108 protein-coding genes, 2 tRNA genes and 1 pseudogene (2 of these 111 cut by a window edge) are annotated in these 113,906 nt (G+C 61.6%); 53 read left to right on the top strand and 58 right to left on the bottom strand.

Annotated features, from left to right (window positions below; genetic code table 11):
- Positions 1–1,219 carry the 5' portion of a carboxylesterase family protein gene (locus tag R3E82_08675; protein ID MEZ5550946.1) on the bottom strand. The gene continues 593 nt to the left of window position 1, outside the view, so the window shows 1,219 of its 1,812 coding nt (coding positions 1–1,219); the start codon lies at positions 1,217–1,219; its stop codon lies off the left edge, out of view.
- A gap of 95 nt (positions 1,220–1,314) precedes the next feature.
- Between R3E82_08675 and R3E82_08670 the strand changes: the two genes are divergently transcribed.
- The 6 genes from R3E82_08670 (at position 1,315) to R3E82_08645 (ending at position 10,410) form a co-directional block, all read left to right on the top strand.
- Entirely contained in the window at positions 1,315–3,012 is a 1,698-nt protein-coding gene (locus tag R3E82_08670) for an amidohydrolase family protein (protein ID MEZ5550945.1), read from the top strand.
- Between the two features lie 45 nt (positions 3,013–3,057).
- Positions 3,058–4,242: a CaiB/BaiF CoA-transferase family protein gene (locus R3E82_08665; GenBank protein ID MEZ5550944.1), complete on the top strand. Its 1,185-nt coding sequence runs from the start codon at positions 3,058–3,060 to the stop codon at positions 4,240–4,242.
- A 20-nt stretch (positions 4,243–4,262) separates the two neighbouring features.
- Positions 4,263–5,591, top strand: a complete 1,329-nt coding sequence (locus R3E82_08660) for an MFS transporter (protein MEZ5550943.1) — start codon at positions 4,263–4,265, stop codon at positions 5,589–5,591.
- Between the two features lie 148 nt (positions 5,592–5,739).
- Positions 5,740–6,285 carry a TetR/AcrR family transcriptional regulator gene (locus R3E82_08655; protein ID MEZ5550942.1) on the top strand — a complete coding sequence of 182 codons (546 nt, stop codon included), beginning with the start codon at positions 5,740–5,742 and terminating at the stop codon, positions 6,283–6,285.
- A complete protein-coding gene (locus R3E82_08650) occupies positions 6,282–7,337 on the top strand; it encodes an efflux RND transporter periplasmic adaptor subunit (GenBank protein MEZ5550941.1) in 1,056 nt (351 codons plus the stop codon). The genes R3E82_08655 and R3E82_08650 overlap by 4 nt, the downstream gene beginning before the upstream one ends.
- Positions 7,338–7,350: 13 nt before the next feature.
- On the top strand, positions 7,351–10,410 hold the full coding sequence (locus R3E82_08645; protein ID MEZ5550940.1) for an efflux RND transporter permease subunit: 3,060 nt from the start codon (positions 7,351–7,353) through the stop codon (positions 10,408–10,410).
- On the opposite strand, the gene R3E82_08640 is transcribed toward R3E82_08645, so the two are convergent.
- The 5 genes from R3E82_08640 to R3E82_08620 all read right to left on the bottom strand — a co-directional run bounded on the left by R3E82_08640 (position 10,397) and on the right by R3E82_08620 (position 15,523).
- A complete protein-coding gene (locus R3E82_08640) occupies positions 10,397–10,669 on the bottom strand; it encodes an XRE family transcriptional regulator (GenBank protein ID MEZ5550939.1) in 273 nt (90 codons plus the stop codon). The two genes, R3E82_08645 and R3E82_08640, sit on opposite strands and share 14 nt — an antisense overlap.
- Before the next feature lie 195 nt (positions 10,670–10,864).
- Positions 10,865–11,569, bottom strand: coding sequence for a hypothetical protein (locus R3E82_08635; GenBank protein ID MEZ5550938.1), 705 nt, complete (start codon positions 11,567–11,569; stop codon positions 10,865–10,867).
- Positions 11,566–12,510, bottom strand: coding sequence for an alpha/beta hydrolase (locus R3E82_08630; GenBank protein MEZ5550937.1), 945 nt, complete (start codon positions 12,508–12,510; stop codon positions 11,566–11,568). Before R3E82_08630 ends, R3E82_08635 begins: the two co-directional genes overlap by 4 nt.
- Before the next feature lie 107 nt (positions 12,511–12,617).
- Complete coding sequence (locus R3E82_08625) at positions 12,618–13,883, bottom strand: hypothetical protein (protein MEZ5550936.1); 1,266 nt, start codon at positions 13,881–13,883, stop codon at positions 12,618–12,620.
- Complete coding sequence (locus R3E82_08620; GenBank protein MEZ5550935.1) at positions 13,880–15,523, bottom strand: CHAD domain-containing protein; 1,644 nt, start codon at positions 15,521–15,523, stop codon at positions 13,880–13,882. The genes R3E82_08625 and R3E82_08620 overlap by 4 nt, the downstream gene beginning before the upstream one ends.
- Between R3E82_08620 and R3E82_08615 the strand changes: the two genes are divergently transcribed.
- Positions 15,522–16,205, top strand: coding sequence for a cupin domain-containing protein (locus R3E82_08615; GenBank protein MEZ5550934.1), 684 nt, complete (start codon positions 15,522–15,524; stop codon positions 16,203–16,205). The genes R3E82_08620 and R3E82_08615 overlap by 2 nt on opposite strands.
- Here R3E82_08615 and R3E82_08610 read toward each other — a convergent pair.
- Positions 16,168–16,596 (bottom strand): potassium channel family protein, encoded by a 429-nt coding sequence (locus R3E82_08610; protein MEZ5550933.1) that lies wholly within the window; start codon positions 16,594–16,596, stop codon positions 16,168–16,170. The two genes, R3E82_08615 and R3E82_08610, sit on opposite strands and share 38 nt — an antisense overlap.
- Before the next feature lie 119 nt (positions 16,597–16,715).
- Here R3E82_08610 and R3E82_08605 point away from each other — a divergent pair.
- Positions 16,716–16,791 (top strand) — tRNA-Val (locus R3E82_08605).
- Positions 16,792–16,811: 20 nt separating this feature from the next.
- Positions 16,812–16,888, top strand: a tRNA-Asp gene (locus R3E82_08600).
- A gap of 45 nt (positions 16,889–16,933) precedes the next feature.
- Here R3E82_08600 and R3E82_08595 read toward each other — a convergent pair.
- From R3E82_08595 to R3E82_08580, 4 genes and pseudogenes are all read right to left on the bottom strand, one after another.
- A pseudogene (locus tag R3E82_08595) lies at positions 16,934–18,123 on the bottom strand (ISL3 family transposase).
- Positions 18,124–18,537: 414 nt separating this feature from the next.
- Positions 18,538–18,972: a PIN domain-containing protein gene (locus tag R3E82_08590; GenBank protein MEZ5550932.1), complete on the bottom strand. Its 435-nt coding sequence runs from the start codon at positions 18,970–18,972 to the stop codon at positions 18,538–18,540.
- Positions 18,969–19,187 carry an AbrB/MazE/SpoVT family DNA-binding domain-containing protein gene (locus R3E82_08585; GenBank protein MEZ5550931.1) on the bottom strand — a complete coding sequence of 73 codons (219 nt, stop codon included), beginning with the start codon at positions 19,185–19,187 and terminating at the stop codon, positions 18,969–18,971. The genes R3E82_08590 and R3E82_08585 overlap by 4 nt, the downstream gene beginning before the upstream one ends.
- A 126-nt stretch (positions 19,188–19,313) precedes the next feature.
- A complete protein-coding gene (locus R3E82_08580) occupies positions 19,314–20,003 on the bottom strand; it encodes a UPF0149 family protein (GenBank protein ID MEZ5550930.1) in 690 nt (229 codons plus the stop codon).
- Positions 20,004–20,502: 499 nt separating this feature from the next.
- On the opposite strand from R3E82_08580, the gene R3E82_08575 reads away from it, so the two are divergent.
- The gene (locus R3E82_08575) at positions 20,503–21,420 is read left to right on the top strand and encodes a L,D-transpeptidase family protein (GenBank protein ID MEZ5550929.1); all 918 of its coding nucleotides are present in this window, start codon (positions 20,503–20,505) and stop codon (positions 21,418–21,420) included.
- A gap of 52 nt (positions 21,421–21,472) precedes the next feature.
- Here R3E82_08575 and R3E82_08570 read toward each other — a convergent pair whose 3' ends face one another.
- From R3E82_08570 to R3E82_08555, 4 genes are all read right to left on the bottom strand, one after another.
- Entirely contained in the window at positions 21,473–22,003 is a 531-nt protein-coding gene (locus tag R3E82_08570) for a hypothetical protein (protein ID MEZ5550928.1), read from the bottom strand.
- Complete coding sequence (locus R3E82_08565; GenBank protein ID MEZ5550927.1) at positions 21,996–22,331, bottom strand: helix-turn-helix transcriptional regulator; 336 nt, start codon at positions 22,329–22,331, stop codon at positions 21,996–21,998. The genes R3E82_08570 and R3E82_08565 overlap by 8 nt, the downstream gene beginning before the upstream one ends.
- Before the next feature lie 130 nt (positions 22,332–22,461).
- Positions 22,462–23,301: an LLM class F420-dependent oxidoreductase gene (locus tag R3E82_08560; protein ID MEZ5550926.1), complete on the bottom strand. Its 840-nt coding sequence runs from the start codon at positions 23,299–23,301 to the stop codon at positions 22,462–22,464.
- A 145-nt stretch (positions 23,302–23,446) separates the two neighbouring features.
- A complete protein-coding gene (locus R3E82_08555) occupies positions 23,447–23,998 on the bottom strand; it encodes a DUF3365 domain-containing protein (protein MEZ5550925.1) in 552 nt (183 codons plus the stop codon).
- A 330-nt stretch (positions 23,999–24,328) separates the two neighbouring features.
- Between R3E82_08555 and R3E82_08550 the strand changes: the two genes are divergently transcribed.
- The 3 genes from R3E82_08550 to R3E82_08540 are packed head-to-tail and all read left to right on the top strand — an operon-like array spanning position 24,329 to position 25,461.
- A complete protein-coding gene (locus tag R3E82_08550; GenBank protein MEZ5550924.1) occupies positions 24,329–24,829 on the top strand; it encodes a hypothetical protein in 501 nt (166 codons plus the stop codon).
- 18 nt (positions 24,830–24,847) lie between these two features.
- Complete coding sequence (locus tag R3E82_08545) at positions 24,848–25,216, top strand: hypothetical protein (GenBank protein ID MEZ5550923.1); 369 nt, start codon at positions 24,848–24,850, stop codon at positions 25,214–25,216.
- Between the two features lie 5 nt (positions 25,217–25,221).
- A complete protein-coding gene (locus R3E82_08540) occupies positions 25,222–25,461 on the top strand; it encodes a glutaredoxin family protein (GenBank protein ID MEZ5550922.1) in 240 nt (79 codons plus the stop codon).
- 17 nt (positions 25,462–25,478) lie between these two features.
- Here the strand turns inward: R3E82_08540 and R3E82_08535 are convergent, their stop codons facing one another.
- The 5 genes from R3E82_08535 to R3E82_08515 all read right to left on the bottom strand — a co-directional run bounded on the left by R3E82_08535 (position 25,479) and on the right by R3E82_08515 (position 30,121).
- On the bottom strand, positions 25,479–26,801 hold the full coding sequence (locus R3E82_08535; GenBank protein ID MEZ5550921.1) for a penicillin acylase family protein: 1,323 nt from the start codon (positions 26,799–26,801) through the stop codon (positions 25,479–25,481).
- Positions 26,711–27,814, bottom strand: a complete 1,104-nt coding sequence (locus tag R3E82_08530) for a penicillin acylase family protein (protein MEZ5550920.1) — start codon at positions 27,812–27,814, stop codon at positions 26,711–26,713. Before R3E82_08530 ends, R3E82_08535 begins: the two co-directional genes overlap by 91 nt.
- A gap of 84 nt (positions 27,815–27,898) precedes the next feature.
- On the bottom strand, positions 27,899–28,660 hold the full coding sequence (locus R3E82_08525; protein ID MEZ5550919.1) for a lysophospholipid acyltransferase family protein: 762 nt from the start codon (positions 28,658–28,660) through the stop codon (positions 27,899–27,901).
- Positions 28,661–28,786: 126 nt separating this feature from the next.
- On the bottom strand, positions 28,787–29,356 hold the full coding sequence (locus R3E82_08520) for an NnrU family protein (GenBank protein MEZ5550918.1): 570 nt from the start codon (positions 29,354–29,356) through the stop codon (positions 28,787–28,789).
- 129 nt (positions 29,357–29,485) lie between these two features.
- Positions 29,486–30,121, bottom strand: a complete 636-nt coding sequence (locus tag R3E82_08515; GenBank protein ID MEZ5550917.1) for a CIA30 family protein — start codon at positions 30,119–30,121, stop codon at positions 29,486–29,488.
- Positions 30,122–30,206: 85 nt separating this feature from the next.
- On the opposite strand from R3E82_08515, the gene R3E82_08510 reads away from it, so the two are divergent.
- Positions 30,207–30,509: a fasciclin domain-containing protein gene (locus R3E82_08510; protein ID MEZ5550916.1), complete on the top strand. Its 303-nt coding sequence runs from the start codon at positions 30,207–30,209 to the stop codon at positions 30,507–30,509.
- A gap of 175 nt (positions 30,510–30,684) precedes the next feature.
- On the opposite strand, the gene R3E82_08505 is transcribed toward R3E82_08510, so the two are convergent.
- The 5 genes from R3E82_08505 to R3E82_08485 all read right to left on the bottom strand — a co-directional run bounded on the left by R3E82_08505 (position 30,685) and on the right by R3E82_08485 (position 34,925).
- Entirely contained in the window at positions 30,685–31,338 is a 654-nt protein-coding gene (locus R3E82_08505) for a hypothetical protein (GenBank protein ID MEZ5550915.1), read from the bottom strand.
- 85 nt (positions 31,339–31,423) lie between these two features.
- A complete protein-coding gene (locus tag R3E82_08500; protein ID MEZ5550914.1) occupies positions 31,424–31,861 on the bottom strand; it encodes a hypothetical protein in 438 nt (145 codons plus the stop codon).
- A 158-nt stretch (positions 31,862–32,019) separates the two neighbouring features.
- Positions 32,020–33,246, bottom strand: coding sequence for an aminotransferase class V-fold PLP-dependent enzyme (locus R3E82_08495; protein ID MEZ5550913.1), 1,227 nt, complete (start codon positions 33,244–33,246; stop codon positions 32,020–32,022).
- Positions 33,247–33,294: 48 nt separating this feature from the next.
- Entirely contained in the window at positions 33,295–33,711 is a 417-nt protein-coding gene (locus R3E82_08490) for a DUF1330 domain-containing protein (protein ID MEZ5550912.1), read from the bottom strand.
- Between the two features lie 8 nt (positions 33,712–33,719).
- Complete coding sequence (locus R3E82_08485; GenBank protein MEZ5550911.1) at positions 33,720–34,925, bottom strand: TetR/AcrR family transcriptional regulator; 1,206 nt, start codon at positions 34,923–34,925, stop codon at positions 33,720–33,722.
- Between the two features lie 346 nt (positions 34,926–35,271).
- On the opposite strand from R3E82_08485, the gene R3E82_08480 reads away from it, so the two are divergent.
- The 8 genes from R3E82_08480 (at position 35,272) to R3E82_08445 (ending at position 48,066) form a co-directional block, all read left to right on the top strand.
- A complete protein-coding gene (locus R3E82_08480) occupies positions 35,272–37,626 on the top strand; it encodes a TonB-dependent receptor (protein ID MEZ5550910.1) in 2,355 nt (784 codons plus the stop codon).
- Between the two features lie 14 nt (positions 37,627–37,640).
- Complete coding sequence (locus R3E82_08475; GenBank protein MEZ5550909.1) at positions 37,641–40,220, top strand: DUF3604 domain-containing protein; 2,580 nt, start codon at positions 37,641–37,643, stop codon at positions 40,218–40,220.
- A 32-nt stretch (positions 40,221–40,252) separates the two neighbouring features.
- A complete protein-coding gene (locus R3E82_08470; protein ID MEZ5550908.1) occupies positions 40,253–42,187 on the top strand; it encodes a DUF3604 domain-containing protein in 1,935 nt (644 codons plus the stop codon).
- Between the two features lie 28 nt (positions 42,188–42,215).
- On the top strand, positions 42,216–44,258 hold the full coding sequence (locus R3E82_08465) for a DUF3604 domain-containing protein (GenBank protein ID MEZ5550907.1): 2,043 nt from the start codon (positions 42,216–42,218) through the stop codon (positions 44,256–44,258).
- A gap of 459 nt (positions 44,259–44,717) precedes the next feature.
- Entirely contained in the window at positions 44,718–44,993 is a 276-nt protein-coding gene (locus R3E82_08460; protein MEZ5550906.1) for a hypothetical protein, read from the top strand.
- Between the two features lie 126 nt (positions 44,994–45,119).
- A complete protein-coding gene (locus R3E82_08455; protein ID MEZ5550905.1) occupies positions 45,120–45,980 on the top strand; it encodes a hypothetical protein in 861 nt (286 codons plus the stop codon).
- Between the two features lie 35 nt (positions 45,981–46,015).
- On the top strand, positions 46,016–47,422 hold the full coding sequence (locus tag R3E82_08450) for a VCBS repeat-containing protein (protein MEZ5550904.1): 1,407 nt from the start codon (positions 46,016–46,018) through the stop codon (positions 47,420–47,422).
- A gap of 338 nt (positions 47,423–47,760) precedes the next feature.
- The gene (locus tag R3E82_08445) at positions 47,761–48,066 is read left to right on the top strand and encodes a hypothetical protein (GenBank protein MEZ5550903.1); all 306 of its coding nucleotides are present in this window, start codon (positions 47,761–47,763) and stop codon (positions 48,064–48,066) included.
- 47 nt (positions 48,067–48,113) lie between these two features.
- On the opposite strand, the gene R3E82_08440 is transcribed toward R3E82_08445, so the two are convergent.
- Complete coding sequence (locus tag R3E82_08440; protein MEZ5550902.1) at positions 48,114–48,398, bottom strand: hypothetical protein; 285 nt, start codon at positions 48,396–48,398, stop codon at positions 48,114–48,116.
- Positions 48,399–48,644: 246 nt separating this feature from the next.
- Here R3E82_08440 and R3E82_08435 point away from each other — a divergent pair, with 246 nt between their 5' ends.
- A complete protein-coding gene (locus R3E82_08435; GenBank protein ID MEZ5550901.1) occupies positions 48,645–49,307 on the top strand; it encodes a DsbA family protein in 663 nt (220 codons plus the stop codon).
- Between the two features lie 16 nt (positions 49,308–49,323).
- Here the strand turns inward: R3E82_08435 and R3E82_08430 are convergent, their stop codons facing one another.
- Positions 49,324–50,319, bottom strand: coding sequence for a hypothetical protein (locus R3E82_08430; protein ID MEZ5550900.1), 996 nt, complete (start codon positions 50,317–50,319; stop codon positions 49,324–49,326).
- Positions 50,320–50,405: 86 nt separating this feature from the next.
- On the bottom strand, positions 50,406–51,413 hold the full coding sequence (locus R3E82_08425; GenBank protein ID MEZ5550899.1) for a PHB depolymerase family esterase: 1,008 nt from the start codon (positions 51,411–51,413) through the stop codon (positions 50,406–50,408).
- A 71-nt stretch (positions 51,414–51,484) separates the two neighbouring features.
- On the opposite strand from R3E82_08425, the gene R3E82_08420 reads away from it, so the two are divergent.
- Both R3E82_08420 and R3E82_08415 read left to right on the top strand, forming a co-directional pair.
- Positions 51,485–52,531, top strand: a complete 1,047-nt coding sequence (locus R3E82_08420; GenBank protein MEZ5550898.1) for a glutathione S-transferase family protein — start codon at positions 51,485–51,487, stop codon at positions 52,529–52,531.
- 125 nt (positions 52,532–52,656) lie between these two features.
- Complete coding sequence (locus R3E82_08415; GenBank protein ID MEZ5550897.1) at positions 52,657–54,006, top strand: cytochrome P450; 1,350 nt, start codon at positions 52,657–52,659, stop codon at positions 54,004–54,006.
- On the opposite strand, the gene R3E82_08410 is transcribed toward R3E82_08415, so the two are convergent.
- On the bottom strand, positions 53,990–54,721 hold the full coding sequence (locus R3E82_08410) for a hypothetical protein (GenBank protein MEZ5550896.1): 732 nt from the start codon (positions 54,719–54,721) through the stop codon (positions 53,990–53,992). The genes R3E82_08415 and R3E82_08410 overlap by 17 nt on opposite strands.
- 179 nt (positions 54,722–54,900) lie before the next feature.
- On the opposite strand from R3E82_08410, the gene R3E82_08405 reads away from it, so the two are divergent.
- The 3 genes from R3E82_08405 (at position 54,901) to R3E82_08395 (ending at position 57,336) form a co-directional block, all read left to right on the top strand.
- Positions 54,901–55,146, top strand: coding sequence for a hypothetical protein (locus tag R3E82_08405; GenBank protein MEZ5550895.1), 246 nt, complete (start codon positions 54,901–54,903; stop codon positions 55,144–55,146).
- 237 nt (positions 55,147–55,383) lie between these two features.
- The gene (locus tag R3E82_08400) at positions 55,384–56,346 is read left to right on the top strand and encodes a phytanoyl-CoA dioxygenase family protein (protein MEZ5550894.1); all 963 of its coding nucleotides are present in this window, start codon (positions 55,384–55,386) and stop codon (positions 56,344–56,346) included.
- A 24-nt stretch (positions 56,347–56,370) separates the two neighbouring features.
- The gene (locus R3E82_08395) at positions 56,371–57,336 is read left to right on the top strand and encodes an aldo/keto reductase (GenBank protein MEZ5550893.1); all 966 of its coding nucleotides are present in this window, start codon (positions 56,371–56,373) and stop codon (positions 57,334–57,336) included.
- A gap of 65 nt (positions 57,337–57,401) precedes the next feature.
- Here R3E82_08395 and R3E82_08390 read toward each other — a convergent pair whose 3' ends face one another.
- Positions 57,402–57,587 (bottom strand): hypothetical protein, encoded by a 186-nt coding sequence (locus tag R3E82_08390; GenBank protein ID MEZ5550892.1) that lies wholly within the window; start codon positions 57,585–57,587, stop codon positions 57,402–57,404.
- 185 nt (positions 57,588–57,772) lie between these two features.
- Here R3E82_08390 and R3E82_08385 point away from each other — a divergent pair, with 185 nt between their 5' ends.
- Positions 57,773–58,741 (top strand): DUF808 domain-containing protein, encoded by a 969-nt coding sequence (locus R3E82_08385; protein ID MEZ5550891.1) that lies wholly within the window; start codon positions 57,773–57,775, stop codon positions 58,739–58,741.
- Positions 58,742–58,791: 50 nt separating this feature from the next.
- On the opposite strand, the gene R3E82_08380 is transcribed toward R3E82_08385, so the two are convergent.
- A complete protein-coding gene (locus R3E82_08380) occupies positions 58,792–59,190 on the bottom strand; it encodes a DUF427 domain-containing protein (protein ID MEZ5550890.1) in 399 nt (132 codons plus the stop codon).
- Positions 59,191–59,356: 166 nt separating this feature from the next.
- On the opposite strand from R3E82_08380, the gene R3E82_08375 reads away from it, so the two are divergent.
- Both R3E82_08375 and R3E82_08370 read left to right on the top strand, forming a co-directional pair.
- Positions 59,357–59,761 (top strand): VOC family protein, encoded by a 405-nt coding sequence (locus R3E82_08375; GenBank protein MEZ5550889.1) that lies wholly within the window; start codon positions 59,357–59,359, stop codon positions 59,759–59,761.
- Between the two features lie 20 nt (positions 59,762–59,781).
- Positions 59,782–60,357 (top strand): hypothetical protein, encoded by a 576-nt coding sequence (locus R3E82_08370; protein ID MEZ5550888.1) that lies wholly within the window; start codon positions 59,782–59,784, stop codon positions 60,355–60,357.
- On the opposite strand, the gene bla is transcribed toward R3E82_08370, so the two are convergent.
- The 5 genes from bla to xrtT form a co-directional block, all read right to left on the bottom strand.
- The gene (bla, locus tag R3E82_08365; GenBank protein ID MEZ5550887.1) at positions 60,323–61,234 is read right to left on the bottom strand and encodes a subclass B3 metallo-beta-lactamase; all 912 of its coding nucleotides are present in this window, start codon (positions 61,232–61,234) and stop codon (positions 60,323–60,325) included. The two genes, R3E82_08370 and bla, sit on opposite strands and share 35 nt — an antisense overlap.
- A 60-nt stretch (positions 61,235–61,294) precedes the next feature.
- Positions 61,295–62,506 (bottom strand): cytochrome P450, encoded by a 1,212-nt coding sequence (locus R3E82_08360; GenBank protein MEZ5550886.1) that lies wholly within the window; start codon positions 62,504–62,506, stop codon positions 61,295–61,297.
- A gap of 115 nt (positions 62,507–62,621) precedes the next feature.
- Entirely contained in the window at positions 62,622–64,049 is a 1,428-nt protein-coding gene (locus R3E82_08355; GenBank protein MEZ5550885.1) for a DegQ family serine endoprotease, read from the bottom strand.
- A 232-nt stretch (positions 64,050–64,281) separates the two neighbouring features.
- Positions 64,282–66,360 carry a VIT domain-containing protein gene (locus R3E82_08350; protein ID MEZ5550884.1) on the bottom strand — a complete coding sequence of 693 codons (2,079 nt, stop codon included), beginning with the start codon at positions 66,358–66,360 and terminating at the stop codon, positions 64,282–64,284.
- Between the two features lie 12 nt (positions 66,361–66,372).
- On the bottom strand, positions 66,373–67,941 hold the full coding sequence (gene xrtT, locus R3E82_08345) for an exosortase T (GenBank protein ID MEZ5550883.1): 1,569 nt from the start codon (positions 67,939–67,941) through the stop codon (positions 66,373–66,375).
- Positions 67,942–68,108: 167 nt separating this feature from the next.
- Between xrtT and R3E82_08340 the strand changes: the two genes are divergently transcribed.
- Together R3E82_08340 and R3E82_08335 are read left to right on the top strand one after the other, a co-directional pair.
- Complete coding sequence (locus R3E82_08340; protein MEZ5550882.1) at positions 68,109–68,801, top strand: response regulator transcription factor; 693 nt, start codon at positions 68,109–68,111, stop codon at positions 68,799–68,801.
- A gap of 8 nt (positions 68,802–68,809) precedes the next feature.
- Entirely contained in the window at positions 68,810–70,405 is a 1,596-nt protein-coding gene (locus R3E82_08335) for a HAMP domain-containing sensor histidine kinase (GenBank protein ID MEZ5550881.1), read from the top strand.
- A 36-nt stretch (positions 70,406–70,441) separates the two neighbouring features.
- Here R3E82_08335 and R3E82_08330 read toward each other — a convergent pair whose 3' ends face one another.
- The 3 genes from R3E82_08330 to R3E82_08320 are packed head-to-tail and all read right to left on the bottom strand — an operon-like array spanning position 70,442 to position 71,998.
- Positions 70,442–71,146, bottom strand: coding sequence for a DUF899 domain-containing protein (locus R3E82_08330; protein ID MEZ5550880.1), 705 nt, complete (start codon positions 71,144–71,146; stop codon positions 70,442–70,444).
- A gap of 49 nt (positions 71,147–71,195) precedes the next feature.
- Complete coding sequence (locus tag R3E82_08325) at positions 71,196–71,660, bottom strand: SRPBCC domain-containing protein (protein MEZ5550879.1); 465 nt, start codon at positions 71,658–71,660, stop codon at positions 71,196–71,198.
- Positions 71,657–71,998, bottom strand: a complete 342-nt coding sequence (locus tag R3E82_08320; protein ID MEZ5550878.1) for a metalloregulator ArsR/SmtB family transcription factor — start codon at positions 71,996–71,998, stop codon at positions 71,657–71,659. The genes R3E82_08325 and R3E82_08320 overlap by 4 nt, the downstream gene beginning before the upstream one ends.
- Positions 71,999–72,177: 179 nt before the next feature.
- Between R3E82_08320 and R3E82_08315 the strand changes: the two genes are divergently transcribed.
- Complete coding sequence (locus tag R3E82_08315; GenBank protein ID MEZ5550877.1) at positions 72,178–73,584, top strand: Na+/H+ antiporter NhaC family protein; 1,407 nt, start codon at positions 72,178–72,180, stop codon at positions 73,582–73,584.
- On the opposite strand, the gene R3E82_08310 is transcribed toward R3E82_08315, so the two are convergent.
- On the bottom strand, positions 73,574–74,131 hold the full coding sequence (locus R3E82_08310) for a DUF1415 domain-containing protein (GenBank protein ID MEZ5550876.1): 558 nt from the start codon (positions 74,129–74,131) through the stop codon (positions 73,574–73,576). The genes R3E82_08315 and R3E82_08310 overlap by 11 nt on opposite strands.
- Positions 74,128–74,760: a cytochrome b/b6 domain-containing protein gene (locus R3E82_08305; protein MEZ5550875.1), complete on the bottom strand. Its 633-nt coding sequence runs from the start codon at positions 74,758–74,760 to the stop codon at positions 74,128–74,130. Before R3E82_08305 ends, R3E82_08310 begins: the two co-directional genes overlap by 4 nt.
- A 74-nt stretch (positions 74,761–74,834) precedes the next feature.
- On the opposite strand from R3E82_08305, the gene R3E82_08300 reads away from it, so the two are divergent.
- Positions 74,835–75,440: a helix-turn-helix transcriptional regulator gene (locus R3E82_08300; protein MEZ5550874.1), complete on the top strand. Its 606-nt coding sequence runs from the start codon at positions 74,835–74,837 to the stop codon at positions 75,438–75,440.
- Positions 75,441–75,519: 79 nt separating this feature from the next.
- Here the strand turns inward: R3E82_08300 and R3E82_08295 are convergent, their stop codons facing one another.
- Positions 75,520–76,962, bottom strand: coding sequence for an MFS transporter (locus R3E82_08295; protein ID MEZ5550873.1), 1,443 nt, complete (start codon positions 76,960–76,962; stop codon positions 75,520–75,522).
- Between the two features lie 107 nt (positions 76,963–77,069).
- Between R3E82_08295 and R3E82_08290 the strand changes: the two genes are divergently transcribed.
- Positions 77,070–78,245 carry a DUF3500 domain-containing protein gene (locus R3E82_08290; GenBank protein ID MEZ5550872.1) on the top strand — a complete coding sequence of 392 codons (1,176 nt, stop codon included), beginning with the start codon at positions 77,070–77,072 and terminating at the stop codon, positions 78,243–78,245.
- A 60-nt stretch (positions 78,246–78,305) separates the two neighbouring features.
- Here the strand turns inward: R3E82_08290 and R3E82_08285 are convergent, their stop codons facing one another.
- The 3 genes from R3E82_08285 to R3E82_08275 form a co-directional block, all read right to left on the bottom strand.
- On the bottom strand, positions 78,306–78,797 hold the full coding sequence (locus R3E82_08285) for a TIGR00645 family protein (GenBank protein MEZ5550871.1): 492 nt from the start codon (positions 78,795–78,797) through the stop codon (positions 78,306–78,308).
- A 134-nt stretch (positions 78,798–78,931) separates the two neighbouring features.
- Complete coding sequence (locus tag R3E82_08280; GenBank protein ID MEZ5550870.1) at positions 78,932–79,696, bottom strand: SDR family oxidoreductase; 765 nt, start codon at positions 79,694–79,696, stop codon at positions 78,932–78,934.
- 121 nt (positions 79,697–79,817) lie between these two features.
- The gene (locus R3E82_08275; protein MEZ5550869.1) at positions 79,818–81,080 is read right to left on the bottom strand and encodes an MFS transporter; all 1,263 of its coding nucleotides are present in this window, start codon (positions 81,078–81,080) and stop codon (positions 79,818–79,820) included.
- A 161-nt stretch (positions 81,081–81,241) separates the two neighbouring features.
- Between R3E82_08275 and R3E82_08270 the strand changes: the two genes are divergently transcribed.
- From R3E82_08270 to R3E82_08260, 3 genes are all read left to right on the top strand, one after another.
- Positions 81,242–81,706 (top strand): hypothetical protein, encoded by a 465-nt coding sequence (locus R3E82_08270; GenBank protein MEZ5550868.1) that lies wholly within the window; start codon positions 81,242–81,244, stop codon positions 81,704–81,706.
- Positions 81,707–81,743: 37 nt separating this feature from the next.
- A complete protein-coding gene (locus R3E82_08265) occupies positions 81,744–82,883 on the top strand; it encodes an amidohydrolase family protein (GenBank protein ID MEZ5550867.1) in 1,140 nt (379 codons plus the stop codon).
- 67 nt (positions 82,884–82,950) lie between these two features.
- Positions 82,951–83,781 carry a methyltransferase domain-containing protein gene (locus tag R3E82_08260; protein ID MEZ5550866.1) on the top strand — a complete coding sequence of 277 codons (831 nt, stop codon included), beginning with the start codon at positions 82,951–82,953 and terminating at the stop codon, positions 83,779–83,781.
- A gap of 41 nt (positions 83,782–83,822) precedes the next feature.
- Here the strand turns inward: R3E82_08260 and R3E82_08255 are convergent, their stop codons facing one another.
- The 4 genes from R3E82_08255 to R3E82_08240 are packed head-to-tail and all read right to left on the bottom strand — an operon-like array spanning position 83,823 to position 86,014.
- A complete protein-coding gene (locus R3E82_08255) occupies positions 83,823–84,446 on the bottom strand; it encodes a glutathione S-transferase N-terminal domain-containing protein (protein MEZ5550865.1) in 624 nt (207 codons plus the stop codon).
- Between the two features lie 35 nt (positions 84,447–84,481).
- Entirely contained in the window at positions 84,482–84,751 is a 270-nt protein-coding gene (locus tag R3E82_08250) for a DUF4404 family protein (GenBank protein ID MEZ5550864.1), read from the bottom strand.
- Between the two features lie 43 nt (positions 84,752–84,794).
- Positions 84,795–85,553, bottom strand: coding sequence for a class I SAM-dependent methyltransferase (locus R3E82_08245; protein MEZ5550863.1), 759 nt, complete (start codon positions 85,551–85,553; stop codon positions 84,795–84,797).
- Positions 85,550–86,014: a nuclear transport factor 2 family protein gene (locus R3E82_08240; GenBank protein ID MEZ5550862.1), complete on the bottom strand. Its 465-nt coding sequence runs from the start codon at positions 86,012–86,014 to the stop codon at positions 85,550–85,552. Before R3E82_08240 ends, R3E82_08245 begins: the two co-directional genes overlap by 4 nt.
- A 173-nt stretch (positions 86,015–86,187) precedes the next feature.
- Here R3E82_08240 and R3E82_08235 point away from each other — a divergent pair, with 173 nt between their 5' ends.
- From R3E82_08235 to R3E82_08215, 5 genes are all read left to right on the top strand, one after another.
- Positions 86,188–87,390 carry a glycerol dehydrogenase gene (locus tag R3E82_08235; protein ID MEZ5550861.1) on the top strand — a complete coding sequence of 401 codons (1,203 nt, stop codon included), beginning with the start codon at positions 86,188–86,190 and terminating at the stop codon, positions 87,388–87,390.
- A gap of 48 nt (positions 87,391–87,438) precedes the next feature.
- Entirely contained in the window at positions 87,439–88,644 is a 1,206-nt protein-coding gene (locus R3E82_08230) for a CaiB/BaiF CoA-transferase family protein (protein MEZ5550860.1), read from the top strand.
- A 98-nt stretch (positions 88,645–88,742) separates the two neighbouring features.
- A complete protein-coding gene (locus tag R3E82_08225) occupies positions 88,743–89,705 on the top strand; it encodes a DUF4382 domain-containing protein (GenBank protein ID MEZ5550859.1) in 963 nt (320 codons plus the stop codon).
- Positions 89,706–89,829: 124 nt separating this feature from the next.
- Positions 89,830–90,783, top strand: coding sequence for an aldo/keto reductase (locus R3E82_08220; GenBank protein ID MEZ5550858.1), 954 nt, complete (start codon positions 89,830–89,832; stop codon positions 90,781–90,783).
- On the top strand, positions 90,780–91,502 hold the full coding sequence (locus R3E82_08215; GenBank protein MEZ5550857.1) for an enoyl-CoA hydratase/isomerase family protein: 723 nt from the start codon (positions 90,780–90,782) through the stop codon (positions 91,500–91,502). Before R3E82_08220 ends, R3E82_08215 begins: the two co-directional genes overlap by 4 nt.
- An 11-nt stretch (positions 91,503–91,513) precedes the next feature.
- On the opposite strand, the gene R3E82_08210 is transcribed toward R3E82_08215, so the two are convergent.
- The 3 genes from R3E82_08210 to R3E82_08200 form a co-directional block, all read right to left on the bottom strand.
- On the bottom strand, positions 91,514–91,639 hold the full coding sequence (locus R3E82_08210) for a hypothetical protein (GenBank protein ID MEZ5550856.1): 126 nt from the start codon (positions 91,637–91,639) through the stop codon (positions 91,514–91,516).
- A gap of 64 nt (positions 91,640–91,703) precedes the next feature.
- The gene (locus tag R3E82_08205; GenBank protein ID MEZ5550855.1) at positions 91,704–92,180 is read right to left on the bottom strand and encodes a DUF6644 family protein; all 477 of its coding nucleotides are present in this window, start codon (positions 92,178–92,180) and stop codon (positions 91,704–91,706) included.
- Between the two features lie 10 nt (positions 92,181–92,190).
- Positions 92,191–92,766: a DUF6644 family protein gene (locus R3E82_08200; GenBank protein ID MEZ5550854.1), complete on the bottom strand. Its 576-nt coding sequence runs from the start codon at positions 92,764–92,766 to the stop codon at positions 92,191–92,193.
- A 123-nt stretch (positions 92,767–92,889) separates the two neighbouring features.
- On the opposite strand from R3E82_08200, the gene R3E82_08195 reads away from it, so the two are divergent.
- Positions 92,890–93,909 (top strand): alpha/beta hydrolase-fold protein, encoded by a 1,020-nt coding sequence (locus R3E82_08195; GenBank protein ID MEZ5550853.1) that lies wholly within the window; start codon positions 92,890–92,892, stop codon positions 93,907–93,909.
- Here the strand turns inward: R3E82_08195 and R3E82_08190 are convergent.
- Positions 93,888–95,129 (bottom strand): MFS transporter, encoded by a 1,242-nt coding sequence (locus R3E82_08190; GenBank protein ID MEZ5550852.1) that lies wholly within the window; start codon positions 95,127–95,129, stop codon positions 93,888–93,890. The two genes, R3E82_08195 and R3E82_08190, sit on opposite strands and share 22 nt — an antisense overlap.
- A gap of 96 nt (positions 95,130–95,225) precedes the next feature.
- Between R3E82_08190 and R3E82_08185 the strand changes: the two genes are divergently transcribed.
- Both R3E82_08185 and R3E82_08180 read left to right on the top strand, forming a co-directional pair.
- The gene (locus R3E82_08185) at positions 95,226–95,603 is read left to right on the top strand and encodes a DUF3147 family protein (GenBank protein ID MEZ5550851.1); all 378 of its coding nucleotides are present in this window, start codon (positions 95,226–95,228) and stop codon (positions 95,601–95,603) included.
- 30 nt (positions 95,604–95,633) lie between these two features.
- Positions 95,634–97,487 carry an NAD(P)-binding protein gene (locus R3E82_08180; protein ID MEZ5550850.1) on the top strand — a complete coding sequence of 618 codons (1,854 nt, stop codon included), beginning with the start codon at positions 95,634–95,636 and terminating at the stop codon, positions 97,485–97,487.
- 33 nt (positions 97,488–97,520) lie between these two features.
- On the opposite strand, the gene R3E82_08175 is transcribed toward R3E82_08180, so the two are convergent.
- Both R3E82_08175 and R3E82_08170 read right to left on the bottom strand, forming a co-directional pair.
- Positions 97,521–98,810, bottom strand: a complete 1,290-nt coding sequence (locus tag R3E82_08175) for an FAD-dependent oxidoreductase (GenBank protein MEZ5550849.1) — start codon at positions 98,808–98,810, stop codon at positions 97,521–97,523.
- A gap of 208 nt (positions 98,811–99,018) precedes the next feature.
- Positions 99,019–99,777 (bottom strand): phosphoadenylyl-sulfate reductase, encoded by a 759-nt coding sequence (locus R3E82_08170; protein ID MEZ5550848.1) that lies wholly within the window; start codon positions 99,775–99,777, stop codon positions 99,019–99,021.
- Positions 99,778–99,989: 212 nt separating this feature from the next.
- Here R3E82_08170 and R3E82_08165 point away from each other — a divergent pair, with 212 nt between their 5' ends.
- From R3E82_08165 to ptsP, 5 genes are all read left to right on the top strand, one after another.
- Positions 99,990–101,108 carry a DUF2855 family protein gene (locus R3E82_08165; protein ID MEZ5550847.1) on the top strand — a complete coding sequence of 373 codons (1,119 nt, stop codon included), beginning with the start codon at positions 99,990–99,992 and terminating at the stop codon, positions 101,106–101,108.
- 99 nt (positions 101,109–101,207) lie between these two features.
- Positions 101,208–101,936, top strand: coding sequence for a nitroreductase family protein (locus R3E82_08160; GenBank protein MEZ5550846.1), 729 nt, complete (start codon positions 101,208–101,210; stop codon positions 101,934–101,936).
- The gene (locus R3E82_08155; GenBank protein MEZ5550845.1) at positions 101,933–102,913 is read left to right on the top strand and encodes a calcium/sodium antiporter; all 981 of its coding nucleotides are present in this window, start codon (positions 101,933–101,935) and stop codon (positions 102,911–102,913) included. Before R3E82_08160 ends, R3E82_08155 begins: the two co-directional genes overlap by 4 nt.
- Positions 102,914–102,953: 40 nt before the next feature.
- Positions 102,954–104,366: an MFS transporter gene (locus R3E82_08150; protein MEZ5550844.1), complete on the top strand. Its 1,413-nt coding sequence runs from the start codon at positions 102,954–102,956 to the stop codon at positions 104,364–104,366.
- A complete protein-coding gene (gene ptsP / locus R3E82_08145) occupies positions 104,363–106,630 on the top strand; it encodes a phosphoenolpyruvate--protein phosphotransferase (GenBank protein ID MEZ5550843.1) in 2,268 nt (755 codons plus the stop codon). Before R3E82_08150 ends, ptsP begins: the two co-directional genes overlap by 4 nt.
- A gap of 332 nt (positions 106,631–106,962) precedes the next feature.
- Here ptsP and R3E82_08140 read toward each other — a convergent pair whose 3' ends face one another.
- Both R3E82_08140 and R3E82_08135 read right to left on the bottom strand, forming a co-directional pair.
- A complete protein-coding gene (locus R3E82_08140) occupies positions 106,963–108,948 on the bottom strand; it encodes an acetyl/propionyl/methylcrotonyl-CoA carboxylase subunit alpha (GenBank protein ID MEZ5550842.1) in 1,986 nt (661 codons plus the stop codon).
- Positions 108,949–109,015: 67 nt separating this feature from the next.
- The gene (locus R3E82_08135; protein MEZ5550841.1) at positions 109,016–110,551 is read right to left on the bottom strand and encodes an acyl-CoA carboxylase subunit beta; all 1,536 of its coding nucleotides are present in this window, start codon (positions 110,549–110,551) and stop codon (positions 109,016–109,018) included.
- A gap of 163 nt (positions 110,552–110,714) precedes the next feature.
- Here R3E82_08135 and R3E82_08130 point away from each other — a divergent pair, with 163 nt between their 5' ends.
- Positions 110,715–112,856 carry a M13 family metallopeptidase gene (locus R3E82_08130; protein MEZ5550840.1) on the top strand — a complete coding sequence of 714 codons (2,142 nt, stop codon included), beginning with the start codon at positions 110,715–110,717 and terminating at the stop codon, positions 112,854–112,856.
- 39 nt (positions 112,857–112,895) lie between these two features.
- Here R3E82_08130 and R3E82_08125 read toward each other — a convergent pair whose 3' ends face one another.
- A protein-coding gene (locus R3E82_08125) for a methyltransferase (protein MEZ5550839.1) crosses the window boundary here: on the bottom strand, positions 112,896–113,906 show its 3' portion. The gene runs 39 nt beyond the window's last position; only the last 1,011 of its 1,050 coding nucleotides appear in the window; the start codon falls outside the window, past its right edge; the stop codon is at positions 112,896–112,898.

The raw sequence follows: 113,906 nt of genomic DNA, 5'->3' as shown, positions 1-113,906 counted from the left end.
TCACATTGCGCAGGTAGACGTCTTCGTTTTTCAGCCTGGGAAACACCCACAGGAAATTTTCCACGTATTGCGGGCTGCGGGAGATAAACAGCGCCGGTTCGTCCCGATTCGTACCCAGAATCACCGGTACCATATTGTGGTTGTCCCGGTTCGAGAAGATCTCTGCCGTGGTCATGGCCGGCAGCACATGACCGTCGCCGAAGTTGTCCGGCACGTTGATCATGCCGAAACCGCCGCCTTCGAAGAGGTCGAAGATGGCTTCCACCGGCTTGTTGTACAGGTAATCACGGATGGCGGCCGAACCCATGTCGCCCTGATAGGTGCGGGCTGCGGCGAGGTCGGAAACCGTGCCATCGGCGATCAGCAGCTTGTTCACCAGCTCACGGGCGCTGTTCACGTGGCCGCCTTCTGTTGCGTAGTTGCGGGCCTGTTCGATTGGTGTGGGTGAGAAACCGCCGCTCTGGACGATCGCGCGATGGAAAAGCCCTTTCGCCAGGGGCGAGGCCATCATGGCGAGGGTGTCGAATGCGCCGGCGGATTCACCAAACACCGTGACGTTGCCCGGGTTGCCACCGAAAGCCCTGATGTTGTCCCGTGTCCATTCCAGCGCGCGGATTGCATCGAGGGTGCCGTAGTTGCCGGAATCGTCTTCCGGATTGCCGCGCTCCAGATCCGGATGGGAAAACCAGCCCATGGGTCCGAGCCGGTAGTTGATGGTCACCACCACCACATCCTGTCGAGTCGCCAGTGCGGCACCGTTGTACGAACCGCCGTCACCGATGGTGTTGCCACCGCCGTGGATCCAGAACATGACCGGCAGGTTCACCGCGTTGGCCGGCGACCAGACGTTCAGATAGAGACAGTCTTCGCTGCCCGCGATTTTGCTGTCTGGTTCTCCAGCATCACCGCTCAACTGGGATTTCATCTGGGGGCACAGATTGCCCGCCGCGAGGGTCTCCCGGGTGCCTTCCCAGGAAAGTGGTGGTTGCGGTGAGCGCCAGCGCAGGCTGCCCGCGGGTGGCTCCGCGTAGGGGATACCCATCCAGGCCCGGGCACCGAACTGATCGATAAAACCCACCACATCGCCCGCCTGGGTAGAGCGCAGGGTCACCGGATCCGCGCTGGGTGGCGGGGCTGGCGGTTCCTCTCCTGTGGACAGGAGGAAATAGCCGATTACGGCAATGGATATCAGAATCAGCACAACGGCTGCTTTTCTCATGGTGTTCTCTGGTGTCTCTCCGGAGCCACATTGTAGACATGCCGAGGCCCTGTGCGACAATGCCGGGTGCTGAACCGGGGAAAAGGGGACCAATCATGTCACAGCAGGATCTGGTGATCCGTGGCGGCACCGTCATCGACGGCACCGGCGGACCCGCTCAACAGGCGGACCTGGCCATCCGCGACGGCGTCATCACTGAAGTGGGCAGGGTGTCCGGTAAAGGCAGGCGGGAACTGGACGCTGCCGGTGCGCTGGTCACCCCGGGTTTCGTCGACATCCACACCCATTACGACGGACAGGCGACCTGGTCCAATCGGCTCGCGCCTTCGAGTCATCACGGGGTCACCACGGTGGTGATGGGCAATTGTGGTGTGGGCTTTGCCCCCGTGCGCGCTACCGATCACGAGCTTCTCGTAGAACTCATGGAAGGGGTGGAAGATATTCCCGGTGCCGTGCTCCATGAAGGTGTGCCCTGGTCCTGGGAGTCCTTTCCCCAGTACATGGACTTTCTGAGTCAGCGTCGCTTCGACATGGACATTGGCGCCCAGCTGCCACACGGTGCATTGCGCGTCTATGTGATGGGTCAGCGCGGAGCGGATCGTGAACCGGCAACCGCCGACGACATCGCCGGGATGCGCCGCCTGACTGCAGAAGCCATGCGTGCGGGCGCAATCGGCTTTTCCTCCTCCCGGACACTCAATCACCGCAGCAGCAAGGGTGCACCCACACCTTCTCTGACAGCCGAGCTCGATGAACTCACCGGCATTGCCTCAGGATTACGCGACGCCGGTCGCGGGGTGATGGAAATGATCTCGGATTTCGCCGATCTGGATGGGGAGTTTTCCCTGCTGGAGGCGATGGCGAAAGCCAGCGGACGACCCATGTCCATCTCCCTCGCCCAGGGATTGAGTCCGAATGGCTGGCGCAGGATTCTCGACCGTATCACCGCGGCCAACGCCAGCGGACTGGAAATGCGCGGCCAGGTTGCGCCGCGTCCGATCGGCATCATTCTGGGGCTGAGCAGCAGTCTCAACCCCTTCACCAGCCGCGCTTCCTATATGGCGGTAGCACAGCTGCCCCTGGCGGAACGCATCAAGGCACTGAGCGATCCCGCGCGCCGTGCTCAGATCCTGAGCGAAACTCCGAGCCCTGGTTTCGCTAATCTGTTCAGGATGATGAGCGACGGCAACAAACTCTGGGTGCTGGGTGATCCGCCCAACTACGAGCCCGATCCGGCAGACAGTATTGCCGCGCGCGCGGCGCGCGAGCGGCGCGATCCCTGGGATCTCGCCTACGACCTGCTGCTGGAAAATGGCGGCAGGCAGATTCTCTACACGCCCTTCGCGAACTATGCAGACAACAATCTGGACTGCTGCCGCGACATGCTGCTCGACGCACACACGGTGCCTGGTCTTGGAGATGGCGGGGCGCACGTGGGCATCATCTGCGATGCCAGTTTCGTGACTACCCTGCTCACCCACTGGGGCCGGGATCGGACCCGGGGCGAGGGCATCGATCTGACCACTCTGGTGAAGCGTCAGTCCCATGACACTGCCCGGGCGGTAGGTCTGACCGATCGCGGCCTGCTGGTGCCGGGTAAGAAGGCGGATGTGAATCTGATCGACTTCGAAAGACTCAACGCCCACGCACCGCGGATCGTGCACGACCTGCCGACGGGTGGCGCGCGCCTCGAACAGGGCGCCGACGGCTATCTGGCAACCATTGTCAGTGGTGAGATCACTTATCAGAACGCGGAAGCCACCGATGCACTGCCAGGTCGCCTGCTGCGGTGAGCGAGCGGTGATGTCTGGCTGCGGCAAAGCCACCGCGCGCTCGGCATGAACCGCAGCGGTCCGCTGGCTCATATCCGGGTACTGGATCTCACCCATGCCCGGGCGGGTCCCGCCGCGGTGCGTCTGCTGGCGGACTGGGGTGCGGACGTCATCCGCATTGAACGCCCCGCCGACGGCGGCGCTGCCATTACCGGCGCGCGACGCGGGCCCGACGAACAGAACCTGCACCGCAACAAACGCAGCCTGTCCCTGGACCTCAAGCATCCGGACGGACTCGCCGTGTTCCTCGAACTGGCGGCCGGCAGTGATGTGATCGTCGAGAACTTCAAATCCCAGGTGAAGCATCGCCTCGGGGTGGACTACGACGCGGTCCGCAAGGTCAATCCCGCCATCATCTATGCGAGCATTTCCGGCTTCGGTCAGGATGGCCCCTATGGCGATCGCGCCGGTGTCGATCAGATCGTGCAGGGCCTGAGCGGACTCATGTCGGTGACCGGTGAGCCCGGCCGCGGACCCTGGCGGGTGGGCATCGCCATATCCGATACCACTGCCGGGATGTTTCTCGGTCAGGGCATACTGCTCGCGCTGCTGCACCGGGAGCGCACGGGGGAAGGGCAGTGGGTACACACCTCGCTGCTCGAAGCCATGATGAACAAGCTCGATTTTCAGGGCGCCCGCTACACCATGAGTGGCGAAATACCGGACCAGCAGGGCAACGATCACCCCTACCAGGTACCCATGGGCACGTTCGAATCGAAGGACGGACTGGTGAACATCGCCGCCCCCAGTGGCAGATTGTGGCAGCGTTTCTGCGAAGCCCTGGGTGCGCATCACCTGCTCGCACATGCCGACTATCAGTCCGGCCGGGATCGTGCGCAACACAAGGATCAGCTCAAGGCCGACATGAATGCGGTACTGGCTGAGTTCACGACCGCTGAACTGGTCGAGATACTCAATGCCGCCGGTGTGCCCTGCGGGCCCATCAACGACATCGGCCAGGCCTATGAAGATCCCCAGGTGCGCCATCTGGGTATGGCCATGCCCGCCGTGCATCCTGCCCTCGGCGAGATCCACCTGCTGCGCTCCCCAATCAATCTTTCTCAGTTCCCACACCCGGCAGCCTTTGCTCGTGCCGCTCCGGATCCGGGCATGGATTCCGCTGACGTGCTCGCCGATTTCGGCATCGAGCCGGCGCGCATTGCCCGCCTGCGCGAGCAGGGTGTGATCTGACCCATCGTGAGTAGACGTTCATGACCCAGGCGCTTACCCCGGCGCAGCGGATCGGCTATGGCGCAGGCGATCTCGGTATCAATCTGTACTTCATCACCACGATGACGTTCCTGCTGTATTTCTACACGGACGTGTTCGGACTGTCCCCGGCGGTGGCCGGTGGTGTGTTTCTGGTGGCCCGAATCGTGGATGCGGTCACCGATCCGCTGATGGGCATGATTGCCGAACGTACCCGCAGCCGCTGGGGCCGGTTACGGCCCTATCTGCTGTTCGGCGCGGTGCCCATGGGCATCATTGCCATTCTCACCTTCACCGTGCCCGATCTCAGCGACAGCGGCAAAATCTGGTGGGCCTACGTGACCTATGTCGGCTTCGGCATCGCCTATACCGTGGTGGGGATACCTTACTCGGCGCTCACGGCGTCGCTCACCCGCGATCACCACGAACGCACCCTGCTGTCGACCATCCGCATGGCGTTTGCGTTTGCCGGTGCCTATGTGGTGTCGGTGGGCATGATGCCGCTGGTCGGCCGGTTCGAAACACCCGCGCAGGGTTTTCAGATCACCATGGTGCTGTTTGCACTGATTGCCACGCTGCTGCTCTGCACGACCTTTGTCAGCACCGAAGAGCGTGTGCGGCCCCCGGTCGATCAGCGCCTGTCGGTTGCCGACAGTCTGAAAGCCGTATTCCTCAATCCGCCCCTGATGGTGCTGATGGTGCTGTTCACCGGCGGCATGCTGTCCTTCACCATCCGTCAGACGGTGACGGTGTATTTCTTCAAGTACAACCTGGGCCGGGAAGATCTGATACCGCTGTTCTTCGGTGTCACCCTGCCGGTCATGTTTGTCGGTCTGCTGGCAGTGCCTGCCCTTGCGCGCCGTGTCGGTAAAGCGGGCGGTATTGTCGTCGGGGCACTTGTTACCATCGCCGGCTCCATCGGCATGTTTGTGACTCCTTATGATCAGGTGCCGCTGATATTTTTCTGGGCCTGTGTGATGGCCCTCGGTGGCACGCCGATCGCTGTGCTCGGCTGGGCGATGATTCCGGACACGGTGGAATATGCCCAGTGGCGATCGGGACTGCGGGCGGACGGTGCGATTTTTTCCTTCGCGAGCTTTTTTCAGAAGCTCGCCAAAGCGCTGGGCGGGGCGGGGGTGGCGGGCGTGATGGCTCTCGCTGGTTACGTGGCCAATGTCGAGCAGTCCGGGACTTCCCTGTCCGCCATTCACCTGATGATGACCCTGGCACCCGGGGCCATCATGCTGGTGATGATCCTGGCGGCGGGGTTTTATCGGCTCGATGCGAAGACTCACGCGCAGATCGTGGCGGACCTCGAAGCGCGCGCTTAGCTGCCGAGAGATGCCCGGGGTCGCGGGTCCTCGCCCACGCTCTGATCAACCCTGTCCGAACCCCCTTGCCAGTAGCGCCTGGACTTCGCTACTGTACCGACCGGACGGTTTACCTGTAACGTCCCAAGCCAATTGCCGGAGACATCGGATGAACGCCAGAAACAAGCGCGCGGCCATTCTCGCTGCCGCCGCAGGCATCGTCAAAACCGCCGGTGCCGGACATCTGACCATGGATGCCGTGGCGGCCGCAGCCTCCCTGTCCAAGGGTGGGGTGCTCTATCACTTTCCTTCGAAGCAGGCGCTGCTCGAAGGCATGCTGGAACGCCTGCTCGAGGAGATCACAGCCCGGGCCGACGCCTATCAGAAGAATCATCCGGAGGCACTCAATGCCCGACTGATGGGCCGTATCATCGGCGAATACGATCAGCAACCCGTCGAGCGCGCCATGTCCCGCGCGTTTCTGGCCGCAGCAGCGGAGGATCCGGGTCTGCTCGCCCCCGCCAGAGAAGCGGCGAGCGTTGCCTTCGAGGAGGCGGCTGCCGGATGTGCGCCAAAGGAAATGGGCTGGACCCTGCTGCTCGCCACGGAAGGTCTGCGTTTTCTCGAGATGTTCGATCTGCTGCCCCTCTCGCTCGCCGAGCGCGACCAGGTCCACCAGCATCTGCTGAACCTGGCGAAGGACCATGCGGCTTGAGAGCGCTGGCTGCCGTTCTCTGTGTGCTGCTGGCCGGCTGTGAAAGACCCGAACCGCCGGTTGCCGATCAGGCTGTGCGCCCGGCGAAACTGTTCCAGGTGAGTGCGAAGCGGGAGACGGTCGTTCATCAGTTCGTCGGTCGTCTCGACGCCGCCCAGACCCTGGATGTGTCCTTCGAAATCGACGGGGCGCTGTTGCTTCTGCCCATTCGCGAAGGTGAAGCCATCGCCAGAGGCGCCCTGGTGGCGGCACTGGATCCCCGGGATTTCGAACTCGCGGTGCAGGAGGCCCAGGTGCAGCTGCGACTGGCTACCCAGGACATGCAGCGCAAGCAGACGCTGCTGCGCGAGCGCGGCATCGCCCAGTCCGTGGTCGACGATGCCGAGGCCCAGTTTGAACTGGCTCAGGTGCGGCTATCCCAGGCCAGGGAACGGCTGGCGAAGAGTCGGATCACAGCACCTTTTGACGCCTATGTGGCCCGCCGCTATGTGGACAATCGAACCCGGATCCGGGTGGGCGACAAAATCGCAAGGCTCTCTGATCTCAATGAACTGAAGGTGATCGCCAGTGTGAGCGAACAGCTCATCGCCACTGTGACTCCGGAGGCGGTGGTCTCCCTGACCGCGCGCTTCGACTTCCTGCCCGAGCGGCTCTTTCCCCTGACTTTCCTGGAGCGCAGCGGCGAAGCCAACCCGGTGGCGCAGACTTACGAGGTTACCTTCTCCATGCCGCGCCCGGGCGATGTCAACCTGCTGCCGGGCATGACGGCCCAGGTACGGGTCGAACTGCAGGGAGAGCGTCCGGGAGCGGGGATCGTGATCCCCACCACGGCGCTGCAGAGTGCGCCGGATGGCAGTTTCTTCGTCTGGGTTTTTGATCCGGTAAGCAGTCAGGTCAGCCGGCGTACCGTCACCGTTGGTCATCCCGGTGCAGAGGGTGTTGAAATCTCCACCGGTCTCGCCGACGGCGAGCTGATCGTGGCGGCGGGTGCCAGCCAGCTCCAGGACGGCATGCAGGTTCGCAGAATGGGCGAACCGGTCACCCGGATCTAGCGGGGCAGATTGCATGGTGAATGTCGCCCGCATTTCCATAGAACATCCCCTCTATCCCTGGATGATCATCCTCGCCTGTCTGCTCGGTGGCCTGTGGGGTATCGACAGCGTCGGCCGCCTCGAGGATCCCAAATTTCCCTTGAAGCATGCCTATGTGATCACCCCCTACGCCGGTGCGTCTGCCCTGGAAACCGAGCAGGAGGTCACCGATGTGATCGAGGCGGCGCTGCAGGAACTGCCCTATATCAAACGCCTCACCTCGAAGTCACTTGCCGGACGCTCGGAAGTTCAGGTCGAAGTACAGGAACAGTACGGCGAGGATGAAGTGCAGCAGATCTGGGACGAGCTGCGCCGCCGTGTATCAGAAGCCGCGCTGCGGCTGCCTCCCGGTGCCGGTACCCCACTGGTCGAAGACGATTTCGGCGACGTGTACGGAATTGTTTACGCCGTTGCCACACCCGGTTACCGGGAGAGTGAGATCCGGGATATGGCGCGCTTTCTGGAAACCGGTCTTAACACGGTGCCCCACGTGGCCAAGGTCAGCACGGCGGGTGTGCCGGAAGAAGCGCTCTTCGTGGAACTGGACCATGAACGCCGGGTGCGACTCGGGCTGCCTCTGGATGCGCTGTTTCAGGGAATCGGTGCAGAAAACCAGGTGTTGCCCGCAGGATCGGTGGAGTTTGGCGGGCGACGTCTGCGGATAGCGCCGGAGCTCGCTTTCGACAGCGTCGCCGCGGTGGGCGACATGCGGGTTGGTCGGCCCGGCAGCGTGGAGTTTGTGCGCCTGGCCGAGATTGCCACCATCACCCGGGAAGCGGTGGAACAGCCGTCACAGATCATCCGGCATCAGGGCGAGCGGGTGTTCACTGTGGGAGTATCCGTGGTGGACGACGAAAACGTGGTGGAAGTCGGGCAGGCGGTGGATGCCCGCATGCGCGCCCTTGTCGATCAGCTCCCCATCGGTGTGAACTATGCATCCATCTACTCTCAGCACCAGGTGGTGCAGCACTCGCTGAGCGAATTCCTGATCAATCTCGGCCTGTCTGTGCTCACCGTGGTGGCAGCGCTCTGTGTCTTCATGGGCTGGCGTGCCGGGACCGTGGTGGGCAGCGTGCTGCTGCTCACCGTGCTGGGCACGCTGTGCATCATGGCTTTCGCCGGTATCGAACTGCAGCGGATCTCCCTCGGTGCACTCATGATCGCCATGGGCATGCTGGTGGACAACGCCATCGTGGTGGCGGAAGGCATGGTGACCGGCGTGCAGCGCGGCTATTCACCGAAGGAGGCGGCCGCACAGTCGGTGCACCGGACCCAGTTTCCCCTGCTGGGCGCCACCATTATCGGCATCGCCGCCTTCGGGCCCATCGGACTTGCAGACGACAATCCGGGGCATTTCCTGCGCTCCCTGTTTCAGGTGGTCGCCATTTCGCTGCTGCTCAGCTGGGTGCTGGCGGTTACCGTCGGACCCCTGCTCGGCAGTTATCTGCTCAAGGTGGAAAAAGGCAGCAGTGAGCGGGTGCTCTACAGCGGCTGGGGCTATGCGCCTTATCGTCGTCTGATCGGTTTTTCGCTGCGCCACGCCTGGCTGGCGACCCTGGTGCTGGTGACCATTACGTTCAGCTGTCTGTGGGGTTTTGGTTATGTGAAGCAGGGATTCTTTCCCACCACCAACTCGCCGCTGATTTTTGTCGACCTGCGTCTGCCGCAGGGCACGGACATTCTCGCCACGGTGGCCGAGATAGAGCGGCTCGAACCGATGCTCGCAGCGGATCCCGAAGTGATCTCGATCTCGAGTTTCATCGGCGCAGGCGCCACCCGCTTCGCCTCCATGGTGCGTCCCGAACAGCCGAACCCCGCCTATGCACAGTTGGTGATCCGGATCGCGGACTTCAATACGATCGATGCGGACATGGCGCGGGTGCTGGCCCTGCTGCAGGCGGAAAGTATCGATGCGGAGATCACCGTGCGACGCTCCGAGTTCACCCCCAGCGGGACCTCGAAAATCGAGGCGCGTTTTTCCGGTCCGGATGTCGATCAGTTGCGCACGCTGGCCGATCGCGCGCTGGGTGTGTATCTCGCCCACGATCTCATCGATCGGAAAACGGACTGGCGCCAGCGGGAGATTGCCCTGGTGCCGCGCTTTGATGAAGCTCGCGCCAGGCAGGTGGGGGTGAGTCGGGGGGATCTCGCCCAGGGCCTCGCTTACGCCACCACGGGGGTGCGCATCGGCCTGTTCCGGGAAGGTGAGAATCTGCTGCCCATCGTTGCCCGTGCCCCCTTCAAAGAGCGCGTCACCCTGCAGGGAGTCAGCAACCGGCAGGTGTGGAGCCAGTTCCAGCAGACCTATGTGCCGCTCGCCCAGGTGATTTCAGGAATCGAGCTCGAGGCTGAAGACAGCATGATATTCCGGCGCGAGCGCACCCGCACCATTGCAGCGCAAGCCAACCCGCCGGCAGGTCACAATGCGAATCGGGTGTTCAATCAGGTCCGTGCAGAGGTCGAGGCAATACCGCTGCCCCCCGGTTACGCGCTGGAGTGGGGCGGGGAGTTCGAAGCCAATCGCGATGCAATGGTCACGCTGAACAGTCGGATTCCGACCGCTCTCGCCATCATGCTGCTGGTGACCGTGCTTATGTTCGGCCGAATCAAACAGCCGCTGGTGATCTGGCTGACGGTGCCCATGATCGTCTGTGGGGTGGTGGTGAGTCTGCTCGCCACGGATCTGGCGTTCACGTTTCCATCGTTTCTGGGATTCCTCAGTCTCTCGGGCATGCTGATCAAGAACTGCATCGTGCTGGTGGATGAGATCGACAAACGCCTCGACGAAGGGGAGTGGACGCTGGCGACGGTGGTGGAGGCGAGTGTGAGTCGACTGCGCCCGGTGATGCTCGCGGCGGGTACCACCATCGCCGGAATGTCACCCCTGCTGCGGGACGCCTTCTTCAAGGAGATGGCCGTATGCATCATGGGCGGGCTGGCTTTCGCCACCCTGCTGACCCTGGTGGCGGTGCCGGTGTTTTATCGGATCGCGATGGGGAAACGCTTGCGGACGGGCGAACTCACGCAGCCCTGATGCTGACCCGGTGACCACAGCGGACCGCAAAGGCCACCAGAGAATCCAGCCGGAAAGATTCGAAATCGCCTCTCACCAGAAGGCTGACCCGCGGCTGACTGATATTGAGAAGCTCAGCCACCTCGCGCTGTTTGAGTTCACGCTTTCTGATCGTCTTTGTGATGACGTCGATCAGCTCCGAACGAAGTTTGTAGATTTCCCGCTTTACCGGATCATCCTCAATGGCGTCCCAGACGCTTTGAAATTTCTGTCCGCTCATGTCAACTCCCGGAATGCGCGAAGAAACGTCTGAAGGGTATGACCCGTGAACACAATCGACCGCATGGAATATACGTTTAGATATATATCTAGGCAAGCGCGAAGTTCACAGATTGTCAGGCAGGAAGGTGTTGAAGCAGCCGAAAGGCACCCTGCAGTGCCTCACAGATTGACGACTTAAGAGTGCGGAAATCGGCTAGTGGATCTCCGCCGCATCCCCCCAGGCTTTGCGCAGGCGTTCGATATTGAACCCCGGTTCCCGGGCGGCAGTGATGATGACCCGCTCCCGTCGTGCGATGGCGGCCGCGGCATCGGGGACCGCTTCGGCCACCTCCCAGGGAATCACCACCGCACCATGCTGATCGGCGTGGATGAGGTCGCCGTCGGCGACGCGCATGCCGGACACGGTCACGGTGCGGCCGAAATCCACCGGATGCACGAAGGCGTGAGACGGACCGACCCGGTCGGCCAGCATCTGAAAGCCTTCGGCGATGTCGGGCAGGTCGCGCACGCTGCCGTCGGTGATCACACCCAGACAGCCGAGACCTTTGTGCACGTTCGAGTTCACCTCGCCCCACCAGGAACCGTAACCGCGCTGGGGGCCGTCCAGATCCTGGATCACCATGATGGCGGGGGTGGCGCCCGCACCGACGTAAGCGTAGTAGGCGTCCTGCATGGCGCGGGATTCGGCACCGCCGAGATCGCTCGGGTGGGCGGCGCGGATGCTGGCGGTGCGGGCAACACCGACCATGGGTGGCAGAGCGGGTCGTGTGCAGACCAGTGGCTGCACGGTATATCCATAACCGCGACGTTTCGGGGCCACCACTTCGAGGGCGTTGCACACGGTGGGGGTATCGAGTTTCAGCAGTGCGGCACGCAGGGCGTCTGTCAGCTTGTTCATTTCTTCAGCAGCTCCTGTAGACCGCGGGTAATCTCTTCGGCATTGTCCTGACGGATCCATTCCAGACACAGGGCCTTAATGGCCATCGCAACCGCCACCGGTTCATCGAAGGTGAGGTGATGGTAGGTGCCGGGAATCTTGAAGATGGGCAGCTTGCCGCCGGTGATCTTTGCCATGTAGTCGGCGTGAAAGGCACCGTCGTCGGCGCTGTCTTCGCCAAGGACGACCGCGGAACGGCACTGGAATCCTGCAAACTTGTCGCGCTGGTCGATGCCCATTTCGAGATGGTCGAAAAGGCCCGGATCGAACTTCCAGGTCCAGCCGCCTTCGACCTGACGCAGGCTGCGTTCGGCGATGTAGTCGCGCACCGCCGGATGCTTCACCGGTTGCTCGGGCACGTAGCGGAAGCGGCCCAGGGCGACGTTCTTGTCTTCGTACACGCGGGTTTTGCGCGCGGGTTCCACACCTTCGCGCTCCGCACGTCGACCCCATTCCACATACTGCTCGGGGGGTGCCACGGTGAAATCGAGGAAGATTACCCCGCCCAGGTCTTTACCATAGCGATGACCGGTCTCCAGCACCGTGAAGCCGCCGAAACTGTGGCCCGCAACAAAGGGCCGCACACCCAGTTCGGCCCTGGCGCAGACTGCATGTACTTCTTTCGCAAGCACCTCCCCGCTGTATTTTTCGCGCCAGCCGCTGTCGCCGTTGCCTGAAGAATCCAGCGCCACCACCCGGAACTGATCCGCGAGAAAGGGCGCCACGAAGCGCCACCACTCAAGGTGGGCGTTGCTGCCGTGTACCAGGGCGATGCCCGGCTTGCCGATCTCACCCCAGGTTTCGTAGTGGACGTTCACTCCGTCGACCTGCACGTCGCCGGGTTCGGAAGGGGTCTTGAGAGCGCGTTCGAACCAGAAGGGCGGAAAGCTGGTCTCGGTCATGTCGGGAAAGGTCCAGTCAGCAGGAAGCGGGCGAGGATAGCACAGCGTTCGATCGTTTCAGGATCAGCCCGGGACTTGCAAGATCCGGGATCCGGGTAGTGCGCGGATCATTTCGGCTTGAGACGATTCCGGTAGCGCAGAAACGCATCCGACTTCGCAAATTCTGGAAAATCGCTGGCGATCTCCCGCAACAGTTCGAGCCCGGTGGCGCTGTCACCCAGTCGCTCAATGCAGACCCGGGCACGGCGAAAGCGGGCTTCCGCAATCAGATCGTCGTCCGGGTAGGCCTGCGCAAAATCCTCGAGCAGCTGATTCACCAGCCCGGCATCTTCACGGCCCGCCGCGCGGGTGAGGTCCAGGAGGGTGGCGCCATCGAGCGGCCGGAACCGCGGCTCGCGTTCCACACACCACTTCAGCAGCGCCCAGGCCTTGCGCCGCTCACCCCGGGCGGCGGCGCGGTGCAGGTACTGCAGGGCGTGTTCGAGGGTCAGCCGCTGATCCTGAAAGCTGGTCAACCGCTCGTGGATGATTGGATCCAGGGTCTCGGCGTTGTCACCGATATAGGCCTCCAGTCGCGACACCGCATCGGCGAGGTGGCCGCCCTGACAGAAGCGATGCAGTTCGTGGAAGAAGGTATCCAGCGCTTTCGCTTCGGCCATCAGGTCCCGGGCGCGGGTCTGCTCGGGACTTTTCTTCGTTTCCAGATAAAGGAAGTTGCGCCGGGCATACAGCAGGTGGCCGGTGAGCAGATTGCCGAGCAGAAACAGGTAGCCGGCGCCAGACAGCAGAAACACATTGCTGGACCAGATGGTCGCATAGGCGAACGCACCCATGCTCGAACTGATGCACAGTACGGCGGCGGGGAAGTAGAGGCCCAGCCCGAGCAGCAGGCGGGCGAGCACCGCGGGGCGGAAAGCGGCGAAAAAGGATTCTTCCAGACACACCCCGAGCCAGGCGAGGGGAAAGGCAGCGACCAGGATCAGCAGCAGGGGTGAATCGAGTTCGGGACCGTTGATTCGCAGAGCGATAAACACCACCACATAGAGGGTGCAGAGTTTGAAGGCGAGACTGTTGCGGAAGGGGTTCAGATCGGTGGCGTTGTCGATGCGCTCGTCCGCCAGCCCCTGGGCGGTGTGCAGCAGCAGCTTCTGGGCATACAGGGAGAGGGCGGCGGCGGTCGCATACCACAGGGGCAGACCCAGGCTGACCACCAGCGCCATCTGCAGAGGTTCGTCGATGAACATCGAGTGCACGAAACCAACCAGCAGTGCATAGGCGCCGATCAGCACCAGGCCGGTGGTCTGCAGCGGCAGCGCCAGCGTGCGAACAAGACTCAAGAGAATGCCGGTGTCAGGCGGACCGGCTCTGCTCACCGATCTTCCGGGTTGATCACGGGTGCCAGCAGCCAGTCCGCGTCCCGTGCAAAGCGTTGCCAGACTTTCAGAAATTTCCGGTGCTGTTTTGCGACAGTCGCCTGCTCGGATCGAATCAGTTTTCTGAAGGCACACTTTTCGACGGGACCCGGATTCCGGCTGCGACGATAGGCACGCAATGCAGCCGCAGCAACCCCGGCATCCTGATGTGCACCCAGCAGAGCCTGCAGTTTGCCGAGTCGCTCGCTGACGGGTGCCAGCTGCTCCGTCATGGCACAGTTGATGAGTTCCAGCCGATAGCGGAGCTTCTTCAGATCGATTCTCAACCGGTGCAGCTTATCTGGTGGCGAGTTGCGATCGATGCGATTGCCGCGCCTGAGCAGGCGCTCGAGGGGTGGCTCGATCAGCGCCGCGGACACGGCGCGAATCGATGTGGTGTCGAGGTTTGACTCGGCAGTAAAAGACTCCGCAAGGCGATCGAGGCTGCTGGCAAGCTGGCCGAAACGATCGCTGCCCAGTGCCGCGCGCACACGAGCGTGTGCCAGGCGTCGCCTGCGGTGCAGGTGGGCGGCATAGGTGTTGAGTGCAGGCCCTGCCGATTTCGCAAGTCGCCCGCGGACACCGTCCAGCCACTCGAGATGCACATCCAGATCCCGCAGTGGACCCAGTTGCCGGGTGAGCCAGCGCAGCTCTGCGATGAGCGGCTGCACCTGCCGCGGTGGTACTACAGCTTCCATCGCGGCCAGGGTCGAGCGCAGCCTGCGGCAGGCCACCCGCAGCTGATGCACGCCCTCCGGATGCAGGGACTCCCAGGCATGGGCTTCCCACAGCCACAGTGCTTCCCGGTTGTGGTCGAGGTGGGCGCGACACAGGCTGAGCCAGGTATCGTCCGGTGAGAATGCCGGCAGCGGACGCGGCGCGCCGATACAGCCGATGGCCAGACGTCCCCGTTGAAACTTACTGACCCGGGCGGGATAGAGCCTGGATTGATCTGCCAGCACCAGGCCGAGGTCCTTGAGCATGCGTTCCGGACCCTGGCGCAGCTCGAACTCGAATTCGGTAAAGCTCAGCGGCCGATCTGCCGCGACCCGCACCTGATCCATGCTGAGTTCCACCAGGGCACGCGGGTACTCGGCCTGGTTGGTCAGGGCAATGCGGGTGCGCTGATTGTGCAGGGCGAAGGTGGGCTGCAGTCTGCCGAGGTCGATGCCCAGGGTGTCGAGCAGCTCGCGGACCTGACCGCGCTCGAGGGCCAGGGAGAGCGCGACAGAGAACGCATCCGGCGCTGCATCGGTCGGATTGCCCGGCAGCGCAGCCTGGCCACTGACGGTCTGCTCGAGTTCGGTGCGCTCGAAAAAGCCGCTGGACCCGCCGCCCAGGCGCTTGGCAGTCACTGTGCGCGGTCTGCCGGGACGCTCGCGCCAGCGCAGCGACCAGCCGGCCTTCAGGGCAGCACCCTCCGGGGTATCGAAGTAGACATCCCGGACAGCTTCGTTACCCTGGGGTCGAACCAGGTAACCGGCCCGGAACAGAGCCTCGGACAGACGCCGCAATGACGACCGCGGTTTTCTCCCGTCTTCGAGCAGGTACTTGGCTTCGATCTCTTCCATAGCCCGAGGGAGTATATCGGTAGCAGCCATGAACATTCGCGCAGACCTCAGTCAGCCCGCCCGGCTCACCCCGGATGAATGGATCTGGGTGGATTCGCCCCAGCCCGGGGTAGCCCGGGTTATGCTCGACCGGGTGGGAGATGAGGTTGCGGTGGCCACCAGCTTCGTGCGCTACGCGCCCGGATCGCGGTTTGAAGGCCACGAACACGCTCTGGGGGAAGAATTCATCGTGTTGCAGGGGGAGTTCGGCGACGAACACGGCCGCTATCCGGCCGGCAGCTACCTGCGCAATCCACCCGGATCCCGCCATGTGCCCTACAGTGAGCCCGGCTGCCTGATCTGGGTGAAACTGCGGCAGTTCGATCCCGCCGATCAGCGCCAGTGCATGCTGAGCCTGGATACTCCGATCCCCGATGAGGGTGACCGGCACACCACGCTGCACGCCCATGGCCATGAAGTGGTGGAAGAAATCGTCGCCGCCCCCGGCGCGCGCATCGAGTTCGCCCCGGTCGAGTGCCCGCGTGAGGTGCTGGTCTTCGAAGGGGTGGTGGGTGAGGGCGAGGTCAGTTACCCCGCCTGGTCCTGGTTGCGCAACCCCGCCGGCCAGCCGCTGGTGCTCGAGGTGGAATCCCCCGTGCGCCTGTTCACCAAAACCCGCGCCCTCTATGAGCCGGTCAATCGTGCCAGATACGCTGCATCTGGAGGAAGGTAAAGGAAGCAGACCAGGTGATCAGCGCCAGACCCGCGAGCGCCTCGGTGCTGGTGATCATGCGGATCGGGCCTACCGGCACCAGATCGCCGAAGCCCACCGTGGTGTAGACCATGGCCGAGTAGTAGAGGAAGTCGAAATCCCCGGTGATGCCCACAATGCCGCCAAGTTCGAGCACATTGACCGCCACCCAGTAACCGGCCCCGAAGATCCAGATTTCCACGATATGCGCGGCCAGCGACGAGTACACGGTGACCAGGATCAGCCAGCGGTGCCGGCCCGGGGAGTGGGTGCGTCTGCTGAGCACTCGGAGGGTCTCATAGTGGACGGTCACGCAGAGCGCGATCAGGAAGACCGAGAGGAGGGTGGCGACGGCGTAATCCATGGCCGCCATGGTAGCGATTCAGGCGCACCCCCGATATGATGCGCGGCCGGGCGCAAGGCACCCGACCAGGCGCTGCGCAATTGACACCTCGGGGACGGCGGGTAAGATACGCCCCCTCAACCTGCCCGGGGTGTTTAGCTCAGTTGGGAGAGCGACGGCCTTACAAGCCGTAGGTCGCAGGTTCGACCCCTGCAACACCCACCAGCCTTGCAGGTCGAGACTACGGAGCGGTAGTTCAGTTGGTTAGAATATCGGCCTGTCACGCCGAGGGTCGCGGGTTCGAATCCCGTCCGCTCCGCCATCTATTCAGGCTCTACCCGATTAATGGGGGATGGGCCGTTGTTCACTAAACCCGGTTGATGATGCCATCCCAGCCGCAGTGGGTTAAGACCCGCAGCCGGTAGTTCTCAAAGTTTCTGAACCCGTAGGCTCTTCTCGACATCATTTCCATCTTGGTGTGGAAGCCCTCGGTGATGCCGTTGCTGCGCGTGAATCGCCACATGGCGACGATGGGTGCAAGCCATGAGGTGAGTGTTTTTGCGAGCCGGTGGAGCGGACTGACGTGGAGCTGCTCAATCAGCGTAAGGAACTCGGGCAACGTGCTTCTGGCTTTCCTGGCGTTCAGTGCTTTCAGCAGCAGGAGGCGGTTCAGCCGCTGCTTGGCATCGTACAGCGCCTTGAGCACGGGCCATTCTCCGAGATAGCTTCTGAGGTTGTCGCGCTGCTCATCGGACAGATACCACTCGTGCCGACGCATCAGACTCAGTAATCCGCGGTTGCTTCGACCCTCGGGATCCTGTTGTTGCCAGACCTTGAGAAAGTGCTGGTTTACCAGCCGGATTACATGGAAGCGATCGGCGACGATCGTGGCCTGGGGAAGTACCGGCGGGCAATGCTGCGGTAGGTCTCGGACAGATCCATGACGATGACCTTTACCTGATCCCGGCCCGGTAAACGCCTCAGATAGCGTCTTAAGCTCGGTTCAGAGCGTCCGAGTGCCACGTCGAAGACTTTGTGGTTCTTCAGATCCACAAAGCTTGTTGCATACCCTCGTCGGCGGGTGAAGAAGTGTTCATCGATACCCAATACCCGTGGACAGGGGCGGTTCGACATCTCAGAGCACCGTTGCCGACAATGGCTCTGATACCAGCGCTCGACGGTTGCCGCACTGATGCCGTGGGTGCGCGTGATCTTGCGCTGAGTGACGCCGCCATCATGCGCTTCGAACACCTCGAGCCGAAACGCTTCCGACGCTCTGAAGCGCGGCCGAACGCCCTTGAACCGGTGGCAGAAATAGCGCCCGCACTGTGGGCAGTGGTACTTGGGCGACTTCAGGTGCAAGGTCATCACCTGGTTACCCTGACGCGTGTGCTTGAGGGTTCGTTGACGGGTCGCCTTGATCCTCACCCCCTCGTGCTCGCAATGAATGCACGAGGGGCGTCTGGTAGGCCGGGCATAGACCTTGATGCCCTGGTCCCGATCAACCTTCTCGATCTCAAGGTCAGATATGCCTAATATGACTCCTGCGTGGGACATCGGTGGTATCTCCATTAAACGATCTTCGCAAAATCAGTTTAATGAACACCGGTGTCCCCCATTAACGATGAAGAGCCTCTATTCATTCTCTTTTATGTGGGTCCCGGTAGGTTCTTTAGAACCTGCCGTTCTTTCAAAGGGTTAGCGCGGTCGTTGCGCCGATAGCGGGGTCTCACTCCTCCGAACGTCGGCCAACTTGGTACCAGTGCCGTGCAGTTCTCAGTTGGAGCAGCGCGAGGTCCCGATTGATCGAAAATCAGCATCGGCGGAGCATCACGCCCGGGGTCTTGGTTTGATCTGACTGCATGGTCGCAAGGTAATCGTCAGCGGAGTCGTCTCCGAATGTCTCCCTGTTGAGCAAGAGCGGTCGGAAGCGTTTCGAACTGGGAAGCGCTATGGGGAACGGTCATCCGGCTACGGTGCCTTCGTTCCGTCGATGGCTCTCGCGGCCGCATCAAACGTATACACACCGTCCAGATGTTCCGACGTGATCTGCGCCACGAATCTCGCCTTGTTGACGATCAATGCATCGGCGAAATCCGCGTTCTTGCGCTTGCCGCCGACCTTCACACGCTCAGCAATGCGGTAGTCGTGCAACGCCCGCCAAACGGTTGGTGCATCCTCGAATCGAATGTTTGGCTCGCGGAACAGGCCTTCAACGACCGTGATCAGGTCGTCCTTGCTCGCCCGGTACTTCGGCCCCTTCAGGGTCCACAGCGCCTCGACGAGCACCACATCCGTCACCAGCACCAGCGCCGAACCCTGAATTATGCGGCGCGCCTTCGCCTCCCGGGCGGGCTCATCCTGCAGCACGTAGCGCAGGAGCACGTTGGTATCGACAGCGATCACTCCGCCAGGGCGCGCTGCCGGGATTGCTCGTCGGTGATCCTGCTGTCGCCACGCAAATGTCTTATCACACCTTTGGCCGCTCCGGTCTCCTTCTTCACCACCGTGATCTGTCCCCGGTAGACGTACATCTCCACCATGTCTCCAGGCGCAATATCGACTTCCTCGCACAGATCGATCGGAAGCGTGATCTGGCGTTTGCTGCTGACCTTTGGCATATCTTTACCCATGTATATACGGTAAAGATCATACTGAGCTCGTCGCGAGTGTCAACCAGCCAATGTCGGCGCCACCCATCCGACCGCGACGACACTGATCTCAACTCACGCTATAAGCCGCGCCGGCTACTGAAGACAGCAGCGTTTGTACTTTTTCCCGCTTCCACAGGGGCACGGGTCGTTCCTCCCCACGCGCGGCCGGTCTCGGCGCGCCGGCACCTGAGGGACAGAGCGTTCCGCTAGCCACTTCGCATGAATGGCGCGTACGTTCGGTGCAATCGAGTCGCGAATTCTCTCGACCTCCGCTTTGTCGCTCAGCGCATGCCCGTGCCAATTCGTCTCTTCTGTGAACGCGCGAATGGGCGCGAGCAGGTCCGCGATTTCCTGCCCGCCAGCACGCCATTCTTTCTCGGCTAGGCGAACGCCACGCACATAGCCTTCGCACCACTCGTCGACGATGGTGACGGCTCGGTCTTCTAACTTCCGTTCGTAAAACATGGGTTCGAAGGCTTCCGGGGTCTCCACCAGCATCCCGGCAATGCTGTTCGAGTGCTGCATCAGTAGCGACATGAACCGCTGAAACTCGTCGGCACTATTCCAGACGGGCTCGAAGTCACCCCACATCGCTGGAAGCCAACGTGAGGGGACCAAGACGACTGGGCCGCTCACGACGGCGGTGAGAAAACCGTCCAGTTCGGGGATGTCCAGGATGCCCTCATCGAGACCCTCTGTGTCCGCATCGTCGTCGATGCGATTCAGGAGGACTTCTCCGAGCCAGTCCAACTGATAGCTGGCTAAGGGTTCATGCGGAATCACGGTCGCTCCGCGTTGGCGCTAGCTTCGCTCTTGTTGACTGCAACATTGCTGAGATTATGGCTGAGTTGACCTGATGGCCATCGTAGCAGCGGTAGCAACGATGGGGGTTGCTAGTTCGAGTACGTTGCGCTCCGCCATTCAGTCATTCTCTTTCGTGTGGGGCCGCAGGACACGCTGAAAGTCCACTCCCAGGGCTCGAATCTATCGGGGCTCACCGACACGGTCGCCGGGACCATGGAGGCGGTCTGCAGATTGGCTGTAGATTTCCTGAAGGTCCCAAATGTCGGTGCGGAAGGAGGTAGCGGGCATCGTGCCGAGGCGGTTTCGGCGCCTACGCGCCGAACCCAATCCTGCTTGTATCATCGTTCTGTGTGGCCAGGCTCGGTAGTACGCTCTCGATTCTGTATGCTTCGCAACGGATGCGCGTCATGGATATGGAATGTTGAAAATGCAAAGGTGCCGCATGATGCGGCAGGCCTGCGGGTACATTGGAGCCGTCGTGATCTGGCTGGCAATCCTTCCGGTCGCTCCTGCCGCCCGGGCGGCGGCCTATGGGATTGTCGACACCGATGTCGTGGGTGGGGTCACGCTCCTGAAGACGCGACATGAGGATACGTTCGCGTCGGTGGCCGTGGCGCGGGGCCTCGGCTGGCGGGAGCTGATCGATGCCAATCCCGGGGTAGACCCGTGGCTACCCGGTGAAGGAACCGCCATCGATCTGCCTACCGGCTACGTGCTGCCCTCCGGTGTCCGGGAGGGTGTGGTGATCAACGTGGCCGAGTTCCGCCTCTACTACTTTCCGCCGGGTGGCCGCACGGTGATCACCTTTCCGGTGGGCCTGGGGCGGCTGGACTTTCCGACCCCAATTGTCGAGACACGGGTGACGAGCGTGATTCCCAACCCTGCCTGGATGCCGGGCCCCACAGCGCGTCGCGAGCATGCCGAGCGCGGTGATCCGCTGCCGGCCGTTGTGCCGCCCGGGCCCGACAACCCCATGGGCAGCATGGCGATCGCCCTGGGAATTCCCAGCTATTTCATTCACGGCACCAATCAGCCGTTTGCCGTAGGTCAGACCGCCAGTCTCGGCTGCATCCGCATGTACAACCAGCACGTGGAGGCGCTTGCGGAAATGATGCGCCCTGACGTGCCCGTACGGATCGTCAACGAACCCTACAAGGTTGGCTGGCGTTACGGGGAACTCTATGCCGAGGTTCACCCTGACGTTTACGGCACGGCTCCACCCGGCGAGTTGCAGCGCCGGATCGAAGCCGCCGCCGGCGACCAGCTGGCGACTGTCAATTGGGCGCTGGTGCAGTATCTGCTGGATCAGCCCACCGGGATTCCCGTCCCGGTTCAGCATCCCGGAGATGAGCGGGTGGTCGAGCGCACGACCGCCCAGGTCGTGCCGGGATCTTAGACGTCGTGCCAATGTTCGGCGCTGAGATGTCCCGGCTGATACCGACCCTGGATTACAGCGCCGTCAGCTTGCCGATTCGCTCATCGTCTGCGCCGAGATAGCCGATCAGTGTCGCCTGTACAAGCTCCTTCTGCAGCGTGCCGGCACGCGCCATTTCTTCCAGATCGGCCCAGTCCCTGGTGCGATTGAAGAAGGCTTTGAACACCGCCAGGTCGAAGCAGGAAAGGAATGGCAGTGACTTTCCTGCAATCGTTTCCCAGCGGACGCGGGACTCAATGCCAGCATGAAACCCGGTCGAGTTCAGAAAGAGGTCGAGCGGCGTTTTGTCCCACCAGACGCGCGCCTGACCGTCGCGTTTCAGGATCTCTCGGTCTTTCCGGGTCACCTTCACGTCTGCCGGTAGGGCATCCACTGCCTTCTGCCAGTCGCCTGCCGGGATGAGCAGGTTTACATCGATGTCGATGGTGCCCCGGGCGCGTTCCGTACACCAGGCCAGGGCCAGAGCACCGCCGAATGCGTGGGGAATGTCCTGCTGGTGCAGGCGTTCATGCAGATGGATGATCTTTTCAACAAGATTATCCACGGGGGAAAACCGGTAGATCGAGATATCTTGATGCCTTTGCTGGAAACTGGGCGGCGAGTTGCAGCACAGATTCCAGTTCGTCTCCTCTTGGAATGCCGTCCTTTTCTCTGATTCGAGGCTGGAGCTGAACGTCTACGGCGTTGCCGCAGGCCTCCAGGATTCTGATATAGGTGACGACAGATGGGACTTTCCGGCCACGCTCATAGGCAGAAAGCGTTGCGTGGGAGGTACTCGCTCGCCGGGCGAGATCCCGGAGAGATAGCCCGGCCTCTGCTCTTGCCTGTGCGAGCAGGGCGGCGGTCGAATGCACGTGACTTGATGCAGCCATACCGCATGGTATCCGATTGGATAACGGGTTTCAAAGGCGATAGGGGCGTGTCAGATCGCGGGCGAACCCGGGTACACAGGACTCATTGCAGATCTCTGATACCAGGTCCAGATTTGCCCGCTGCAGGCCCCTAGAAATACTCGGCTGAAGTTCTGTCGATCGCGGCGAGCAGTTCAGCTTCAGTACGACCCGTCTGCAACAGGATCAGCCGATCAACACCGAGGTCCTCGTATTCCCGAATGAGTGACGCAGTGACCGGTGCTCGCGGAGTAATACTGATCTCGAGCTTCCCCAGTGTTTCGGGTCGTTCAGATTTCTGAGCTGCTTCTTTTAATCCCGCTACTGAACTGGCAGCCGTCTGCACATCCATCGCGAACCCATACCAGCCCTGGCTGAGTTCAACTGCGCGTCTGAAAGCAGCGGCACTGGCTCCGCCCATGACTATAGGCGGCCCACCCACCTGTACGGGCCGGGGCCGGCTTTGAATTCCCTTGAAATTTACAAAGCGACCTGCGAATGCCGGGTTGTCTGCAGTCCACAGTTCCCGCATTGCCCGGATGTATTCTTCCGTACGTGCTCCCCTTTCGGTGAATTCGACACCGAGTGCATCAAACTCTGCCTTCAGATATCCCGCCCCCACACCCAGGATCAAACGACCATTAGACAGACAGTCGACGCTTGCCATCTCTTTGGCCAGTACCACCGCATTGCGTTGCGCCAAAAGTGTTATACCGGTTGCGAGTCTGATCGTTGATGTGACTCCTGCGATATAGGCCAGCGATGTCGACGGGTGAATCATCGGCGTCAACGGAGGTGCAGGCGATGGGGGTACCTGCGGGTCCGGCAGCACAACGTGTTCAGCCGTCCACAGGGACTCGAAACCGGCCTGTTCGGCCCTGACAGATACATTCTTCATGACCGACGGATCCGCACAGATACCGTTGTTGATGCCGAACAGAGCAAATTTCATACGCGCCTCCAATCCTGATTAATTGCCATAGGGTGGCTGAGACATAGTAGTGAGGTGCTCGATCTTTCGCTCACTGAATGCTTCTGTTCCATTGCACTGAGCATGACCGATACCCACCCGCATCGACATGCAGGTTCCCGCCCGGTCAGCCGCCAGCCGGCCAGTCGATGAGAAACGCACCGCGTAACTCACCCACCGCGAAACCCGTGGCCTGGTCATCGGGGTAGTGCTGCTGCACGGCCGCATGGACCTCCGGGGCCAGTGTCTGCCCATGGCACAGGGCGCACATAGGCTGCAGCACGATGGCCTTCATGAAGCGCGCGCTGCCGTCATCGTTTACCTGAAAATACTCTACGGGCATTGCGGAACCGGCACTGATCTGCTGGCGGAAATCCTCGAGCACGGCCCGAGCTTCTTCGTCAGGGGCATTATCGGGATTGCGCACCCGCAGCGCCGTACGGCTAACCTGGGCGCCGCTTGCAGCACTCTGCCTGGCGGCAATGACCGGCGCGACCTCACTGCACACGCCGATGGCGTTGAGCGGCCCGCCCGCAGCCAGCGCTGCCTGCAACTTTCCGCCGAGCTGCTGCTGGAACGCTTCAGCAATCTCCCGGGACTCCGTGAGCCGCTGATCGTCAGCGATGGCCGGGGTGGCTGCAGTACCCAGTACAGCGGCGAGCAGAATTGCTTTTTTCACCTTTCAGACTCCTCTATGTGCGCTCGCCGGTCGCGGTGGGGAAATGCGGAATTCGACATTCCGTACTGCAGGCGATCATACCTTTTCCCGTGCACGATCGTTCTGTCCTGGTCACGGCTTTGGGGGGATGACCAGCCAATCATGGTCGAAACGGAAAAAAAGCGCATCAATGTGCCGTCTCTGTGCTTTTGAAAATCACACCAGTGGCTGTTCGTAGGGCGCTGCAGGGTGAGACCGCCTTTCACACCACGCTTTGACAGGGCTTTATCCCGGGTAGTGAAGGCAGGGGAACAAAGTTTTAAACTCGGCGAAAAGATCAAAGGGGCTGCTATGAGTGAGCATGTGAAATACATCGACAGGACCCGGGATTACTACCTATCTCAGGGATACCAGAAGCCATATCAGTGGGCGCACTTCGACGAGATTCCCTTCGCGCCGCTGGCGAAGCCGCTGGCGGAGTGCCGTGCCGTACTCGTGTCCACCAGCGATGTCGGGGTGCGGGCGGCGGATGGGAAAGGCCGGGAGAAGGGCAAGGATCACCAGATCGGCAGCGTCTACAGTCTTGCCACGGACACGCCTCCGGAAAGGCTGTTCAGTCGTCAGGAGCATTACGATAAATACGCTACTCATCTCGATGACGTGAATTCCTACTTTCCGGTCTCGCGACTCATGGAGAAGGTAGCGGAAGGACGACTCGGCAGCTTCGCGCCGCGCTGCCATGGTGTGTACACCGCTTACAGTCAGCGACAGACCAGCGAGCAGGATGCGCCTGAAGTGCTGCGGAGGTGTCGTGAGGATGGTGTCGACGTCGCCATCCTCACACCTGTCTGACCTGTCTGCCACCAGACCGTGAGTCTGGTCGCTCGACATCTCGAAGCTAACGGTATTCCAACCGTGGTGATTGCGACCGCGCGGGACATTGTGGAGAACTGCGGTGTGCCCCGACTTGTCTTTGTCGATTTTCCGCTGGGCAATCCCTGCGGTGTTCCCTTCGATACGGGGATGCAGTCCCGGATCGTCGAGCTGGCGCTCAATCTCCTGGAGACTGCCGATAAACCGGGTTCGACAATCGTAGCGCCGTTTGAATGGCCCCAGGGTGACCACTGGAAGGCGACCATATTCACCGCGGAGCAGCCGTTTCTGGAAGGCGAGGCCTATGACAACTGGATGGCGGCCAAGGCGCGCTACCGGCGCCTGAAAGAAGAAGGTAAGGCCTGATCACCATGGCACGCGAAATCATTGTTTACACCACACCGCTGTGTGCGCCTTGCGAGAGTTTGAAGCGAATTCTGAGCACGGAAGGCATACCGTTTATTGTGAAGGATCTCATGGTCGATGAAGCTGCCGCATCGCTCGTTGAGCGCCACGGTATCCGTACCGTACCAGCGCTTGGGATTGATGGCAGGATCTATGCGGGCGATGACCTGCGCCCCGATCGGCTGGTGGCGCTGCTCGATTTCTGAACAGCCGGCACCCGAGGTTATCGGGTGTCCCGCGAACTGAGGTTGAGTGTCTCCAGATTCGGATCGGCCGCGATTTCAGCTTCTTCAAAGGGCAGCCGGATCCATTTGCCTTCGGCGTACAGTCGGGTCATGTCCGCGTAGTGTGGCGAGTCCGGTTCCGGGCTCTGGGAATAGGTTACGATCGCCCGGGGGTCCAGTTTGCCGTCTTCATCCCAGGAAATGACCTGCATATAGCTGTTGCCGTGGCGTATGGGCGAGTAACCGACCTCCGGCGCAAGCTCCGCAATGATCATGCTCCACATGCCCGCCCAGCCTTCGCCGCCGGGTACCGGGATACGATCGCCGTTGCGCTCGGCAAACTGGATGTCTCCCAGACGCGCGTCCAGGGCGATACCGGCTTCCTGCAGCGTCACCTGGGCAGATGCGAGTGATTCAAGCAGCGCGCCTCTGACCACCGCATTCTCGACCGCAATACCCCGCGGCGTACCGACTGGATCGCTCGAGTCGAACGGCACCCTGAAAACGTTTTCGATGTTCTGTGCCGTGCGCCAGAACTCACGCCACACATGGCCGCCACGGCTGTCCACCGTCATACGCCGATCCCAGGCGGCGAGGGCGTTGCAGGCCGGCTTCACGTCCACGATGCGCTCATCCAGCTGCACCGGTTCGAGATCCGCAGCGCAGATCTGCAGCACATCATCCAGCAGCAGTTCGGCACCGAAGTTGCGCTGGCTTCCGAGCATGGCCTGCATCTCCTCCGGCCCGATCTTCCCCGCTGAGACTGCTTCGGCGATGAAGGTGAGACCGGCTCGAGTGCGCAGGCTTCTGGCTGTGCGTTCGCTGCCGATGATCGGTGAGTAGCCTTCGAGCGGCGCCTTCGGGTTCGATAACCAGTAGCTGTCGTTGGAGTTTGCGACATAGTCGGTCCGAACCAGCCGCGGCATCTCTTCGGCAGGCAGCGCACCCGGTACGGCGGAGCGATCATCGTCGCGCCATGCGCAATCCGGTCTTGCGCCATCGAGTACCACCTCCCGGGCGGGCAGAGCGGCCAGCGCTACGCGACATCTTTCCAGCAGTGCGGTGTCCACGCCTGGCGTGACACTGATATCGCCATAAAACGCTTTGCCGTGCCGGTCCGCGGCGATGGTGTTGGTCCAGGACACGCCCTGGTTGCTGATTGCCGCTTCCACTTCCGCCACTGAGGTCGCTTTGTTGAGCGCATCGTACGTAACGCCGGATTGCCGGTTGTTCAGGTTCGCATCGCGAACCGCGTAGGCTTTCTGGTGGTTCCACGGCAGTGTTGCCGATTCCACGATCGGGCCGTAGTGACTGAAGTACACGTGTGCTCCGCAGTGATCGGCTTACCTGCTTCGTTTCGGGTGGTCACGGGTACCGCGACTGCCTCGATCCGTCGATAGCCATCACCGAAGCGATACTGCATCGGATCTTCCGGATGCAGGCTCAGCTCATAAAAGGTGGAGCGCAGGGCGGTCGATACCGTATGGCTCCAGGCGATGTCCCGGTTGAAGCCGATGGAAACCCGGGAGGTGGTCAGCAGGCTCACACCCATCACATCGAGTTCACCGGGGATGGTGGTGTGAATCAGATGAAATCGGGAAGAACCATGCCACGGGTAGTGGGGATTGCCGAACAGCAGGCCGCGGCCGGATTTCGTCAGGTCGCCGCCAAGGGCGACTGCGTTGGAGCCATAGCCTGCCGGCAGGGAAAAATCCGTGGTAAATGCGCTTGCTGCGTTCATGCCGTCGTCGAACGGCGGCGCAGCTGCCGCGATCTCTTTCTGCAGCCGGCCCAGCCCATAGCGGATGCCCACACCGGTTGTCAGCCTGGCGATATCGAGATCTGTCATCGGCCGCACCCAGGGCTCGCCCTGACAGCTTGCAGGCAGAGCGTCCTGATGATCTTCAAGGTAGCGGTTGTAACCGGCTACGTAGCCGCTGGTGAAATCTGCTGCCTGGGGCGACTGATCGGCCATGAAGCCCGACAGTTCCTTGTCTGTGAGAACGGCGTTGTAAAAGACATCGCTTTCGAGATTGCCGTCCTCCGCGCCGAAGTGGTTCGAAAGGCCTCCGTTTACCATCACCAGATCGCGGGCGATCACGCAGATGGCATCCCGGGCTGTGGCGTAGGCAAATCCGTAGCCGAGTCCCTTCCAGTCTTCCGCCTGCACGTGAGGCACGCCGTAGCTGGTCCAGCGGATGGTCGCTTTATAGCCGGGGTCGGCTGCTGCCTGATCGGTATTTACAGCACCTGCAGGCTGACTGGACTCCTGTGAGCAGGCGCTGACTGCCAGCGTGACCAGAAGGCTCAGGCAGATAGCGGTTGCAAGGTTCATCGGCTTCCCTCCAGATTGTTCCGCCCCGCAATACTACCGCTTTTCAGTCGGGCGCCAGGGAAACTGCGCGGCGTTGATACCTGATCAGAGTTTCCCTGGTGGACCTGATTGTGCAGTGCATTGCGCTGCGTGCTTCGGGCTGCGCCCGATCGCAGCAACCTGATCCTCGATCCAGGTTCTGGCTTCCTCCATGACCTCCCGGCTGGTGCGCCCCTGCGTGGCGATCGGTTCGCCGATGATCACAGTGATGGTGCCGGGATACTTCAGCAGACTTCTGCCTGGCCAGCAGGTGCCGGCATTGTGCGCAACCGGCACCACCGGCACACCGGCAGAGCAGGCGATATCCGCGCCGCTTCTGGCGTAGCGACCGCTCTGGCCCGGCGCCATGCGGGTGCCCTCGGGGAACACGAGGAGGTTATTGCCGTCCTTGAGTCGCGCTTTGCCGAGGCTCTTGACCCGCTTCAGGGCCTGGACCGGGTTGCTGCGATCAATGGCCACAGGGCGGAGCAGCGCCAGCCCCCAGCCGAAGAACGGAATCCGCAGCAGCTCTTTTTTGAGGATGGTGCTGGCCGGTCCGAAGTAGTACTGCAGGAAAACGGTTTCCCAGGTGCTCTGATGATTCGAAAGGATCACGCAGGGCTCTGCGGTGAATGGCCGCTTCCCCACGACCCGGTAATGGACCCCGCAACAGAAGCCGGCCCACCATACGACGAAACGATTCCAGAGCATGATGATGTTGTAGCCCCAGCGATACGGCAGGGGCCAAAGCAACAGGCTGACGGTACCGGTGATGATGCCGGTAGCGATCCAGACAGGCAGAAAAAGGTATGAACGTAGCAACAGCATGTCAGCGCGCCTGGTCCTATTCTGAGTCGCTGGAGTGGTCTGCGATGTGATTCCGATTAAACAGTCGTCACATAAAAGCACCATCGCGCTGGCAGCGGGGACCCGGGTGTCTGTTGCCCGCCAAGGTCAGAGACCGAGAATCGGCACACCGGACAGATATTCGTGGAAGTAGGCCACCACGGCGGTCAGCGCCACACCGATGGCGACCAGTAGTACGTCCTTCTGCACGGGTACCGGCTCAGGCTTACTCCACTTTCCGTCCCGCGCGCTGATCGTGAAGATCGAGAGCAGCGCCCAGAGTGCCAAGCCTCCAAAGAGGATGGTCGAGCGGTTGTCACCATTGGCGAGCAGGTGCGCCAGCCCCCATACCACCACGCCGGTCAGCATGGGATGGCGCACATAGCGCTTGAGGTTGGTCGGCGCGTTCGCCGCACCCATCATTACAAAGCCGATCGCCACGAGCCCTGCGACTATCATAGGGCTGCCTGCGAGCGGCGCTGCATACCAAATGTCGACAGGAGCCGAGCGCCAGCCGAACACCATGAGCAGAATCGCGATAACCAGATCGAGTGCGAAGAATCCTTTGTAGGGACCTTCTCCCACTTTCTCAACGAGGCCTTTCCGTACCCTGGGCATGAGTGAGGGAATCAGATGGACGAACGCCCACAACAGAACACCGATGATCAGTAGGGTCACTTTGAACGCCTCGTTGCCTGCCAGGGAGCAACTAAACCAGACCGTCCTGCAGAAGGCCAGCCCGGACGAAAATAGCCGGGGCCCGTCATCCCGTGCCTGAATCGCGAGCCGAAGAGGGCTGTGGATAATCTATGAAGCGCGCGACTTGCCGGGAATCAGCTTGATCCACTCGACTTCCAGTACAAACTCTCCGTCCCGTCTGTCTGCGATCAGGAAGCCGATGCTGGTGATGTCGGCTGGTTTCACAGGCGGACGATCGAGCTTGCGCCCGCGCCAGCTGGGCTGAAATGTCGAAAAGGGAAGGTCGATGATCTCCCATTCTCCTTTTCGGGTCGGAAAGTCCGCCATGTACGCGTAATCCGACCCTGCTGTCACAAGCCGAAACCTGTAGGTGCGCCCGTCTCCACGCACTCTCAGCTTCAATCCATCGTGTGATCCTATATGGAGTTGCTGAGGATCTGTGCGAATGGAGGCGAAACCTCCCCCATTGGTATTGATCTCACCACGGAACACAAGACGGCCGTCGGTTATCGAGAACTCACCGCTCGATTGCCCGCCCATCACGTCGTCGTTGACTGCTGTCCAGACGAAATCGGTCTGTGGTGAGTGGAAATCTGCCAGGGTTTTCAGTTCCTTCACATCGGCTTCTGCCATCTGGGACAAACTCAGTAACACCGTAAAAAATAAATGCACCATCAACTGATGCTCGCAAGTACTGCGTGAAGAAGCAATTAATACGGCTGAGATTGCAGCCCTGCGATTCACGGGTGCTTCACGCCCAGGTTCCCATACTCGTGCCTCCTGGGACGAAAGATAACCACTCAACTATCAAGGAATCAGCAGGATGCGTATGAATAAAGTTTTTACTCCGATTATCGCCATCGTTTTCGGTGTCGGTGCGGTAAATGCCATCGCGGACAACTACAAAGGTGGTTCAGCCGAACTGGCGGAAAGCACAATCGTGAGCGTGGCCACCGACACGGGTAACTTCAGCACATTGCTCGCAGCGTTGGACGCAGCCGCTCTAACCGCAACGCTGGAAGGCGAAGGGCCGTTCACGGTGTTCGCCCCCACCGAAGAAGCGTTTGCTGCGCTGCCACCGGGTGCGCTCGAGAATCTGCTCGCTAATCCCAACCAGCTGGCAACGGGGTAATTCATGTGATCGATACGGTGATTCTGCCTCAGGCGTAATCGCCGATCCTGCGGCCGCGCCAGTCTGGTTGCGGCCGCAGACCCTCCACAACTTACCCTGAGTACCGCCCTGAAACTGCAGAAACAACAGCAGGGCGGTAATACCCGCGAACCTGACTCGAAAACGTGACATCAGCTCACTGCGTAAGCCCCGCAATGTCCATCCTGTCGAAGCGGTCAATGATCTGCCGGGCAAGCTGCAGCGTTCCGGCGCTGTCCAGGGCGACCACGATGTTGAAGTTAAGCTGGGTTGCTCCCCGCCGAGCGAAGCCGCTCAATCGGGTCTTTGCTCCCTTCGGGTGGCCGCTGCAGTCTTCTGCATATTCGACATACACCACGTGTCCGGTGCCCAGTGCTTCGCTCTTTACCGGACCCACCGAGACGACGTCAGGTGCGTTTGCGATGAAGCTGGTCGCGAATCCGGCTGTGGCTGCCGGTGCTCGATCGATGTCCTGCTGGTACATGGCGATCGCCATGTCGAGCATGGGCGGTGCTTCGAAAGCGGTATCCCCCTTGATTTCGATCCGCAGCTCCGGTGTGCCGGCAAAGACGCAGGATGGTCGCTGACCCGGGAAAGATGTTGCCTGCAGATTGCCCCCGAATGACTTTCCGAACTCGGTTTCCATGACCTCGAAACTGCCTTTTCCAGGATCAGCCCCTTCTGGCAACAGACCTGCAATCGCACCCGGCACATTGGAATCGGCGATCGCTGCGCATGGGAGTGCAACAGCCGCCGCGAAAACACAGGCGCAGAAACACGCCCGGCCCGAGACAGAACGACGACGCGACATGGAGAGACTCCTGGTGTGCTGGATGCGGACGCATCCAGGTCGCAAACTTTAATCCAGTCGCTTTACGTTGGATAGACCCTGGCTGCTACCAGTCGCAGTCCGAAGGGTCGAGCTCGTAAAGCACTTCATCGCCAGAGTCGTTGTAGTTGCGCTCAAAGCAGTTGCCATGGCGATCCCGGAAGAGGGTCCGGCCTACGGGTGCAACGTTTACCTCGCGGATGACGACACGGGAAGGTACGGTTCGATAGACAGTGCGGGTGACCGGATAAGGTTCGTAATAATCTCTGTAGTACGAACGGTGATATGCACTGGCGAGCACCGTGCCCAGTACCAGCCCCCCCACCAGATAGGCGCCATTGTGATTATTGTGGGATCGGTGGCCGTGGCTGCCGCGGTAGTAGTGCCCACCGTGGCCCCAGCCGCGATGATCGTAACCGTGACCCCGATGCCCGCTACCGGCCTGTGCTGGAACGGCAGCGGCGGTAACGCAAAGCGTGAGTACAGCAAGGGCGAAAGTCTTCATCGATCTCTCCTGGAAGCCTGGAAGGCACATTCCTGCCTGGAAGGCAGGTTAGCGAAGTAAGCCTGAACGGTACCTGAACGACGCGACATGGTAACGGCTCCCGATGAGTGGGGAGGCAGATCCGAGGCCACTGCGCAAGCGGGTGTGATTGCGCAGCTTTAGCCCACCAGCAGTGCCTCGATCCCCGCAAGCGCCCGATCGACGTGGGCCGTCGTATTGTAGATGTGGGGGCACAGCCGCAAGCCGCCGGTGGGCGCAGCGGCGATGCCATGCTCGGTATAGAGCCGGTGCCAGACCTCGTTGCGCTGCCCGGGTGTCACCTCGATGATGCAGACACCGCCGCTCAACGCCGGATCCATCGGGGTGACGAGTCCCAGGCCCATCTCGGCCACGCCGCTTTTGAGCCGCTGGGACAGTTCGCGCACACGCTGTTCTACGCGGGCAGCGCCGACTGCCGCATGCAGCTCACTCGCATCGGCAATGGCCGCCAGACAGGCGTCGTCGCGCTGGCCGAGGGATTCGAATTTGCGCGCACCGACGAGATCGCTCTCTGCGTCCTCGCCCCAGCCCGGCGCGACGATGCTGGGCCAGAGCTGTTCGATACGGTCAGATCGCACATAGAGCAGACCTGCCTCTTTTGGACCCATGAACCATTTGTGTGCGCTGGCGGTATAGGTATCGCACCCCAGTGCCTTCAGGTCGATGTCGAATGCACCCCAGGTCTGGGCGCCATCGACGTGTACGTGTACTCCGCGACGGCGTGCCTGTGCCGCGATCTCGGCGACCGGCAGGCGCATGCCGGTAACGTTTGAGACGTGGGTCAGGGCCAGTACCCGGGTGCTGTCGGTCAGCGCATTCAGAAATGGTGCAATGAGCTGATCCTCGTTGACGGGCCGTTCGGGCACCGACACCCGCCGGACCCGGAAGCCGGACCGGGCCGCGCGCACGTCCCAGGCGACGTTGTTGGTCGGGTGGTTCTGATCCCAGAGAACGACTTCGTCATCAGGCCCGAGGTCGAGGCCGTTGTTAACGACGTTGTTTGCTTCGCTCGTGTTGCGGACCAGGGCGACTTCGTCGGCGCTGACATTGAGTGCTGCGGCCACACTCGCCCGGGATCGCTCGAGCAGATCGGTCAGCCTGCTGCGGTTCTGGAAGGAGCAATCACGATCGATGTCATAGGTGAGCTGGTACACGCGCTCGGCGACAGAGCGGGGTGACGGACACAGGTTCGCCGCGTTCATCGGCACCCGGTCTTCGTCAAAGGCGAACTGGGCGCGGATCAGGTCCCAGTAGTTGCTCTCGGCGGCGGTCGCTCTCGCAGCACTCAGGGTTGCGCCGGCGCCGAGCGCGCCGAGGAACCCCCGGCGGGTGGTGTTGATCTTCATTGGTCTCTTCCCCTCTGGTCGAGCGTCTGTTGTCAGCCCGTCCCGGTATCAGATCCGTGGCAGCAGCTGGGTGGTTTCGACCAGTCGGCTGTCCGCCAGCGCCGCGGCGCGGATAGGCGAAATCGCCTTGTAGGCCGGGTCCTGCATCATTTCGACAAACTGGCGCCGGGTGGGATAGTGCACCAGTATCACCAGGTCCCAGTCTTCATCGCCGATGATGGTTCCGATGGCTTTGCCCATCCAGATCGGTTCGCCGCCGAAGCGCGGATGCAGTTCTTCGAATCGCTGTCCGTAAACCCCGTAGGCCTCACGACCGCTCAAACCATCGACCCCGTATCCCGCCTGCGCCGTATCCCGGTAACGCAGCAGATTGAGCATGACGACCGGCTCGTCCGGGTCGCCCGTCGCCATGGCCTCCAGCGCTCGTGCCTCGAAATCCACACTGCCCATTTCCTGCTCCTTCATGGTCGTCCTCAATTCGGGTACCCCTTCGCCAGACCGAACGCCAGCACCTGCATGACCTGGTCCGCGTGGCCCTGGCTCTCATCCGAGGTCTGGAAGGGGATATAGGCCATCGCCGTAATCATGGGCTGAACTGCCTCTGCACTCAGAGGGCGTATCAGACCTGCCTTGACGGAGTCCCGCAGCAGCTCTATCAGAACCTTTCGATAAGCGCGATAAATGTCCCAGGCGACACGACCGTGTTCGGTAGACAGACAATCGAACAGATAAGGGGACAGCAGTGGACCTGGTGCATGGTCCAGCAGCTGACGCGACAGATAGGTGTCGAGGAGAACCGCCTGGAGAGGATTATCGGACATGGCGATGGACACCTGCCGGATCTGGGCGATGAGGTTGAGCGTGCGGTGGGCGCACTGGTTGAGCAGTTCTTCCTTGCTGGCAGCATAGCGATAGAAAGACGTCTTACTGAGGCCCAGCTCCCTGGCGACGTCCGGTATCGACGTTTTTCGCCAGCCCCGGGTGTTGAAGGCGATCGTAGTGGCGCGGAGTATTTCTTCCAGCGCCGTTTCCTGCAGCGAAAGCAGCGAGCGTGGGGCGCTGTTTAGAAGTACCCCGCCCGGGTCGTTCGTGTCGGCAGCGATACCGCCTTTAAAAAAGGCAACCAGTTCCTCCGTCAGACGGTCCGCGGTCAACCCGGCTTCCGTGAACACTGCCTCTTCCTGATATGCAAAGCGGTCCAGAATTCTTACAACGAGATGAGCGGCGAGTTGTGGATCGATTGGAATGATGCTCTTATCCGCCACACCCTGGTTGATCAACTCGGCGAGTTCCGCACGGTTTCGCTGATATAACCTGATGACACGGCGGCGATACGGCCCCACCAGCGTTGATCGGCCGCGGATGATCAGAGATGTGGACGACTCGTGCATCACCAGACGCACATACTCCATCAACTGCGTGAACGCACTGTCCCCCCGGATTCGCGCCTCGTCGAGAAGGCGCGATCGTCGTTCTGTGTAGATCTCGATGAGGCTGGCTTCGAGATCATCCCGATTATGGAAGTAGTGATAAACGGCCGTGTAGTGCAGGCCAAGCTTCTCCGCGAGTTGCTTGAGTGTGAAATCGGCAGACGGGTCCTTGCGCAGCAGTTGCTCGGTTGCGGAGAGGATCTTCTCCCGAGTGGATGTGGGTTCCAGATTCGCGACTTCTGCGCTCAAGATGGTATCGGCTCAAAAATGTCTGTATGCGCAGACGCGCTCGCTGTTGATCGGAGCATTTCCGTCATATCGGGAATCCTGTCATGCCTGAAAAGGTTTGTCAGCCGGGAAAAGCTGGATTTCATCGCCGGGAGACACACGATGGCCCATCTGCAGTCCTCTAACCAGCGGAATCCGGAATTATGAATTCCAGTTGGTATGGCTGTAAATACACGTATTTTTCCCGATAGGACGTAAAAATGGGGAATCCTCGAATAAGAAATTTATTGACTTGAAGTTGCGCTTGTGAAGAAATTGGGGCAGCGGGGCTATGGGGATGCCCGCATTCGTCTAATGGGAGAGAAACATGCAAGCATTTCGATTTATGCGGGCGGTGCTCATCGGCAGCATCTGCGCGATACCGGTTCTGATCACCTTGCACGCCCCGATGGCTGCAGCGGCCGCTGCACAGTCGAACGCGCTCATCGAAGAGGTCGTTGTCACCGCCAGGAAACGCACCGAACGATTGCAGGACATTCCTGCCTCCGCGGCGGCGTTGAGTTCGGATTTCATCGAAGACATCGGCGGGGTGAACAATCTCAGGGACATCACCGATCTGATCCCCGGCATCAGCATTAATGAAACCCAGGCCGGTTCACTGACCGAGCCCACCATCCGTGGCGCGGGGCAATCCCGGAATCGAGCGTCCGTGTCTGCTACCGGTCTCTATCGCAATGGCGCTTATTTCGCGACCAACAGCTTTGGCGGCAAGAACTTTGCCCGGCTCGACACCTACGATCTCGAGCGGGTCGAAGTCCTGCGGGGTCCTCAGGGTGCCCTGTACGGGCGTAATGCCCTGGGTGGCTCCATGAATCTGATCTCGAAAAAGCCGACGGATCAGTTCGAAATCGATCTTGGAATCGCGGCAGGCGAAGAAGATACACAGCGCTACGATGGCAAAGTTAACGTGCCCATCAATGAGCAGATCGCCATACGGGCCAGCCACGTGTACGAGAAGCGGGGGGACAGCTACTACACAGGCCTTACCGGACAGGGCGTCGACCATGAAAAGTATCAGTCAACGCGAGCGTCGGTGCGCTATCAGCCCAATGAGAGCTGGGATATCAATTATGTTTTCGATACTCAGAAGGACGAACCGATTGATGCCTACATCAGCCGCACCACCCTGGTGCCCGATCTCGATGATGCCTTCGAAACCACGGTCAACTCACGCAAAGGAGCGGAGTACGATGTGGACAACCACAATCTGGTGATCGACTGGAATCTGGGCCAGGGCACACTCACCTCGGTGAGCAACTACCGCGATCGAAAGTACGTGATCCAGGACGACAGTGATTACACGGGTCCGACCTTTGCGGCTGCAACGCGCAATCTTCAGGACATCCAGAGTATCGACAACGACATCTTCTTTCAGGAAATCCGCTATGGAGCAGACACCGTCGGAAATCTGACCTGGCTGGTGGGCGCAGACTACTTCACCCACGACAACACCGAAATAATTAATGGCTGGGTAGCGCAGACAGTTGCGAACTCACAGTATCGCACCGTGAACATGTCCACGGACTCGTGGGCTGCCTTCGGCAGCGTGGAGTACCGGTTCGACGAGGTACCGGTCACACTGACAGCTGAGCTGCGCTATGCGGAAGACAAGATCGATGGCGATGTAGTGACGTACCGACGCAGTGATCAGCCTGGGCTTCCGGACATCAACAACCCGGTCAATCCGGAGACGGACTTTTCCACGAGTAAGAAATTTACCAATCTGCCCTGGGGGCTCACCGCCGCCTACCGATTCGTCGAACAGGACGTCATGGCCTATGCCAAAGTCGCCTCTTCCTACCGTCATGGTGGCATGAACCTCAATCAGGGAAGTCCCGGCCTGGAGTTGTATCCGGCTGTGCTGACCTACGGTGAAGAAACCTCGATCACCTACGAGTTGGGCGTAAAGACAAGCTGGTTTGATCGGGCTCTGACGGTGAACGCGGACGTGTACTACACGGACTACAACGATTTCCTCAACACGACCGACAACGGATGTCCGGAGCAGTGCCAGCTCGTCGACGTGAATGGTAACGGGCTCGGCTTCAATCCGGATGGCAGTCGGGTTGGAGAAGATGCGAATGGATTTGCAATCCCGCCGAACAACGAAATCCCCGTGGCCTTTTTCATCGATAACGTCGGCAAGGCGTATGCGTGGGGTTTCGAAATTGAGGGTACCTACAAGAAACAATTCGATTATGGCGGGACGGTTTTGTTCAACTTGGGCTATGCGCGGGGTAAGGGTGAGGTGAAGAGCCTCAACGACGATGTGTCTGAAGCGACGGAAGCTGTCGCGGACGGTGCCAAGTTGCCTTTCCTGCGGCCGAATCAGGTAAAAAGCTCGGTCGTGTATCGGCAGGCGCTGGGTAGTCTGAGCAGCATTCGCGGGTTCGATGGTGCTGCGCTGGTTGCCTCTGCCACCTATACCTATGAAGAAGGCGGTCCCAGGAGTCTGACCAACGTGAGTGGCATTTCCAATGAGCAGGACACCGTGAAGCGACTCAATGCCCACCTGGGGCTTGAGACGACTAACTGGTCGCTGTTCGTACGCGGAGAGAACCTGACGGACTACGACTACAAGACCTGGGAAAACAGCACCTTCTACATACGGAATCTGCCGAGGTATGTGTATGGCGAGTTGACGGTGCGACTGCGGCCCTAGGAGCCCATCAGATCATGGATAGACAGCGAATCGGGTTCCCGTCTCTGGTGGCAGCGCTGGTCAGTGTGGTGATGTGGTGCTGCGGACCGCTGCACGCAGCCGCCGCCACCGACTATCTGAATCCCGAACTCAGGAGCAAGGTCGACCAGCTCAAAGCCGATGTCATCGGATCGCCCACCACCGCTGCGAACGCGGCGGAGCGTACCCGGGTGCTCTGGGACTGGGCAAATGCCTTCGCTCTGAACGGTGGCTATGTGCCGGTCAACCTCACGGCAGCGATCCGGCCGGTCAATCCGGATCGGGTGCGACCCAGAGAGGTGGCGGCGCTCGACGGATACATCCGTGAACTGTCTCTGCAGGACACCGATCCGAAGGCGATCGGAGCGCTGACCGCCGATCTCGGTCCTTTCGAAGCACGCTCCTGGGCCACCTTCCAGCAGACCTACACAGTCGGCACTCGACCCATCGTGCGGGGTGGTGGCCTCGTCGTGGGCAAACACTTCATGGTCGATCATGGCGACCTGCAGACGCAGGACCCCGCAGCGCCCAATTACCTCAGCATCGCGAGCAGTTCCGGTACCGCCCGTTTCGTCGTGGACAGTGCGCCCATAGCAGGCATGCACGGCAACTTCCGCGGTGCTGCCAACATGCTGTTCTTCCGGCTGGACGCAGGCACCCTGCAGAAGGGTGACACGGTCACCCTGACCTATGGTGCCCGCAGCGGTGGCAGCCCGGGATTGCGCATGCCGAGTACTTCCAGCGACTTCACCCCGTTTCCCCTGTATCTGATATTCGACGACAGCGGTGAGCAGTATTCGCTGCCCATACAGCCGATCCGCATCTCCGGCACATCGATCGCCGGAGTTCACGGATTCGCGCCTTCGGTGGTTCGTCCCGATGAGGCCTTCACGATTTCGGTGCGGGCCCAGGATCGTTTCTTCAATCGTGCGCAGCCGCCCTATCCGGACTGGCAGGTCTATGCCAACGATGAACTGCTCGGCGCACTGCCGGCTGCAGGAAGTGCGATCGCTCTGCTCGAAAACTTACGCTTGAATTCCCCCGGTGTTTATCGAATCACCATACGCTCCGGCGACGGTGCGATCACGGGAGTTGCGAACCCCATTCTGGTTTCAGCCGATGCGCAGAAGATCCAGTGGGGCGACACCCACGGTCATTCGGGATTCGCAGAAGGTATCGGCACCCCCGACCGGTTCATGACCTGGGCGCGGGATGATGCGCGTCTGGAGTTTGTGACCCACTCCGAGCACGACATCTGGATGGACGATTCGGAGTGGGAGGTGCTGCGGGACAACGTTGCAAAGTACTCTGAAGAGGGGCGATTCATTGCCTACCTCGGCTATGAGTGGACCACCAGCAACATCTACGGCGGGCACCATAATGTTCTGTTCCGCACACCCGCAGATCGTGAGCGTGTGCCGACCCAGTGGTTCCCGACACTGTCGGATCTCTACGCCGGCCTGCGTCTCGGCAACGACCCGCAGGACGTGGTGGTGATTCCCCATGCCCATCAGGCCGGGAATTATCGGATGGGTGATCCGAAACTGCAGCCTCTGGTGGAAATCATGTCCCAGCACGGCACCTTCGAGTGGTTCGGCCGCATGTATCTGCAGCACGGCCAGCAGGTGGGTTTTATCGCTGCCAGCGACAATCACCTGAGCCAGCCGGGCTATACAGCGCCTAAAGGCGGCGGACTGTCACAGCGCGGCGGCCTCGGTGCAGTACTGGCGCCGGAAACGTCGCGGGACGCCATATTCGATGCGATGAAGGAACTGCGCGTCTATGCCACCACCGGTGACAGGATGATTCTGGATGTCTCGCTCAACGATGCCGGGATGGGACAGAGGATCCCGTTCGTAGAAAAACGCAGGATCAAAGGTCGTGTAATCGGCACCGCACCCATCGAGTCGATCACCCTGGTCCGGAATGACGAGGAGATCTGGCAGAAAGACTACCTGAGCATCGAAAGCGGTGCGTTTGCAAAGGAAGAAACCTTCTACCTGAGCTTCGACAGCTCCTCGACCCCGATGCACAGCGGCGATAATCCCCGCGGCTGGCGTCCCTGGTCCGGGCGTGTGGAAGTGATCGGCGCAGACCTGGTGACGGCGGAACCGACAGATTTCTTCAACGCCGACATGCAGGCGTTTTCGACCGAAGCTGGCAATGCGAATGCCTTCGTGTTCGAAACTGCGAGCCGAGGTGACGCCAGCTCGGTGCGCCTAGTGTTGAAGAACATCAGGCGTGGTGCCAGGGTAAAAGTGAATCTGGTCCCCACCCGGGAATTCGGCTCCGGTCCGCCAATCTATCGACAGCTCGCCAGGCTGCCGGGTGGCGATTTTGAACTGGCGCTTGCGGATCTCGAGCGCGGGGTGCTCAGCCGCACGCTTCCCTTCGATATCTACGAAGACCGGATCACGCTACGCCGTCGTATTCCGAACGGTGCTGAGGATGTCAGCTTTGAAATCGAAGATACGGGAACCATTCAGGGGGATTACTATTTCATTCGTGTCAAGCAGGTGAACGACGCCATGGCCTGGTCGAGTCCGATCTGGGTGGGGGGCTATCCGAACCGTTGATGTTTTGAACGACCGTTGAAGGGGAGGGTACGATGCTGAATGTGCTCGACTGCCCGCGCCGATCGGGTGTGCTTTCGGCACACCTGTCACTGATGATGCTGGCACTGGCAAGCCTTGTGCTTGCTGACTTACCGACTGTATTCGCTGCAGATGCAACTGCTGCCGAGCCGATGAGTGAGTCATCGGATGCGGCCGCGGGTGTACCTGGTCGATCCGCCTACTTCGGCGATCTGCACATTCACACCATGTATTCGTTTGATGCCTTCACAGGCAGTGTGCGCACCACGCCGGACGACGCCTACCGTTATGCGAAAGGTGAGCCCATCGCGCATCCGGCTGGTATGACGCTGCGTCTCGAGGGTCCCCCCCTGGACTTCCTGATGGTCAGCGATCACGCAAGGTATCTGGGCGTCTTCGCCGCGCTGCTGGATCCGTCGAGCCCGACCTATGGCCATCCGGAAACCAGGCAGGTGCTGCCCGGCAAGGACATGAGCCTCGATGGTGTGATCAGGCATCTGCAACAGATGGGCCCGGCGCGTGACGAACTGTCCGGCCCCAGGGTCGCCGCTTACGCCTGGGAAAAAATCGTGGTAGCGGCGGAGCGGCACAACGACCCCGGCCACTTCACGGCTTTTATCGGTTACGAATACACGCCCACACCCGGCGGCCGACATCTGCACCGCAATGTGGTGTTTCGCGGTACAGAGGTGCCCGAGCGACCTTTCAGCAGCGACGACTCGGAAAATCCCGAAGACCTCTGGAACTGGCTCGATGCGCTGCGCGCGCAAGGCATGGAAGCGCTGGCGATCCCGCACAACATGAATCAGAGCGACGGTCTTGCCTTTCAGGAGACTGACTGGAGCGGTGATCCCATTGATCGCACCTTTGCGGACAAACGTCTGCGCAATGAACCCATTGCAGAGATCAGCCAGATCAAGGGGACCTCGGAGACCCATCCGTCGCTGTCACCCAACGATGAGTGGGCTGAGTTCCAGATTGTGCAGTACTACCTGAATCGCGCCACCAACACCAATCCGATTTCGGTATTCAAAGGCGGCTACTACCGGGATGCGTTGCTGACGGGTCTGAAGATGCAGGATCGGGATGGCTTCAACCCGTATCAGCTCGGCGTGATCGGTTCGAGCGACTCGCATCTTTCCGCGGCACCTTATGAGGAACAGGCGTATTTCACCGGCGGACCCAACACGCCCCGGTCTCGCGGCTCCGCATACCCCAGGAACCAGGAATCCTGGCAGGATTTCTGGACACCTCGGCAGGCAACCCATGGCACCGGGGGACTTGCAGGGGTGTGGGCGGAAGACAACACCCGGGCATCCCTGTATGACGCCATGCGGCGACGGGAAACCTTCGCCACCTCCGGTCCGCGGATCCGGGTACGCTTTTTTGGCAGTTTTGATTTTCCGGACGACATTGCAACGGTGGCCGATCCCACCCGGACTGCCTATGCGCGTGGCGTGGCGATGGGGGGAGAGTTGAGTGGACGTGCCGTTTCCGCGACTGCGGACCCGGTGCGTGCAACCTGGGCAGCGCCCGCGTTTCTGCTCTGGGCGCTCAGCGATCCACGGTCCATGCCATTGCAGCGCCTGCAGATTGTCAAAGGCTGGGTGGAAGACGGCGACACGGTCGAGGCTGTGTTCGATGTCGCCTGTGCTGACGGACTCACGCCGGATCCGGCCACCCACCGGTGCCCGGACAATGGCGCACGGGTCAACCTCAGCGATTGCAGTGTCAGTAGTGACAAAGGGGCAGTCGAATTGAAGACACTGTGGCGCGACCCCGACTTCGATCCCGCCGAGCAGGCCTTCTATTACGCCCGGGTGCTCGAAAATCCCAGCTGCCGCTGGTCCACCTGGGATGCCATCCGGCTCGGTATCGAACCCAATCCCGATCTTGCCGCCACCCAGCAGGAGCGCGCCTGGAGTTCGCCGATCTGGTATCAGCCCTGACCGGGGCATCTTGAAGACAGAGGTAAGCATGAACTGGAATCGATGGGGGATAGGGGTCTGCCTTTGTCTGGTGCTGGCTGGCTGCGGCGCGGGATCGGAACAGACCTCGACAGGGGATCGAACTGCATCGGGCACGTCTGCCGCCGTACCGACGACAGCGAGCACCAGTGCAGGCCTTATGGCGCAGGCGCGACCCCGGCTCTTCGAGCCGCCGCTGGAGACCATCGCTGTGGCGCCTGGCCACAGCGCGACCCGTCAGGCGCTGTTTGGAGATCTGCACATCCACACCCAGTACAGCTTCGACGCTTATGCCTTCGGTACCATCGCAACGCCGGCGGACGCCTATCGTTATGCCCGGGGCGAAGCAATCAGACACCCGGCGGGATTCGACATGCAGTTGCGGGCACCTCTGGACTTCTACGGCGTGACCGACCATGCCATGTTCTTAGGCGCTGTGCCTGCAGCAGCAGATACCAGCACGGAGTTCTCAAAACTCGAGCTGGCCAGGCCTTTTCACAATCTCAACCGACCAGAGAATCTTACGGCGGCGAGTTCGGCTGAACGCAGCCGGCGATTCTCGACCTTCATTCCCGACACCGTGCGGGGGATTCTCGACGGCACGGTGGATCGCGAGCTGCTCAACGACATCGCCCGTTCCGCCTGGCGCGACACCATCGATGCCGCCGAGCAGTTCAACGATCCAGGGCAGTTCACCACCTTCATCGCCTACGAATACACGAGCACCACCGACGAACGGGGCAACCTGCATCGCAACGTGATATTCAGAAATGGTGACCGGGTGCCGGACGTGCCTTTTTCCCGATTCCATTCCCAGAATCCCGAGGGTCTGTGGGACTGGATGGATCAGCTGCGGGCACGGGGTATGGAAAGCCTGGCGATTCCGCACAATTCGAACGGTTCCAATGGCGCGATGTTCATGCTCACGAACTGGGCCGGCGACCCCATCGACAGCGACTACGCAAACCAGCGCATGCGCAACGAGCCGCTGGTGGAAGTGACCCAGGTGAAAGGCACCTCAGACACCCATCCGGCGCTGTCGCCCAACGATGAGTGGGCGGACTTCGAAATCATGCCGTACCGGATCTCCACCACGCTGCCCAGTCAGCCGCCCGGCAGCTATGTGCGCGATGCCTATCTGCGCGGTCTCACGCTCGAAGCCGGCATCGGGGTGAATCCCTATAAGTTCGGGCTGATCGGTTCCAGCGACACGCACACCGGTGCCGGATCATTTGATGAAGACAACTTCTTCTCGAAGATCGGTATTCTCGATGCAACACCCGCCCAGCGGGGATCCGTACCTCTCGATCCGGAAGCGGCGGCCGTCGCCATTGAAAACAAGGCGGCCAAACAGATCGGCACGGACGTGTATCGGGAAGGCGCGCTGCAGCACTGGAGCGCCTCAGGTCTGGCCGGTGTATGGGCGGAGGAAAACACCCGGGATTCGATCTTCGATGCATTCCGGCGCAAGGAAACCTTTGCCACCAGTGGGCCACGCCTGCGCGTGCGCCTGTTTGCCGGTTACGGCTTTTCGAAGGACCTCACCGCTCACCCGGATTGGATCGAACGCGCCTACGCCAATGGTGTGACCATGGGTGGTGATCTGCATGCCCGTATCGGTCAGGTACCGAGCTTCGTGGTATGGGCAGCCCGGGATGCACGCAGCGCACCGCTGCAGCGCCTGCAGATCATCAAGGGCATGGTGGTGGATGGTGAGACTCGGGAATCTGTTTACGATGTTGCCTGCTCGGATGGACTGGCGGTGGATCCGGCGACACATCGCTGCCCGGACAACGGCGCCTCGGTCGACCTGGACACCTGCAGGTTTTCTGGTGACAAAGGGGCAGCGGAACTCATGACAGTCTGGCAGGATCCTGACTTCGAAGCGGATCAGCGGGCCTTCTACTATGTGCGGGCGCTGGAGAATCCGACCTGTCGCTGGTCCACCTGGGATGCCATCCGCACCGGGGTGCCACCGCGACCTGATCTGCATGCGACAATTCAGGAACGGGTGTGGTCATCGCCGATCTGGGTGGTGCCGGGTGGTGAGTGAGTGGTTTCCCGGTTCGGCTCCGCCGTCGATGATCAGGTTTGCGGTGAGCCAGGAGTGAGTTGAAATGAATGAACCCATTCGGAACAGTGCCGGTCCCTCGATTCGAATGCCAGCACGGCCATGGCTCTGCGGGCTGATCGCTGGAGTACTCCAGGTCTCTGCAAATGCCGGTGCACAGACTGCAACCCCGCTCGATATCGACGATCTGGGTCTGCACAACGTGGAAGTCCGGTCGGTCGAGTTCGGTGGGAAGGACGCCCTCGAAGTCAGAGTATCCGCCGAGAGTCGCGCCCAGCTTGCGGAGCAACGCCGGCAGCGGCAGGCGGCGGGTCTCGAAGGACCGCCTGCGCAGCGCGTGGACCATCTTGTGGTGGTGGCGGAGGATTTCCGCAACGGGACGATCGAAGTGGAGCTCACCGGAGAGCCCGCGCCGAAGATCAGGAGCGCCGCAATCACTCGGTGCAGTATGTTTCACATCCGGAATACACCTGGGAGCGGTTGCGCCGGGAGACGCCCAGCCGCTACGAAGCCTATGTGGATCTGGTGCCGGGACAATGGACCCCGATCCGGATCGAAGTGCAGGGCGACAAGGCCATATTGTTCGTGCATGGCAATGATCAGCCGACGCTGATCGTCAACGATCTGAAAATGGGTATGGATGCCGCGGGTGCCGTCGCCTTCTGGATCGAAGGCAGTACCATTGCCCACTTCCGCAATCTGAAGATCTCTCAGTAGGTGTTTTCCAGCAGCGGCGGTACAGGACGGCGACACGGCGTGGCAGTTTTTTCCTCGCTGAGAAAAAGGCGCTCCCGAAGCTCTCCCATAGCCTGCAGTGTCTTACTTCTCGCCGGAGGCATGGCGATGCAGCAGGATGCCCTCGGCGCCGATCCCGACTACGCGGAATCCGTGGCCATGACCGGTCATTCGGTCGATGCCAGTACCACCTTCGATGTGCGGATCGCGCGCTTCCCCGCCAGTGGCCGTGGCACGCTGTGGATGTACGTCTACCTCGACGGGCGCCAGTTGGCTCTGGTGGACGAGGTGCTGGCGCTGACGCCGCCGGAGGTGACAGAGGTCTCCGGTCCGGACGCGACTTTTGCTGTGACCGGCACTTCCGCCGCGACGCTCACTGGGAAGGCTCGCGACACGTCCGGGATGCGCGGGCTGCTGCAGGCCCGGGGGCGATTGCACGCGACCGCGCACCCGGAACCCGGTGACGGTGAGGTTCCGGTCGAGATCGAGATGAGTTTCACCGCCGACCACGCACCCATCAACGTCCGGCCGGGCAGGATCGAAGTCATGGGGCGCGTGCAGGGCCGTATCCTGGTGGACGGCACCTCCCACAGGATCGACATCCCGGGCAAATGGCACGAGCAGACCGGCGTTCGTCCCCAGTTTGCGCCGGCGTTCACCTATCTCTTCGTGCAGGGTGCGGGGAGCGGGATCATGGCGACACGCTTTGCAGAAGGCGCCTGGGGCTACGTTTACAACGAAGGTACCGTTCGCAGCATCATCGCAATGGATATCGCGCCTTATGGCGCTACCGAGCGTGCGTTTACGGCTACGCTGGAAGATGGGAGCCGACTCAGTGGAAGCGCCCGTGTGGTTCGTGAAGTCAGTGTACCCATCGAAGGGAAACGCAGGCCCGGTGCCACGGTCCTGGTGGAGAGCGACATGGGCCCGCTCGTCGGCGTGTTGAATGACTGGAATCCGGGGCAATGAGGGCAGATCGAGTGTGGCGGATCGACAGAGCGCGAGTGGCGACCACACTCCTTTTCGCTCTGTCGCTCGTCCAGGCGTCTGTCGGTGTGTCGGCCGCGGCGGTGGCCGATGCCCCTGGCCTGGCGCAAGCGGTGGATGGTCAGTACATCAGCTGGCGCGAGCACCTCATCGATGATTCGGCAATCAGCGGGATCGAGCTCAGTGGCAGCGATGGCTTCGTGCTGGGCGATGTGGATGGCGATGGCTGGGAAGACATCGTCTCCGTGCACGAGTCGGACAGCAGCTACGATGGCAACCCGGACGGTGATGTGCGCATCGCCTTCGGCTCTGCCGATCCGCTTCAATGGACCAACATCACTCTGGCGGAAGGGCGCGCCGCCGCCGCCCCCGAAGACGCCGCGCTGGCGGACGTCAACGGCGACGGGCATCTCGATGTGGTGGTGGCATCCGAGTTGTCCCATCTGCTGTATCTGCAGAATCCGGGCACCGGGGTGCGAACCGCAAGCTGGCCGCGGCTGGTATTGCCGATGACGCGCGATCGCGGCAGTTACATCCGGGTGTTCCTGGCGGACCTGAACGGAGACGGCCTGGTCGAGGTGCTTGCGCCGAACAAAGGCGCCCAGAATCCCACCAGGGCGGACTTTGAGCGTCTCACACCGGTCTCCCTGTTCCGGCACAGCGGACCGCCGCTGCAGGCGCAGAGCTGGACCGAACAGATCATCGGCAACTACAGCGTGCCCCAGAATGCGCAACCGGTGGATCTGGATGGCGATGGCGACCTGGACATCCTCGTCGGCTCACGGGGCGAACAGCGACTGATCCTGTTCGAGAACGTCTCCGCGGATTCCGCGCAGCCGGGTGAGATCCTGTTACGCCAACACCGGATGGAGGTGACGGGCGCTCGACCGGGTGGTTTCAATCTCGATTTCGCCGACATCAACGGCGACGGTCGTCTGGATGTACTCTCCGCGAGTGGTCTGGATCTGTTCTGGCTGGAACAGCCGAGCCGCTGGGATGAGGAATGGACCGCGCACCGGATCGGCAGCTTCACCCCGGACAGCATGACGGGATTCGGCATCGCCGATATCAACGGTGACGGGCGCGTCGACGTGCTGGCCGGCAGTTACAGTCGCGGCCCGAGAGAGCAGGATGGCGATGTGACGATCAACGATGCCCTGGGTCGCATCGGCTGGTTCGAACAGCCGCAGGACCTGAAGAAAGACTGGCCGCGCCACGACATCTCCCGGCGCAAACGGGGCATGTTCGATAAATTCATCGCCCGGGACCTCGATCGGGATGGGGACATGGACTTCATCGGCACGCGTGGCAACAGCGCGCCCTACGACGGCGTGTTCTGGCTGGAGCAGGTGCGCTCAGCGCAGCCGATCCCGGTCTTCAGGCGCGCGCGGAGCAAGGACAGTGAGGAGGTGCCCCTTCCGTAGCCCCGGTCGGCGCCCTCGAGCACCCGATACGGTAAGTTGCTCCAGGAAATTACACGCCGGCATCGCCGCGCACTGTAACAGTGCAGTAAAGGCGCCGGATACCACGGTTTACGGGCCCTGAAGCTGGCCCGGTTCTTGTATTGCTGCAGTCACGGGTCCTGCCCTGGGTGGGGTCCGACCAAATCAGGATCCGTTACAGCGGATCAAAGATCGGACTCGCCGTCGTGCGAGCCGGGCTTTTTTCTGGCGGAAACCGCTGCTCGCAGCACGGCCGCGCCGTTGAACCTTTCCGGTCGGTCCCGTTACTCACAGGTCAATGAACCGATTGAGGAATGATCATGCGACTTACGACAGCACTGATTCTGGCGTTGATGACGGGCACCACGCTGGCCCAGGAACCGCGCCCGGTCGCCGGCTACAGCGACTGGCAGGGCGCCCGTCAGACGGGCATCCGGGGTGATTCGCTCGAGAGCGCCCACCGTTACCAGGGCGGTAACCTCAGCGAGCGGAGCGTCGACATCGGCATAGAAATGGATTTCACCGCGGAAGGCCACGACTGGTTTCGTCAGCCTGGGGAGCCCGGCGACGCTACACGCCGCTCAGGATTCGATACAGGCTTCCAGCGACAGGGCTACCGGCGCTGACCGCCACGCCGTGGCCGTAACCGCTGAGCTGGTCTACCGGTTTTTTTTCACAGACCCAGTGACAGACCGAAATCCACACCGATCGCGGGTCCGGCGCTGAGGCCGGTGGTGGAGTAGACCTTGGTGGTGCCATCCCAGTCCTTGAGAAAACCCACTTCCTGATTCGCGCCGTAGCCGAGCTGCATATCCTGCTGCACGGGCCTGTGTCCAGGTACCTGCCCGAGTTCGCCGACATGCGGGTTTACGTCGGAGAGAAAGATCGCGAGATGGTCACCGAACCGGCACGCCCCATCACGATTCATCAGCTGCTCACCCATACGTCCGGGCCCCATTCCAGGAGCCTGGTGTGGATCGTGAAGGCAACATCCGCGAAGGCTACAGCTTTCAGTTCTGGTAGCCCCTTAGCTACGATGAATAATTCATGGCGTCCGGAGCCTTCAAGCACTATCTGTGGATAGACAGGAAGCGCGAATTCGTCGTTGCGCAGTTCTCTACTTCTAATGATGGCGCCAGTACTTGAGAAAAAGAGGCTGTGTTTCGTGCGTTAGGTACTGTTGGACTGGAAGGAGAGGATGAAAATGAGTGAGCCCATGGAAATTGACGTGTTCTGGTCTTTTCGCAGTCCGTGGTCCTACCTCGCGACCCGGGGATTACGCGACTGGCAGGATCAGTACCGCTTGAAGGTCATTTTCCGGGTCGAGTATCCCATTGCGATACGGATGCCGGAGTTTTTCGATCAGGTGCAACCGCAATGGTTCTCCTATTTCGGGATTGATGTCCGTCGTGTGGCGGAGTATCTGGAACTGCCCTTCGCTTTTCCAAAGCCTGACCCGGTCATACAACAGATCGATCAAGACGGTCGGCGACAGACTGGGTCCGAGCAACCCTACATCCATCGCCTGACCCGACTGGGTGCGCTGGCTGAGGAACTGGGGCAGGGCATCGAATTTGCGGATGAAGTGTCGTCGATCATCTGGGGTGGCACCGAAGGGTGGGATCAGGGCGATCATCTGGCAAAGGCGGCACAAAGAGCTGAACTCGATCTTGCAGAGATGGATCGGCGGATCGTCGCGGAATCAGACCGGCTGGATTCTGTCATCGAAAAAAACCAGGTCGACCATGACCGTGCGGGCCATTGGGGTGTACCGACCTGCACATTCAGGGGTGAGCCGTTTTTCGGTCAGGATCGTCTTGATGTATTGCTCTGGCGACTGAAGCAGGAAGGACTGCAGGTGCGGTAGATCGATTGACCGGAAGCTAGAACTTGAGCTCGGCAATGGCGATACCGCTTTCACCCGCCACTGAGTAGAGAAGATAGACGTGCCCGTCCTCCTCGAAAATGGCGGGGTCGCGCAACTGATTGGCGCGCACGTCGATGCAACCGCGCTCCGATGGCGCAATCGGCAGATCCGCTCCCTCCCATTCGTGTACCGGACACATGAGTTCGGTTGCCGGAGATTCGCGCCAGGTCGACCAGTCGTGCTCCAGGGAAATGCTGGACAGATAGATTTGTTCGGGTGCGTCTCCCGCCTGTGTCCAGAATACGAACAGCGTATTGTCGCGAATCAGCAGAGCTGAGTGACGCATGTCGTCATTGAAGAATCTCGGGCCGGCCTCGAAATGGTCAATGCCGTTCTTCGAACGGTACAGGTATCCCGGCATCGCCAGCGCATAGTAGTAACCCCCATGGGTGACTACTCGGAAATACGGCCGGCCCAGAATTTCTGGTCGCCCGGCGAACGCGATACCGTCCTTTGACGTCGCCAGTCTGGTCAATTGCGGCCCGATCGCATCGCGGCCGTGGACGTACATGATGATCTCGCCCAGGTCTTGGCGGACGTGGACATCTGGTGATGCAATGTGTGCGTACGCACCAGGCGGCGCTCCCGCTTCGACTTGCGTAGGAAAGAACGAATCCTCCAGTTGCAGCGATCCGGCTTCGTGGGTCTGCCAGGGACCCAGCAGATGATCGGCGTAGGCAAGGCGGATGTAGGTACCGCGGTGATCGGCGAAGTAGAGGTAGTACTTTCCCAGGGGATTTTCGACCCAATCGGGTACCCGTATCAGCGAGGGTCCCTGGACATTGCCACCCATGCGCCCGTCCATGTACCGGGCAATAATCGGGCCGTTCTTGAGGCGGATGACATCTGGTATCTCTGCAGCCTGCGACTGTGCAGCCGGCGCGAGAAAAGTGGCGCCAATCGACAACGCCTTCAGCAATTTCATTCGGCTGATCACTTTGGTTCCCTTCATCGTACCTCCCCGCACGGGCACCACCCAGGCGAGTTGCCAGTACAAGCCCCGAAAGGCTTATGGTGCGCTTCTTCGGCCAGAGATACTCAACGTCGCCCGTGCCGCGCAAAAAAACGCCACATTTCCTCACTGGCATTCCAGGCCATCGTCGGTGGGTCTGCTTCGGCCCGCCCGGGGCGGCCGCCGGGCCAGGCGTGGCCATTGTCGGCGACCGTAACCAGGACTACCTCGGCATCATCCTGGCAGTCCGGATAACTCAGCATGTCCGCCGCCGCAGTGGTCTGCTGAACCGCAACGCCGCAGCCATTCGCCCCGGCCCAGAAGTCCGCGGCGGCGCGCGCGGAAATCGTGTCGCGATCTTCGGGCCTGCGCGCAATGCGTCTGCGACTGTCGCCCCGGCCAGCCAGGGGGCCGCCTGCGCCCGGCACGATGGCATCGGTCGCCCCGATGATCATCAGACTGGCGACGGGCTGGTAGGTGGCAGGCGGCACTTCATCGCCGAACAGGGCGCCGACCACCGGGGCGATGGCGGCGATGCGATCGGAAAGCTCGAGCCCGAGCCGGTGGGCCATCATGCCGCCGTTCGACATGCCGGTGACGTAGATGCGTCCGGCATCCGCGTTTCCGGAGGAGACGAGATCGTCGATGATCCGGGCGATGAAGCCCACGTCGTCCACCTGGTTTTCCCGCGCATAGGCGCAGCAGTGGCCGGCGTTCCAGGTGAGCAGGCGGCCGCCGGGTGTACCGCCGGTGCCGGCCGGGTAGACGGCGATCAGTTTCTCGCGCGCAGCAATCACGTCGAACTGACTCATGTCGACCGCGTTCTCCGCATGACCTCCGCCTCCGTGCAGGATGAAGACAACGGGGGCGGGGTTGTCGCCGGAGAAGTCGTGCACCAGGTAGTGACGCGTGCGGCCTTCGTGCTCCATGGTCTGTCTGCTGAATGTCGGGTGTGTGTCGCCACCCGCGCCGGGCGCGGGCGGGTCAGCCAGGCTGGTCATGCAGGCGGTCAACAGGAAAGCCGTGCACAGGAGAGCGGCGCGACGTGCAACGCCTTCAACCCGGAGCATGGCGGGCGCCGTTTTTCTGATCATGGCTGGATCTCTCACTTGCCGTTGATACTTTCGATTGCTGTAGTCTGTGTCCTCACGAAGGAGGAAAAACGATGTTCGAAGGACGATATACCCTCTGGGGCGGGGAGCACAGCCTCTTCACCCGCAAGCTGCAGGCCATGCTCAACTATCTCGGCGTGGACTACGAGTTCAGGCTCAAATCGATGGAGTCGGGTCCGGCGGTGGAAGCCCGCCTGGGCACACACTTCATCCCCGGCCTGCAGACGCCGGAAGGCTGGTTCATCCATGACACCACACCCATCGGTCTGATGCTGAACGCTAAGTATCCAAAGCGGGCCATAGTGCCGGGTTCACCCGTGCAGCGTATTGCCGCCCATCTGCTGGAAGACTGGGCGGACGAATGGTTCGGGCGCTATGCCGTGAGCAGCCGCTGGTGCTACCCGCACAACGTGACAGCCATCGCGGCGGGCTTCTATGCCAACCGGGTGGGTAAGTTCTCAAGTGAAGGACTCTCCAGCGAAGAACAGATTGCGGCCGCCACCATGATCGAAGCTGTGCGCGACAACTTCGGTCTCAGAGCCTGTGCGAACAGAGGCTGCGGACCGGATCAGGCCCGGGCGGTACGGCAGGATTTCGAGCGGCTGATGCGCCATGCCGAGATCCACTACGGCCAGTTCCCGTTCCTGCTCGGTGACCGCGCGAGCCTCGGGGATTTCACCTTTGCCGGTCTGTTCAAGGCACACATCGAAGCGGACCCCGAGCCGCGCAGCTGGATCGATGCCAGCGCACCGGCCATGATCGGGTACATGAACCGGATTTTCGATGCGCGATCAGACAGCGGACAGTACCTGGCGAATGATGAACTTCCAGACACGCTCGCACCCTTCTTTGCGCACATGCGCGACAGCTACCACCGCTTCCTGCGGGTATCCCGGGATGCGCTTGGTGCCGGTGAAAAGTGGTGTGAGGTCGATCTTGGCGAGGGTCCGGTGAAAATGCGCTCGCTGAAGTACAGTGAAATCTCCAGGTGCCACGTCCGCAACGAGATCGAGTCCCTGTCGGCGTCCGAGCGCGCGGCTGTGGATGCGAAACTAGGCCCTTTCGGGGTGCTGGACGCCTACCTGCTGCCGCCTCTCTGAAGGCGCTCTGGTTGCGGGATGTTGATCTGGTGCGGTCAGCGGCCTTAGATTAGGACGCATTCGAGCAGGTGGGGTTTGCCGGAAGACTGCAGACCCGCAATGAATCCAAAGGAAGGAAACCAGCAATGAGCCAGGTCTACATCAACAGCAGCGACGCACAGCGCGAGGCGCTCATGGCGCGAATTCGCGGCGGCGACATGACGGTGTCCAACAAGGAGATGCGCGACGTCTTCGAGATCGACCCCAACTACGATCCCTATGCCATTCCCCTCGAGCAGGTTGACCCCTCCCATCCGAGCCTGTTCCTGAACGGCACCCACTGGCCGCACTTCAGGCGGCTGCGGGATGAAGATCCGGTGCACTTTCACGAAGAAAGCATGTTCGGTCCCTACTGGTCGGTGACCCGCTATGAGGACATCCGCTATGTCGACTCCCACCACGAACTGTTTTCCTCCCATCGAACCAAGGGTGGCATTGCGCTCGGCGGACTCCCGCAGCAGGACGATCAGTACGCGCTGCCGATGTTCATCCAGGAAGATCCGCCGAAACACGACCTTCAGCGGAAGGTGGTGGCACCGCTGTTCACACCGCGTAACATGGCCGATCTGGAGCCGCTGATCCGCAGCCGCGCCGGTGCGATTCTGGATGATCTGCCGCGCAACGAAGAGTTCAACTGGGTGCGGCATGTGTCGGTGGAACTCACGGGCCAGATGCTGGCCACCCTGTTTGATGTGCCCCAGGAGGATCGGCTGCGGCTGATCGACTGGTCGGACACGATTCAGAATCTCAACGATCCCGAGCAGTTCGCCACCCCCGATGAGGGATTCAAGAAGCTGTTTGAGTGTCTGGCCTATTTTCAGGGTTACTACGAGGAGCGTAAAAAACAGCCGCCCAAGTTCGATCTCATTTCCATGCTGGCCCACGATGAGTCGACCAACAACATGAGCCCCCAGGAGCTGCTGGGCAATGTGATGCTGCTCATCGTCGGCGGCAACGACACCACCCGTAACTCGATCTCCGGCGGGGTGCTGGCGCTGAATGAAAACCCCGACCAGTATCAGAAACTGCTGCAGAACCCGGGCCTCATCCCGAAAATGGTGCCTGAGATCATCCGCTGGCAGTCGCCGGTGGCACACATGGCGCGCACGGCGACCCAGGATTGCGAACTCGGCGGCAAGCAGATCCGCAAGGATGACCGGGTGTGCATGTGGTACATCTCCGGCAACCGTGATCCCGACGCCATCGAGGATGCGGATTCATTCCGCATCGATCGTGCCAACCCGCGCCAGCACACGGCCTTCGGCTTCGGCATTCACCGCTGTGTCGGCAACCGCCTCGCGGAAATGCAGCTGCGGGTGATCTGGGAGGAAATCATGAAGCGCTTTTCGAAGGTCGAAGTCACCGGTGAGCCGCTGGGCCTGTCTTCAAACTTCATTCATGGTATTCGCGAGCTGCCGGTTACCTTGAGGGGGTAGAGGCGGCGACAGCGCAGCTGCCGGAGAACAACGCGAATCGCGGCCCTCTCGGCTTCGGATGTTTGTGTGCATCCGGCAGCCGGCAGATCCGGTCCATGCGGGTGACGCTGCCATCCGCGTATTCCCACACCAGCTGTTCGCCCGACAGGTAGCGTTTCACCACCACCGGTCCCCAGCCCAGCAGGCGGAAGTCGAGCACACCGCTGTTCCAGAACATGCCGGCGGAGGTACGGGGGCAATAGTCCCTGCTGCCGATGCGGAACAGCACGGCCCCCTCGGTGTCATCGGAATTGAACCCGCCGGTGCTGTTCGGACCCGAGTCGTGAATGATGCCGCTGGCGGTGATCACGGTTCGGGAACCGCACTGCTCCACGCGTTCGACGTGTCCGACGTTGCCCGTCACACCGATCCACAGACCGCGTATGTCGGCGGCACCTTCGGCCAGAGGCTCGGTGCATTTTCTGAGAACGGGCAGCGGAAAGTGCGTGTAGCTGCAGCCGGGCGTGTTGCCTTTGGGGATGTCGACGGCCAGTTTGCCACTGCCGTCCAGTACCGGCAGTTCACAGTAGTTGAGAAGGCTGCCGTCGCCGGCCAGTGTGGCCGGGTCAATGGTCAGGGGCGGGCGCGGCGAGAAGAAGACGAAACAGAACAGCACCAGCGCACCGGAGGCGAGCACGAGGGCTGACCGCACTACTATCCGGATGAGGGTTTTCATATCAGCAGCCCTGTTTTCCGGATCTTCCGGAAACGCCCTGCGGTTGGTTTTTTGTGTGTGAAGTCATGTCAGGCGCTGAGTTCGCTGATTGAGGTGGTTCTGATCAGGTCGATTATGAGCTTTGCAACCTGGTCCGGCGAATTCTCCTGCACGAAATGCCCGCCGTCTTTGATGGTGGTATGGGGCAGCCCCCGGGCACCCGGAACCCTTTCTCTGAACGGGATATCGGCGCCTGCCGTAACCGGATCATTGTCTGCGCAAGCGCACAGAAAGGGCTTGTCGAAGGTCTCGAAGAATTCCCAGGCTTTGCGGTGTACAGCAGAAACCTTACAGCCCGGAGTACATTCGGCAGCCGTTCCATCATCATGGACATCATGAAGCCGATGGGGAGGTCTGCCGTCTCCCGGCAGAATTTCTGCCAGTAGGCGAATCTGGTGGCCTGATTGCCGGCCATCTGACACAGGGCGCGCGGCACTGTCCGTACCTGTTTTCTGCACTCGAATCTGACCTCTTTGCGATGGGTCTCCGGCAACCCGCGGATTCTATCCCGGCACCGTGCTATCAACTGCCTCGCATCTTAACGAAGTGCCGGGAATTTCCTTAAAAGGCTTCGAGGGGGATGGTAGCCTGTGCACTTCGCGACGCGGTCCAGGATGAAGCGCATGACAGGCACGAGAGATCCTCTCACCAGGACAGATAATGCAGCAGAGGACGCCCGGATCAGCAGTCTGCGTAGCCACCTGGCCGCCAGCAATGGGATCAAAGGCCTGGAGATACTCGAGCCCGACCAGGTCGAGCGAGTGGTAGCAGGATTTCATCGGGATGGTTTTGCCGTTGTCGGCAATGTGCTCAACCCGGAACAGATCGAGATCCTTGCGGCAGGCTGCAGCGAAGTGGTGAAGGAAGTGATCGGCCTGGATGCAGAACGCAAAGGCAATCGCGGATCACATCGCTACTCGTTTGGCGGCTCGAGTCTCACCCGCAGCCAGTTGCATCGTCCGGCCTGGCAGATGCTTCTCGACATCGAACCGGTAACCCGACTGCTCATGGCGATTTTTGCGTCACCCGACTACATCCTCAGAGCCGCCAGCGGGGACTTCTGTCTGCCGGGTGCAGTCGACTACCAGCGCCTGCACGCGGACACCCGGGACTGGGTGGACGCACAGTCCTCACCCTTCAGCGCCTTTCACGATCCGCGCGGTCACATGAGTATCCGCGATCTTCCCTGCCCCTATGTGTGTGTGAATTTTCTGCCTCAGGATGTGACCCGGCTCAACGGTCCGACCCGGCAGATTCCCGGAACCCAGAACTCCCGTGCACCGATTCCCGATCTCGACAGCGAGCCGGAGTGGATGCGTTTGAGTACCCTGTGTCCGGTACCTGCCGGCAGCATCATGATCCGCGATGTGCGTGCCTGGCATGGCGGTACACCCAACCTGTCCGATGCCACCCGATCCATTCCGAACCTCGAATTTTATGCTCCCTGGTTCAGGGAGCCGATGGTGCCCGGGATCAGCTACCGGGATTTCAGGAAACTCTCGGAACCTGCGCAACGTCTGGTGCGTTTCTGTGTGGCGGATTCGAGTGAAGAACTCGTGACCGGCACCACGCTGCGCGCGCCTTAGAACCCAACCGGGCGGAATCCAGCAATGCAATATCGTCAACTTGGCCGTTCTGCCCTGAGAGTCAGCGAGCTGTGTCTCGGCACGATGAATTTCGGGCCGCGCACTTCGGAACAGGGATCTTTCGCAATTCTCAATGAAGCGGTTGCGGCAGGCATCAATTTCGTCGACACCGCCAACCAGTACGGCGGGAACCTGGGTGTCGGCACAACCGAACGGATTCTGGGCAAATGGCTGGCCGAGGATAAGACCCGTCGTGATCGCCTGATCCTTGCGAGCAAAGTGCATGAGCCCATGTCCGCAGACGTCAATGATCGCGGCCTCTCTGCCCGGCATATTCAGATGGCCTGTGAAGCCAGCCTGAAACGCCTGGGTGTCGAACACATCGATCTGTATCAGATGCACCACATCGATCGGTCCGCGCCGATCGAAGAGATCTGGCAGGCGATGGAGCAGCTGATCCGCCAGGGCAAGATCACCTATGTGGGGTCGAGCAACTTTCCCGGCTGGGCAATCGCCCGGGCGAATGAGAAGGCGTCTGTCCGGCACCAGCTCGGCCTGATCTCGGAGCAGAGCCTCTACAATCTGATCGAACGACGTGCCGAACTCGAAGTGCTGCCGGCCTGTCGCGCCTACGGGCTGGGTCTGATTCCCTGGAGCCCGCTTGCGGGCGGGCTGCTGGCAGGTCAGGAAGAGAGTACCCGGGGTCGCCGCCAGTCAGACGGTATCCGTGCGGCGCGGGCGGAGCGGACGGATCAGCTGGCGCAGTTCCAGCAACTGTGTGACGGACTGGGAAAGTCGCCCGGTGTGGTTGCGCTCGCCTGGCTGCTGCAGCAACCAGGCGTGTGCGCCACCATCATCGGGCCGGGCAGTCTGTCTCAGCTGACTTCCGTGTTGCACGTCCCCGAGGTTCAGCTCAGCATCGGCGACCTGCAGCGACTGGACGGGATCTTCCCGCCCTGCGGTGAAGCGCCGGAGGCCTATGCCTGGTAACAGCGGGCGAGCGACACCGCCTCTCGGACGTCCAGTAGACGGAGAGGACTGCTCGACGGCAACGGTCACTTGGTCGGTGGGTGTGACTGGGCATCCGTAAACAGGTCGAACTGGGGCGGTGCCAGCAGATCCATCTGTTGTGGATCCGCCGTCTCCCTGCGTTCGTCCCTTCTGTTGATTTCCCGATGCAGCGCGCTCAATGGCAGCAGGGGCTGGCGCTCTCTTGCGAAGCGTCTTTGTTGTTCAGCCAAGTGCTTATCTCCCTCCCGTTGGGGGTGCAAGGGTAAATCTCGGGTAGGATTGGCGCAATCCTCCGGGCGGGTGCCGTAAACGGCGTATTACGCGTTCGCCTGATGCTGTCCGAATTGACTTGCGGAAGACCATATAACCATATGATTTATAAAAATAAAGTGATTGCGCTTGCCGAGGTGTGCCTGTGGCCACCGGCCTGATCGCCCTGCTCGATGACATTGCCGGCATTGCCAAGGTCGCGGCTGCGTCCGTGGATGATGTCGCCGCCCATGCAGCGAAGGCGAGTGCCAAATCCGCTGGAGTGGTAATCGACGATACCGCCGTGACACCGCGCTACGTGGTGGGTTTCGCCGCCGACCGGGAACTGCCCATTGTCGCCAAGATTGCCAGAGGCTCTCTGCGTAACAAGTTGCTCATCCTGCTGCCACTCGCCATCGGACTGTCTGCCTTTGCCGCCTGGGCAATCACGCCGCTGCTCATGCTCGGGGGGCTTTATCTGTGCTACGAAGGTGCGGAGAAAATTTACGGGCTGCTGTTTCCCCACGCTGCGCAGGAACACGAAGCCGGGGTCGGCCTGGTTGCAGAGGATCCGGTCGCCCTGGAAGCACGGAAGGTGGCGGGTGCCATCCGCACGGATTTCATTCTCTCCGCCGAGATAATGGCTATCGCTCTGGCGACGTTACCGGATGCAGGTCTGCTTACCACGGCCCTGGCTCTGGCAGTCGTGGCGGTGGCAATCACCGCCGGCGTCTATGGCGCGGTGGCACTCATTGTCAAAGCGGACGACGCCGGACTGGTGCTCGCAGCGAACTCGGTAACCATTGTGCGGTTGCTCGGCCGCGGACTTGTGGAATTCATGCCCGGCTTTCTTGCAACGCTGGCCGCGGTGGGCACCGCGGCCATGCTCTGGGTCGGTGGCGGCATCCTGGTGCACGGCCTGGAAACCTACGGACTCAACTGGCTGGCCCACAGCATCCATGATTTTGCGGCGTTCTCGCGGTCGGCGGCTCCGCTGGCTGCGGGGTTTGTCGGCTGGCTGGCAGGCGCGCTCGGAACGGGCATCTTTGGTCTGGCGGCGGGGTTCCTGCTGATTCCCGTGGTGGGACGAGTTCTGGTGCCGCTGGTGGCGTGGGCGAAGGCGCTGCGCGGTTGAGTCGCCGTGCGTTTGTGTCGGGCCCTGTACTGCTGGCCTCGGCTTACCGCTTATTCAGGCTCACTCGCTGCAGGCGACGTGTGCACCTGAACACGATCGCTATAGAAGGCGACACAGCCCTGCAGCGGCAGCGCTTCGTCGTAGGGCGCATCATAGGCCCACACGGAATTTTCCTCGATTCGATCTCCGACCTGCAAGGTCCAGTACCGCGCGTGTCCCTTGAACGGGCAGTAGGTACTGTGATCGGTGGGTGTCAGCGCAGACATCAGAACATCGCTGCGCGGGATGTAGTAGACGGGGTCGTGTCGCGATTCGTCCACCAGCAGCGCACGATCGCTGGTGGCAATCACCGTGCCGGCGAAAGCCACCTCCACATGTAGCTTTGCAGGCACAATACGCACCCGATGATTTGGATGATTGATGTATCCGGGGGCGCTGTTGCTGGACATGATCGATCTGCTCCACTGCCGGGCTGGAGATTCTACCGCGACGAACCCGTGCCCGCAGTGCGAGGTATGGCGGAGTTGGTGAATGCGCGGGAATGAGTGATCATCCGGACTCAGGCAGCACCTGGCAGGTGCCAAAGACAACCACAGCAACCCACGGAGCGTATTCATGGCCATCAAACTGCAGAAGGATTCCATCGATCTCGGTATTGTCGCGGCGAATGGCCCCGCCATGGTGGCCTTTTACCGGGATGTGCTGGGATTTGTGGAGGAGCCCCGCACCCCGTTTCCGGGTGGTGGCGTGATGAACCGCCTGCGCTGCGGGACCAGTCTGATCAAGATCGTGGAGCCGCCGACCACACCCACTGAGCGACCAGCAGCAGGCGGAATCCCCGCAGCAACCGGCTACCGCTATTGGACCATGAGCGTGAGTAATCTGACCGAGGTGGTGGCGGAGTGCCAGGCCGCCGGGCGCAAACTCGTGATACCGGTCACCGAAGTCCGGCCGGGTGTGACCATCGCCATCGTGGATGACCCGGACGGTAACCTGGTGGAATTTCTCCAGATGGCCTAGCGCTATGCGAGGTGCGACTGATGCAGTTCACCAGGCAATTCAAAGAAGCCATCCGTGAAGGCAAGGTGACCTGCTCCTTCCGCACCTGGCGATCACCACAGGCGAAGGTGGGCGGCCGCTACAATCTGCATCCGACGGGCGCCATTGAAGTCACCGCACTCAAGCAGCTACGCCTCGCCGATGCCCGGCTGCGCGATATCAGACGCTCCGGATTTCCGGACCGGGAGGCCCTGTGCGGTTATCTCAAGGTGGGCGAGGGCGATGACGTCTACCAGGTGGAGTTCCGCTACCTCGGTACGATCAGGGTGAAGGCGCCGCCGCGACACAAGCCGGGTGCACAGGAAAGTCAGGAGCTGATCGAGAAGCTCGAAGCGATGGACGCTCGCTCGAGCCGGGGACCCTGGGCCTGCCGTACGCTGGCGCTGATCGGCGAGCATCCAGGCCTGCGGGCGGCCGAACTTGCGGCGCACATCAACTGGGAGACCCGGCCTTTCAAGGCCAGCGTGCGCAGGCTGAAACAGCTGGGTCTGACAGAAAGCCTCGAGACCGGCTACCGGCTGACTAAGCGGGGTCGGACGGTGCTGGAGCATCTTTAAGCTCGGCGGCCGCGCGCTCCGCTTCGAGCTGAGCCTTGTAGAGCGCTTCCAGGCGCTCGACTTCCGCTCGGAACCCCTCGGGATCGACGAAGGTGTCCGGGCTGTAGGGATCTCCGGGCCTGTATTTTTCGTGCAGCCGGTACTGACTGCCATGGGCGGCGACCCAGACGTCCACGGGCATCGCCTTCTGGCGTTCGAAGGTGTTGGCAAAATCCTCCGCAACCCCAGGGTAGGTGGGATTGATCAGTAACCGTTTGCCGTCATTGATGGTGCCCATGTTGGCGATCACCACAGCGTAGTCCCGGCCGGCTTCGTGCACCTGCATGCTGTAACTTGAGCTGCCTTCTGTGTGACCGCCGTGTTCGTGTACGGTCAACCGGATGTCGCCGAGTTCGATCACTTCGCCGTCGCGGATGACGCGATCGACGGCAATCGGTTTGAAACTCAGGGTATCGCCGAAGTGCGGGTCGCTGGTGCCGCCATCGGCCAGGAGTCTATCGTCGTCCGGGGTTGCCCACATCTGCGCACCGGTGATGACTTTGATTTCAGCAAGTGCGGCGGTGTGATCGAAGTGGGCCTGCATGCTCAGGAGGATCTTCACATCCTCGAGCCGGAAGCCGAGCGATTCGATGTTGGCGCGGATCGGCCCTGTGGACTCTTCGAGTCCGGTATTGATCAGGATGTGTCCGGCATCAGACGTGATCAGATAGCTCGCCAGATCGTAGTTGCCGACCGCATAGAGATTTCCGATTACCCGGTGACCGGGAAAAGGTCTGGTCCAGGTATCCGGCACTGCAGCCGTTGCGGTGATGCTGAAGAAAAGGCCGCTGCACAGAACGCACAGGAGCGGAAGGGTCGATCGAAAGCGGGTGTCCATGGTTTCTTACAATGTTCCTGAATGATAGATAAGGCGGCAGTATAAAGCGCGTGGCGCTGTCTAGGCGGTTGCTTTGAAGCGGATCGGCATCGAACGGATACCCGAAATGAAATTCGATGGCAGCCACTCAGGTTCGCCGATCTGTTCGATGTCGTGCAGCCGCGCGCAGATCGATTCGAACACGCAGTCGATCTCGACCCGGGCGATGTGCTGGCCGAGGCACACGTGGGCGCCGGTGCCGAAGGCAATCTGAGGGTTGGGTGTGCGGGTGATATCGAAGCGGTGCGGATCGGCGAACTTTGCCGGATCGTGATTGGCGGCGCCGAAATAGCGCACCACCTTGTCACCGGCACGGATCTGCACGCCGCCCAGTTGCACGTCCGATCTGGCGGTGCGGCGCATGTAGATGACCGGGCTGACTACCCGCAGCATCTCGTCCCGGGCGGCGGGGATGAGTGCCGGTTCTGCGCGCAGGCGGGCGAGATCCCGGGGGCGCTGCAGAAGTTCGTGCAGTCCGCCGGCCACCAGGTTGCGGGTCGTGTCACCACCTGCATCGATGAGCAGCATGAAAAACAGCTGAAAGTCGATCAGGTCGAGCTTCTGGCCATCCACTTCGGCATGCACGATCTGGCTGGCGAGATCGTCTGCCGGGTTGGCGAGTTTTTCCTCGTACACTTGCGCTGCGTAACCGAACATTTCCATACCGGCACGAATCTGGGCGCCTTCCTCCAGTGTCTCGGGGGCGGAGTGCAGTATCTCGGTGAGGCCATAGAGGGTGCGACCGTCTTCAAGCGGAATCCCCATGAGCTCGGCGATCACATAGGAGGGCAGTTCGCCGGCGACCTGGCTGACGAAGTCGCATTCCGAGTAAACGCCAGCTTGGCCGTTGCACACCTTGTCCAGGATGGTGGTCGCCAACTGCAGCACTCTCGGTCGCAGGGCGGCCGCGGGTCCCCTGGTGAACTCCCGGCTGATCAACCGCCGGAACTGGGTGTGCCGGGGTGGATCCATCATCAGCATCATCTTGTGATCATCCTGAGGCCCGATCGCGGAGCCGACTTCCGGATCGGCGATCATGATGGTGGGCTCGGAGGAGTAGATCTCCGGCAGGCGACCGACCCCGGCGACTTCCTCATAGCCGGTGAGCGCCCAGAAGCCGGGACCCACGGCCTCCTCGTGCCAGTACACGGGCGCGTGCTGACGCAGCCAGTCGTACTGAGCGTGGGGATGACCATGGGCAAAACTCGAAGGACTGAGCAGATCGATCTTCATCGGAGGGATGATTTCATCTGGCTCCGGGAGAGACAAGTGGGCCGCCGGATTTCGAATCATCCCGAGCGGTGGGGCCGCTCGGGATAGATTCGCGCCTGTTCTGCGGAGCAGCGGGTCAGCGCGATAGCGCGATATAGAGGGCGCTGTCGCCGTTACGCACACGCAACAGCATTTCGTTTTCTTTGCCTGACTTCACCGCACTGTCGAACTCCGCTGGACTGCCGACCTTCTTGCGGTTGACCTCCTGGATCAGCATGCCCCGGCGCAGGCCGGCGCGCTGAGCAACCGAGCCGACTTCCACCTCGCTGATCACCACGCCGGACAGACCGGTGTAGCGGAGCTGCTGAGCGACATCCGGTGTCAGGGCAACTACCGTGAAGCCCCAGCTGCTGCTCTGCGCTTTCCCGCTCTGGGCAACTTCGCCGCCTGCGAGTGCCTTGAGTTTGGCCCGTACCGTTTTACGTTTGCCATCCCGAAGCACAGTCAGCGATACGCTCTTGCCTGGTTCGGTCATGGCAATGTGATTGCGGAAGCTGCCGCTGTCGACTATGGGAGCGCCGTTAAGCTCCAGCAGTATGTCGCCTGCCTGGAGACCGGCTTCGGATGCGGCGGAGTCCTCGGCCACGTCGGAAATCAGCACCCCTGTCGGAGAGTCCAGGCCAAAGGATTCGGCCAGATCCTGAGTGAGGGGTTGAATGACGACACCGAGCTGAGAGCGGGTGACCACACCGTTGTCGATGAGCTGCTGGCGAACCTGTTTCACCAGATTGATGGGTATGGCGAAGCCGATGCCCATGCTGCCACCGGACTGGCTGAAAATGGCGGTGTTTATCCCCACGACCTCACCATCCAGGTTGATCAGTGGGCCACCGGAGTTACCGGGGTTGATGGCAGCATCCGTCTGAATGAAGTTTTCATAGTCCGTGATGCCGAGCTGACTGCGGCCGACGGCGCTCACCACACCAACGGTCAACGTATGCGAGAGACCAAAGGGATTGCCGATTGCCATTACCCATTCGCCGACTTCCAGGTTGTCCGAGTCACCCAGTGCCAGCGCGGGCAGGCCCTTCGCATCGATCTTGATCACAGCGACATCGGTCGCCGAGTCACTGCCGATGACCTCGGCGTTGTATTCCTTGCCGCCTTCGAGTCGTACCGTGACTTTGTCCGCATTGCCGACGACGTGATGGTTGGAGAGTATGTAGCCGTCAGAAGAGATGATGAGACCGGACCCCTGGCCGATGCTGGGCCGCTCGCTGCGCGGGAAATCCGGGCCGAAACCGGGACCGAAGAAACGACGGAACTGCTCGCTGTCGAGCAGCGGAGACTGGCTGCGCTGAGACTTCTGCTCGACCTGGATGAAAACGACAGAAGGTGATACCCGCTTGGCGACGGACGAAAAGGCTTTGCCGGTGTCGCGGAGACTCTGAATGGCTCGCTCTTCCTGCGCCATCGCGTTGCCGGCGGCGTTGAGCAGCAGCATCAGCAGGGTGGAAAGTATTGCGTAATGTTTCGTTTTGTTGCCTGAAAGTTTTACCGACATGTACTTTTTCTCACTTCGATACAAATGTGAAACGAACCGACGACCCGCCAGGCTCGCTCGCGCTGGTTAGCCCGGTGAGGTTAGATAGGCGTGATTGTGAAAAATTCAACCCTTGCAGAAATCGTTTGCAGCAATTGTTCCGGAAGCAGCTCTGGGTGACGACGGGAGCGGATCAGTGCGGCGTGACTCAAAGGATGAGGCGCGCATCCTGCGGGCGCGCGCAGCGTGCATATCAGGATGAGACACGCAACAGACGTCGTCTCCGGAATCCCCAGATGCCCAGTCCCACCAGCAGCGCGAGCAGCGCGCCGGGTTCGGGTGCACCCCCGCCGGACAGTGCCGGTGGTGTATAGGCGAGCGCACTCACACCGGCAACCTTCGGCAGGGCGACATCCGCGTCCGCGCTGGCTGCAGGATCGGGGTTGTAGACGTTCCGGCTGACCGCCACGAAAGCCGTCCAGTTTGTGGCGATCCCGTAGGTCAGGCCGAGGTCGGTGACGGCTGCCTGAAGCTGAGCATTGTCCATGGCATCCGGTCTCAGTTCGGTCGGCGTGATGAAGGCGTGCATGAGTTCAGCCACCGTATTGCGCGCCCAGATTCTGCGGATGGCGGGATGATCCTGGGTCTCATCCAGAGCAACCGGTGCTTCTATCCGTGCCGCGTGGTTGCGACTGTTTCCCCGGATGGTCACGGTGCCGTCTGCCGGGGTGTTGTAGCGTCCGGTCACCCGCAGCGAGTCTCCGGCGTACAGATCGGGCAAGGTCTCCGGAACGATGCCGGTGACCGGGAGTCCGCCCCAGTCGATCTGAATGTCGGTCAGTACCGGTGTCTGCAGACGGGCGACCAGTTCACTGACCACGGCAGACTGTGACTCATCGTCCCGCGTCGGGTCGAAGTAACGGGTGAAGCCACGGCCGCTGCGACCGAGTTCGTCGAGCAGGTAGCGATTTACCCCGGCACCGACACCGAAGGCAAACAGGCGGGCGTCTCCCAGCAATCGGTTTACCAGACTGAGCACGCTCAGTTCGTTGCCGATGTAGCCGTCGGTGAGAAACACCACGTTGCGCACCCTGTCTGGTGCCAGCGGTGCATCCAGCGCCTGCTCGATCCCCGTGGTCATCATGGTGCCGCCGCTGCCATACAGGTGTTCCGTATAACGCAGACCCCGCTGGATATTGAAAGGCGTGGCCGGCAGCGGCTCGCGCGAAAATTCTGTCGCCGAATCGCTGAAGCGGATGATGCGGAAGCTGTCTGTCGGACGCAGCGCGCCCAGCGCCGCTGTCATGAACCGTTTGCTGGCCGCCATCGGCGCTCCGCTCATGGAGCCCGAACAGTCGAGCAGGAAGACCATCTCTCTGGGAATTGCTGCGGAATCATCCACCGACTCCGGAGGCTCGATGAGCAGACTGAAATAGCCGCCTTCGCCCGCCTGCCAGTGGCTGAGCAGGCCGCTGGTGGTCGTATCGCTGCCGAGGAAATAGCGCAGTACGAAGTCTCGGTTGTCCTGCACCCTGTCGTCAGCGAGGCGGATCGACTGCTGAGTGGAGGAGCGATGCTCGATATCGAGTCGATGAGTGTCACTGTAGACGGCGTTCAGGGGTACCGGCGCTTCGAGATCGATGTGCAGACTGACCCGATCCCCGGTCACGGATTCCGGAACATGCACGCCGGCTGCAGGGGGATAGCCGGGCAGCCGCTCCAGTGTCCAGGCAGATTCGGTGCCGGGTGGCTGGAAGCGGGGTCCTACCACCATAGGCACCACCAGTTCGTAGGCGCCGTCGATTTTTGGCACGACCTGGGTGTACTCGATCTCCATTTCTATCGGCAGTCCGGGCATCAGATTGGCGATGCGCTGGGTGAACATGTTCGGCCGATGCTGCTCGAGCAGACCGGCCGCTTTGCCTTCCTGCTTCGCCCTGGCAAACGTCTGTTGCGCCTGCCGGATTTCTTCGATCTGTGCGCTGATGATTTCATTGCCGATTCGCATGGTCATGGCGTGAACGGCGGCCCGGCGATTGAGCGGAAACAGGTATCGCGCATTCAGCGGCTGAGTGTAGGGATTGGAAAACGTCTGTTTCAGAGTGACACTGGCGATGTCACCGCTGATCCGGATCCGGTAGTCGTTCACAAGGCTTGCGAGTATTACCCGCCTGCCATCCACCAGGGCTTCGATGCTGCCGGTGAGGGGTCCTGCTGGCTTCTGCATCGGCTCTGTCGGGGTTGCGCTGGCGGTAGTTGCGCAGAGCAGCTGGAAAGTGAAGACGCTCAGGAGAAAAGCACGCGAGGTTCTGGAAGCATTTGTCGGATTCATTGCAGAAGTTCCTCAGCTCAGGTTGAAAGCACGGCGCATGGCGGTCTCCCACTCTGCCGCCCGGTCGGCAGAATCGATGGGCGCCATCCAGGCATCGGATGGAGTGGTGACAGCGTGTTCCGGTACGGCGATCGAGTGGTCGGGTGTCGCCCGCTGCACCATGGTCCAGCGGGTGGCCGGGTTGTTGAGCCAGTACCACACCACCTCGGCAATGCTGGTGGCGATCTGTCCGTCGCTGCCGAGGTAGCTCACCCGCAGGGTGAAGCGCTCATCCGGTGCACCGGTGCCCGTGTTTTTCGCTGCGCTGTAGACGGTTGACCGGGTTGCGTGGTCGGTGCCGAGCAGCCGAACCTGGTAGCCCAGACCGCGCAGACAGATCGCCGGATCGTGCAGGTGCCGCAGCGGCGAGGTGGTGGAAACCAGCAGCAGACTGTAGGGGCCATAGTTCACCCGCTGCGCCGCTCCTCCGTAGCGGCTGAAGTACTGACGTTCCTGCTCGGTGAGCGGCTGGGTCTCGCCGGGCAGACCCGCGGCCTGGCCGGGATGGAAGGCGGGTGGCAGGGCGGGTGAGGCGTCCAGGGGGCGCGGTGTGATGGTACCGATCGCCAGGGCAAGGAGCAGAAAGCACAACGCGCCGAACAGCTGCAGACGATGCCGATCCATTGCTACAGCACCCGGCTGCAGTTGTGGCTGCTGATCTCCGCTTTCTGACGCTGTAACCGGCAGAAGCTGCACAATCGCGATCAGCGCCGCGGAGGCGACCGCCACCGCGAATAACCCGATCAGGGTGTGGGGCAGAGGGTCCATGACCTGAAAAGGCAACAGGTCCGTGTAAACCAGACCGGTTGCCAGCAGGGTGATGCGCAGAGCGTTACCGGCGAGTGCAATCACCCCGCAGGCAACCGCACCGATCACGCCACCGAGGACGGACGGTCGGCGCAGGGTGCACAGAAAGGAGAAGATCATGCCGGTGGTGGAGATGAGCTCTGCACCCGAGCAGGGCAGATCGACCAGCACATCCACACCGGATACCTGGAGGCGCACCCCGGCGCAGGAGAGATTGTCGAAAAACACGGAGAGTATTCCGCAGGCGAGGCTGGCCGAGATCTGCTGTAACAGGTAGCCGAACACGCGCTGCAGCATCGGTTCGACGGGCAGGCTGAAACAGAACAGCACTGCGAGCCAGAAGGCGGCCAGGGCGCGGCGCCGACGGGACAGGCGTGCGAGCCGGGCGAGTGCGAATACATCAACGCCGAGCAGCAGGGCACCCAGCACGCTCACATCGAGCAGCTGGGAGGTGAGGCGAAGGCAGGCGGTGGCCAGCAGCAGCTTGAATGTGTTGTTGAGGTTCGGGCGATCCCGGGCGTCGGTCTCCAGCGAGCTGGAGCCGGACCAGCAACCGAGCCCGGCTACCAGTGCTGCTGCAATCCAGCCGATGCCGTCGTAACCCTGATCGTGCCAGGTGCGGATGAGCCAGAGCAGCGGATCGGCGGCGAGACTGGCAGCGCCGAGGGCGAAGAGGACGATGGTGACCCGGGACAGCGCGGACCGATAAGGCGGGTTGCTGGCGATGGCAGACATCCGGGCAGTCTGCCCGGGTGAATTGCAGCGTCTCCGCACAGATGGTGCAGTGGTGCCCTGACTTTGTGCAATTTCTGCGCAGATTCAGCGGCATTTCGGCGGAATCCGCCCTTTGCTGCCGCCCTGCCCTGCGGGCGCGCGCCGGTTCGGAGGTAGAATCCCTCCCCATGCAACGCATCCTCATCGTCGACGACGACCCGCACCTGCGCGAGGTGGTCTGCTTTGCCCTCGAGCAGGCGGGCTTCGATACCCTCACCGCGGCCAATGGTGTGGAAGCCCTGGCACTGCATCGGCGTCACTACCCGGACCTGGTAGTGCTCGATGTGCTCATGCCGGAACTCGATGGTCTGACCGTGTGTAAGGCCCTGCGTGCGATCTCATCGGTACCCATCGTGCTGCTGTCGTCCCGGGATGAGGAGGTGGACCGGGTGCTGGGTCTCGACATGGGTGCCGACGACTACATCGGCAAGCCCTTCAGTCCGAGGGAGCTGGTGGCCCGGGTGAAGGCCCAGTTGCGGCGCAACAACGAGCTGGCCGGTGACGGTGCGCCCCGGGACCGGATACTGCGGGTGGATGGTTATGTCATCAATCTGGACCGTTTCGAGGCCACCTGGCAGGAACTGCCTTTACCGCTGACCCAGACCGAGTTCCAGCTGCTGTGTACCCTGGCGCGCTGGCCGGATAAAGTGTTTTCCCGGGATGACCTGATGCAGGGCGCTTACGATGTGCGTCGGGTGGTGAGCAATCGGACCATCGATTCACACATCCGCAGGCTGCGGGATAAATTGAAGGCGGCCGGCACACCGGGTATCCGTACCGTGCACAGTGTCGGCTATCGCCTTGCGCGCCCCGACAGCTGAGAGATCTCGTGCGGCATCTGCCTCGACTGTCACTGCGCACAGTGCTGATCGGCATTAACCTGACGGTGCTGGTGCTGCCCCTCGCCGGTATCCAGCTCATGCGGCTGTATGAAAGTGCACTGGTCCGGCAGACGGAGTCCGCCCTGATTGCTCAGGGCGCTTTCGTGGCCGCCTTCTATCGTTCCCTGGTGCTCGAGCAGGCACCGCAAAACCTCATGGCAGTGAGTCGGGAGATCGAACTGGCCAATGGTCGCTGGCAGGACGGCCGCTGGTCACCACGTCCCGCCGCTCTGGATCTGGCTTCTTCGGTCGTGCTGCCCCCTCTGCCGGACGGCCGCAGGGATCGCGCGGCCGATCCCTTTGCGGCCAGTGTCGGCGAGCGGCTGGTGCCGGTACTCAAAGACGCACAGCTGGTAACCCTTGCCGGCATCCGTGTGGTGGATCCCTGGGGCACCATCGTCGCCAGTACGGGGGACGATGTGGGTCTGTCGATTCTCGCAGGGGAGGAGGTCCAGCTGGCGCTTGCGGGCACACCCAGCAGCCGCCTGCGTCATAAGAGTGACTACACCCGGGTGACCGCGCTCGATTCCATCAGCAGGGTCGGCGGCCTGCGGGTCTTCGTGACTGCGCCCATCGTGCTGCAGGGCCGTCTCATCGGTGCGGTCATGCTGTCGCGCACCCCACCCAGCATCCTGCAGGCGCTGTATGCGAAACGCTGGCTGCTGCTCCAGGCGCTGGGGTTGCTGCTCGCTCTGGTGGTGGTGATGTCGCTGTTGACCTTCAGACTCATCGCGCGTCCGATCTCCCGGCTCGCGGACCGGGCCAGTCGCATCAGCCGGGGTGAGATCAGTGCCGTTGCGGACGCTGACGAAGAGACCCTCGCCCAGCCACGGACCCGGGAAATCGCCCGATTGCAGGAGGCGATTACCGGGATGGCCCAGACCCTGGAGGAGCGGGCCAACTCGCTGCAGGAGTTTTCCCGCCACGTTTCCCACGAATTCAAAACCCCCATCGCCAGTATCCGGGGCGCGATAGAGGTGCTGCAGGATCACCGCAGTGGCATGTCCGAGGCGCAGCAGATGCGCTTTCTCGAGATGATCGGCAGCGATGCGCAGCGACTGCACCGGCTGACCGAACGTCTGCTCGAACTGACCCGGGCGGAAATTCAGCAATCCGGACCTGAGCACTTTGAGGTGCCGGACATGATCGAGGAAGCGGTCGGGCCGTTTTCGGATCGGGCCGAGTTCGACTGGAGTGGCGTGCAGGGCGGTTATCAGGCCCGGGGTCGACGGGAAGTGCTCATGGCGGTGCTGGAGATACTCTTCGAAAACGCCCTGCAGCATGGTGCCACGCGTCTGGAGATCCGTTCGAGCAGCGATGCTGCGAGTCTCACACTCGATGTGCAGGACAACGGCACCGGTATCTCGCAGAACAATCGGGATAAGGTTTTTGAGCCCTTCTTCACGACCGCGCGCGACACCGGTGGCACAGGCCTGGGATTGACGATCGCTCAGGCACTCCTGAAATCCAGCCGGGGTACCATCGAACTGGTGAGCGGTAAGAATCCGACCATCTTCCGGGTCTCGCTGCCGGGTATTCAGTAGCCCGGGATCTGCCGCCGCCCGAAGTCGTGCCGGGGATCACTCGTACTGATCATGCAGCTTCAGCCAGGCCATGCTGGCTGGCAGGTCCGCTTCATCGCGTCCTTTGGGCACAAGGTCGAGCAGGTGGTAGGCGCCGTTGAGCATATCCAGCCCACGGGCGTAGCAGGAATAGGTGTGGTAGACGGCGCCATCGCCGTCTTTCGCAAACACGCTGATCCCTGGTGCGTGCTCTCCGTAATGCATGCCCCGGGTGTAGTTGTAGAAGGTGTCACCTGCGGCGATCTGGTCCGGTGAGTAGCAGACCAGGTAGTCGTTGCTGAAACTGTTTGCAGCAGAAGACACCCAGGGAAACTGCCAGCCCATTCGTTTTTTGAAGGGGGCGAAATCCGTGTACGGTGCCTGGGATACCGCGGCGAAAGCAACATCTCTCGCGGCCAGATGCGGTAGTGCCGGATCGAACTGATCGGCCCAGAATGCACAGCTCTTACAGCCTTCCTGCCAGCCAGGCGCATACATGTAGTGCTGCACGATGAGCTGGCTGCGGTTGCCGAACAGTTCGGCCAGGGACTGGTTCCCGGCCGCCCCCTCGAACTGGTAGTTCTCATCCACCCGTACCCAGGGCAGCGTCTGGCGCTGACGGGTCAGGGCATCCCGGGCACGGCTGAAGGCCTTTTCTGCAGCCAGAAGTTCCAGGCGCGCTGCGAGCCAGGTCTGTCGATCGACCACTTCAGGATGATTCATTGTCTTGCTCCAGCTGTCATTGTGTGCGTGGGTCTGTTGAAGTCTCTGCTCAGGAGGTCTGACTGCGGGAAAGCAGGCGCGCGAGTCGCGTCAGGCTGCTCGTCCAGCCGGTCTCGTGGGATTTCGCGCTTGCGAGCTCAGGAAAGCGGGCGTGCTTCAGAGTCAGTTCCGTGTGTAGATCATCGACCGCGCGGAAGTCGACGGAAACCCGGGTCACTGCCTCCGGATCCGCTTCCCAGTACCAGGTGAAGACCAGGCGGTTAGGCGGCTCGATCACAAGGTAGCGTCCGCAGGAGATGTAGCGGTCGCCGCTTTCAGGGTCTTCGATGACAAAGCGGTAAGTACCGCCCGTGCGAAGTTCGCTGGTGGCGGCCGGACACAGGGTGCCGGGGGGACCCCACCACTGCATGATCAGGGCAGGATCCGTGAAACAGTCGAAGAGGAAGCGGATGGGCGCATCGAATACCCGGGTGAGATGGAGCACGTGGCCGTCGCCGTCGGGGGCCGCAGTCATGACCGATCCGCCACGGGCCTGGTCTCGACAAAGCGCTGCAGCGCGTCGAACTGGCCCGTCCAGAACTTCTCGTATCTCTTTAACCAGCTCTGCAACTCATTGATACCGTTTGGATTTATCCGACAGCGGTGCTGGCGGCCGTCGACGGTGCTGACGATCAGCTGGGCTTCTTTCAGTACCTTCAGATGGCGGGAGATGGTGGGGTTCCTGAGCCCGTAGGGGCGCGCGATCTCGCCTACGGTCAGTTCTCCTTCCAGGAGCCGCTCGATGATATTGCGGCGTACCGGATGGGAGAGGGCGGTGAATGCCCGATCGATCGGAGTCACGGCTGGCAGCATGGGTCCGGCCCCTGTATTTCGCCGGGAGGCTAACAGTTAGCGAATCGGCTATCAATAGGTCGCGCTCAACGGCCTGGCAACCGGAGCCCAAACTGCGGCCATTCAGCCCCAGCCACAGGCGTGGCCTGCAGCGCGAACGGGTACCATGGCGCGCTCACCCTGCGCTGTGAATGACTCGATTGACCCAAGCCGAAGGTTATCCCGCACGAACACCGACACCCTGGCACGGCTTCCTCACCTTTGCTGGCGTGCTGCTGATTCTGGGAACCGGCCTGTTCGGCTATGGCATCAGTATCCATGCGCTGATCTTTGTGTGTCTGTGCTGGGTTGGGTTGAACACCCGCTATCTCGGCCACCACTATCCCGCGATCCGGTCGATGATGAGCGACGGGATCCGCAATGCCCTGTCGGCCGTCTACATCTTCATACTCATCGGTATGGTGATCGCCAGCTACATGCACAGCGGTACCATCGCCTCTCTCATCGTCTATGGCCTGGATCTGCTTGCTCCCGATGTGTTTCTCGCCACCGGTTTCGTGTTGTGCGCTCTCATGTCCGTGGTCACCGGCACCTCCTGGGGCACGGTGGGGACGCTCGGCGTGGTGCTGATGGGACTCGGTCAGTCCATGGGTGTGTCTTTCCCACTCATCGCCGGTGTGGTGATCTCAGGCGCCACCTTTGGTGACAAGCTCTCACCCGTGTCGGATACCACCAATCTCGCGGCGATGAGTGCGGGCACCGATCTCTATGCCCACATCCGCTCGATGCTCATTACAACCACGCCGACTTTCCTGCTGGTGCTCGTGATTCTGCTGCTGCTCGACAGCAGTGCAGATCCACTGACAGCGGCCGGTCAGAGCGCGGATATTCAGGTGGCGCTGCGGCAGGCCTACAGCATCAATCCTATCGTGGCCGTGCTGCCGCTGCTGGTGCTGGTCGGGCTCAGTGTTTCCCGTCAGTCCGCGGAGGTCAGCATGACTGCCAGTGTCGTCACAGCCCTCGCGCTTGCCCTGCTGTATCAGGGGCGCAGCCTGGGTGAGGTGCTCAACGCACTGTGGCAGAACACACCGGGTCATACGGGTGTTGCGGATATCGACGCACTGCTCGGTCGCGGTGGTATCGCCAGTATGAGCTGGACCCTGCTGCTGGCACTCATGGCTCTGGCGCTCGGTGGTCTGCTCAATGGCGGGGGCTTTCTGAAAGCCCTGCTGGAGGGGGCGATTGCGCGGATCCGTCGCGCCAGCACACTGATCGCTACAACCATCGCTTCCGGCATTGTCGGCAACATGGGACTGGGCGAGGCCTATGTGTCGATCATTCTCAACGCCCAGCTGTTCCGGGAGGCCTTCGATCGCGCCCGGCTCAATCGAGCGGTGTTGTCACGGTCCGTGGAAGAAGGGGCCACGCTGAGCACCGGGCTGATTCCCTGGACCACGGCAGGGGCGTTCTATGCCGCGACCCTGGGTGTGCCCACTCTCGAGTACGCGCCTTACGCGTTTCTCAACTACCTCAATCCTCTGGTGTCGATCGGCATGGCGATGCTCGGCATCGGACTGTTGCGAAAACCGGGCGTGCTCAGGGACTGAGGCACGCCTGCCGGAGTCGCGCGAGCTGCTCCCGGCCCAGCCGGTTCAGGTAATCGGTATTACGGCTGGGGATCTGTTCCACCTCCGGATAACCGGCGATGGCGCGTTCAACGCTGTCTTCCCGCAACAGGTGCAGCATGGGGTAAGGCGAACGGTTGGTGTAGTTCTCCGCATCCTCTGGCAAGGTACCGTGGAACTGGTAGTGCGGATGAAAGCTCGCGATCTGATAGACGCCTTCCCGATCCAGGCTCCGCAGCAACTCGTCTGCATCCGCCAGGAAGTCGTTGTAGTCGAGGAAGTCGGCAAGAGCTCCGGGATGGATGAGGAGTGTCGTCTCCACACCGGGCTCGTGATCGAGCAGAGCCAGTTCCGCTGCGAGCACGGTCAGCAGTCCGCCGACGTCGCTCGCACCGGTAACCACGAAGCGCACCCGTTGTGCGTCCAGTTCCCGCCGGGCAAACGGACACAGATTCATGTCAATCACAAACGACCTCACCCAGCGGCGGACGGACTCGATCACCCGTTCCTGTGTCTGTGTTCCGCTCATGTATTCCGGAGTTCGTCCTGCGGACGTTTGTTTCCGCTCACCATGGATGCGATGAGGTTCTCCCGGTGCGCAAAACTGGCCAGGAGAACGCCACCGATATGCAGCAGCACCAGCAGCAGGGTCAGATTCGCGGTCAATTCGTGGGCTTCTTCCCAGAAGTCTTCGGCGCGGTCGAAGGCGCGTTCGCGCTCCCTGTCGGTCAGGCCATGGTACTGGCTGGCGACTGCCCCTGCGAGTGGCCCCGCCTGCTCTTCGTAGGCGTAGACCATCATGCCGGATACTCCGGTGAGCAGAACACCGATCAGAAGCGCATAGACCATCACCGCGCCGGCCGGACTGTGGCCGATGTGCCTGTCTGCCCGACCGCGCAGCAGGTCGATCAGATAGTGCCATGCCTGCCGGGGAGTGAAGAGGAAATCCCGAAACCTGGCGTGTGGGGATCCGACGAATCCCCACAGGATCCGCAACACCACTACGCTGGCGGTCAGGTATCCGGCCCAGGTGTGGACGGTCATGAGATCGTCTTCGGTGAAGTAGGCGATGAGAAAGGCGGCTGCCAGGATCCAGTGTCCGAAGCGCACGAACAGATCCCAGACAGGAGTTCGGGTAGTGGTCCCGGTTGATTTCATGGTTGTCTCCGCTGTTTTGAAACTGTGCTCAGCTTGACTCCGGAGACGGACCGCCCCCATCCTGCAGACGTGAGATGGTCGTCATTGTCAGTGAAATCAAGCAGTTGAACACCCCGGATCTGACATCCGCCGGATGGCGCTATGGTGCACTGATCGCCGCATTCGCCATGATCGGACTGCTCGCGGCGGTGGATCTTCTCGGCGATCTCGATGAGGGGGTGTCCACAGCCCATGTGCTGATCGAAGGCAGTGTGGTGCTGATCGCGCTCATTGCATCCACTTTACTGATCCGGGCGCTGGTAGCAGCGCTGAAGGAGCAGGTGCGCGAACTGGACGACCGCCTGGTCAGCAGCGACGAAGCGGCTGACATCTGGCGTGCCGAAGCCCAGAGTCTGCTGCTCGGGCTGGGTGCTTCCATCGACCGGCAGTTCGATCGCTGGCGCCTGTCTGCCGCGGAAAAGGAGGTGGCGCTGCTGCTCCTGAAAGGACTCGCTCACAAAGAGATCGCCCGCGCACGTGGTGTCAGTGAGGCGACCGCGAGGCAGCAGGCAACGGCCGTATACCGCAAGGCGGGTGTGGCCGGACGCAATGCGCTCGCCGCTTTTTTTCTCGAGGATCTGACCCTGCCGCCCGGATTCGATGCGGCGTCTGCTGATCCGAACGCCAGGATGCCGCCATGACCCGGGACTGCCATACGCATGATGGGCATCACTTTACATAACACACCCATGGCCAGGGGCGCTGCCGCTGAAACCTGCCTCAGACGGAGGGGCGGGGGGTTCGAAGATGGGCGACGGTCTGCACTTCCTGAACTTTCAGCAGCAGGACGAAGCCGATCACCATGAGCACTGTCAGGGAGGCCATGCCCGCGCGTTGTGAATCGAACCAGTCTGTCAGGGTGCCCACCATCAGTGGCGCCAGGAAGGCGGTTACCGTACCTGAAAGTGCGAACAGTCCGAAGAACTGGGTAGCCATCTCCGGCGGGGCAAGACGCGCCATCAGCGTGCGCGACGATGACAGACCCGTCACGAAGAACAGGGCGAAGATCTGGTTTGTCAGGAAATAGAGGATCTCCGGCAGCGACCGGAAATAGGGGAAATTCCAGACCGCATCGGTTCCGACGTTCACGAAGAAAAACAGCACACCGGGCTGATAGGACACCAGCATCATCAGGATGATCGAGCTCATAGCGATAGCGATCTGCAGTGCGCGCTTCGAGCCGACCAGGTCATCGATCCAGCCGCCGATGTAGGCGCCGACCATGGCCGATGCGCTGGTGCACAGACCGAAAATCAGCAGGGTGGTGGTATCCCAGCCGAATGTCCCCGAGGCGTAGACGCCACCAAAGGTCATGACGCCCACCATGCCGTCGATCATGAACATGCGGGAGATCAGGTAGAGGGCGATATTGCGGTAGTGGCGCAAACGGGAGAGGGTTTCGATCACATCCTGCAGGCCTTCCCGGGCAGCTTTTCTCACAGAGGTAATGCGTCCCTGACCGTCCGGTGTGAACAGCAGGAGGGGAAGGGTGAAGATCAGCATCCAGGCAGCCGCGATGGGACCGACGATGCGATCGTGTTCGTGGGCGCCCTGATCGATGCCGAAAAGGGGTACAGCGGGCAGAAAACTCCAGTCGCTGGTTCCAGGCAGGGAAAACGCGATGAGCACGAAGAGCATCAACGATAGTCCGCCGACGTTGCCGATGGAAAAGGCGATGCCTGAAACGAAGCCGACACGGTTTGCCGGTGCGGTGCTGGGCAGCATGGCATTGTGAAACACTTCATTGATGGTGAAGGCGATGTTGATACAGACGATGAGTGCCAGGATCGTGAAGATGCTGAGGCCGGCTCCGCCGGGAAGTGCCCACCACAGTGCCACGGCACCAGCCACCATGAACACCACGCTGCCCGCAACCCAGGGTTTCCGGCGGCCGTCCTTGTCTGCGATCGCCCCGAGAAAGGGCGCGAGCAGAGCGAGCGCGAACCCGGCGATGGCGTTGGTGTAGCCGAGCAGACTCTGCCCTTCGACCGGATTACCCACCACCGTGTTGCTGAAGTAGGGATAGAAGATGTAGATCACTACCAGAATGTAGTAGGGATCCCGGGCACCCTGCCCGAAGGCCCAGCTGACGTATCCGAGGGGACTGGCTGCGGGAGTGCCGGCGAGGGATCGAGGCGACAGGTCTCCGGGGATGGTGCTCACTGCTACCTCATCTGGACGGTTTGCGTTTTTCAGGGCCTGCGTAAGAGGCCACAGATGTCATCCAGTGCGCAAGCGGTTAGTCTCCGGCAAAACCCGGAGGAAACAGCATGCGGATTCTGATCGGAACGGTACTTGCGCTGCTGGCGATCCTGGCAGCCTTTATCGGGCTGGCCATCCTGCAGCCGGTCGGTGCCTCAAAAGTTGTCTGGCCCCTCGTCGAGCGGTTCATGCTGCGGGAACCTTTTCGCGGGATCACCGCCGACGGTGGCGTGCAGTCGGGATTGTTCCGCATCGAGCAGACGGGCGTCAGCACCCTTCCGCTGGTGGAGGCGGCAGAGAAATTCCTCGCTGGCCTCGATGAAGATCAGCGACAGCGGGCGCAGTTTCCGGTCGATGATCTCGAATGGCGGCGCTGGGCGAATATCCACATCTCCACCCGGCAGGGGGTGGGTCTGCTGGAAATGACGCCGGCACAGACGGACAGTGCTTTCGCACTGCTCGCCGCGACATTGAGTGCCCGGGGGTATAAGACTTCCAGAGACATCATGCGTCTCGAAGGCCATCTCGCCGATCTGATGAACGATCATGAGCAGTACGGCGAGTTGCGCTACTGGTTCACCGTCATGGGCACGCCGTCTGCGACCGAACCCTGGGGCTGGCAGCTGGACGGACACCATCTGATCATCAATTGCTTCGTGCTCGGTGATCAGCTGGTGCTGACTCCCACCTTCATGGGATCAGAACCCCCCCGGGCGGATACCGGGCGCTTTGCGGGAACGTCGATACTCGATGCCGAGTTGCAGGCCGGACTGGCATTGATCAATGCCCTGGATGAGACGCAGCGGGCGACCGCTATAGTGGCGACCGAAAAAACCGGCAACAACAATCAGGGTGAACTGTTCCAGGACAATGCCGTCGTGCCCTACCAGGGTCTCCGGCTCAACGCGCTGACCACCGCGCAGCGGCTGCTGGCCCAGCAACTGGTGGGGCTGTACACCGGCAATCTCCGGGAAGGTCACGCCTACATCGCCATGGCGGACATCCTTCGTCACTGGGACGACACCTACTTCTCCTGGGTGGGCGGTACCGGACAGGACGACGTTTTCTACTACAGGATTCACAGCCCGGTGGTGATGATCGAATACGATCATCAGCTCCCCGTTGCCCTCGACGGTCCGCCGACGCCGACCAGAGACCATGTGCACACTGTTGTGCGCACACCCAACGGCAACGATTACGGCAAAGATCTGTTGCGCGCGCACCTGCTGCAGCATGCGCACTGAAGTGCGGCACTGAAGAGCGGTACTGAGGTGCGGTACTGAAGAGCGGTACTGATCCGCTGGTCAGTGCTTGGCCGTCCAGCGATCGAGCATGACCATGCCCACTGCGGAGAGCACAAAGGTCATGTGCAGGATCACATACCAGAGCAGTTTGTCGTTATCGATGTTCTCGACATTGAGGAAGATGCGCAGCAGGTGAATGGAGGAGATGGCGACGATGGAAGCGGCGACCTTTGCCTTGAGGGTGCCGGCATCGAGTTTGCCCAGCCAGCCGAGCTTGTCCTCGTTGCCATCCAGATCCAGCTGGGAGACGAAATTCTCATAGCCGCTGAACATGACCATCACGATCAGTCCGCCCACCAGGGAAAGATCCACCAGCGCGAGCACTACCAGCACCATCTCGGACTCGGTCACAGCCAGAATGTTCGGCATCAGGTGAAAGACTTCCTGGAAGAATTTGATGCCCAGGGCGACCAGTGCAAGGCTCAGGCCGAGATAGATGGGTGCGAGCAGCCAGCGGCTGGCGTAGAAACTGCGTTCGATGAAATTTTCCATGGGGTCAGAAATGTCCGTGCAGATGAAGTCGATCGGGGAAAACGGGATTGGTCGAAGGCGCGCAAGGATACAGATTGCATCCGAATCGATCCAGCGCGCCTCCAGCAGCCGCTGCGCAGAGGCTGCCTGACGTCTCAGCGTGGCGCAAAGCGCTGACCGGCATCCACTCTGATGGTCGAACCGTTCATCATGGCGCTTTCGAAGATGGCGATAGCCATCACCGCGTATTCTTCCGGTCGGCCCATGCGACGCGGAAACGCCGCATCTTTGGTGAGCTGCTGGGCACCGGCTTCGGGTATGCCCCGTGTGAGACCGGTATCGAACAGGCTCGGCGCGATGGTCATGACCCGCACACCGATACCGCCCAGGTCCCGCGCCATGGTCAGTGTCATGCCGGCGATACCCGCTTTGGCAGCGGTGTAGGCGACCTGACCGATCTGGCCTTCGAAGGCGGCGATGGAGGCGGTATTGATCATCACGCCGCGCTCACCATCGGCGTTGGGTTCATTGGCGCTCATGTGTTTCGCGACGATGCGGTTGATGTTGAAGGAAGCCACCAGATTCAGTTCGATGATGCGTTGAAAATCCTCGAGGGGGTGCATCTCGCCACCCTTGCTGACCGTACGCCTGGCCACACCGCCACCAGCTGTGTTGACCATGAACTGCACACTGCCCAGTGCAGCCACCGCCGCATCGAGCACCTTTTCCATTGCGGCGTGGTCCATCACGTTGCAGGGAAAAAATTTACCGCCAAGGCGCTCGGCGACTTTCGCGCCCTCTGAGCGTTCCAGATCAAGGATGGCCACCTTGCCGCCCGCCTTCACGAATTTCTCGGCGGTGGCCAGACACATGCCGGATGCGCCACCCACCATGATCGCGTTGCTGCCCTGGATCTGCATTTCTGTCTCCTTAGCTGGTGTTTGAATCGTGTGTACTGGAAAACACTCGATGATAACGGGCGCTGTCCCGCGGTGATAGCCGAGCGGCGATCCCGGGTCCGGACCCGGGAAAGCAGGTTCGCTAGTCCGAGCGGAACTCCCGGATCGGTCGCCACAATCGCCAGATGAGCAGTGTGGCAGCGATCGAAATCACACCCCCCAGCACCATGGTGTTACCGGCGCCGATCGCGCCCGCCCAGGCGCCGACCCAGATGGTGCCGACATTGTTGGCGGTCTGGGCGGCCAGAATCATCAGCGCGAAAGCGCGACCCCGCATGTGATCCGGTGTGGTGAGCATCACCGTCGTCTGCCGCACCGCCACGGTGACCGCATCTGCTGCGCCGAGCAGGGCAATCATCAGCATGCCGGCCCACAGACTGGTCACGGTGCCGAAGCCGAACAGGATCACGCCGTAGGCAAGGGAGGCATAGAGCACCAGCATGCCCTTGGCCCTGTAGGCGACCAGAAACAGGGCGAGAAATGAACCGGCAATGGCGCCGGTGGAGTTCGCAGCACCGAGGAGTCCGGTCGCACTGGCGCCGCCGGCGAAAAGGCCCAGAGCCAGTACCGGGAGAATTTCCCGGTAGAAGGATGCCACAGTGATACCGGTATCGAGCAGGAACAGACCCGGCAGAATCGGATGCTTCGAGACATAGCGCAGCCCCTCCCAGGTCTGCTGCACCGCAGAGCGCGGCGCATCGTCACCGTGTCCGGCCGCCACACCGACAGCCCGGATGAACAGGGGGAGCACAGCGGAGAGGAGGGCGATGGCGGCAGCGGTGAAGAAAGACGCGGTGATGCCGAAACTGACCGCCACCACCGCAAACAGCAGCGGGCCGGCGATTGCTGCCGCATTCTGGGATGCCGTGTCGGTGGAAGCGGCCAGCATCAGGTGCCGGGTGGGAATCACGATGGGCACCATGGCCGAGCGCGCCGGGCTGGCGAGCATCTGGGAGGCAGCGGTGAGTGCAATACCGACGTAGACCATCATCGGAGTCAGCAGATTGGCGGAGTTGAGCAGCCCGAGGGCGAGCATGGCCAGACAGGTGGTTGCGTTGGCCAGGGTCATGAGACGTTTGCGATCGATGCGATCCGCCAGCGCACCACCCCACAACAGCGCGGGAATCTGCACCACGAGCTGCACCACACCGATAAATCCCACCAGCACCGCAGATCCGGTTTCATCGAGCAGCCACTGGGCGGTGGAAAGGATCCGCACCCACACCACCATGGTGGCGGTAATCATTGCCGCCCACAGGAACCGGTAGTCCCGGTACAGGAATGCACCCCAGGGACGTGTGTGCGCCGGCGATTCCCGCGCCGGTTCGGGTGGTTCTACTGGCAAGATGCGGGCTCTCGATTGGCGCCGGGAGTATATAAGTCCGGGCGCAGCCGTGCACCGCGCTGAGAGGTTGAATTGGAGGAAGCGTGTCAGGGCGATTGCCCGGATCAACACTCAGCCACTAAGCTGGACGACTGCGGGACAGCCGGGTGGAGGAGTGGGTGGTGCCGATCGAATTCTGGGAACTCATGAGTTATGTCGTCACGGTGCTCGGTCTGCCACTGGCGATTGCTGTGTTTCTCTATGAAAAACGCAAAGAGCGGATTGCGGAAGAAGAGGAAGTCTACGAATCGGTCGCTGCCAGCTATCAGGATTTTCTGCGACTGGCCCTCGACAATCCGGATCTGAGACTGCTCTCGAAAGCCCGTACCCATGAATTGAGTGACGAGCAGCGGGAGCGGATGCTGGCCATCTTCGGTCTGCTGGTAGCGATCTTCGAGCGCGCCTATCTGCTGCTCTATGAAGACGATCTCGGCGGCAAACAGGCGCGGCGCTGGCGCTCCTGGGAGGACTTCATGCAGGAGTGGTGCGCTCGGGATGATTTCCGGGAAGCCCTGCCCCATCTGCTGGAGGGCGAGGATCCTGAGTTTGCCGGCTACCTGGGCAGACTGGTGGAGGCTGCACAGTAATTCTGTAAGGAATCTCAAGGGACATACGGGGAAAGAGATGAGCTACCAGATCCGGAAATTTCCATACGACGGCACCATAGACGCGGACGGTCACATCCTCGAGCCTGCGGATCTGTGGGAGACCTATCTCGAGCAGCGTTATCGGACGCGCGCACTGCGCATCCGGGTCGACGACGAAGGCTATGAATATCTGGAGATCGACCGGCAGCCTTCAGAACGTTCCCGTAAAGGATCCCTGGGTCTTCTCGGCGCGATGGGAGAGGCGGACATGCGGCCGCGGCCCGATCGCCGTTACGCGGACAACATGCCCTACGGTTCCAGCGATCCCCAGCAGCGTCTCGACCTGATGCGCCAGGAAAATCTGGATTGCTGTCTGCTCTATCCGACCATCGGGCTGCTCTGGGAAGTGGAGCTCACGGATGCGGAGTTGAGTCTGGCCTATTGCCGTGCCTACAACCGCTGGATCGCCGACTTCTGCAGAGACAGCGGCGGCCGACTGGTGCCCATCGCACAACTCACCCTGCTCGATGTCGAAGGCTCAGCCAGTGAACTCGAACGCGCTGTGAAAGATGGCTGCAGAGGTGCCTGGGTCAATCCCTTCAACCATCGCCGGGTAATCCATGGCAGTCCGCTCCACGACCCGCTGTTCCGCAAGTGCTGTGAACTCGACGTGCCCCTTGCCATTCACCCGACCTTCACGCCGCACGGCGCAGCAGAAGGCATTTTCGACTGGCCCCGGGAAGGGCGGGCCTGGGGAGAGGCGATCTGGTTGCGCTCTATCGTGCAGCAGGCACTGATCTCCTTTTTCTCGCTTGGTACGCTGGAGCGTTTTCCCGAACTGCGCCTTGGTGTGCTGGAAGCCGGATCGGGCTGGATCGGCGCACTGCTGGACAGACTGGACGCCTTCTCCGAATCCCTCAACATCCGCCGCGCCAGTGCCACGGAACTGTTCCGCCGGCAGTGTTTCATCTCCGGCGATCCGGACGAAACCGCGGCACCCCATGTGATCGAACATGTGGGTGCTGAGTGTTTCATGTGGGCCACTGATTACCCCCATCCGGATCATCCCCACACCTGGGTAGACGATCTCACCCGGTATGCCGATGTGCTGAGTCCAGCCGCCCGCAGACTGGTACTCGGGGACAATGTACGAAGAATTTATCGACTGGGGGTATAGGGAACCTCTGAGACGTTGATACTCGATCAGATTTTCCCTGGAACCCTTCACCACAGGAGAACGCGCAATGACGGATGTCAATCAGCAGCAGATCGAATACTGGAATGGTAAGGCAGGACACACCTGGGCCCAGGCTCAGCAGCGTCTGGACACCATGCTCTCACCGATCTCAGCCGCGCTGGTGCAGGCGGCAGAGATACAACCCGGCATGCGCGTCGTCGATGTCGGCTGCGGCTGCGGGGATACCAGTGTGGCATTGGCGGCTGCTGGCGCCGCTGTGTGGGGCATCGATATCTCCGAGCCGATGCTGGCGGTGGCGAAGTCCCGGGCGGCGGGTGTGAAGAATCTCGCGTTTACGCGAACGGATGCCGCGACCCAGGCATTCACGCCCGATCACGACCTGCTCTTCTCACGATTCGGCGTGATGTTCTTTGCTGAACCGTCTGCAGCGTTCAGCAATCTTCGCTCTGCGTTGAAGCCCCGGGGCCGCCTGCAATTCGCCTGCTGGCAGCCACCGCGTCTCAATCCCTGGATGGCCATCGCCGGCAAGGCCGTGCAGCCCTTTCTGACGGAACCCGGTGGTGAAGTGGATCCGCGGGCGCCCGGCCCCTTTGCGTTTGCCGATCCGGACTACGTTCGAGGCATTCTGGCCCAGTCCGGTTTCGCGGACATCCGCTTCGAAGCGCTCACACCGACGCTGCATCTCGCCGACACGCTGGAAGACGGGGTGCGTTTTCTGCAGGAGGTTGGTCCGCTCTCCCGGGTGATCGGCGAACTGGATGACCAGGCCCGGGAGCAGGCGCTGGCTGCCGCCCGTGCGGCACTCGCCGGGCACCTGACTGATGCCGGTCTCGATCTGGGTGCGGCCTGCTGGCTGGTGAGCGCCCGGGCCGGCTGAACGGCACCGGTCCGATAGCGGCCGGGGTCAGGCCGCAGTTGCTATGACGCGGCCTCGGCAGCGAGGGTGGCGCGTACTGCTTCGCGCTCGAGCATGCGCTGATGATGGGCGTGGACCTGCGGATAGTCGGCCGAATCGATCCGGTGTGAAGGCAGCCACTGGGTGATGGTAAACAGGTAGGGGTCTGCGATCGAATAGTTCGCCCCCAGTGTCCAGGGACCTGTGAAAAACTCTTCTTCAATCATGCGGAAGCAGTCGGCGACGACCTCAGGGGCCTTCCGCTTCAGCTCCGCAATGGCGGCGGGATCGTCTGCCCAGCGTGCGCCGCGCGGACTGTGCGCGTGGGCAACATGCACGGTGGCACACAGATAATTGTTGAAGGACTGCAGCCGGGCAAACTCGAAAGGATCGTCGAGGGGCGCGAGCCTGGCCTCGGGATGTATCTGGGCGATGTAGGCAAGGATTGCCGGCGTCTCGGTGAGCACGCCGCGATCGGTCTGCAGTGCGGGAACACGGCCCTTTGGATTGATCTTCCGATAGGCGTCAGTGCGCTGCTCGGCGGTTGCGAAATCCACCCGCTGCAGTTCGAATTCCGCACCGGCATCCCGCAGCGCTATGTGTGAAGCCCGGGCGCAGGTGCCGGGGGTGTAGAAGAGTTTCAGCATTGTATTCTCCGGCATCCTTGCGGTTTGCGAAGTGCTCAGATCCCCATCCGGCCCAGTGCTGCGACGATTTCCCTGAACAGACGTTCTGTCTGGGGATAGCGGGCGGCAAAGGTCGCGGTGATTTCGTCGATCCGTTCCTTGAGCAGGTCTCCATGTGAGTCGACCCGCTCCGGATTGCCCAGCAGTTCATGGATCTCATCGTCCACCTGCTGGAGCAGGTCTTTGAGGTCGTCATCCGGACTGTCTGTTTCCTCCAGTGCCTCGCGGAGCTCGCGGAGCCTGTTCTTGATGTCTTTTTCCGGCATGGATCTGAATATCTCCAGAGAGTGAGTGGTTCAAATAGTACGTTCAGGGCTTCAGGCAGAGAAACATTTCCTCACAGTAGGCACCCTGTTCATTGTCTTCCGGATCGATCGGCCGCGGCACCGCCTGCACCTGGAACCCCACACCGGAGAGGATGCGAAGCCAGTCTGCCCGCTTGAACAGGCCTTCAACATGGCGATCATGCACCACACGCACACCGGATGCATCGCGCAGCAGGAAGGCATAGTCCACGGTGTACGTGCTGTCATCCGGGTCCGGATCCCACATCCACTCAGCACAGCGGAATGCGCGATCGGCGCCATCGCCTTCGTGCAGGTCAGAGAGTTCGACAAAGGTTTCTTTCAGACAGTCCGGTGAGATCAGCGCGGCACCACCCGGGCGCAGATGCTCGAAAGCCGTCTTCGCGGCAGCTTCGAGATCGGCTTCGGTCGTCATGTAAACGATGGCATCGTGGATGACGACTGCATCGAACTCACGGCCGAGGCGCAGAGTGCGCATGTCCGCAGTGATGTGTTCGCACTCCGGATTGAGCTCCCGGCTCAGCGCCAGCATCGGCTCAGAGATATCGCTCAAGGTGCAGATGAAGTCGCGTTTCAGATAAAAGCCGTTGTGGCCCGCGCCGGCGCCCAGTTCGAGGAGCGTGCGCGGTGGCGGCGACACCACCTGCTTCAGAGCCTCGCAGTATGCGCCCACTTCGTCTTCGTGTTCCACCACCGGATCGAGCAGCCGGTACCAGGGCACGAGATCCTGATACATCGCGAGTGGTAGGCCCTGCACCTTCATCTGTCTGCCCGCGCGCGACGCTGCGCTTCGTCCATCACCCAGCGATTACCCTCGGTGCGGGTCACTTTCAGTTGCATTTCTGCGATCTTCCAGCCCGCTGCGGTGCGGATCAGTCTGTCGTCATAGTAGCCGAACATGGTGTAACGGTCGGTTCCCTCGATACCCGGATTCGCCAGCCAGTGTTCGGCCCGCATGTGTGCCTGTGCACGGGCGCTGTCACCGTCGATGCTGATGCGGTGGTTTGTCAGGAAGTGCTGGGTTACCGAGAGTTCAGCGAAGATCTTCGCCTGGGCGCGGACCACACGATCTGTATTGAGGGATCTGGGAGCAATGCCATGCCAGGAACTCATGTCGAACAGGACCTCGTCGAGAAACACGGATCGCCAGAGCACCCAGTCCCGGGCATCGAGGCCGGTGGCGTAGTTGTTGAGCACGTCGATGATTTCTTCGCGGTCTGTCATCTGCCTTCCTGACTGCCTGGTCGCTTTGATGTGCGAATGGCGCTGCAGCCATTAAACACGGCGGCCCGGTGTCCCTCAACAAAGTGTGTGTTTGAACGCGCGTCCGGATGCGGATTGATCCGAAACCCCGGACACCGGATGATGCGAACCTGTTCAGCCTGTCAGGACGCACCATGTCGACTGCAGAAAACTATGTCCCCTATCCGGTCTTTTCACCACCAGGCACAGGCAGTTCGCAGCCGCCGAGAGTTTTCATAGGCCCTCAGCGCTATGTTCAGGGAGAGGGCGTACTCGATGGCATCGGTCGTTATCTGAGCCTGCTGTCACCCAGACGGGCTGCCGTGATGATTTCAGAGCGCGGCAGGACGGCGGACGGCAGGCGGGTATTTGCCAGCCTCGAAGCAGCGTCCATTGAACCGGTGGTGAGCGTATTTCAGGGCGAGTGTTCACTGGAAGAGATCGCGCGTCATGTTGAATCGCTGCAGGGGCAGGCGGTCGACTGTCTGCTCGCCGTCGGCGGCGGCAAGTGTGTGGACGCAGGCAAGGCGGTCGCGCATCGACTGCAGATTCCGGTGGTGATCGTACCGACTCTCGCTTCCAACGATGCACCCACTTCGGCTGTCTCGGTGCTCTACACCACAGCGGGTGTTTCCTCGGGTGCTGAGTTCTATCCCAACAATCCGGCGCTGGTGGTGGTGGATACCGGAATCGTCGCCAGAGCGCCGGTGCGCTTCCTGGTGGCGGGTATGGGGGATGCGATGGCGACCTGGTACGAAGCCCGCGCCTGTCTGAAGAATCCGAAAGCGCTCAATGTGGTGGGTGCGCGACCCACGCTCGCAGCTGCCGCGATCGGCGGGATCTGCGCGGACACCCTCTTCAAAGAAGGCACTGCTGCCATCGCGGCGGTCGCGGCAGGCAGGGTGGATGAATCCCTCGAGAAGGTGGTGGAAGCCAACACCCTGTTGAGCGGACTCGGCTTCGAAAGTGGCGGTCTGGCCGGTGCCCACGGGATTGCCCAGAGCTATACAGCCATTCCGAGCGTGCATGCAGGCTACCTGCACGGCGAGATGGTGGCGATGGGCACCCTGACCCAGCTGATGATGGAAGGCGAGCGGGACGAGGCCTGCCGGGTAGCGGAATTTTTCGCGGCGATCGGCCTGCCCGTGCATCTGGGGCATATGGGTCTGTGTCCGGATGACGAATCCGCGCTCGCAGTTCTGGTGAAGGGCGGACTGGAGTTTCCCTTTATCCGCAACCTCGGCGTGCGGGTGGATGCTGAACTGATCCGCAGTGCAATTCTCGATGCCCATGCCCTCGGACTGGAGGTTACCGGGCGCCTGGGTGATCGTGCTTTCCGCGCCCTGCATGAGAAATGATCAGATCGGGGCGGGGCAGTTGAAATCGCATCGGCGAAGGAGCGGGTAGTGTCGGAAGCAAAAGGTGAGCAGGGCGGTTATCCCCTGGCGGGTCTGAAGGTACTGGATTTTTCCCGGGTGCTGGCGGGTCCCTTTGCCGGGCGCATGCTGTCGGATCTCGGTGCCGATGTGGTGAAGATCGAACCGCCGGATGGCGATGTCACCCGGCTCTGGGGGCGTGTCGCCGGCGGACTGCCCGGCTACTACCATCAGCAGAATGCAGGCAAGCGCAACATCTGCATCGACCTGCGCGCTGCCGGTGCCCGTGAACTGGTGCTGTCGCTGGTACAGCATGCCGACATCCTGATCGAAAATTACCGACCCGATGTGATGCCGAGACTGGGTCTGGGTTATGACGCGTTGCAGACGGTGAACCCGCGGCTGGTGATGCTGTCGATCTCCGGCTTCGGGCAGGGCGGGCCCGAGTCGCACCGCCCGGCCTATGCCCCCATCGTGCATGCGGAGGCCGGTCTGATGGCGCGCCTCGCACGCCGGGGCAAAGGCCCCTACCAGGATCTGCCGCTGTCGGTGGCAGACACCAACGCATCCCTGCACGGACTGGTCGGGGTGCTGGCCGCTCTGCTGCAGCGTCAGTCCACGGGCACCGGCCAGCACATCGATATCGCGATGATCGATGCCACCATCTGCACCGACGATCAGATCCATTACGACCTCGAAGACTCGGAGGCAACCGGTCCGCTGCGCAACGATGCCTGGACTACGGGCGCCGGACCCATTCTGGTATCGGCGGATTTCAGACATCTGTGGAAGTTGCTGACGACCGTGCACGCCGTGCAGGACCCGACGCCACCAGGTGCGGATCTCGAGACAAAAATCGCCGCGCGGCGTGGCGCCGTCGGCGCCTTTATGGCGGCACTCGATTCCTGGGCTGCGGTGGAAGCAGCAATGGACGCGATGAACCTGGCCTGGGGACAGATCCGGGAAGCGGGCGCGCTGATCGAGTCCCAACCTACGGTGCGGGCCCGGGGCTCGATTGTGCAGATCGACGACCGCGCGGGCGGTACCAGACCGATCACTCAGTCGCCCTACCGTTTTTCGAATGCCCGCAGTGGTGTGCGCGGTCCTGCGCCACACCGGGGTGAACACAACACCGAAGTACTGCACGGCTGGCTGGACATGTCCGCGGGTGAGATTCGTGCACTCGAATCCGCTGGGGTATTAATGAGCGACGGGGCGGGTACTGCGGCCGACTGACGATCCGCATTTGGCTGAGTGCGGTCCGTGATACAGGTCCATTGGCCGGACCAGTGAAGTGCGTATACTGGAGCTTTTCTCTGAGCAGGTAACTTCACATGCGATTCCCGAATTTGCGCCGGTTTTTTCTCGGTCTGGGTGTTCTTTCGCTGGCCGCCTGTGGCGGTGGCTCCGGGGGCTCGGATGCGCCCGATGTGCTGCAGGTCGGTCAGCTGTCGATCGGAATGACTGATGCGCCGGTGGATTCCGTGGAAGAGGTGCGCATCTACGTAACCGGCGTGACGGTCAAGAAGGAAGATGGACCGCCTGAGTCTTTTCCGCTCAATCTCACCGATTGCACCATGGAGCCCGGCGAATCTGATTCCTGTAACCCATTGAATCTCCTCGGATTGCGCGATGGCGTCGTGCAGAGCCTGCTGGATGAGCGGGATGTGATCGCCGGACGCTACCAGTGGCTGCGTGCAGAGATCGACGAGGCCCGCTCCTATGTCGTGGAGGATGGCGGCGGCATCGTGCCGCTGCGCATTCCCAGTGCCCGGGGGCTGCAACTGTCCAGCGGCTTTGTGGTGCTGCAGGACCGCACCACCCATCTGCTGCTCGACTGGGATATCCGCAAAGGACTGGTCGATCCGGTCGGGCAGGCGGGTCTGATGCTGAAACCGACGATCCGGGTGGTGGACATGGCCGCCTTCGGTGCCATTGCGGGTACCGTTGACGATGCCCTGACCTCGGGTGACTGCAGCAGTGAGCCCGACACGGGTCGCGGCAATCTGGTTTACGTGTTCGAAGGTGACGTGGTGCCGGATGACATCGATAACAATGCACCGAACCCGCTGGTGACTGCACCCGTACGCAGCACCTCCAACGGTGCGTTCACCTACAGAGTCGACTATCTGCCCCCCGGGTCATACACGGTTGCCTTCACCTGCCATGGGCTGGACGATGACGTGCCGGAGAGCGATACGGATCTCACCGAAGCCGATGACGATATCGAGTTCGTATCTCCCCAGCTCGTCGAGATAGCAGACGGTGCCACAACTTCTGTGGACTTCGAAATCTGAAGCCTGCTCGCTGAACTCGTCCGCGAAAGCACTGTAGTGCCAGTTCAGCGCATCGGCTGCCGCTTGCCAGCCATCAGCCAGCCACGTACCTTCCTCAGTCCCGGGACATTGAGGGAGAACGAGAGTGGAGTATCGGAATCTGGGCAGCACGGGGCTTAAGGTCTCGATCGCCGGTATCGGCTGCAACAATTTCGGCATGCGCTGTGATGCGGCACAGGGCGCCGCGGTGGTCCATGCGGCGCTCGATCAGGGCATCAATTTCTTCGATACCGCCGACGTTTACGGCGGCGCGCGCAGCGAAGAAATTCTCGGTCAGGCCATCGCGGGTCGGGATCGTACGGACATCCTCATCGCCACCAAATTCGCCATGCCCATGGGCGAGGGGCCTCTGAAAAAGGGTGCCTCCCGGCAGTACATCTGCAGCGCGGTAGAAGCCAGCCTGCGGCGTCTGAAGACGGACTATATCGATCTGTATCAACAACATGCACCTGACCCTTCAACTCCGGTTGAGGAGACTCTGCGGGCGCTCGACGACCTGGTCCGAGCCGGCAAGGTGCGTTATTTTGGCAACTCCAACTTTTCCGGCTGGCAGATTGCAGACGCCGACTGGACTGCCCGACATCATGGTCTGAACCCTTACGTCACGGCCCAGAACCACTACAACCTGCTCGACCGGCGCATCGAAAAAGAAGTTCTGCCGGCCTGCCGGCGGTTTGGTCTCGGCATGCTGCCTTACTTCCCCCTCGCCAGCGGTCTGCTCACTGGTAAATACCAGCGTGGTCAGGCGGCTCCGGAAGGTACCCGCCTGGCGAATTTCGGCGAGCGGGGCAAAGCGGCCCTGTCGGATAAGAACTTCGATGTGGTGGAGGCCCTTGATGCCTTCGCCCGGGATCGCGGCCATACGCTGCTGGAACTGGCATTCGGGTGGCTGGCGTCCCAGCCCGAGGTTTCCAGCGTGATTGCGGGTGCCACCCGGCCGGAGCAGGTTGCCGCGAATGCGCAGGCGGTCGGCTGGCGGCTGTCTGCAGATGACATGAAGACGGTGTCCGAACTGACCAGCAGGAGCAGCAGCCGATGATCGACCTCAGCCGCGATGGCGATGTGTTTACCCTGACCATGACCGCAGGCGAAAACCGCTGGAATACCAGTTTTGTGCGGGCCTTTGCGAAGGCGCTGGATGAGGTGGAGGCGAGCGAAGGCCCGGCGGCACTGGTGACCACATCCGCCAGCGGAAAGTTTTTCTCCAATGGCCTGGACCTGGACTGGGTGCAGGATCCGGATGCACATCCCGAGGCCGGAGACCGAGCCGCGTTCGGTGCCGAGTTCATGACCCTGATGGGGCGCATGATCACCTTTCCGGTGCCGACGCTGGCGGCGGTCAACGGCCACGCCTTCGGTGCCGGATTCATGCTGGCACTGTGTCACGACCTGCGCTTCATGCGTGCCGATCGGGGTTTCCTCTGTGCCAACGAGATGCAGCTCGGCATGGCAATACCGCTGCCGGAACTCGCGCTGTTCCGGCACAAACTGCCGATGAACGTGTTTTTTGAAACCGTGCAGCTTGCCCGGCGCTGGACCGGGCCGGATGCGCTGGCGGCCGGTATTGTGCAGCGGACCGGGTCAGTGGAAGAACTGGCAGACCTCGCCCGGCACAGAGCGGCGGAGCTGGCTCCTCTGGCTGCACGCAGGGATCTCTATGCGGGGCAGAAGGAGAAGCTTTACGGTGAAGATGCGGTGATTAACGGCCCCCACGGACCGGCATATATGCTCAAGCACGCGGAGCTGTATCGCCACTGAGGGGTGTACGGTCAGGCGCCGCTGAGGCTCAAGGTTTCCAGGACATTGCCAATCTGGATGATCCAGAACCAGACGGCAGCGATCAGGATCCCCGCCGAGCTGCCCAGAGCGATGCGTTCTTTGACTGTTTGACTCATTCAGATACCCGTTTTACCTGGCCGGCTCCGGGAGATCGGCCCCGGGTTCTGTCCGGCCGCCTGTTCAGGAGAAACCAATCCAGCGGCCCGAAGCCGCCACCGTGAACCAGATCGTCAGCGATGCGATGGCAGTGAGGCGCACTGCCCAGGGATTGAGCGCGCGGTGATCGCAGCGCAGCAGCGGTCCGCGGATGAAATAGACGAACACAATGCCGATACCCAGTCCGGCCATCTTCGCCCAGAACATTTCGTTGTAGTACAGCTTCAGCGCGACTGCGGAACTCATGAAGATGCCGCTGAGGATGGCCACGGCGAGCCCGACGTTGAACCACTTCCGGGTATTCTCGATGACCGTCTCAGAAGGAACGTCGGTCATCAGGATGCCGAGCATGCGCAGATCGCCGAGGACAACCATGCCGCCGAGCAGGGCCATCGCCATCAGATGGAACATCTGGACCACAGCAAACACCCCGCCGTAGGCCTTCGAGATGTCGGCCAGCAGCGAAGTGTCCAGCCAGTTGAAAAATGCCAGTACGTCCATCTTCGGGTTCCTAGTTCAGTGCCGCCATCTCGTCCACACAACCGGCCGCCCAGTACATGAAGTAGGGCAGTTCCTTGTGGCAGTCGTACCAGTCATAGGCGATGGTGCGTCCGGTGATGACCACCCCGGCCCACAGGGTGAGTGACAGCGCTGCACCGGCTCTTATGCGTGCAGGCGGTTTCGGATTGGTGTCCCAGCTGCCCTTTGCCGCCTTCATTTTTGCTCTGAACAGGAAGGCGTTGATACCCGCCGCAATCAGCAGCACCACCTTGATGCGGAACCAGATGCTCTGGGTCGAGCGGATGGGGATCGCGAAATACAGGATGAAGCCTGTGATCACCATCACCGCGAAACCGATCATCATCGGCGTGTCGAGGCGTTCGGCGACTGTTGAAGCCGGGACGCCGGTGAAGGTGAGTCCCAGCATGCGCAGATCGATCACACACAGCATGCCGAGAAACACCATCAGCGTGAGCACGTGGGTGGATTCGATCCAGGGATACATGTAGTAGGACTCGTGGAGCTGGCTGCTCCACGGCATTGCGTCCAGCCAGCGGGCCAGATCCAGCAACAGTTCGTTCAGCACCCTCGTCCCCTCTCTCGATCAGCGCCTTTACTACCAGTTGAATGACGGGTTGTCCATTGTCGACCCCCTGCAGGTGTACAGTAGACCGATCAGTGTCTACCGTCTGAGTAAGGAAAAGTCAGCATGAATCCGACACCGCACCTTGTCGCCTTTCTGTTCCGGGTCGTCTTTGTCTGCACGATCGTCGTTTTTCCGTCGCTGCTCAATGCAGCCGATCGAAAAGCGGCCAGCGAAGTAATCCTGAGCAGCCTTGACTCAGACCTCGTACCGGGGCCTGTGGAGTATGCGGTGCTGCTGCCCCCGGGGTATCAGGACATGAAGGATCTGCCCCTCATTGTGAATCTGCACGGTGGTGGTGGCAGCCGGGAAAACCTGGTGCGGCAACGTAAACTCTGGGAGGGGCTCTGGCAGGCCGGGGAACTGCCACCCCTGGCGATGGCGACACCTTCGGTCACGGCGCGGGGCTTCTATATGAATTTCCGCGACGGCAGCGAGCGCTGGGAAGACTTCGTGACAGGGCCTTTTATCCGGCATCTGCGCGAAAGCCTGCCGGTCAGTACTGACTCGAAGCGTACCTTTCTGATGGGCGCTTCCATGGGTGGGATGGGGTCTCTGCGCATGGCATTCCGTTATCCTGAGAAATTCGGTGGGGTTGCAGCACTCGAACCGGGCATCGAACCGGTACTGCGGTGGGCGGACGTGCAGCCCAAGCATCGGTTCTGGCGTGCCGATGACCTTCTCGAAAAGGCCTACGGCAAGCCGATAGACGCCGACTACTGGGCGGCGAACAATCCCGCCAGCATGGTGATGGCCGACGCGGAGCGGATTCGCAACTCAGGCCTGCAGATCTATGTCGAAGCCGGTGACGAGGATCAGTTCTGGCTTTACGAGGGCGCTGAGTTTCTGCACAGGGTGCTGTGGGATATGCGGATCAGACACGAATACCATCTGGTGCGGGGTGCGGATCATGTCGGGCCTTCGCTGAACGAGCGATTTGCCGAAGCCGCCCGCTTCCTGATCCGCACCTATGAACCCTGGGGGGCGCCACCCCTGCGGGTACGGGCAACCATGCAGCTCATCGAAATGCAGAAGCGCAAGGTCGACGATGTCGACCACTACAATCAGCGGCCCGGGTCAGACTGATCCGGTGCCGTTGCGGCCTCATCGGGGTGGTGTTCCGAAACCCGTCTGCCGATCCAGTGCATGGAGGCAAACAGCAGCACATAGACACCGGCGGCGAAAGCATAGGGCAGCGTCGGTTCGAACTGATAGAGGGTGCCTCCGATGAGCGGACCCAGGGTGAAGCCGAGCGGGCCACAGGATCCCGCCACTCCAGCCACCGCTCCCTGTTCTTCAGGAGAAACGGCCAGCGATGCACCCGCCATGAAAGCCGGACCGGCGAGCCCCATGCCGAAGCCCTGTACCGCCATGGCGATGGTGAGCCAGAGCTGATTCTCTGCGATCGCCATCATCACGAAGGCGACGATCAGCAGAGGCATTGCCAGGCGCAGCAGGGTGAACGGCGCAATACTCAGACGCTGCACGACCACACCCTGGGCGATGAGCGAGGCCACCGCCGAGAACATCATCGCCACACCGAAGGTGCGAGCCGTGTCACCTGCGTTCAATCCCAGGGCATCCTGAAAACGGAAACCCATGGTCTGCTGCACCAGTGCCATGCCGGTAAACATGGTCACCCCGACGATCACGAAGGGCAGAATGCGCGGATCGCTGTACTTCATGCGGCGCGTTTTCCGCGACACCGCCTGACGCGGGGGATCGGGCAGAAAGCGCCACACGAACAGACCGTTGAGCAGAGCAATGCCCGCCATGACCCATAAGGGTGTGAGCAGGGAGATGACCGCCAGACCGGCCACCGCAGGACCGAGAATCGAGCCGACGTTGCTGGCCGCGCCGGCCGCACCCATTCCCTTCGTGCGGCTCGCGGCATCGGTGATGTCCGCCATATAGGCGTTTGCAGCAGGCATGGTGGCTGCCATGACGCCGGCGTGCAGCATGCGGCTGACGACGAGGGCCGCGAACAGCAGAGTGCCGGTGAGCGCACCGGACAGACCGGCATAGAGGACCGAGTTGAACAGTACGGTGCCGAAGGTGAAGCCGAACAGGCCGACCAGCATGACGCGTTTGCGACCCCAGTGATCGCTCGTTCTCCCCCAGATCGGACTGGAGAGAAACACGGTGAGGGAAGAGGCGGCGATGATGCCGGTAATCTGAATTTCGGAAAGACCTATCTCCCGGCCGAGGGGGGCGAGTACCGGGAACAGCACGGTGAAGCCCATGCCCACGCTGACCAGCGAAAAGAGCAGGGTTCGACGGGCGTATGTATGGGAAAAAGTCTGCACTAAAGCGGCTGCCGTCCGATCTGGGTCCGGGTCAGGAGGTGTTGCGGCAGGTCCGCAAAGAGGGGGGCAGTCTAGGGAGCCCTTCGGGAAGTAGCAATGTCTCAGGGCTTCACGCATCATCAACGGGTGCTCTATCTCATCAGCAAATACGCGCTGACCGCACTGCTGGTCGTGCTGATCTCCGAGATCGCGAAACGCTCGACCGTGCTGGGCGCGCTCATGGCCTCGATTCCGCTGATTTCCGTGCTGGCGATGGTGTGGATATATGTCGAGACCAAAGACACAGCCCGACTGAGCGCCTTTTCCCTGGACGTGCTCTGGCTGGTGATCCCGTCGCTTGCGCTGTTTGCGCTGTTCCCGCTGCTGGTGCGGGGTGGTTTGAGTTTCTGGTGGAGTCTGGCAGCCGGCCTTGCGGCAACGACGGCGGCCTACGCCCTCATGCTCTGGTTGATGAGCAGCCTGCGCGGCGGTTAACCGGCACAACAAATCAGAAGGAAAGCTCAGATGACGCGCAGAAAAGGCATCACCCGCAGAGATTTTCTCAACGGCACCCAGGTGGCCATCGGCGCCTCTCTGATGGCGCCCTGGACGCAGGCCTTCGGCACGGCGGCGCCCTCTTTTGAACTGCCGGCCGGTTACTACCCACCCGGGAAGACGGGGTTGCGCGGCAGTCACGACGGTGCCTGGGAAACCATGCACGCCCGGGTAGCCGGGTCGACCTGGCCTGATCCGAGGGATACCGGCGAGCGCTACGATCTGGTGGTGGTGGGCGCCGGTATCAGCGGACTCTCGGCGGCCTGGTTTTACAGACAGCAGAAGCCGAACGCGAAAATCCTGATTCTCGATAATCACGATGATTTCGGCGGCCATGCGAAACGTAACGAATTCACGATCGACGGTCGCACCCGGATCGGCTACGGCGGCACCGAATCCATAGACACACCCTCCGCCTACAGTGAGATAGCGCGAAAACTGCTCAGCGATATCGGAGTAAAAGTCGAACGTTTCTACGACTACTACGATCAGAAGCTCTACGATGGTCTCGGCCTGAACTACGCCATTGCCTATGACCGTGAAACCTACGGTCAGCGCAGGCTGGCACGAGGATATGGCAGTCTGCCCTGGGAGCAGTTTGCGGCCAGCACTCCGATGAACGATGCCGCAAGAGCAGACCTGGTGCGACTGTTCACCGATCAGCGCGACTATCTTCCGGGCATGGACACCGCGGCAAAGCGTCACCTGTTGAGTCGGATCAGCTATCTGGATTTCCTGAAGGACTACGCGAAGGTGGATCCCCAGATTCTCGAGATGTATCGCCGCTGGGGTATGAGTTTCTGGTGTGTGGGCATGGATGAGGTGCCCGCCATCGCAGTGCAGGCCTATGGGGATGGCGGTGGCATCCCCGGCCTGAGCCACACTCTGCCGAGGGTCGGTCACCGCGGCGACGAGCCTTACATCTTCCATTTTCCCGATGGCAATGCGTCGGTGGCGCGCCTGCTGGTGCGATCCCTCAATCCGGCTGCGGTACCCGGCTCGTCCATGGAGGACGTGGTGACAGCCCGGGTGGACTACAGCCTGCTCGATCGCGCAGACGCACGGGTAAAGATCCGCCTCAACAGCACGGTCGTTCAGGTGAATCACACGGCGGATGCCAGTGCGGTGATTGTCACCTTCGTGCACAACGGTGACGCCTATCGTATACAGGCGGACCGCTGTGTGATGGCCTGTTATAACAGTGCCATTCCCTATCTGTGTCCGGAACTGTCCGACACCCAGAGGCAGGGCCTCGCCTACAACGTGAAGATCCCGTTGACCTATACCAAGGTACTGGTGCGCAACTGGCAGGCGTTTGCCGATCTGGGTATCGGGTATGTGTTCTATACGAATGACTTCTATAAGCAGGTGGAACTCGACTACCCGGTATCGATCGGCGACTACCCCTTTGGCCGGACCCCCGATCAGCCCATGGTGCTGCACATGTGCCATGTGCCGCACTTCCGGGATATTCAGGGGCCGGAGCAGTGGCGGGCAGGTCGTCGTGCTCTGCTGACTACGCCTTTCGCAACTTTCGAACGCCACGTGCGCGATCAGCTTGGGCAGGCGCTGGCGGGTGCGGACTTTGATGCAGACCGGGATATCGAGGCCATCACCGTGAACCGCTGGGCGCATGGCTATTCCTACAGTCCGGGACTGCTCTGGGAGCCTGAGTGGCCGGACGATGCGAGCAAACCCTGGGTCGTGGGGCGCCAGCCCTTTGGCAGGATCAGCATCGCCAACTCGGATGCGGCCGCCAGCGCTGACACCAATTCCGCCATCACCCAGGCCCATCGGGCGGTGCGTGAGCTGACCGGCGGCTAGGGAACGCTCAGAGCAGCGATGCGCCGACCAGGATCAGGCCATCACTGAACTGGTGGTCTGCACGGTGCGGTTGCGGGAGTAGAAGGACAGATCCAGGTCCCGGTTCAGCACGTCCAGGTGCAGGTGGGCGGGTGTGCGGTCGTGGTCGATGCCGCGGCTCTCAGCGTCCAGTATTTCCGCCATGAGATCCCCGATCAGCGGCGCATTTTTGAACTGATTGCCGCTGGTGCCGATGGCCAGGTAGTAGCCGGTGAGGTCGGTTTTGTCGTAGAGGGGTATCCAGTCATCCGACACGTCGTAGAGGCCGACGGTACCCCGGGCTGTGTTGCTGATGCCCAGCGCGGGAAAACGCTGGGCGGCGCGCAATGCTTCCAGCGTCCACTGCTCGGTGAAGCCGCTGCTGTAGTCGTCCGGGTCCACGATCATGGGTTCATCGCAGGCGGGATCCGTGGTGCCGATGAGCAGATCGGCGCCATCGGGTCGCGTATAGAGTGCGCAATCCATGTCTACCAGAAATCCGTTGCCGTTTTCGGTGTATCCGGACGGCGCGCGCAGATAGACCACTTCGTGGCGGTGGGCGCGGGTGCGGATCTTCAGGCTGGTATCGATACCGGCGAGACGATTGATCTGGGCGGAATGGGGGCCTGCCGCATTGACCAGAACAGGCGTGGCGAGCGCGTCGCCGTTCTCCAGAGTCAGGCCGATGATGCGCCCGCCGCGCTGCCGGATATCACAAACCCGCGCACCGAAGCGAAAAACCGCACCGCACTGCTGCGCCGCGTGCATCAGATTGTGAGCAGCCAGCTGGGGATCGGAAACATACCCCGCTGCCGGGATGTAAATACCGCCGCTGATCCGGCCGGGCTGCGGTTCCCCGAATCCGGGTGCGTTCACCGCCCGGGGCGGACCGAATGTCTTCAGTGACATGCCGGGGTAGAGTTTCTGCAACGCCCGGGTGTCGAGGATCTGATAGTCGACACCCACCTCGCGCAGTACCTGGAGATTGCCGTCGTAGATCGATTCTTCGCCTTCCTTGAGGAGGATCAGGCCACCGCTCTCGGTGTAGCGGGCGTAGGCAGGATCGTCTTTCGTGCCGAGCCAGGCCTGCCAGTCGAGCCAGCGATGTCTGGCTTCGTGGGCGAGCGCTGCGGAGGTCGTGTGTGAGTAGAAGGGGCGCACGATGGCGGATGAATGGCTCGTGGATCCATAACCTGCGGCGGGCAGGCAATCCAGGTTCACAGTTTTCAGACCACGCCGGCTCAGCGACAGGGCGATGGAACAGCCCACGACACCGGCCCCGATGATGATCACGTCTGGGTTCATGCTGCGTCGTCCTGGATGGCCGGCCTGTGTCCCGGTCGCCATGCTTTACGGCCGCCATGCTGCATGGCCGCGGTACGACATGGCGCCTGGTCTCTGATGGCGCAACATCTTGCCGCAGGAGCCCGTTCCTTGCTACTTGCTCAGAAGTTCCGCGCGCTCTCGCTGGTTTCGCTGGTTCCCGAGATCTGTCAGCGCAGGCTCGAGCCGATCAGCTCCGGGCGCTGACGTCTGCGGGTTCAGAAAAGTCGGCCTCATGCAGTCCGCATTCGCGCTTGAGTCCGAAAAATCTTGTGGATTCTTCATTCTCCGCATCCAGCAACGACAGGGTCGTATGGGTATCGCCAATGGAAACGTAGCCTTCGTGCCACAGCGGGTGGTAAGGGAGGCTGTGCTCCATCAGATAGTTGAAGACGTCTTTGTCTGACCAGTCCGCGATCGGGCAGACCTTGAACTGACCGCCGGTGTACTGCACATAGGGCGTGTCACGGCGGCTCTCCGACTGGCTGCGGCGCAGGCCGCTGAACCAGGTGCCGACCTGCTGGTCCCGCATTGCCCGTCGCATCGGCTCGACTTTGTTCTCGGCGTTGTAGGCGTCGATGCCTTCCACGCCCTTGGTCCAGCGCTGGCCATCGGCTGCTTCCTGCCAGGCCGGGCTGCGCCGGCTGCGATAGACCTGGAGATTCAGGGAAAGCCGCCGGGTGAGATCGTCAATGAACTGATAGGTCTCCTTGAACAGATACCCGGTGTCGAGAAGGATGACGGGAATATCCGGCATGGCAACCGTCAGCAGGTGCAGGCTGACCGCCGCCTGGGCACCGAAAGAGGAGGTGAGCACGTGCCTGCCCGGCAGATGTTCCAGGGCACAGGCTATACGGCCGGCGGCATCCAGCCCGGCCATACGCTTGTTCCAGTTCTCCAGATGGGCCGCATCGGTGAAGGCGGCGGTAGGGGTGTGTCGCTCCGGCATGGGAGGCTCTTTGCGCTTGCTCGGTGCCCAACTTACTGGTGGAAACGCCTGCGGAGAAGAACCGTTTCGCTATGTCTAAACAAGCGCCCGTTATATGGCGCCGGGCTCTGCCACCCGGCGGGAGTCCCCGGGAGGCCGCTGAGACGTTGATACTTAATCAGAGGCTCCCTAGAGTGAGGCTCTGCGATCATCAGCCGTCACGAGGGACCCTTATGACCCTGCAATGCCTGACATTCCAGAGTGAGCGCGCCCACGATGCCGCGCTGCATCTGGCCAACACCCGCTTCGTGCGCAGCACCTTACCCGACCCGGCTCCCGGACAGATCAATGTGCGGGTGGACGCCTTCGCTCTCACCGCCAACAACATCACCTATGGGGTGGCGGGAGACAGCATCGGCTACTGGAAGTTTTTCCCGGCCCCCGAGCCCTGGGGGTGCATCCCGGTCTGGGGCTTCGGCGAGGTGGTGCAGTCGAACTGTCCGGATGTCGGGGTCGGGCAGCGCTTTTACGGCTACTACCCCATGGCTTCCCACACGGTGCTGCAGCCTGTCCGGGTATCAGCCCACGGCTTCATGGATGGTGCAGCGCATCGCAGTGAACTGCCTCCGGTGTACAACCAGTATCTGAATGTCGCCACTGACCCGGGCTACGATCGCCACCGGGAGGCGGAGCAGATGCTCTACCGGCCGCTGTTCATGACGTCGTTCTTTCTCGACGACTTCCTCGCCGAGCAGGACTTTTTCGGTGCCGCCAATGTGATTCTCACCAGCGCTTCGAGCAAAACCTCGATCGGTCTTGCTCACCTGCTGCATTCGAACCGCAGGGAGCAGTGTCGGGTGTTGGGTCTGACCTCTGCTGGAAACCGTGCCTTTGTGGAGAGTCTCGGCTGCTACGACAGCGTCTGCACCTACGATGAAGTGGCACAACTGCCTGGCGAGAGGTCGGTGCTGGTGGATATGGCGGGGAGTGGTTCGATCCGCCGCGCCGTGCACACCCATCTGGGGGATGCCCTGGCCTACAGCTGCGCGGTCGGGGCCACCCACTGGGAGAGTGCGACCATCGGAGCGGGTGGGGAAGTGCTGCCGGGACCGAAACCGACCATGTTCTTTGCCCCTTCCCAGATTCAGAAGCGCAATCAGGAATGGGGCCGGGAAACGGTGGCCGCCCGTATTGCCGAAGCCTGGCAGGGCTTTCTGCCTGCCGCCGCGGACTGGATCCGGGTGCAGCGGCTCGAGGGTCGGGCAGCACTGGAAGCCACTTATCAGGCTTTCCTCGCGGGGGAGGCAGACCCGGCCAGCGGCTATGTGCTGCAACTGCGCGCCGATGACTGAGCCGCAGGGGCATGGCGGCATGGGGCGATGGTGCCCTGGATTTCAACCCGCCGGTCAAATCCGTTAGCATCCCGGAGCTGTTGTACAAGTAAAAAAACCATGTCCACTGATCAAGACCTGGCGCATAAGGCGCTGCCGCCGGATGAGCTGGGTTTGTTCGAAGCGCTTACATCCACCCGGGCGATTCGACGCTATACCGACGATCCGGTACCCGAAGAAGCCCTGCGCGCGATGCTGTTTGCGGCGAGCCGCGGTCCGAGTGGCTCGAATCGTCAGCCATTCCGATTCATCGTGTTGCGCCACGGCGAGAAGGCGATGGCGGCCCGTCGTCTGATCGGCGAGGCCGCCCGTGCCATGTGGGCATCGAAGCGACAGAGCGACGGTTATGACAGCGGCTCGGGTCAACGCGCGGACTCGCCGAAAGCGCGGATGGCACGATCGATGGAAGACTACGTCGACAATTTCGAGAAGGTGCCGCTGCTCATACTGCCCTGCCTGGTCCGCTACCGGTCGGCGAGCGGTTTCGAAGGCGCTTCCGTGTATCCGGCGGTGCAGAATCTGCTGCTTGCCGCCCGGGGTCTGGGCTTCGGTGGGGTCATCACCGGCTTTCACGGTGCGGTGGATGCACAGCTGCGCACACTGCTCAATATTCCGGAAGAAGCGCTCATTGCGGCAACCATTACCATCGGCCGTCCCCGGGGCGGACATGGCCCGGTGCGCCGACGACCGCTGCAGGAGCTGGTCTTTGAGGACAGCTGGGGAGAGTCTCCGGACTGGGCCGTCGATCCGCCCGGTACCCGTTACACGCGTGCGGGACCTCCAGTTTGATTGCACTCCTGTGGCTGTTCCTGGGACTGGCGGGATTGCTCATCGGTGGCACGGCACTGGTGCGTGGTGCGTCCGGCGTGGCCCAGGGTCTGGGTGTACCACCCATGGTCATAGGACTGACAGTAGTTGCCTTCGGTACCAGCGCGCCGGAACTGGTGGTAACAGTGATCGCAGCAATCAGGGGGGAATCGGATCTTGCCTTTGGCAACGTACTGGGCTCCAACATCGCCAATCTGGGTCTGGTGCTGGGTCTGGCGGCCTTCATGCAGCCGATCCGCATCGAAGGTCAGGTGGTGCGGCGGGAGATCCCGCTGCTGATGCTGGGGACTGCGGTGCTCGCCGTGCTCTGCGTGGACCCGCTGCTGCGTGGTGAAGAGGCACTGCTGGACCGGGCGGATGCACTGTCCCTGTTGCTGCTGTTCATCGCTTTCATCTATGTCACCGTCTTCAACGTACGCCGGCATGTTGCGGCTGACCCCTTCCTGACCCGGCTGAGCACCCTGCCGGAAGCGCTCAGGGATGTCGGATTGTGGCGGGATCTGCTGTGGATGCTGGCGGGGATAGTGGCGCTGACGGTTGCCGGAGATTTCACCATCACCCAGGCCGGCCTGCTGGCAGAACGTCTCGGACTCGCCAGTGTGGTGGTGGGGATGGTGATCGTGGCCGTCGGTACCAGTCTGCCGGAACTGGTGACGTCGATCGTGGCAGCGATGCGTAACGAGTCGGATCTCGCGGTAGGTAACCTGATCGGGTCGAACATATTCAACAGCCTGTTCGTCCTGCCGGTCAGTGCGCTGATCGTTCCCCTCGAGGTCCCCGCGGGGGGCGCGCTCGATGTGCTGGTCTCTTTCTTCCTGGCAGCTATCCTTATCCCGATTTTCATCTTCCGGAATGGCCACTTGAGCCGCGTCATGGGTGCCGGGCTGGTGCTCGGTTATGTGAGCTACCTGGGTTTCCGGATTGGAGTGCCTGGCTAGTTGAACTCGAACCCGTTCAGGTATCGCGAGGCCTGCCGGATTGCGTAACCCATTCGCCGCCCGTGCCCCATTTTCAAAAAACCCCGATGTCGAGCGATCCCTGCAGCACTCCATTCGTGATGGTGTCACCTATTCTCTGATGACGGGTGCGGGGGAAAGCTACTTTTCCGCATTTGCTCTGCTGCTCAAGGCCAACACTGCTCAGATAGGCCTGCTTGCGGCGCTGCCACCGCTGATCGCTTCCTTCATGCAGCTGCTGTCGGTGTGGGTCGGCAAACTCACCGGGCAACGCAAATGGATCATTGTGGCCGGTGCACTGGTGCAGGCTGTGGCCCTGGCGCTCATCGCCGTGGTGCCGCTGCTGTATCCGGATCGCGCCTTCGGCGCGCTGCTGCTGTTTGCGGTCATCTACTACGCCGGGCCGAATCTGGGCACACCCCAGTGGAGCAGCCTGATGGGCGATCTGGTGCCCGAATCCCGGCGCGGGCGTTTCTTCGCGCTGCGCACCCAGCTGTCCAGCGTGAGTTCCTTCGCCGCGCTGCTCGGTGCCGGTCTGGTGCTGCAGCTGTTCAGCTCCCGGTGGTCAGCCTACGGCGGCTTCGTCAGCATCTTCCTGTTCGCCATGCTCGCCCGGCTGATCTCTGCCTACCATCTGGCGCGCATGATCGATCCGCCGCGCAGCAGCCAGGAGGATCCGCTGCCGGCGCGGGGTGTGCTGAGTCGGCTGCGCGGTTCGCCGCTGGTGCGATTTTCGATGTTTTTCGCCAGCATGCAGTTCTCTGTGGCCATCGCGGGTCCCTTCTTCGTGGTCTACATGCTCCGCGATCTTCACTTCTCCTATCTGGAATGGACAATCAACAGCGCAGTGTCGGTCTGTTTTCAGTTTCTCACCCTGAACCGGTGGGGACGACTCAGCGACATCTTCGGCAACCGGCTGATTCTGCTCACCACCGGATCGCTGCTGCCCATCATGCCGATGCTCTGGATCGTTTCGACCAACTATTTCTACCTGCTGCTGGTCCAGGCAATCAGTGGACTGGTATGGGCGGGGTTCACGCTGGCAGCTACCAATTTCCTGTTTGATCTCACCCCGCCGGAGCGTCGGGCGACCCTGATGGCCTATCACAATGTGCTGGCGGCGATGGCCGTGTTCGCGGGTGCACTGATTGGCGGCTACCTGGGCACCGCTCTGCCGTCTGCCATCACCCTGGCCGGATACGAGCTGCAGTGGACGAGCGCCCTCTACGGTGTATTCCTCATCTCCGGGATTTCGCGCATGATCGTCGCCGGGAGCTTTCTGCCCGGTCTCAAAGAGGTGCGCAACGTGCGTCCCATGACCATGTCTGGTGTGATTTTCCGTGTCACCCGTTTCCGTCCGGCATTCGGCCTGATGTTCGACATCGTGCCGTTCCGACAGAAACGGGGAGATGACGACGAGGGTGACGCACCATGACCCCTGCCGGCCGGCGCGGGGAAATCGGCCTGTCCGAACTGCACAGGATCGTGGTGGATGCCTCTGCCGCACACACGGTCGAAGCTCAGATCGACCGGCTGGTCAGCGGCGTACACCAGGCGATGCGGGTGGATGTCTGCAGCCTCTATCAGGTCTACGCAGGGACGAGCCTGAAGATGGTGGCGAACCGGGGTCTCTCCGCAGGGGTTGCCGGTCGTATCGAACTGCCGCTGGGTGAAGGGCTGGTCGGCAAGATCGCCTTCGAACGTATGCCCCTGAGTCTGGCCAAAGCCAGCCGGCATCCGGCCTATCGCTATTTTCCGGAGAGTGGAGAAGAGGGATTCGAAGCCTTTCTCGGCGTGCCCATCGTGCAGCTCGGTCAGGTGATCGGGGTGATTGTGGTGCAGAACCGGGATGAGCGGGCTTTCAGTGAAGACGAACAGACCTTTCTGATCACCGTGGCCGCACAGCTTGCGCCGAATCTGCTGCGCATGCCGGCGCTGTCGGATCCGCGCAGCAACAGAGCGGATCGCAGAATGCAGGGTATCCGCGGTGCCCCCGGGAAATCCCTCGGAACGCTGCACCTGGTTGTGGGTGAGCAGACGCTGCAGCTGATTGAAGAACCGCTGCGGCGCAGCACCGAGGAGGAAGTTGCGCTGCTGCAGGCAGCAGTGGAGGCGGCCGAACGCGAGATACAGAGTGCCAAGCAGCGACTCAGCCAGCGGCTCTCTGCGGACAGTCTGGAACTGTTCGATTTCTACAGCCTGATGCTGGCGGGCGATCAGCTGGTGGCTGCTGCGGAAGCCAGAATCCGTGCAGGCAGCAGCGCGTTTTCGGCAGTGCGGGCGACGGTGGATGAACTGGTAGCTGCCTTCGAACTCATCGAAGACGAGTATCTCCGGGCCCGGGGGGAAGACGTCAGCCACGTGGGCAACAAACTGCTGGCCGCGATCCTGGGCGCTACCGGCCCTGCTCCCGGTCCGGTGGAGAATGTGGTGCTGCTCGGGGATCTTGTGAGCATCACGGACATGGCCGCCTTCGATCCCGAACAGCTTGCGGGCATTCTCTGCCTGCAGGGTTCACCCCTGTCGCACACGGCGGTACTGGCGCGCTCCCTGGGTATTCCCGCCGTCGTCGGCATCGGTCCGGTGGATCATCTGGTGGATGGCTCCCGGGTTGTCGTGGACGGTGATCGCGGCTTCGCCATATTCGATCCCGCGCCGGCCACCCTCGATGACTATCGGGCCCGGATCGCAGATGAGGCGGCGTATCAGGCAGAGCTGCTGGGTAACAAGTCGCTGCCCGCGGTGACACTGGACGGCTTCAAAGTGCGACTGCTCGCCAACACGGGCCTGCTTGCCGATGTGCGCCCAGGACTTGCGCGTGGTGCGGAAGGCATCGGGCTGTACAGATCGGAGATCCCTTTCCTGAGCAGCGAAGCCTTTCCCACGGAAGCCGAACAGTACGACATCTATCGGGAGCTTCTCTCCATCTATCACCCGCTGCCGGTCACCATGCGTACCCTGGATGTGGGGGGTGACAAACAGCTGCCCTATCTTCCCTTTCAGGAAGATAATCCCAGCCTCGGCTGGCGGGGCATCCGCTTCTCACTGGACAATCTGCCGGTGCTGGTGACTCAGCTGCGCGCGATGCTGAGAGCCAGCGTGGGGCTCGACAATCTCCGGGTGATGTGTCCGATGGTCAGCTCGCTGGCGGAAGTGGAGGAAGTGCGGGCCGTGCTCAAGTCGCTGGTCGCGGAGCTGCGGGATCAGGGTCTGGATGTCGGGATGCCGCCACTGGGCATCATGGTTGAAGTCCCCGGTGTGCTGCCCCTGCTGCCACACCTCAAGGACCGGGTGGATTTTCTATCGGTGGGCACCAATGACCTGACCCAGTATCTGCTCGCGGTGGATCGGGGTAACCCGCATGTCGCCACCCGTTATGATCACCTGCATCCCGCAGTTCTGCATACGCTGGCGGACATCTGCAGACTCAATCGCAAGCTCGGCTTCGATCTTTCCGTTTGCGGGGAAATGGCGGCAGATCCGGTGGCCGTGGTGCTGCTTGTCGGGCTGGAAATTCAGAACCTGAGCATGAACGCCTACAGTCTGCCGCGTATCAAAGCGCTGATTCGCGGGCTGACGGTGAAACGCTGCCGGCGGCTGGCAAACGCGGCGCTGAAACTGGGTGATGCCGGCGCGATCCGGGAAAAGATCTCCAAGGCACTGCGGCGGGACGGGTTCAGCGCGCTGCTGGATCGATAAGGCCATGGAGTTCGGAAAAGGGTTGATCAGAGCATGGTCGAGGACGGGTGACCCCGGGCCTCGCTCGGCAGCTCCGCTGTGTCCTCGCGTAGCTATTTGCCTCGCGGAAAATCCGCGAGTCAAATAGCCGTGCTCGACCTCGCTGCACGGCCCGGCGTCACCCGTCCTCGACCACGCTGGATAAATCGTTCCGAGCTTCGTGGCCTGATTTTGTGGGCGGTCTCGGATCCATCTCGAAGCTGGGGTGGCGTAGGTCCGTTGCAACCCCCCACGCCACCCCAGCCTCCTGGAGGTCTCCGAAAACAGACATCGAGAGCAGGGCCCGCTGAGGATCAGAGAAATTCGAGTATCGGCTGATCCACGTCCAGACTGTCGCCTTCGGCGACGAGTATTTTCGCGATGGTGACATTCTCTGTAGCGCGCAGACTGTTCTCCATCTTCATCGCCTCTACCGCCACCAGTTCTTCTCCGGCTTTGACTTCGTCGCCTTCGGCCACGCAGAGCCGCACCAGCAGACCGGGCATGGGCGAGAGCAGAAATTTGCTCATATCCGGCGGGGGGCGATCCAGCATATGGGCAGTCAGCGCGGCTGCCTGGGGTGTCAGGACCATGGCGTTCACCTGGGTGCCGCCCTGGAAGAGACGATAGGCGCCACCCACCCGGTCGAGCTGCACGGCGACCGGCGTACCGTTGACTTCGGCCTGCACCACCGGCTCGCCGATCGTCCAGTCTGTGGTCACCCGATAAACGGCTTCTTCGTGCTCGACTTCGAAACCATGAGCAACTGCCACGACAGTTACCGGATAGTGGGCCTTGTTTGCGATCACCACCCAGTTGTCACTCAGTGACAGCTCGAAGCGGCGAGTCTGACCGCTGATGTGCATGGCGCGTGCAGCGATCAGCCGGTGGGCGACAGCCGCGATCGCGACTGTGATCATGGGATCCGCAGAAGGTACGTGGGTGGGTTGAAAGCCGTCCGGATACTCTTCGGCAATGAAGTTGGTGGTGAGTCGACCTTCACGAAAACGGGGATGGCTGATCAGTGCATTGAGAAAACTGATGTTGTGGTTCACACCGCGAATATAGTACTCGTCCAGCGCGTCGCTCATGCGATCGATTGCGGCCTCCCGGGTTGGACCGTAGGTGACGAGCTTCGCGATCATCGGATCATAGAACATCGAAACTTCACTGCCTTCTTCGATCCCGGAGTCAACACGGACATCTTTGCTCAGCCGGGGCAGCCGGTATCGGGTCAGACGTCCGATGGAAGGCAGGAAGCCGCGGAAGGGATCTTCGGCGTAGACCCGTGCTTCGAGCGCCCAGCCTTTCAACTTCACGTCTGCCTGGGTAATGCTCAGCGGCTCGCCGTTCGCTACCCGGATCATGTGCTCGACCAGATCCTGACCGGTTACAAATTCGGTCACCGGATGCTCGACCTGCAGGCGGGTGTTCATTTCCAGGAAATAGAAATTACGCTTTGCATCGACAATGAATTCCACGGTGCCGGCGGATTCGTAGTTGACCGCGCGAGCCAGTGCTACAGCCTGTTCACCCATGGCTTTGCGGGTTTTTTCGTCGAGGAAGGGGGAGGGGGCTTCTTCGATTACTTTCTGGTGACGACGCTGAATCGAACACTCCCGTTCTCCCAGGTAGAGCGTGTTGCCCTGCTTGTCTGCCAGTACCTGGATCTCGATGTGCCGGGGCTGCTCGACATATTTCTCCGCAAACACCCGGTCATCGCCAAAACTGGCGCGTGCCTCGGCGCGCGTGCTGTCGAAAGCTTCGCGGCATTCTTTTTCGTTCCATACCACCCGCATGCCTTTGCCGCCGCCGCCTGCGCTGGCCTTCAGCATCACCGGATAGCCGATCTCGCTGGCAATCTGTACGGCGTGGGCGGCGTCTCTGATCACATCCGTGTACCCGGGGATGGTGTTCACGCCTGCCTTTGCCGCCAGCAGTTTGGAAGCAATCTTGTCGCCCATGCTGTTGATGGCTTCGATGCCGGGACCGATGAAGGCCACGCCCGCCTTCTCCAGAGCCCGGGCGAACTCGGCGTTTTCCGAGAGGAAGCCGTATCCCGGGTGCACGGCCTGTGCCCCGGTCTGCTTAATGGCGGCGAGTACGCGATCGATGCGCAGATAGCTGTCCGACGATGCTGCGGTGCCGACCCGCACGGCTTCGTCCGCCATACGCACATGCAGGGCGGCGGCGTCCGCATCCGAATAGATCGCGACAGTGCGGATACCCATCTTCTTCGCAGTACGTATCACCCGGCAGGCGATTTCGCCCCGGTTGGCAATCAAAATCTTGCTGAACATGTCTGGTCGTTACCTGGTCCTGTCCGAGTTGAAGAGCCGAGTCAGTAAGCCGAGCTGGAGCGCTGAATCACAGCGGAATGTTGCCGTGTTTGCGCCACGGATTTTCCAGCTGCTTGTCGCGCAGCATGGCGAAGGACCGACACACCCGGGTGCGGGTCTCCCGGGGCATGATCACATCGTCGATGTAGCCGCGGCTGGCCGCAATGAACGGATTCGCGAACCGGTCTTCGTATTCCTGGGTGCGTGATTCGATCAGTTGCGCATCGCCTATGTCCTTGCGGAAGATGATCTCCACAGCGCCTTTGGCTCCCATCACCGCGATCTCTGCACTGGGCCAGGCGAAATTCACATCGCCGCGCAGGTGCTTCGAGGCCATCACATCGTAGGCCCCGCCGTAAGCCTTGCGGGTGATCAGGGTGACCTTCGGCACCGTGCACTCCGCGTATGCATAGAGGAGCTTGGCGCCGTTTTTGATGATGCCGCCGTACTCCTGGGCAGTGCCGGGCATGAAGCCGGGCACATCCACCAGAGTCAGGATCGGAATGTTGAAGGCGTCGCAGAAGCGCACGAAACGCGCGGCCTTTTTCGAAGCATCGATGTCGAGGCAGCCGGCGAGCATCATCGGCTGATTGGCGACCACGCCGACCGAGCCACCCTGCAGGCGGATGAAACCGATCACGATGTTCTGGGCGTAGCCGGGCTGGAGCTCGAAGAAATCCCCTTCGTCCGCGATCTTGGTGATCACTTCCTTGATGTCGTAGGGCTTGGATGGATCCGCCGGCACCAGTGTGTCGAGGGACGGTTCGGTACGGGTGGCGGCATCTTCGGTGGGCCAGCGAGGTGGTTTTTCCCGATTGTTGGCTGGCAGGAAGTCGATGAAGCGACGGGTCTGCAGCAGGGCGTCCACATCGTTGTCCATGGCCAGATCCGCGACACCCGATTTGCGGGTGTGGATGCTCGCACCACCCAGCTGTTCGGGAGTCACGATCTCGTGGGTCACCGTTTTCACGACATCCGGACCGGTGACGAACATATAGGAGGAGTGGTCCACCATGAATATGAAGTCGGTGATGGCGGGCGAGTACACAGCACCACCCGCACAGGGCCCCATCACCAGGGAAATCTGGGGCACGACGCCGGATGCGAGCACGTTGCGCTGGAAGATTTCGGCGTACCCGCCGAGGGAGGCAACCCCTTCCTGAATCCGTGCGCCGCCGGAATCATTGAGACCGATCACCGGTGCGCCGACCTTGAGAGCTTCATCCATGACCTTGCAGATCTTTTCCGCATTGGCTTCGGAGAGCGCACCACCGAAGACGGTGAAGTCCTGGCTGAACACGAAAACCAGACGGCCGTTCACGGTGCCGTAACCGGTCACCACGCCATCACCGGGGATCTTCTGCTCCTGCATACCGAAATCGGTGCAGCGGTGCTCGACATATTTGTCCCACTCTTCGAAGGAGCCTTCGTCGAGCAGCAGGGTGAGACGCTCTCTGGCGGTGAGTTTACCCTTAAGGTGCTGTTGCTGAATGCGGTGTTCGCCACCACCCAGTTCGGCCGCCTGGCGGGTCTGTTCCAGGCGCGCGATGATCTCGTGCTTCATGAGCGATCTGGCTACTTATCCTTTGGGATGTCGGAGGATACGCGGTGGGGTTCTGGCCGGCAACGCTGGTAGAATCGCCGCATTCCAGATCTCCCGTGCAGCGACTTCAGCTGATCCGGATCGGCGCCGGAGACGGGGGAGCCTGCCAGGAGGTAATCCGCCCATGCGCTTGATCGGTCCCCGTGCGATACACGCCATACACCTGTCTGCGAAGGTGCTGCTGCTGGCATTGCTTGCTGCGGGCTGTGAAGGGGTGCGACTGACAGGCAGCGATGTGGCGCCGGCTGCGCGGCCGGCTGCGACCCCGAATACACAGGCGCAAGCCCGACCGCAGCTGCGCTCCGTGCGTTTCGGTGACTGGGGCGTGGATCTGTCCCAGCGGGACCTTTCGGTCGCACCCGGCGACGACTTTTTCCGGCATGTGAATGGCCGCTGGCTGGACAGTTACGAGCTGCCGCCGGACCGGACTTCCTTCGGCACACTGACCGCGCTGTTCGAACTGTCCCAGGAGCGTGTCCAGGCGCTGATCGAAGAATCGGCGGCCACAAAGCCGGCTGCGGGCTCGGTGGAGCAGAAAGTCGGCGACTACTACGCGAGTTATCTGGACACCGGGCGGATCGATGCGCTGGGTATCGCCCCGGTCGCAGACTGGCTTGCAGCCGTTGCGGCGATCAACAGCATCACAGATCTGGCCCGCGCGTTCGGCCGCGCCGATATCGAGGCGACCGCTGCACCGATCCGGGTCGGCATCGAGATCGACCGTATGGACCCCACCCGCTTCATTGCGGGCATTGATCATGGCGGTCTGGGCCTTCCCGAGCGCGACTACTATCTCGAGGATACGGAACGCTTTACCGGCATTCGCGAGCAGTACCGGGAACATATCGCGCGGATGCTGGTCTTTGCGGAAGTTCCGGACGCCGCATTCGTGGCGGGCCGGATTCTCGATCTTGAAACCCGCATCGCGGCCGCGCACTGGCCGCGTGGCGACCGCCGCAACCGGGATCTGACCTACAACCTGCGCGCGCTTACTGACATCGAGAAGGACCATCCGGATTTCCCCTGGCGGGACTATCTGTCCGCCGCCGGCTTCATCCCGGAAGAGCTCAATGTCCGGGTACCCAGTGCCATTGCGCCTCTGGTGGAAATCGTGCGCACCACGCCGATCGAGGTGTGGCGCGCATACCTTGCCTACCATCTGCTCAGCAACAACGCGCCCTACCTGGCGGCAGAGATCGACGAGGAGAATTTCAGCTTTCATGGGCGTGTGGTGTACGGGCAGCCGGAGCAGCGCGAGCGCTGGCGGCGGGCGATCAGTCTGGTCAGTGCCAGCAACGGACTGGGGGATGCGATCGGTCAGGTCTATGTCGCGCGGTACTTCCCCGAGACTTCCAAGACCCGGGTACTGGAGCTGGTCGAGTATCTGCGCGAGGCACTGCGGGCACGCATCGAAGCGCTGGACTGGATGAGCGGACAGACCAAGCTGGAAGCCTATCGCAAGCTCGAAGGATTCCTGCCGAACATCGGTTATCCGGACCGCTGGCGCGATTACTCAGCGGTGCGCATCGATCGTGCAGATCTGATGGGCAATGTGCGACGCCTGCGCGTCTATTACGAGCAGGATGCCATCCGGCGCCTGGGTGAGCCCACGGACCGCACGGAATGGTTCAGCACGGCGCAGATGGTGAATGCTTTCTACACGCCGCAGTTCAACGCCATCACTTTCCCGGCCGGTATTCTCGAGGCACCCTTCTTCGATCCGGAGGCGGACCCTGCGGTCAATTTCGGCGCCATCGGCGCGGTGATCGGTCACGAGATGGGTCACGGATTCGACGATCAGGGATCCAAGGCGGATGAACGCGGCGTGCAGCGCAACTGGTGGCAGCCGCAGGATCGGATCCGCTTCGAGGCACGCGCCGCCCGACTGGCGGCGCAGTACTCGGCCTACGAACCGGTGCCGGGCACCTTTGTGGACGGTACCTTCACCCTGGGCGAGAACATCGGTGACCTCGGTGGTCTGGCCATGGCCTATCACGCCTATCGTCTCAGCCTGGGCGGCAGAGAGCCGCCGCTGCGCGATGGCCTGACCGGTGATCAGCGCTTCTTCCTGGCTTTCGGCCAGCTCTGGCGCGCGGTGATCCGGGAGGAGACGCTGGTCGCACGATTGAAATCCGATTCCCATGCACCGAACGAGTATCGGGTGAACGGCGCGGTGAGGAACTTCGATCCCTGGTACGAGGCATTCGACGTCGGCCCCGATCACGCCCTCTATCTGCCGCCCGGGGAGCGGGTGCGAATCTGGTGAGAGCCCGGTACTGACAATCCCGGTGTCCCCGGGCCGCACCTACCCGGGTGGTTTGATTCCGCTCACCCGGGTCAGGGTTTCGGGAATGAACTCGTGCACGGCGACATCGATGAAGCCCGCTGATTCCAGATAGCCGACCGCGTCGGTTACCGAGTGGGCGAGTCCGGTGGACCCGTTCAGGGCTTCCGATAGACCCCAGAGTGCCGGTGCCAGAGGGCCACGATGATCCGCATCGAGCATTTCCCCGATCAGGTGGAATTCTCCGCCCGGCAGCAGCGCAGCCTGCACCCGGGCAACGACGCCGGCGATGATCTCGCGGCTGTACTGAGGCAGATTGGAGGCCATGATGGCGCAGTCCGCATCCGTCGGCAGGGGGTCAGCAGTGAAATCACAGACACTGGCGGTGACCCGATCCGCGACACCATGCTGGGCGATGAATTCCCGGGTGACTTCCACCACCGGGCCCAGATCCAGTACTTCGGCCACCAGCGCCGGGTGTGTCTGGGCAGCCACGATGCAGTAGCAGCCCGAGCCGCCACCGAGATCCATGAGCTTACGTCGCCCCGCGAGATTTACCTGGCTGTGAAAACGGCGTGCCGCACCCATACCGATGGAGTAGGTGGCCTCGTGATAGGCGCGGGCACGCTCGACGGTGAAAGTTTCATCGTACATGCCGAGCCGGCGACGGCTTTCCGCGTCGGTTTTCAGATGGTCGGTGAGATGCCCCCAGGCCTCCCAGCGGGGTTTGCCGAAGAGCATCCAGGGCCCGGCGTAGGAGCGGGATCCCTGCACGAGGAAGCGCGCCACATCGGGTGCGTTGCTGAAGACGCCGTCGGTCAGCTGCAGGAGTTCCATCGCCACCAGCGCGGTCAGCAGCCGCTCGGCATTGAGCTCGTCGATGCCCATTCCTGCGGCGGCACTGGAGAGGGTGTTGCCGCCCTGCTCGATCACCGTGAAGGTATTCAGTTCGACGGCGCTCATCAGCGCCGCCGACTCCCAGAAAGCCTTGCTGATGCGCTGCAGGCGCACCGTATCGACTCGGGTTGGGTC

The sequence above is a fragment of the Pseudomonadales bacterium genome, assembly GCA_041395945.1.
GTDB lineage: Bacteria > Pseudomonadota > Gammaproteobacteria > Pseudomonadales > Azotimanducaceae > SZUA-309.
This window is presented reverse-complemented; position numbering and strand designations above follow the sequence as displayed.

What these genes read in the sequence shown, in the direction of transcription:
- R3E82_08670 (MEZ5550945.1), top strand. Translation starts at nt 1,315, where the DNA reads ATGTCACAGCAGGATCTGGTGATCCGTGGCGGCACCGTCATCGACGGC.
- R3E82_08665 (MEZ5550944.1), top strand. Translation starts at nt 3,058, where the DNA reads ATGAACCGCAGCGGTCCGCTGGCTCATATCCGGGTACTGGATCTCACC.
- R3E82_08660 (MEZ5550943.1), top strand. Translation starts at nt 4,263, where the DNA reads ATGACCCAGGCGCTTACCCCGGCGCAGCGGATCGGCTATGGCGCAGGC.
- R3E82_08655 (MEZ5550942.1), top strand. Translation starts at nt 5,740, where the DNA reads ATGAACGCCAGAAACAAGCGCGCGGCCATTCTCGCTGCCGCCGCAGGC.
- R3E82_08645 (MEZ5550940.1), top strand. Translation starts at nt 7,351, where the DNA reads ATGGTGAATGTCGCCCGCATTTCCATAGAACATCCCCTCTATCCCTGG.
- R3E82_08640 (MEZ5550939.1), bottom strand. Translation starts at nt 10,669, where the DNA reads ATGAGCGGACAGAAATTTCAAAGCGTCTGGGACGCCATTGAGGATGAT.
- R3E82_08635 (MEZ5550938.1), bottom strand. Translation starts at nt 11,569, where the DNA reads ATGAACAAGCTGACAGACGCCCTGCGTGCCGCACTGCTGAAACTCGAT.
- R3E82_08630 (MEZ5550937.1), bottom strand. Translation starts at nt 12,510, where the DNA reads ATGACCGAGACCAGCTTTCCGCCCTTCTGGTTCGAACGCGCTCTCAAG.
- R3E82_08615 (MEZ5550934.1), top strand. Translation starts at nt 15,522, where the DNA reads ATGAACATTCGCGCAGACCTCAGTCAGCCCGCCCGGCTCACCCCGGAT.
- R3E82_08620 (MEZ5550935.1), bottom strand. Translation starts at nt 15,523, where the DNA reads ATGGCTGCTACCGATATACTCCCTCGGGCTATGGAAGAGATCGAAGCC.
- R3E82_08610 (MEZ5550933.1), bottom strand. Translation starts at nt 16,596, where the DNA reads ATGGCGGCCATGGATTACGCCGTCGCCACCCTCCTCTCGGTCTTCCTG.
- R3E82_08585 (MEZ5550931.1), bottom strand. Translation starts at nt 19,187, where the DNA reads ATGCCAAAGGTCAGCAGCAAACGCCAGATCACGCTTCCGATCGATCTG.
- R3E82_08565 (MEZ5550927.1), bottom strand. Translation starts at nt 22,331, where the DNA reads ATGGCTGCATCAAGTCACGTGCATTCGACCGCCGCCCTGCTCGCACAG.
- R3E82_08560 (MEZ5550926.1), bottom strand. Translation starts at nt 23,301, where the DNA reads ATGAAATTTGCTCTGTTCGGCATCAACAACGGTATCTGTGCGGATCCG.
- R3E82_08550 (MEZ5550924.1), top strand. Translation starts at nt 24,329, where the DNA reads ATGAGTGAGCATGTGAAATACATCGACAGGACCCGGGATTACTACCTA.
- R3E82_08540 (MEZ5550922.1), top strand. Translation starts at nt 25,222, where the DNA reads ATGGCACGCGAAATCATTGTTTACACCACACCGCTGTGTGCGCCTTGC.
- R3E82_08530 (MEZ5550920.1), bottom strand. Translation starts at nt 27,814, where the DNA reads ATGAACCTTGCAACCGCTATCTGCCTGAGCCTTCTGGTCACGCTGGCA.
- R3E82_08525 (MEZ5550919.1), bottom strand. Translation starts at nt 28,660, where the DNA reads ATGCTGTTGCTACGTTCATACCTTTTTCTGCCTGTCTGGATCGCTACC.
- R3E82_08510 (MEZ5550916.1), top strand. Translation starts at nt 30,207, where the DNA reads ATGAATAAAGTTTTTACTCCGATTATCGCCATCGTTTTCGGTGTCGGT.
- R3E82_08505 (MEZ5550915.1), bottom strand. Translation starts at nt 31,338, where the DNA reads ATGTCGCGTCGTCGTTCTGTCTCGGGCCGGGCGTGTTTCTGCGCCTGT.
- R3E82_08500 (MEZ5550914.1), bottom strand. Translation starts at nt 31,861, where the DNA reads ATGAAGACTTTCGCCCTTGCTGTACTCACGCTTTGCGTTACCGCCGCT.
- R3E82_08495 (MEZ5550913.1), bottom strand. Translation starts at nt 33,246, where the DNA reads ATGAAGATCAACACCACCCGCCGGGGGTTCCTCGGCGCGCTCGGCGCC.
- R3E82_08490 (MEZ5550912.1), bottom strand. Translation starts at nt 33,711, where the DNA reads ATGAAGGAGCAGGAAATGGGCAGTGTGGATTTCGAGGCACGAGCGCTG.
- R3E82_08480 (MEZ5550910.1), top strand. Translation starts at nt 35,272, where the DNA reads ATGCAAGCATTTCGATTTATGCGGGCGGTGCTCATCGGCAGCATCTGC.
- R3E82_08475 (MEZ5550909.1), top strand. Translation starts at nt 37,641, where the DNA reads ATGGATAGACAGCGAATCGGGTTCCCGTCTCTGGTGGCAGCGCTGGTC.
- R3E82_08470 (MEZ5550908.1), top strand. Translation starts at nt 40,253, where the DNA reads ATGCTGAATGTGCTCGACTGCCCGCGCCGATCGGGTGTGCTTTCGGCA.
- R3E82_08465 (MEZ5550907.1), top strand. Translation starts at nt 42,216, where the DNA reads ATGAACTGGAATCGATGGGGGATAGGGGTCTGCCTTTGTCTGGTGCTG.
- R3E82_08455 (MEZ5550905.1), top strand. Translation starts at nt 45,120, where the DNA reads ATGCAGCAGGATGCCCTCGGCGCCGATCCCGACTACGCGGAATCCGTG.
- R3E82_08445 (MEZ5550903.1), top strand. Translation starts at nt 47,761, where the DNA reads ATGCGACTTACGACAGCACTGATTCTGGCGTTGATGACGGGCACCACG.
- R3E82_08440 (MEZ5550902.1), bottom strand. Translation starts at nt 48,398, where the DNA reads ATGGGGCCCGGACGTATGGGTGAGCAGCTGATGAATCGTGATGGGGCG.
- R3E82_08435 (MEZ5550901.1), top strand. Translation starts at nt 48,645, where the DNA reads ATGAGTGAGCCCATGGAAATTGACGTGTTCTGGTCTTTTCGCAGTCCG.
- R3E82_08430 (MEZ5550900.1), bottom strand. Translation starts at nt 50,319, where the DNA reads ATGAAGGGAACCAAAGTGATCAGCCGAATGAAATTGCTGAAGGCGTTG.
- R3E82_08425 (MEZ5550899.1), bottom strand. Translation starts at nt 51,413, where the DNA reads ATGATCAGAAAAACGGCGCCCGCCATGCTCCGGGTTGAAGGCGTTGCA.
- R3E82_08420 (MEZ5550898.1), top strand. Translation starts at nt 51,485, where the DNA reads ATGTTCGAAGGACGATATACCCTCTGGGGCGGGGAGCACAGCCTCTTC.
- R3E82_08415 (MEZ5550897.1), top strand. Translation starts at nt 52,657, where the DNA reads ATGAGCCAGGTCTACATCAACAGCAGCGACGCACAGCGCGAGGCGCTC.
- R3E82_08410 (MEZ5550896.1), bottom strand. Translation starts at nt 54,721, where the DNA reads ATGAAAACCCTCATCCGGATAGTAGTGCGGTCAGCCCTCGTGCTCGCC.
- R3E82_08405 (MEZ5550895.1), top strand. Translation starts at nt 54,901, where the DNA reads ATGGGGCAGCCCCCGGGCACCCGGAACCCTTTCTCTGAACGGGATATC.
- R3E82_08400 (MEZ5550894.1), top strand. Translation starts at nt 55,384, where the DNA reads ATGACAGGCACGAGAGATCCTCTCACCAGGACAGATAATGCAGCAGAG.
- R3E82_08395 (MEZ5550893.1), top strand. Translation starts at nt 56,371, where the DNA reads ATGCAATATCGTCAACTTGGCCGTTCTGCCCTGAGAGTCAGCGAGCTG.
- R3E82_08380 (MEZ5550890.1), bottom strand. Translation starts at nt 59,190, where the DNA reads ATGTCCAGCAACAGCGCCCCCGGATACATCAATCATCCAAATCATCGG.
- R3E82_08375 (MEZ5550889.1), top strand. Translation starts at nt 59,357, where the DNA reads ATGGCCATCAAACTGCAGAAGGATTCCATCGATCTCGGTATTGTCGCG.
- R3E82_08370 (MEZ5550888.1), top strand. Translation starts at nt 59,782, where the DNA reads ATGCAGTTCACCAGGCAATTCAAAGAAGCCATCCGTGAAGGCAAGGTG.
- bla (MEZ5550887.1), bottom strand. Translation starts at nt 61,234, where the DNA reads ATGGACACCCGCTTTCGATCGACCCTTCCGCTCCTGTGCGTTCTGTGC.
- R3E82_08360 (MEZ5550886.1), bottom strand. Translation starts at nt 62,506, where the DNA reads ATGAAGATCGATCTGCTCAGTCCTTCGAGTTTTGCCCATGGTCATCCC.
- R3E82_08355 (MEZ5550885.1), bottom strand. Translation starts at nt 64,049, where the DNA reads ATGTCGGTAAAACTTTCAGGCAACAAAACGAAACATTACGCAATACTT.
- R3E82_08350 (MEZ5550884.1), bottom strand. Translation starts at nt 66,360, where the DNA reads ATGAATCCGACAAATGCTTCCAGAACCTCGCGTGCTTTTCTCCTGAGC.
- xrtT (MEZ5550883.1), bottom strand. Translation starts at nt 67,941, where the DNA reads ATGTCTGCCATCGCCAGCAACCCGCCTTATCGGTCCGCGCTGTCCCGG.
- R3E82_08340 (MEZ5550882.1), top strand. Translation starts at nt 68,109, where the DNA reads ATGCAACGCATCCTCATCGTCGACGACGACCCGCACCTGCGCGAGGTG.
- R3E82_08330 (MEZ5550880.1), bottom strand. Translation starts at nt 71,146, where the DNA reads ATGAATCATCCTGAAGTGGTCGATCGACAGACCTGGCTCGCAGCGCGC.
- R3E82_08325 (MEZ5550879.1), bottom strand. Translation starts at nt 71,660, where the DNA reads ATGACTGCGGCCCCCGACGGCGACGGCCACGTGCTCCATCTCACCCGG.
- R3E82_08320 (MEZ5550878.1), bottom strand. Translation starts at nt 71,998, where the DNA reads ATGCTGCCAGCCGTGACTCCGATCGATCGGGCATTCACCGCCCTCTCC.
- R3E82_08310 (MEZ5550876.1), bottom strand. Translation starts at nt 74,131, where the DNA reads ATGAGCGGAACACAGACACAGGAACGGGTGATCGAGTCCGTCCGCCGC.
- R3E82_08305 (MEZ5550875.1), bottom strand. Translation starts at nt 74,760, where the DNA reads ATGAAATCAACCGGGACCACTACCCGAACTCCTGTCTGGGATCTGTTC.
- R3E82_08300 (MEZ5550874.1), top strand. Translation starts at nt 74,835, where the DNA reads ATGGTCGTCATTGTCAGTGAAATCAAGCAGTTGAACACCCCGGATCTG.
- R3E82_08290 (MEZ5550872.1), top strand. Translation starts at nt 77,070, where the DNA reads ATGCGGATTCTGATCGGAACGGTACTTGCGCTGCTGGCGATCCTGGCA.
- R3E82_08285 (MEZ5550871.1), bottom strand. Translation starts at nt 78,797, where the DNA reads ATGGAAAATTTCATCGAACGCAGTTTCTACGCCAGCCGCTGGCTGCTC.
- R3E82_08280 (MEZ5550870.1), bottom strand. Translation starts at nt 79,696, where the DNA reads ATGCAGATCCAGGGCAGCAACGCGATCATGGTGGGTGGCGCATCCGGC.
- R3E82_08265 (MEZ5550867.1), top strand. Translation starts at nt 81,744, where the DNA reads ATGAGCTACCAGATCCGGAAATTTCCATACGACGGCACCATAGACGCG.
- R3E82_08260 (MEZ5550866.1), top strand. Translation starts at nt 82,951, where the DNA reads ATGACGGATGTCAATCAGCAGCAGATCGAATACTGGAATGGTAAGGCA.
- R3E82_08255 (MEZ5550865.1), bottom strand. Translation starts at nt 84,446, where the DNA reads ATGCTGAAACTCTTCTACACCCCCGGCACCTGCGCCCGGGCTTCACAC.
- R3E82_08250 (MEZ5550864.1), bottom strand. Translation starts at nt 84,751, where the DNA reads ATGCCGGAAAAAGACATCAAGAACAGGCTCCGCGAGCTCCGCGAGGCA.
- R3E82_08245 (MEZ5550863.1), bottom strand. Translation starts at nt 85,553, where the DNA reads ATGAAGGTGCAGGGCCTACCACTCGCGATGTATCAGGATCTCGTGCCC.
- R3E82_08240 (MEZ5550862.1), bottom strand. Translation starts at nt 86,014, where the DNA reads ATGACAGACCGCGAAGAAATCATCGACGTGCTCAACAACTACGCCACC.
- R3E82_08235 (MEZ5550861.1), top strand. Translation starts at nt 86,188, where the DNA reads ATGTCGACTGCAGAAAACTATGTCCCCTATCCGGTCTTTTCACCACCA.
- R3E82_08225 (MEZ5550859.1), top strand. Translation starts at nt 88,743, where the DNA reads ATGCGATTCCCGAATTTGCGCCGGTTTTTTCTCGGTCTGGGTGTTCTT.
- R3E82_08215 (MEZ5550857.1), top strand. Translation starts at nt 90,780, where the DNA reads ATGATCGACCTCAGCCGCGATGGCGATGTGTTTACCCTGACCATGACC.
- R3E82_08210 (MEZ5550856.1), bottom strand. Translation starts at nt 91,639, where the DNA reads ATGAGTCAAACAGTCAAAGAACGCATCGCTCTGGGCAGCTCGGCGGGG.
- R3E82_08205 (MEZ5550855.1), bottom strand. Translation starts at nt 92,180, where the DNA reads ATGGACGTACTGGCATTTTTCAACTGGCTGGACACTTCGCTGCTGGCC.
- R3E82_08195 (MEZ5550853.1), top strand. Translation starts at nt 92,890, where the DNA reads ATGAATCCGACACCGCACCTTGTCGCCTTTCTGTTCCGGGTCGTCTTT.
- R3E82_08185 (MEZ5550851.1), top strand. Translation starts at nt 95,226, where the DNA reads ATGTCTCAGGGCTTCACGCATCATCAACGGGTGCTCTATCTCATCAGC.
- R3E82_08180 (MEZ5550850.1), top strand. Translation starts at nt 95,634, where the DNA reads ATGACGCGCAGAAAAGGCATCACCCGCAGAGATTTTCTCAACGGCACC.
- R3E82_08175 (MEZ5550849.1), bottom strand. Translation starts at nt 98,810, where the DNA reads ATGAACCCAGACGTGATCATCATCGGGGCCGGTGTCGTGGGCTGTTCC.
- R3E82_08170 (MEZ5550848.1), bottom strand. Translation starts at nt 99,777, where the DNA reads ATGCCGGAGCGACACACCCCTACCGCCGCCTTCACCGATGCGGCCCAT.
- R3E82_08165 (MEZ5550847.1), top strand. Translation starts at nt 99,990, where the DNA reads ATGACCCTGCAATGCCTGACATTCCAGAGTGAGCGCGCCCACGATGCC.
- R3E82_08160 (MEZ5550846.1), top strand. Translation starts at nt 101,208, where the DNA reads ATGTCCACTGATCAAGACCTGGCGCATAAGGCGCTGCCGCCGGATGAG.
- ptsP (MEZ5550843.1), top strand. Translation starts at nt 104,363, where the DNA reads ATGACCCCTGCCGGCCGGCGCGGGGAAATCGGCCTGTCCGAACTGCAC.
- R3E82_08140 (MEZ5550842.1), bottom strand. Translation starts at nt 108,948, where the DNA reads ATGTTCAGCAAGATTTTGATTGCCAACCGGGGCGAAATCGCCTGCCGG.
- R3E82_08135 (MEZ5550841.1), bottom strand. Translation starts at nt 110,551, where the DNA reads ATGAAGCACGAGATCATCGCGCGCCTGGAACAGACCCGCCAGGCGGCC.
- R3E82_08130 (MEZ5550840.1), top strand. Translation starts at nt 110,715, where the DNA reads ATGCGCTTGATCGGTCCCCGTGCGATACACGCCATACACCTGTCTGCG.